Source organism: Ruegeria sp. CDSA033 (assembly GCF_059612305.1).
Genome location: NZ_JBXWQI010000001.1, coordinates 448651 through 562443 on the forward strand (window position 1 = coordinate 448651; position 113793 = coordinate 562443).

The following is a 113793-nucleotide window of genomic DNA, read 5'->3' on the forward strand; positions in this document are numbered from 1 at the left end:
TTCCGCCCAAGTAGACCAGTTGTCCGACGTTCCCACGGCCTCGATCAACGGCAAGTCCTGAAAAGCGCCAACCAAGCCGGGTGCTTTTATCGCGATCAGGTCATTCGGCTGTAACGGTTTTGCATCCCGTCCGACCTGTTTTTCCGACCCGAACCGGATTTCGACATCGGCGCGCAGGGCCGAGTATTCATCGGGCCAGATCGTGCTGACAAAGCGGATGGACGTATCTGGGTTTTGCTCACGGAACCGCGGAAGAGCCGGAGAGATTAACCATTCGATGATACTGATCGACGCCGCAATAGTGACGTGCTTGGCCCGTTCCTCTGCCAAATACGGAGAGGCGGCGGATTGCAGCAATTGCAGTGCGGCTTCGACTTGCGGCAGCAGCTTTCGCCCTTCATCCGTCAATGAAAGACCACGCGGATGCCGATGAAACAGGACGACGCCAAGCCGGGATTCCAGCGACCTGATTTGCTGGCTTACGGCGGATTGGGTCAATCCGATTTCATCCGCCGCAGCGGTTGAGCTCAGCCTTCGGGCCGCAGCCTCGAACGACCTGAACCATGTAAGGGGTGGTAGTGTTTTGGGCATGTGCAACCGACCTAGTAGCTTTGTTAATACCTAAGACCCAACTTCTTTCGTTTGTCAAAGTGCCGGCCAATCAAAGATATTTCTCGTACTCAAGATTGGGGGATAACGTGCAGCCGGAAATTCGTAAAATAGTGACCTTCGACGAAGTAGTTCTGATCGAAGGATATCGCAAAGCCGAACGGCCGTGGCGCATGTTCGCCGTGGCAGCGGTTGTTACCAACCCTTGGGCTGGACGTTTCGTCGAAGATCTACGGCCGGAAATTTTGGCCTATGGCCCAATCCTGGGTCAAGAACTGACCGACAGGATGATCGCGCTGGCCGGAAGCGGTGAGGCGATTGAGGCTTATGGCAAGGCCGCGGTTGTGGGGCTGGACGGAGAGGTCGAGCATGCCTCGGGCCTGATCCACACGTTACATTTCGGGAACATCTTCCGGCAGGCGGTTGACGCCAAATCCTATCTTTCATTTACCAACACCCGGGGTCCGGCGAACACACCGATCATGGTGCCGCTAATGGACAAGAATGATGCCGGCCGTCGGTCACACTATCTGACGCTGCAATTCGCCATCCCCGACGCGCCGCGCGCAGATGAGATCGTCGTGGTTTTGGGCGGAGCAACCTCGGGCCGTCCGCATCATCGTATCGGCGACCGTTATCAGGACTTGAAGGATCTGGGCCATGACGTGGACAACCCGGCCTCGGTCTGACGTCGGCGGGCTCGCCGCGATAGACGAAGGTGAAGGCCCGCTTGTGGTTCTGCTCCATGGCGTTGGCTTGCGGGCCGAAGCCTGGGGCGCGCAAATCGATGCGTTGTCTGCCGCCGGGTATCGTGTTCTGTGTCCGGATATGCCTGGGCACGGAGAAACCCCGTTCCAAGGTGCTATTGGGCTGGATGGATACGCCAACCCGATCGCGGCCCGATTGACCGAGCCTGCCGTTCTGATTGGGCATTCCATGGGGGCGTTGATTGCTTTGGACATTGCGGCATCGGGGCATGATCAGGTGAGAGGCATTGCCGCGTTGAACGCAATTTACCGCCGAACCCCCGAAGCGTGTGCGGCTGTCACGGCCCGCGCGGCGGCACTGGATGCTGCGGCTATGAACGATCCTACCGTGACCTTGCAGCGTTGGTTCGGCGATCAGGTTTCAGAAGAAGGCGAAGCCTGTTCGCGTTGGCTGAAAGATGTCCACCCGGGCGCATACAAAGCGGCCTATACCATCTTCGCCGAAAGCGATGGCCCGACTGACGCACAACTGGGGCAAATCAATTGCCCGGCACTGTTTATGACGGGCGGGGATGAGCCAAATTCCACACCCGGCATGTCGCAGGGCATGGCGCAGCAAGTGACAAATGGCCGGGTAAAGATAATCCCAAATGCTGCCCACATGATGCCCATGACGCACCCGGTTGACGTTAACGCCAAATTGCTTGAGTTCGTTCGGAGGTGCCTGCCATGACCGAGATTGACACCCGCGCCCTGCGTGATGCATTTGGCAACTTCATGACCGGTGTAACGGTTGTGACGACCCGCGACACCTCTGGAAACCCGGTCGGGTTCACGGCGAATTCCTTCACGTCCGTGTCGCTTGATCCGCCTTTGCTGTTGGTCTGCCCCGGCAAGTTTCTGTCCAGCCACGATACCTTTGCCGGATGCTCGCATTTTGCGGTGAATGTTCTGGCAGATGGGCAGCAGGGCGTCTCGAATACCTTCGCAAGTTTCAAGGGCGACCGATTTGGTCGGGTGGCGCATCGCGACGGAGCCAATGGCTTGCCGCTGATCGACGGAGCGCTGGCGCAGTTCAGTTGTGAAACGCATCAGGCGCTGCCCGCAGGCGACCACACGGTTCTGATTGGTCGTGTCACAGAGTTCAACCATATCGGTGGAAACGGTCTGGGTTATGTGAACGGGTCGTATTTCAGTCTTGGACTTGAGCGTGAGATGGACGCGCAGGTTCCGACAATCTGCGGTGCGATTGTTGCGGCAAATGGCAAAGTTATTCTGGAACGCTACGAAGGCGCATTTCGCCCGGTTCAAATCGCCGGTGCGGAACCCGGGGGGCAACGCAACAGGCTGGCACAGGGCCTTTCCGATCGGGGCATTCAGGCGCAGATCGAACAGGTCTATTCTTCGTTCAACGATGCCGAAACGAACCTGCACTACACGTTCTTTCTGGCGTCTTGCGTTCAGAACATCCCGGTGGAAAATGCCGAATGGGTAGATATCGGCGATCTGGCTGATCTGACTTACGCCAGCAATAGCTTGCACCACATGATGACCCGCTACGCCCTTGAAGCCCGCGAAGGCGTTTTCGGGCTGTATCTCGGTGACGCCGAACGCGGCGAAATTCACAGTTTCGGTAAAGGAGCCATTTGATGGAGTTTTCACTGTTTGCCCACGTGGAACGTCTGACCCCGGATCAGCCTCACGATGTTCTGTATGATGAATTCGTGAGCCTGGTGAAGATGGCTGATGACGGGGGCATGCGGGCAGTTTGGACAGGTGAACATCATGGGATGGAGTTCACCATTGCCCCCAACCCGTTTCTGTCGCTGGTCGATCTGGCGCATCACACGCGCAATGTGCGGTTGGGCACCGGAACGGTAATTGCGCCGTTCTGGCATCCGATCAAACTGGCAGGTGAGGCCGCCGCAGCGGATCAGATGACGAAAGGGCGTATCGAGTTGGGGATCGCGCGCGGTGCGTATTCCTATGAATACGAACGTCTGATGCCGGGAATGGACGCTTGGGAGGCGGGGCAGCGCATGCGCGAGTCCACCCCGCTGTTGCCTCAGATCTGGAAGGGCGATTGTGCCCATGAAGGCGAGTTCTATGAGTTTCCGGCGGCAACTTCGGCACCGAAGCCATATCAGGAGGACGGCCCGCCAATCTGGATCGCAGCGCGGGATCCTAACAGCCACGAATTCGGCGTTCACAACGGATTCAACATTCAGGTCACCCCGCTGTGGCAGGGCATGGAAGAGATCGAGACCCTGATGGGGCGGTTCAACGTTGCCTGTGACAGCTACGCGGGGCCGCGCCCCAAGATCATGCTGTTGCACCACACCTATGTCGGCAAAGATGACGAGGATGTTGCGCAGGGCGTGCAAAATCTGCGCCGTTACTACAATTACTTTGGTGCATGGTTCATGAACAAACGGCCGGTTGAACAGGGCTTGATCAAGCCGATTACCGAGGCCGAGATGGATGCGAACCCGATGTATACCAAAGAAAAATTGGGCCGTGATCTGACAGTTGGGACCGCGCAACAGGTGATCGACAGGATCAAGCGCTATGAAGATCTGGGTTATGACGAGTTTTCGTTCTGGGTCGACAGCGGCATGACCAACGAACGCAAGCGCGCCTCTTTGGCGCGATTCATCGACGACGTGATGCCGGCATTTCAGTGAGGACCACCATGGGAAACTTACCGCATTTTCAGTTGTTCATTGACGGCGCCTGGACCGAAGGATCAGCCTCGCAGGTGATGACGTCACAGAACCCGGCCACTGGTCAGGGGTGGGCCACATTCGCGTGCGCTTCGCCCCATGATGTTGAGCGCGCCATCGCCGCTGCCAAACGGGTTTTGGATGACCCGGAATGGCGGGATATGACACAGACCCAGCGGGGTAAGCTGCTGTATCGCCTTGCCGATCTGGTGGCGAAAAACGCCACGCTTCTGGGTGAGTTGGAGACGACCGACAGCGGAAAGCTGTTGGCGGAAACCTCGGCGCAAACCGGATATGTGGCCGACTACTATCGTTACTATGCGGGTCTGGCAGACAAGGTCGAAGGCACGGTCCTGCCCATCGACAAGCCGGACATGCATGTCTTTACCTCACGAGAACCGATTGGCGTCGTGGCCGCGATCGTGCCGTGGAATGCGCAGATGTTCCTGACCGCGACCAAGCTGGGCCCGGCGTTGGCTGCCGGGTGTTCCGTGGTGCTGAAAGCATCGGAAATCGCGCCCGCACCCATGCTGGAATTCGCCAAGCTGATTGAACAGGCCGGGTTCCCGCCCGGTGTTGTGTCGGTCATCACCGGTGACGCCGAAAACTGCGCGATCCCACTGACCCGCCACCCGGATGTCGACCGAATTGCCTTTACGGGTGGGCCTGAAACTGCCCGCCATGTGGTACGAAACTCGGCTGAGAACTTTGCGGTTACGTCATTGGAGTTGGGTGGCAAATCCCCGATCCTCGTGTTTGAGGACGCCGATTTGGACGGTGCAGCAAACGGCCTGATCGCAGGCAATTTCGGCGCATCCGGTCAGAGTTGCGTGGCGGGAACGCGCGGACTGGTGCATCGGTCAATCCTTGGGCCCTTGGTCGAGCGGATCGCTGAAAAGGCCAGCGCCATCCGGTTGGGTGATCCTTTGCAGCCGGAAACGCATGTTGGTCCGTTGTGTACCGCGGCGCAGGTGCAAAAAATTGAAGACACACTGGGCAAGGCACAAGGGCAGGGCGCGACGATTCACTTCGGGGGAAAAGCTGCCGACCGTCCCGGAAATTACATGAACCCCACCTTGGTAGAATGCGCGTCCCCCGAAACCGAAACGTTGAAAATCGAATTGTTCGGGCCGGTGATGTCCTTGCTGCCATTCGATACCGAAGAAGAGGCTATCGCGTTGGCAAACAGCACCCCTTACGGGTTGGGGTCGGGCGTGTTCACGCAGAACCTAGCGCGCGCGCACCGTGTGTCGAAGCGGATCAGGGCGGGTATCTGCTGGGTGAACACCTATCGCGCGATCTCACCCATTGCGCCGTTCGGCGGGTTCAATCAATCGGGCTATGGCCGCGAGGCCGGCGTTGAGGCGATACTGGATTACACCAGAACCAAGACAACCTGGATCAGTACCGCGCAAGAGCCGATGGCGAACCCCTTCATTATGCGCTAAGGATTCGGAAAGGCAGGGATTTCTGCAGGGAAGTGAGGGGCGCATGAAACTGACAAAACCAAACTTCCCATCACCGGCCGATGCCGCCGACCGCAAGGCCATTGCCCCAGTAATTTGCTATCCGCCAGACGCGTTGCAGCAGCCTGATCTGATTGGTTTGGGCAAATTGCGTAAGGGTGCAGTAAAGGTGGCCGAGGCCACCGCGGCGCCACGTGACGCGGCATGCATCGATGTTCCGGCTGGCGCTTTCGTCAGGGTGGTTTCGGTCGATGGCCCTCAGGTCGGTGACCTGAACATGTGGAACAAGCATGACATAACCGAGCGGTTCTATTCCGGCAAAACCCGCGCGCTGCACGGCACGCACCTGTCTACCGGCGACCGGATGTGGTCGAGCTTTCCCAACATGCGTCCGATGGCAACCATCGTTGCCGACACGCTGGATTGGTACGGGTTCGATACCTATGGCGGCTCGGTCCATGATGTGATCGGCACGCGGTGTGATCCGTATACCGGGCGTTTGCTTTCGGGTGATGACTATCACTATTGCTGTCATTCGAACCTGACCCGCGCGCTGGCCGGCCATTGCGACCTGCCGCTGCATGAGGCCGAAATGCTGGTGCATGACGTGCTGAACGTGTTCATGTGCACCGGGTTTACCCGCGATACCGGCCAGTATTTTATGAAGGCCAGCCCGGTGCGACCCGGCGATTATCTCGAGTTCTATGCCGAGATTGACCTGATCGTCGGCCTGTCTGCTTGCCCCGGCGGGGATTGTTCGTCAGAGCATTCGTCGGACGCGGCAGCCTGCCATCCGCTGTTGATGGAAGTCTACGATCCCGGTAAGGAAGCACGTACGGCGCATATCCAACCGGATCGATCAAAATACGACCGCACGCACGGAACCGGTTAACGGGTCAGGCGCTGACCCAGTCGGGTCAGCATTCTGCAGCACAGGTCCAGCTGTTCGATTTCAAGGAACTCGTCTGCCTTGTGGGCCTGTGCGATTGAACCCGGCCCGCAGACAATTGCGTGAACGCCCAGTTTCTGGAACAGCCCGGCCTCGGTCGCAAAGGCGACAACGCCACTGCCATTCGCGCCGGTCAGTTCGGCCACCAGATCACGGGCCGCGTTTTCTTCCATGGGCTCAAGGCCTTCGACCTCGGCTACGGCCTCTTGCGTGATGTTCGAGTCGCTGTGGACCGCTTGCATCTCCGGTAACAAGGAATTCTCCACGTAGTCTGCAAGGGTCTTTTTGACGAGGTCGGCATCACTTGCCTGCACGGGTCGCATCTCCCACAAAACCTCAGCCTTGCTAGCTATGACGTTATGGGCAACGCCCCCAGAGATTTGGCCGATATTGACCGTCGTCCAAGGCGGCTCGAACCGGCTGTCGGCGGGTGCGAGGGACTTGAGGATATGGCGCAACTCCAGCAGTTTGCCGATATAGCGCGCGGCATATTCCGCAGCATTCACCCCGTCATCGGGGGCAGAGCTGTGTCCCTCTAGACCCGAGAAGCGGGTGGTATATTCAAAGCAGCCCTTATGACCCTCAACCACGCGCATCTCCGTCGGCTCGCCGATGATGGCAATGTCGGGGATGATGCCGCGTTCAGACAGGTCGTCGACCAGGGTTTGCGCACCAAGGCAGCCGACTTCCTCGTCGTAAGTAAAGGCAAAGTGCAGCGGCTGGGTCAGCTTTCCGATATCCAGCGTTTCGCCGAAAGCCACCGCCGCTGCGATGAAGCCCTTCATGTCGCATGTGCCGCGACCGTAGAGCTTGCCGTCTGTCTCGGCCATCTGGAACGGATCGGTTGTCCATTCCTGATCGGCCACCGGCACCACATCCGTATGGCCGGACAGAAGGATTCCGCCGGGTTGATCAGGCCCCATAGTGGCAAACACATTGGCCTTTGCCCCGGTCTTGTCCCGCGTAACGATACACCGCGCACCCAACGCCTCGAGCCGTTCGGTCAGATAGCTGATCATTTCCAGATTCGAGTCCGCAGACACTGTCTCAAAAGCGATCAGGTCGGCTAGTATTTCCATGGTTTTGGGTAAAGTCATGGCTTCACAAACAGCTTTCTGGGGCGGTTGCAGAAACACTCGGCAGGTCCGGAGTCCGTGATGAGGATCGGCTCAGTGATCTCCAACCCCCAATCATCCATCCAGAGGCCGGGCATGAAGTGAAAGGTCATGCCGGGTTCCAATACGGTGTCATCCTCGGGGCGGAGAGAGATCGTGCGTTCGCCCCAATCGGGTGGATAGCTGAGGCCAATCGGATACCCGCATCGCGCGCCGCGCTCGATACCCGCCCGTTCCAGCGGGGCAGCCAGAGCCAACGCGATATCACGCGCCTGATTGCCGGCCCGCGCGGCCTCTAGTCCCGCTTCAAGACCTTCTACCAGCGCGGCTTCAGCACGAAGCAAATAGTCGGGTGGCTTACCCAAAAAGACCGAGCGGCAGAAGGGCGCGTGGTAGCGGCGATAGCAGCCCGACAGTTCGAAAAATGTACACTCTCCGGATTTGAACAGCTCACCATCCCAAGTCAGGTGTGGTGCGGCGGCATCCGGGCCGGACGGGAGCAGGGGCACAATGGCCGCGTAATCGCCCCAATCCTCGCCAACTCCGGTGACTGCGTCATGGTAGATTTGCGCGACGAGGTCGTTCTTGCGCATACCCGGTTCGATGCACTCCAATACGCCGTCGGTCACATGCTCGGATATCCGGGCAGCTTTTCGCATTAGCGCAATTTCCTCATCGGATTTCACGGCACGCTGCCAGTTCACCAATGTGTTTGCGTCGACCAGCTCTGCGTCGGGCAACTCCGCCAGCAAAGTCAGGTGTGCTTTGGCTGAATAATAATAATTGTCCAACTCGACACCGATCCGCCCCTTCGCGATACCAGTATCCGCAATCAGCGCTGCCAGATCCTGCATGGGGTGACGCACGGTGGATTGTACGTATTCGTCCGCATAGCCGTGGATCCGGTCATTGGACATCCAAACAGTTTTACGCGCGCCGTTGGCATCCTGATTTCGGCCCCACCAGATCGGGTCGGCATCCTGAAGCACAAGTACCCCTTGATGCACATAGAACGACCAGCCCTCATAGCCCGTCAGCCATGCCATGTTTGAAGGATCTTCGACAAACAAAGCATCCAACCCGGCGGCTGCCATGGCGGCGCGGGTCTTTGCCAATCTGCGGTCGTACTCGGCGCGGCTGAAGGCCGGATCTGAATGGGGCATTTTAGGCTCCTGCCTTGGGCGAGTTTTGTTGACAGAACTTGACGAATGCGATCACGTCAATGGGCATCACGGGAAAGACACCAAATTGAGAATCTCACCTACCCCCCATCGCGGCGGCCAAAAGCTGATCAATGGCACTTGCTTGAGAATTGACGCAGACGCGCAGGTTATCCGCTTTTTCTTTGAGGTCACGGAATGAGGGGGTTTGACACATCTGAGTTCGCAGCACGAACGGAACGCGCGCAAAACAAGATGCAAGCCTCTGGTCTGTCGGCCCTGTTGCTGACGACGGAACCTGAGGTCCGATATTTTACCGGCTACCTGACGCGGTTTTGGGAAAGCCCAACACGGCCCTGGTTTCTGATTGTACCTGCCAGTGGCAAGCCGATTGCGGTGATCCCTTCGATCGGGGCCGCGCTTATGGCCGAGACATGGCTCGACGATATCCGAACCTGGGCTGCGCCGGATCTGGCCGACGATGGCATTAGCCTTTTGGCTGATACACTTCGCGAGGTGACGCCCGACGACGCAAAGATCGGACTACCAGACGGGCATGAAACGCATGTCAGGATGCCGTTGGCAGACCTTCGACGTCTGCAACAGACAGTCGGTCAGCGAGACCTATGCGGCGATGAAGGGATCGTACGCGCGCTGCGGATGGTGAAATCATCAGCGGAGATTGCAAAGATTGAAACGGCATGCGCCATCGCTGGGCGTGCCTTTCAGCGGGTGCCCGAAATCGCCAAAGAAGGCGTGGCGCTGGATGCTGTGTTCCGCGGGTTTCAAATGCTGTGCCTGGACGAGGGGGCCGATTGGGTTCCATACCTCGCGGGCAGTGCGGAACAGGGCGGTTACACTGACGTGATTTCCCCAGCATCTGATACGCTGCTGCAGCATGGTGATGTATTGATGCTGGACACCGGCCTGGTTTGGGACGGGTATTTCAGTGATTACGACCGCAACTGGTCGATAGGGTCCGCGAACGCGCAGGTTAAGTCAGCCTACTGTGCTTTGATTGAAGCATCGGATGCGGCATTTGAGATTGCGCGCCCGGGTGCCACGGCGGCTGACTTGTTTCAGGCGATGAACTCTGTGCTGTCGCGCCACGATGCTGACACTGGGGCCGGGCGCTTGGGGCATGGATTGGGGATGTCTTTGACAGAATGGCCGTCCCTCATACCAACCGACCACACAGTTTTGGAACCAGGCATGGTCTTGACGCTTGAACCGGGCATTGCCGTGGGTGGAAAAATCCTTGTCCACGAAGAAAACATCGTCATAACCGAAGGAGATCCCCGCTTTCTTAGCCCGCGCGCTGGTATGGAGTTGCCCGAGATATGACGCGTTTACCTTATACCGTTGATGCAGATGATCCCGCCACGTCCCCAATGGGCCTGATCGTCTTGCAGACAGACGAGACCCTTGAGCCGGAGTTCAACGCATATTTTTCTGATCGCAGCTGTCCCATTTACGTCTCTAGAATTCCCAGCGGCAAAGAGGTGACGACTGATACTCTGGCGGAAATGAAAACGGCACTGCCTGCCGCTGCTGATTTGTTGCCCAAGACGCGACCATATCGAGTGGTCGGATACGGGTGCACCTCTGCCAGCTCGGTGATCGGCTCGGAACAGGTCGAACAAATGGTTCAAAAAACTTGCGAGGCGGCGATTGTTACAAACCCGTTGCGCGCGGCCTCGGCCTGCGCCCACGAACTTGGTGTAGCAAAGTTCGCACTTTTGTCGCCATATATCGAAGAAGTGAACGATCCCTTACGCAGTGCTTTTGCGCAAAATGGCATCTCGATGGATGTTTTTGGCACCTTCGGGGAAGCCGAGGAAGCCAAGGTTGCCCGGATTTCCCAAGACTCTCTGATCGACGCCGCAGTGAATCTCGGGCGGGACGATTCGGTTGAAGCTGTTTTTCTAAGCTGCACGAATTTAAGAACTTTAGACGTTATCCCGATTGTGCAGGCACGCCTTAAAAAACCAGTATTGTCTAGCAATCAAAGCCTCGCATGGCACATGCGAAAGTTGAATTCCGCCTGAAAACTCGGCTGCTTCCTTTCTAATAGTTATTCACGTGTCATATTTTGGTTGCGTGTCGCACCCTGCATGTCCTTAAATGGCCTCGACAGGTCTTTGAGATCCGGATGAACCGGGCAGGCAAGGACTGCACAGGGGAGACTAATCGGTAAATGTCTAATGACGCAGCGTTCGTCGAGTTTCAGCATGTCCAAAAATCTTATGATGGCGAGATCCTTGTTGTAAAAGACCTTAACCTTTCCATGCCGAAGGGTGAGTTCCTTACAATGCTTGGGCCCTCGGGGTCTGGCAAGACAACTTGCCTGATGATGCTGGCAGGGTTTGAAACAGCCACACATGGCGAGATTATGTTGGACGGACGGCCGATCAACAACATCCCACCGCACAAGCGCGGTATCGGCATGGTTTTCCAGAATTACGCTCTTTTTCCGCACATGACGGTGGCAGAAAATCTGTCTTTCCCTCTGGAAGTGCGGAATATCGGCAAGGACGCAAGAGAAGAGAAAGTCCGTCGGGCGCTTGATATGGTGCAGATGGGGGCCTTTGGCAGCCGTCGACCGGCGCAATTGTCTGGTGGTCAGCAACAGCGGATCGCCCTCGCGCGCGCGCTGGTGTTTGAACCCGAGCTGGTTCTGATGGATGAACCACTGGGCGCGCTCGACAAACAGCTGCGCGAGCATATGCAGTTTGAAATCACGCGTCTGGCCCATGAACTTGGGATTACGACCGTCTACGTGACCCACGACCAGACCGAGGCGCTGACAATGTCGGATCGCGTTGCCGTATTCGACGATGGGCGCATTCAACAGCTTGCGCCGCCGGATCTTCTGTATGAAGAGCCAGAGAACAGCTTTGTTGCTCAATTTATCGGTGAAAACAACACGTTGGAAGGCGTTATTAAGTCAATTAACGGCGACGAATGTGTTGTAGCGCTGGATGACGGATCTGAAATTGACGCCAAGCCGGTCAATGTCCATGCGGCAGGTGATCGAACGAAAGTGTCGATCCGGCCTGAGCGTGTGGAATTCAACAAGGATCGCCTGCACGCCGATGCGCATACCCTGAAAGCAACGGTGAAAGAGTTCATCTACATGGGTGATGTATTCCGGTTCCGGCTTTCAGTTGCCGGGAACGACGACTTCATCATCAAGACGCGAAACGCCCCGGACGCTATCAAACTGTCACCGGGCCAAGAAGTCGAGATCGGCTGGCTTGCGCGTGACTGTCGGGCGTTGGACGCCTGATCAGGGAACAACCCGTTCACGACACCAAAGTGCGCGGGGAAAGGCATGGGTGGGTTACCCCGTGGCCCAGCCAAAAAGATCAAAATTAACGGGAATAACAGGGAGTTAACGATGAAAGTAACAAAAACCACTCTTATGGCAGGTGCTATCGCGGCAGTTGCCGGCGCTGCATCCGCAGAGGAAATGACTATTGTCTCTTGGGGTGGCGCATACTCCAAGTCGCAGCTGAAAGCATATCACGAGCCCTATTCCGAGAAGTCCGGCGTCACGATCCTGAACGACGACAGCTCGGCCGAGGCGGTTGCGAAACTGCGTGCGATGAACGAAGCGGGTAACGTTACCTGGGACGTGGTCGACGTTGTGGCGGCAGACGCAATTCGTCTGTGTGACGAAGGTTTGGCGCTGGAAATCGATCCGGACACCATGCTGGCACCGGCACCTGACGGAACCTCGGCTGCCGATGATTTCGGTGACTTGCTTGTCAGTGAGTGTTTCATTCCGCAAATCGTTTATTCGACTACATTCGGGTATCGCACGGATCTGGTGGGTGACACACCGCCGTCGGATGTTTGCGCAGTCTTCGATCTGGAAGCCTATCCAGGCAAGCGTTCGCTTGAAAAGCGTGCCATCAACAACATGGAATGGGCGCTGATTTGTGATGGCGTAGCCAAAGACGACGTCTATGACGTGCTGGCGACTCCTGAAGGGCAAGATCAGGCCCTGGCCAAGCTAGGCACCATCAAAGACAACGTTGTCTGGTGGTCCGCAGGCGCGGACACGCCACAGTTGCTGGCGGACGGCGAGATCATCATGGGTTCGACCTATAACGGTCGTCTGTTCAGCGTGATCGAAGAGCAGAAGCAACCCGTTGCAATGCTGTGGGATGCGCAGATCTTTGATCTGGACGGCTGGATTATTCCTGCTGGTCTGAGCGAAGAGCGTCAGAAGCGCGCGCTGGACTACATCATGTTCGCAACCGATACGCAGCGCCTGGCGGATCAGGCCAAGTACATCTCGTACGGCCCGGCCCGCGCATCTTCGGCGCCGCTGGTGGGTCAGCACGCGGACCTGGGCATCGACATGGCACCTCACATGCCGACCGATCCCGAGAACGCCAAGAACACGTTCCTGTACAACTACGAGTTCTGGGCTGACTATCGCGATGACATCGAAGCAAAGTTCCAGGCTTGGCTGGCGAAGTAATCGCTGATTGAACCAAAAAAACCAGCCGGGGCCAAGTTGGGCCCCGGCGTCAAAAAGTCAGGGAACGCAGATGAGCGACGCAACTCAATCAGGTCCGATGTTGGCGGCAGATGGTACGCCGCTGAAGAAATCACTGGCGCGTTCATTGCGTCGGCGTAAATTGCGGGCGTTGGCTCTGGTTGCGCCACTTTTGCTATTTGTACTGCTTTCCTTCGTCATCCCTATCATTTCCATGCTATTCCGATCGGTCGAAAACGGGATCGTCTCAGAGACACTTCCTTTGACAGTCGTTGAGTTGCAGCATTGGGACGCCGAGAGCGGGGAATTGCCGGACGAAGCTTTGTATGAAGCATTTATTCGCGACATGGTTGTTGCCGTTGACGCCAAGCAACACACAAGACTGGGTACCCGCCTGAACTATGAGCAGACGGGCATGTCGTCGATGTTCCGAAAGTCCGGTCGCCAGATCAAACGGATAGATCCGGAGGTTGATGGTCCGTTCAAGGACAAACTAATCGAAATTCACGAAGGCTGGGGTGACGTTGATACATGGCGTGTGATCAAAACGCACGCCGTGCCGATTACCAATGGATATTTCCTGAACGCCGTTGATATGCAACGCACGCCAGAAGGTGCGCAGGCCCAGCCTGAGGACAAACGTATCCTCATCAAGTTGTTCGGCCGAACATTGTTCATGTCGCTGATCATCACCGGGTCCTGTATTCTACTGGCCTATCCGGTCTCATACCTCTTGGCCAATCTGCCGATGCGCGTTTCAAACATGCTGATGATTTTGGTACTGCTTCCGTTCTGGACATCGCTGCTGGTGCGCACGTCAGCATGGAAAGTGATGTTGCAGCAACAAGGGGTGATCAACGAAACGCTGGTCTGGCTGGGGCTTGTTGCCGATGATGCCAGGTTGGTGATCATCAACAACCAGTTCGGCACGATTATCGCGATGACGCATATCCTGCTGCCGTTCATGATCCTGCCGATGTATTCGGTCATGCAGACGATCCCGATAACCTATACACGCGCGGCCAAATCGATGGGGGCAACGAACTGGACCACCTTCTGGAGGATTTACTTCCCGCAATCCATTCCAGGTATCGGCGCGGGCTCGATCCTCGTTTTCATTCTGTCCATCGGCTACTACATCACGCCCGAGATCGTGGGCGGCACCAAGGGTGTCTTCATCTCGAACCGGATTGCCTACCACATCTCATCCTCTCTCAACTGGGGACTGGCTGCGGCGCTGGGGACGATCTTGCTGGCGGTCGTTCTTCTACTCTACTGGTGCTACGACAAGATCGTTGGCATTGATAACGTCAAGCTGGGATAAAGAATATGGCTGCACTTACACCAATATCCCGCAAACCGTTGTCGGTGGTTCTGCCGGCTGTCGCAATCGCCGGAGGATTTCTGGGCATGTTCGTCGGAGCCGGGCAGGGCAACGTCCTGCTGGGTATCCTAATCGGCGCTGTTTTGATGGCAGGACTGGCATGGCTGTATATCAACGTGCTGGACAACGAACGCGTTGCGCGCTGGATTACGATACTGGGCCTGGCCGCAGTCGGATTTTTCTTTGCAGGCATTACAGGCTTGATCGTCGGGCTGCTGGCGGGGTGGTTCTTTGCCTTCTTCATCTTCTGGCTTTACGAAGGGCGCTATCGGCAAAAATTGCTGCCTTACATGACGGCTGGTCAGGTGTTGTGGCACTTTACTTTCCGGGTGATCTGCGGGGCGATTTTCGTGTTCCTGATCACACCAATCCTTGTGGTTCTGCCGCTGTCTTTCAACGCGCAAGACTTTTTCACCTTCACGCCCGAAATGCTGCGTCTGGACCCTGAAGGGTATTCACTGAAGCATTACCGCGACTTCTTCACCAACAATGAATGGCAGCGCAGCTTCAAGAACTCGTTGATCATCGCACCAATTGCGACCGTCATTTCGGTATCGCTTGGCACTCTGGCGGCGATAGGTCTCAGCCAGTCGCATGTTCCGGGGCGTCGGGCCATCATGGGCATTCTGATTTCGCCAATGATCGTTCCGCTGATCATCTCGGCCACGGGTATGTTCTTTTTCTACAGCGACATCGGCCGCTTTATGGAAGGCACGCTGGGCATGAACAAGAACTTCGTCGGCTATGTGAAAGTCGTGCTGGCACATGCAGTTTTGGGGATTCCCTTTGTTATCATCACGGTGACCGCCACGCTGGTCGGTTTCGACCAATCGCTGACGCGGGCTGCTGCGAATATGGGTGCGGGTCCGGTGCGGACGTTCTTCAAGATCCAGATGCCGCTGATTTTGCCGGGTGTAATCTCCGGCGGATTGTTTGCCTTCATCACTTCGTTTGACGAAGTTGTGGTGGTTCTCTTTGTCGGATCAGCCAGCCAGAAAACACTGCCATGGCAGATGTTCACAGGCCTGCGTGAGCAGATCAGCCCGACCATTCTGGCCGTTGCGACCATCCTTGTCGTGATCTCGATCGCGCTGCTGACCACGGTCGAACTGCTGCGGCGGCGGTCTGAACGCCTGCGGGGTCTCACCCCGGCTTGACGCGACTCAAAAGCTGATTTAGCGATTTCACCATGTACCCCGGTCACGATGGCGTCGTGACGCAACGCGGGGTGCATGGCTCTCGGATCCCGAGGCCGCTCGTCCTGAACGCCGGGACTTGTGGCCGGGCGATGCCAGTCCGGCGTTGAGGAGAGTCAAAGATGAAAGATCTGAACAACCGCCCCGAGTTTTTCACCTGCCATAATGGTGACAAAGCGCCGTTGCCATTCAGCCGGGCTGAATACGACCGTCGCCTTGCCAGCCTGCGCGCGACGATGGCGGCACGGGACATTCCCGCAGTTCTGCTGACGTCGATGCAGAACATCGCTTACTACTCGGGCTTCCTGTACTGCTCGTTTGGTCGCCCCTATGGCTGTGTTGTAACGCAGGATGCCTGCACCACGGTTTCGGCCAATATCGACGCCGGCCAGCCCTGGCGCCGGTCGGTCGAAGAGAACGTGATCTACACCGATTGGAAGCGGAACAATTACTGGCGTGCTGTGGCCAGCCTGATCGGTTCCGCGCGCCGGGTCGGTATCGAGGGTGACCACATGACCCTGGCAATGCGCGACACTGCGCTCGATATGCTGGGGGCACCGGAACTGATCGATATCGCGTCTGATACGATGGCTGCACGGATGGTGAAATCAACCGAAGAGATCGAATTGATCAAAGGCGGCGCGCGTACTGCGGATGTTGGTGGCGCGGCGATCCACGCCGCGATCCGTGAAGGCGCGACCGAGATCGAGATCGCCATGGCCGGACGTGACGCGATGGAGGCCGAGATTGCCCGCGCCTATCCGGATGCCGAATACCGCGACACATGGGTTTGGTTCCAGTCGGGCCTGAACACGGATGGCGCACATAACCCGGTCACCAAGCGCGCGTTGGAAAAGGGCGATATCCTATCCCTGAACACTTTCCCGATGATTTCAGGTTATTACACAGCGCTGGAGCGCACTCTGTTCCTAGGCGAACCCGACGCCGATAGCCTGCGCATCTGGAAAGCCAACGTTGCCGCGCATGAGCTGGGTCTGAGCCTGATTAAACCCGGCGCGACCTGCTCGGGGATCTGCGAAGAGATCAACCGCTTTTTCGCTGACGAAGGCCTGCTGCAGTACCGGTCCTTCGGGTACGGCCACTCTTTCGGGATCCTCAGCCACTATTACGGGCGCGAGGCGGGGCTGGAGCTGCGCGAGGATATCGATACGGTTTTGGAACCGGGCATGGTCGTTTCAATTGAGCCGATGCTGTGGATTCCAGAAGGTCAGAAGGGTGCAGGCGGATACCGGGAACACGACATTCTGGTGGTCGAGGAAACCGGTGCCGAAAACATTACCGGCTTCCCCTATGGCCCTGAACACAACACGATCAGTGCATAATTGATCTGGCAGGAAGGGCGATCAGCCCTTCTTGCCACGTTCGTGAAAGATGAATCCGATGAAGTTCAGCAGAACCTGCGCTGCCAGAATCTGCGTGCTCTCGGTCGGGTCGTAATTCGGAGCCACTTCGACTAGGTCGATCCCGACTACGTCTCCGCGTTTCGCAAGCCCCTGAATTATCTCCAGGACATCATAGTACTGGAACCCGCCGTGGCTGGGCGTGCCAGTGCCAGAGGCGATGGACGGGCAGAATGCGTCGATATCAATCGTGACATAATACCGGGCGCCTTCCGGGATGCGCGCCAACACGCCATCTGTACCGAGCTTGCGCACTTGCCGAACAGACAAAATGTCCGACCCACGGGCGCGGGCGTCCTCATATCCTTCTTTGGCGGTTGACGACACGTTCCGGATGCCCAGTTGCGTCATGCCCGAAACGTATGGCTTTTCAATTGCACGCCGCATGGGGTTGCCGTGTCCGGCGGTCACGCCATGCCGTTCGTCCACGAAATCCAGATGCGCATCAATTTGAACGACGTGGATAGGCCCGTTTTTCTCGCAATCGTTTTCGAAAGCGTTGATGCAGGGAATATTGACCGAGTGATCGCCGCCGATGGTGACGGGTAGGGCACCTGCGTTCAGCATCTTTTCCACACCGAACTGGATGTTGGCATGGCTTTCTTCGGTCTTGGTGTGGATGATATCCGCGTCGCCGATATCGACCATCCGGACCGAGCCATCCAAGTAAGTGGCATCATCCTCATGGTCATATGCGCCGGCATGGCCGAAGCTGAAAAGAGTCGATGCCTCGCGCACGGCCCTAGGTCCGAACCGGGCGCCGGAACGCCACTGGGTTCCGAAATCAAAAGGCGCCCCCATGACGGCGACGTCAGCATCGATTTGATCCCAATCCGGGACATATGGCGATTTGCCAAAGGTAGAAATACCCACAAACGGCAGGTTCAGGCGACCGCCGGAATATCCATGAGACGTCATTGCAAGAATCCTGTTTATTGTTTTCCCAGCGCAGCTTAATCGGGACTTCTAAATCAGGATAGGCGAAACCGGATACATATTGCTCAAGCGCAGACTTGATTGTCCGCCTTGCCAGCGTGTATCTGGCGTAACCGCTTGAAAGGAAACACCGTGGGACGTCACGAACTGCCACCGGAGACGGGTGCCTTTTTTATCAATCTGGATCGGGTCCCAGTGCGCCGTGACTTCATGGAAGCGCAGTTCAATCATGCAGGCTTGGTGGGTGCCACCCGGTTTGGCGCGACGGATGCCCAGAAACCCGGAGTTGTGGACGCTAGTGGCTATGTTGCTGGAACGGGCAGTCGCTGGGGTTTGACGCAAAGCGAAATCGCCTGTTTTGAAAGCCATCGCGCGGTTTGGCAGACTGCGGTGGATCAAAACCTTAATGCGGTGGCCGTTTTCGAAGATGACGTCGAAATGTCTGTTCAGGCAGGATCGATAATCGCCGCCTTGCTGGAGGTCCCGGATGCCTTTGACATGGTCAAGCTGGACTATTCCCCCAAGCCCCTTCGTTTTGGGCCTGAGATGCGCATTGCGGGAGTTGACGTCCGGCCCATGCTGGAGATGGCGCCGAGTGCGGCCGCCTATGTGCTTTCTCAGCGGGCCTGCCAGAAACTGCTGAATTGGTCCGAAAAGTATTCGGATCACCTGGACGATTTCGCCTCGATCCCACGGTCGAATTGGCGGATGTATCAGTGCTTTCCGGCTGTTGGGGTGCAGATGATCTGGTCGAAACAGCAAGATCACACGGTCGAAGAAGTGAAGGTCAGCGAACGATCCCAAGACCAGAAAACCAACAGCGGGCTGGATAAGGGGCCGCTTTGGTTCCGCCTTCGGCGGGAATTGGTCGCGGCGCGGCGCAAGTTGTATTGGCGCGTGGGGGGCCAGACGCGATTGCTGGAACAGGGGGGATACGTCGGGTTCATCCCCTGCGCCGACGATCTGAGCGTGTGAATTCAAGTCTCACCAACGCCACCTAAATGGTCGTCCTGCAGTGCATCCGCGTCATAAGCGTTAACAAAACTGTCAATATGATATAACCTCGTGACGTTAGTGGTGAATAACGTTTGGGTTATGTGTCGTGGGGCAGACAATTTACGAAAGATACGGTGGTTTCAAAACGATCTCGCGGATCGTGATGACCTTTTACGAAATGGCGTTGGAGTCCGATCAGATCGGTGACCATTTCGAAGACATAGATATGCCCCGGTTGATTGATCATCAGACCAAGTTTGTTTCGTCTCTGGTTGGTGGACCTGCATCCTTTAGCGATGACAGGATCGAGGCGGTTCATCGTCACCTGAACATCTCACACGCCGATTTCGATGAGATGGCTGCGCTTTTCAGCGAGGCCCTGTCAATGCATGGAATGGAAGACGCGCATATAAAAATTGCCCTTGATGCCATCGAGTCAAAACGAGCCATCATCGTGGCACGCGACGCCGCATGAGTATTCTGGCCATAAATGAACAGCTGCTCCGCGCGATCGGTGTTGGCGTCGCTGTTGTGCGGGCTTCGGATTTGGGTTTCGTGTTTCACAACGGTCCATTTACCGAGTGGTTTGGGGCACCGGCTGAAGGTCAGACCCTGTTGGATTATTTTCCCGACCTTGATCCAAAAGAGCTCGAAGACGTCAAGCAATCCGGCCTGCGCTATTCGGCCGAGCTGCAGGTCAAACCCAAGCGCCGGGCGCTGATATTCGCAGTCGCGGTGTCCTTGGCCAACGGCCTTTCCGAACAGGTGCTGGTGGTCGAATTTCAGAACATTACCCGCATTCGCGAGCTTGAGAGCATGATCGACAGTTATTCGACCATGGTCGAACGTAACACGCGCGAATTGGAACGTGAGAAAGAGCGGGTCGAACGGCTGCTGTTGAACCTCATGCCGCGCGCTGTGTACGAAGAGTTCAAGACCTTTGGTGTAGTTACGCCGCAGCTTTACGATCAGGTCTCGGTCGTGATGCTGGATTTTGTGGGCTTTACGGATTTTGCGGCAAAGACCGACCCGACTGTGACACTCAGCGAGTTGAACGACGTTTTCACGGCTTTCGACAGGATCGTCGAACAATATGGGTGCGAACGGATCAAGACTATCGGGGACGCTTATCTGGCGGTCTCGGGTATGCCGGACGCGACACCGGATCATGCGACAGCTGTCGCTCATTGCGCGGTCCGGTTCTTGCGATACCTCGAACGACGCAACGAAAGCCATCCGCATAAATGGCAGGCCCGGATCGGTCTGGGAATGGGGCCGGCAGTCGGCTCGGTCGTGGGTATTCAGAAATACGTCTACGATGTGTTTGGTCCGGCCGTGAACATTGCTTCACGCCTGCAAGTCTTTGCAAACCCAATGAATATTGTCGCTCCGGAAGAGATGAAATACGCGTTGATTGACGAGTTCCAGGTCTCGGATATTGGACCGGTGGATATCAAGGGCATGGGTCAGATGGATCTGATTAACGTCACTTCGGGCCTTAGTGTTCCGGCGCCAAGGACTAGGTTCTAGCTCGGTTCTCAATCGTCCTGCGGCACCAGGCCCAAACCCCGCAAATAGATACCGATGCCGCTTTCCAGCAGGTCCTCCGGTGGAAAGGGAGAGCTTGCGCCTGTGTTTCGGGCATAGAGCTCAACAACGCCATGGCTCATGGCCCAGATGTGAGCACTGAACATCGAAGCGGGTGGCCGTTTTTCTGGCGGGATGTGTTGCGAAAGATCTGCGGCTGCTTTTTCTAGCACGCTCTTGGCCCGGTTCGCGGCCAGCGCCAATTCAGGTGTTCGGTTTACGGATATCCCGCTCTCGAACATGGCGATGTAGTGCCCTGGGTGCTTGCGGGCAAAAGCCAGATAGGCTCGACCAGTTGCCTCAAACGCTGCCAAGGCCGAGGGTTGGCCCGTGTCATAGGCGTACTGCATCAGGTCGGCGAACATTTCAAAGCCCTGACGGGCGGCCTCGGCGATCAGGTCCTCGCGCCCCTGAAAGTGCCTGTATACCGCCGCAGGTGTTACGCCTGCGGTCTTCGCGGCCTCGGACAGGGTAAAACCGGTCGGTCCCTTTTCTTCGATCAGCGACAGGGCGGCCTCGATCAGGGCTTGCTTGAGATTGCCGTGGTGATACCCGCGTTTAGCCATGCCTGTGTCACGAGCCTTTTTGTTTAAGTTCTGGGGAACCAAGACATAATCCACGCCTGCCGGTTCGTCCAACCCTTGGCAGCAATGGAGCGCGAAAATGTCATCACGCGTCCAACACCTCGGGTCCGCCGCAAATCAGTGGATCAATCTTGCCAATAGCCTTCTTGTCTTTTTCATCATAGTCCAACGCGTGCAAAACAGTTCGTATTGCCGCGTTGCGGGCGCGTTTTTTGTCGTCTGAGCGAATGATGGTCCAAGGGCAAAGGTCTGAGTGACTGCGGGTCAGAGTTTCCGAGATCGATTGCGTGTACTCGTCCCATTTACCAAGCCCCGCAATGTCGATTGGGCTGAGTTTCCATTGCTTTAGCGGATCTGTCTCACGTGCCAGAAAGCGGTTCAACTGCTCCGCGCGCCCGACGTTAAGCCAGAATTTGAACAGTTTGATCCCGTCATTCACCAGTCCGGTTTCAAGCGGCAGAACTTGCCTGAAAAAACGTTCGCGTTCTTCGGGTTCGCAAAAACCAAAGACGTTTTCGACCACACCGCGATTGTACCAGCTGCGGTCAAAGAACACGATTTCGCCTGCCGCAGGCAGGTGTTGAACGTATCGTTGGAAGTACCATTGGCTGCGTTCGGTATCAGAGGGTTTGCTGAGCGCCACGTTGCGGGCGCCGCGCGGATTTAGGTTCTCGCGAAAGCGTTTGATCGTACCACCTTTTCCGGCGGCATCGCGGCCTTCGAAAATGATCGCAACGCGGTTACCTGTTTCCCTGACCCAGGATTGCATTTTGACCAGCTCGATCTGCAGCAGATCCATTTCTTTTTCGTAATCCTTACGCTTCATTCTTTCTTCGTAAGGATATGTCGGGTTTAGAATGTCGTCTTTCTTTGCGTTTTCAATAGCTGATCGCACCTCTTTCGGGGCGTCCTTGCGGAAATACTTTTCAATGGAACCTTTTTCCGAACGGGCCATTAGCTACCTCGCCATAAAATCCATATCCTACTATGGATTAGCTGGCGGTTTAACGCAAACCCGCTCGCTCGGCGGCGCGGTCGATAGCTGATGCAACCTCGGGGGCGGCCACAACCTGCGGCATGTGACCGATACCCGGAAGCTCGATCAGTTCCGCGTCAGGGATTTGGTCGACCAGTTGTTCTGCATGCCAGGCAAACTTGACAGTGGTGTCAGCCGTTCCGTGAACGATCTCTGTCGGTACAGAAATTTCGCCATAGCGGGGTTGCAGGGCGCGGACCTCGTCCAACAGATTGGCCCGTTGTTTGGCATTGGCATGCATCGAGGCGCGCCGCATTGTCAGGCCGGGGCCGAAATGCTGTGAATATCCTTCGGGTGCTGTCTGCGGGGCAAAGACCTTGTCCAACGCCTGTTCCACATACCATTCGGGAACGAACGCGGTGATCAGGGGTAGGGCCAGCGTATTGCCCGCTTCAGTCGACGCCAGTTTGTTGAAACCGTCCAGCGGCGTCTCCCACGGGATCGCAGCCGGTGCGATCAAAACAAGGGCAGAAATGTTGTCGGGCCGGGTGACCGCCCAAGCCAGCGATACGGACCCGCCATAGCTTTGCCCTGCAACAATGGGCTTTTCCGCGCCCAACTTGGCAGCGGCCTTTTGCAAGATTAACGCTTGTTCCTCAATGGTTTCACCGTTTGAGTTGAAGCCGTCGCTATAGCCAAGGCCGGGTCGGTCGAACACGATCACACGGAAGTTCTCGGCTAGGATCGGTGCAAGAGCAAAAGTCATGTCACGGGTGTTACCGCTGGATCCGTGGATCAAAACCACATCGGGGCCGTCGCCCATGACCACCGCATGGACAGCGATACCGTCGACCATCACCATTTCACCCTCAGGAGGGAAACGAGCCTCAGCCGCAGCTTCGTTCTGTGCTGCGCGCCAGACGGTCAGCAGGATCAGACCCGATAGAACGAGGCCAAGGAATATCAGAACTTTAATGACCAACGTCTTCCATGTTGAACGGTGTGGACTGGTAAATCTCGTTGATCCAGTTGCCGTACAGCAGATGCGCATGGCTGCGCCATCGGTTTTGCGGCGGTTGTGATGGATCGTCGTCTGGATAGTAGTTCATCGGCACGTTGATGGGGGTCCCGTTCGAGACATCGCGATCATATTCCTGCTTCAACGTATCACTGTCATATTCGAAATGGTTAAAGATATAGATCGCACGATGCGAGGGGTCCTCGACCAGACAGGGGCCGACCTCATCGCTACCCAACAATGTCGTCAGGCCAGGCGCGCTGTTGATCTCAGATTGGTTCATTGTGGTCCAGCGGCTGACAGGGATCACGCAATCATCAGAAAAACCGCGTAAAAACGGGGAAGAAGGAGCCAGATTCTGGTGCCGATAGCAACCAAACGCCTTGGCATCGAGCGCCTGTTTGTCGATGCCGTGGAAATGGTTGATCATCGCCATTCCACCCCAGCAAACGCCAAAGGTGGAATGGACGTTCGTCTGAGTCCATTCGAATACTTCGGTCATCTCGTCCCAATAGGTGACGTCATCGAACTCCAGATGCTCGATCGGCGCGCCCGTGATGATCAGGCCGTCGAATTTCTGATCCTTTACCTCTTGGAACGGTTGGTAGAACTCGGCCATGTGATCGGCGGCGGTGTTTCTGGTGCGATGTTCGGTCATGCGGATCAGCGACAGGTCGATCTGCAGAGGCGTGGCACCAATCAGACGCGCGAACTGGTTTTCGGTCTGAATCTTCTTGGGCATCAGATTCAGCAATCCGATCCGCAAGGGGCGGATGTCCTGACGCATTGCCTGATCCGCAGCCATGACCATGACGCCCTCTTTGGTGAGAACGTCGTAAGCGGGCAGGTCGGAAGGGATCTTGATCGGCATTAGGTGCAAGCCTTTGGAGTTACTGTGTAGAGGGGGTAATTAAGCCCGGTTTGTCCGGGTCTCAAGGGTGCGTTCGATCAACTCATCGAAATCACCCGCATCGCGGACCTTGTGCATGTCATCAGCGGTGACTGTGACACCCCAATTGTCCGCCATGGCCTGATAGCGCGGTTGGCGGTGCGCCAGTGCGCGGGCATAGGTCCAGCGGATAAAGGCGTCCGGGTCGACGTCCTCGGGTGCGTAACCATGTTCGGTGAGGTATTCGTCCCAGACCCGGGTCAGAAACTCTGCCTGATAGGACATCGGCTTGGGGGCCTTATCGAAACGGCGGATCAGTTCTGCGGTGTGATCTTCATCGCCCTTGATCCAGATCATCAGGGTTCGGCGGGACAGCTCGGACAGGACGTGATCTGCCCGGTCTTCGGGATCGACCCATTCGCAGATTGACCCGCCGGTATCGCAGATGAAGTTCGGGTATTGATACAAACGCTTGGCGCGGTCGATGAAATACTCGGTGTCCAACAGGGCGTGGATCTCAGCCAGGCGGAACTGCTCCTGCCGGCGACGATACTCCGTCAGTTCCAAGCCACCCAGTTCCGGGTTACCCGGTTTGCCCAGATAGGTCGCAACCGGTGTCAGGTTTTCGAACGAGATATTCGAGCCGATATAGATCGAATCCGACAGCAGCAGGTCGCGCAGGAATGGAACTTTCATCGCCTCGGCTTTGGCGTTGTCGATGATGTATTCGCCCATGTACCGGGTGCCGATGCGGTAATCGATCGAGTAGTGGAACCAGTCCCCGGAATCGCGCAGCACGTTCGACACATAGGTCTTGCCCAGCCCAGACATGCCGAAGAACAGCACTTTTTTCCGGGCCGCTTCGCGCCAGTCCTTCGCCGAGCTGTAGATCATTATCCGCTGTCCCTTTTTCTGACCTAGCTAAAACGGGCAGGGGGCGGCGTCAATCACGTGAGCGGGACCAGTTGAGAATCAATAATCCTATTGCCAGCACGGCAAAGCCCAAAAAGGCCTGCGGCGGTAAGGTTTCGTCGCGCACCAATGTGCCTAAAACGATGGCGACTGGCGGTATGACAAGCGTTACCAACATCAGGTTTCCGGCCCCGGCCATGGCCAGAACACGGTAGTACAGCAAGTACGCTCCGGCTGTTGCGATCAGGGCGTAATAGGCAATGGCCGCCCACGTGATCGCCGGCAGGTTCAAAACGGGAAGGCCGTCGACCGCGAGGGAAACTGGCAAAATCAGAATGGTTGAGCCGGTCAGCATGCCAGCAGCGGCAACTATGGGAGACAAGCCTGACAACTTGATTCTGGCCCACGCTCCGGCCAACGCGTAAGAAACTGTTCCGGCGATGATTGCCAGTTGGGCAACGCTTTGAAGGTTGAAAGTTGCGAAATTCTTCAGGCCAATTGCAATTGCAACACCCAGAAAACCCAGACCGACACCCACTCCGCGCGCCAGGGTCAATCGCTCGTCCTTGAAGAACATTGCGGCGATCAGAACGCCGAAAACAGCGGTTGCGGCATTCAGGATCGAGGTCAGGCCAGTCTCGATGTAAAGCTGCCCCCAAGCCATAAGCGAGAAAGGGATGGCATTGTTCAACAACCCCATCATCAGGAATGCGCCCCAGATACGCGGACTGGTGGGAACGCTCAGCTTTTTGACCCAGACAACGATCCACAGCGCCAGCATCGCCCAGAAAACGCGGTGCAGAACCGAGGTCATGACCGGGATCGTGTCCAATGCGACGCGGATCGCGATAAAGGATGCGCCCCAGATCACGCCCAGAAGCAACAGTTCGGCCCAAGCCCTTGGAGAAAGGTGTTTTTGAGGTTCCATAGCCCGTTCTTGCATTCCCCAAGGCGATGTTCGACCCGAAACTTGCGCAAAGAAAAACCCCGCCGAAAGTGGCGGGGTTTTTGTAGTTGGTTCGGTAGGCGGGATCAGTTCAGCGTGTATGTGAGCTGCAGACCGACGCTCCATGCCGAGTTGCCCGAGAACTCGCCACCTGTAGTGGTGGTCGCGTCTCCGATGTCGGTATAGCGGATGCCGCCAGAGATCTGCGCCTGCTCGAAGGAGTATGTACCACCTACGCCAAGGCTCCAGAAACCGTCGGTGGGGCCGAGGTTCGAAACAGCAGAACCTGAGGACGTTTCATAGCCCGCAGAGATCGCGCCAGAAAACTCTTCGGTGAACTTGTAGCCAAGACCCAGTGTGTAGGTGAAGGTGTCGTCCGCGTAGTCAACCAGGTTCTGTTGTGCAGCGGCAGTATAAACCGGCGGTGCCAGAACTGTCTGTGGCCAGTCAACCCAGCGGATCGAGCCGAACAGCAGCGTTTTTGGTGCTACACCGGTCTGGAAGTCCAGATTCACTGACTGAGGCGTCACAACTTCGGTTTCGGTCTGTGCGGTCACAAGCGGTGCGGGGACGGGCGGTGGTCTCCGGTTGATGGACTCTGTCGAGTCGAAATCGTGCGTGATTTTAGAGTTGTAGGTCAGTGCGACACGTGCCGCGATTTCGGGACGTTCCCATGCGACGCCAACGACGTAACCGAAGTCAACCTCAGAGCCGGATTCAAATTCGTAACCGGCAACAACCGGGACAGCAACCGTTGCCTTGGCTCGCTGTGCGCGAATACCGCCGATTGCGCTGAAGCCGCCATCGAACTTGTAACGCACCAGGGCAGTAATCGCATCAACATCCGCTTTAGCGCGCAAAACGTCGGTGCGACCACCAAAAGCGGCCAAGGGGTTCTGCGACAAAGGATAGTTCGACGGGTATTCGACATCGGCACCGTACGGTTCATCATAGATGAGAGCAAAGTCCAACTGATCGGTAAACGAATGCTTGTATGCCAGGTGTGGTGTCCAGAAGCTTTTGGCGATGTTTCCGGAATCAACACCGTTCTGCTCACCGCTCACGTCGGGGTTTGCATAACCCAAACGGAACTGAACAACAGAACCTTCCTCAAACAGAATGTTGACGCCCTGGCCGCTGCGATCAAGACCGCCTGCGTAAGCACCGGTTGCGCCAACGCATACCGCACACGCCTGTAGAAGCGCTTTTTTCATTAGTTCCTCCCTCTAGGTCTCCTGGAGGTCAGCGCCTGTTGATATGTGGTGCGGACTGACCTGCATTGTGGTGCTCGTTATTTTCTTGAGCTTTACCTTATCGTCAACTGGTGACCGTGCGTTACTTGTGTTGAGTGTCGCGTAGAGGTGTTGCCAAACTGTTACGATTCTCGGCGTGAACGTTCAGGAAAATACCTACGAAAATTACCGCAGCGCCTAATAGGGTCCAGTGATCCAGCGGTTCGTGATACAGAACCATACCTATGACCGCGATTGTGGGCAGGCGTGCAAAGTCAAACGGCACCACAACGGTTGCCGGGGCAATCGCCAGCGCATTTGTGATGCAGTAATGCGCCAGCAGCCCGGCCAGTCCCACCAGCAACAAAAACGGAGCTGTGCTTGCCGAGGGCAGGGTGATTTGTCCGTCGATACCCGATGCGATCAGCCCCAGCACGGCTTGCATTACTGTCAGCCAGAACATGATGCATCCGATGCTGGCAAAACGAGTGAGGGACTTTGTTGATATCGTTGTTAAGGCAAAGAAAATAGCGGACATAGCAGCGGTCATCACACCTGCACTGAGAGGCACGGAGCCCGGCCGGGCGACCAGAAGAATTCCCGCAAATCCGATCAACGCCGACATCATGCGCACCGCCGTCAGACGTTCTTTCAACAAAAGCGGAGACAGCAGGATGACCCAAATGGGTTGCGTGAATTCCAGCGCAAAAACCTGTGCCAGAGGAATGACACCGACTGCGTAGAACCACAGGTTCTGCCCGGTGAAATGCAGCACGTTGCGAACCCCATGCAATCCGATCCGTTCGGTCGAGACTTGATGCCATTTGCGTGTCAGGGTCAGAATCAGGGCGACCACGCAGATGCCCACGAGGCTGCGGTAGAACATGATCTCGAACGTGTCATGGGTCACGCTCAGTTCACGGCCAGCGATTGCCATGGACGAGAAAGAGGCAATCGCCCCGGTCATCCAGAGCGCTGCCTTGCCGATCTGTGGTCTGGCCGTTTCCATCCGGGAGCCTGTAGATTTTGGTTATACCAAATTGATTGCTATCGATTTTTTCACGGCGTGAAAAACAAAAAAGCCGGGACAGAGCCCGGCTTTCGCATTATTCCCACTCGATGGTTCCGGGTGGTTTTGATGTGATGTCATAGGTGCATCTGTTGATGCCCTTGACCTCGTTGATGATCCGTGTGGCCGTTTCGCCCAAAAACTCATGGCTGAAAGGGTAATAGTCTGCGGTCATGCCATCCACCGATGTCACCGCGCGCAGGGCACAAGCGTAGTCGTAGGTGCGTCCGTCGCCCATAACGCCAACAGTACGCACGGGCAGGATGGCAACAAAGGCTTGCCAGATGTCATCGTACAAACCGTGCTTGCGAATCTGGTCGATATAGACCGCATCCGCTTCGCGCAGGATATCCAGCTTTTCGCGGGTGATCTCACCGGGGCAGCGAATCGCCAGACCGGGACCGGGGAAAGGGTGACGACCAATAAAGCTCTGCGGCAGGCCCAGTTCGCGGCCTAGGGCGCGAACCTCGTCCTTGAACAGCTCGCGCAATGGTTCGACCAGTTTCAGGCCCATTTTCTCTGGCAGTCCGCCAACGTTGTGGTGCGATTTGATCGTGACCGAGGGGCCGCCCGAGAAGGACACCGATTCAATGACGTCCGGATACAGCGTGCCTTGCGCCAGAAACTCTGCACCATCGATGGTGTCAGCGTGTTTCTGGAACACGTCGATGAACAGCTTGCCTATGATCTTGCGCTTGGTCTCGGGGTCGCTTTGACCTTCGAGTTCACCAAGGAACAGATCGCTTTCGTTCGCGTGGATCAGCTGGATGTTGTAATTATCGCGGAACATGCCGACGACTTCTTCGGCCTCGTTCTTGCGAAGCAAGCCATGGTCCACGAATACACAGGTCAGCTGATCGCCGATTGCCTCGTGGATCAGGATCGCCGCGACCGAGCTGTCGACACCACCGGACAGACCGCAAATGACCTTTTTGTCGCCGACCTGCTCGCGGATCTTTTCGATCATTTGTTCGCGATAGGCACCCATGGTCCAATCGCCCTTGAACCCGGCAAGTTTGACGAAATTCTCATACAGTTTTGCACCCTTGGGTGTGTGGTGCACTTCGGGGTGGAACTGAACCGCATAGAAGTGACGGTTGCTGTCCGCTGTAATCGCGAAAGGTGCGTTGGGGGAGGTGCCGTAAACGGTGAAACCGGGCGCGATTTCGCTGACATGGTCGCCGTGGCTCATCCAGACTTGTTCATCGCCATCGGTGAACCAGCCGTCCAGAATATCCAGCTTTTGGTTGGGGGTCACAAACGCACGCCCAAACTCGGCCGTGCCGTGTCCGCTTTCAACCTTACCGCCCAGCTGGTGCATCATCACCTGCTGGCCGTAGCAGATGCCAAGGATTGGAACGCCGTAATCAAAGATCTCTTGCGGTACACGGGGCGAACCCTCACGTGTCACACTGTCAGGACCGCCCGAGAATATCACGGCCTTAGGGGCCATTTCCCGCACAAAGTCCATTGTGACCTTTTGATAAGGGTGGATTTCGCAATAGACATTCAGCTCGCGCAGGCGGCGCGCAATGAGCTGCGTAACCTGGCTGCCGAAGTCGATGATCAGAAGGCGGTCATGGGTGTCTTGGGTCATGGTTGGCTATTAGGTCGCAAGCCTTGCATGTGCAAGCGCTATGACGTCATTTGTGCAATTGTGCCTCAGGATAATACAGAAAGAGCGCGAGATGCCCGAGATCATACTACGCCGCGCAAGTGCTGCTGATACCGAAGCCGTTACAACGTGCATTGCGGCGGCCTATTCGGATGCATTGCGCGATATTCCGGATCTGCCCGATGTCACGGACGGCGTTGGCGACGATATCGCCGCGCATCAGGCCTGGGTTGCCACGAAGGATGAAGACATCGTCGGGTTTATTGTTTTTGACAGGGTCGATTCTGCGATGATGATCTTTAACCTCGCCGTATCGCCAAAGGCACAAGGGGCAGGGTTGGCGAGGCGGTTGATCAAAATAGCGGAACAAGAAGCCAAGGGAACGGCCACCGCTAAGCTCAGGTTGCGAACGCATAAATTAATGCAAGCGACAGTCTCCATGTACCTATACATGGGGTGGCACGAGAAAGAGGTGAGCGGCATGACTATCCTGATGGAGAAGGAACTTTCCTGATCAGAGCAAGTGCCTGACGGTTTTGGTTCCTGCGGATGTCGCTTTTCCCCCTATAGCGCCGTAAATTAGATGCTTTGCCCCAAATGCTTGCTGTAACAAACTGATCAAATCAATCAATAGACGGGATCTTCTCATGGCAGAGGCAAACACCCGGCGTCGGGCAAGAGGTGGCGGTGGCGCCGCCCGCCGGGCCGAACGTACCGCGGTTCGCATCGAAACGGCGAAATACATCGAACGGAATATTCCGAACTTCGAGGTTCTCAACGAAGAAGCGTTAGAAATCATCGAAACCAATGCGGAAACCATTCTGGCCGAAGTCGGCGTGAACTTTGTCGACAACCCAGCCGCGTTGCAGCGCTGGAAAGATGTTGGCGCCGATGTCGATGGTGAACGCGTCCGCATTCCGCGTGGTTTGGCACGTCAGCTGATCAAAACCGCGCCCAGCGAATTCACGCAGCATGCCCGTAACCCCGAGAAATCGGTTGTCATCGGTGGCCGCAATCTGGTTCTGGCCCCGGTGTACGGCCCGCCCTTTGTGCGGGACGCGCAAGGTGGTCGTCGCTATGCGAACATGGAAGATTTCAACAAGTTCGTGAAACTGGCCTATATGTCCAAGTGGCTGCACCATTCGGGCGGGACCGTGTGTGAGCCGACAGATATTCCGGTGAACAAGCGTCACCTGGACATGCTGATGGCGCACATGACCTTGTCGGACAAGCCGTTCATGGGCTCGGTCACCGATCCAAGCCGCGCGCAGGATTCGGTTGAAATGTGCGAGATTCTGTTTGGGAAAGAGTTCGTTCAGGAAAACACGGTGATGACCTCGCTGACCAACATCAACTCGCCGATGACCTTCGACGACGTGATGATGGGCGCGCTGGAAGTTTATGCGAAGAACAATCAGGCCTGCATCATCTCGCCCTTTATCGTGGGTGGTGCGATGGCGCCGGTTTCGATTGCGGGGACACTGACGCAGGTTCTGGCCGAAGTTCTGGCTGGCGTCGCGTACAGTCAGATCATCCGCCCGGGCGCACCTGCGATTTTTGGTGCCTTTGTGTCATCGATCGATATGAACTCTGGCGCGCCGACATTTGGTACGCCCGAGGCATCGATGGTTACCTACGGTGCGGGCCAGCTGGCGCGACGTCTGAACCTGCCGTTCCGCTCGGCCGGGTCGTTCTGCGGCTCGAAACTGCCTGATGCACAGGCAGCCTATGAGACCGCAAACTCGCTGAACATGGGGCTGATGGCTGGCGTGAACTTCATGCTGCATTCCTGCGGCTGGCTTGAAGGCGGTCTGGTGGCGGATTTCGAAAAATTTGTCATGGATGCCGACCAGTTGGGTGTTCTTCACGGCCTGGCCAAAGGCGTGGCCTATGATGAGAATGCGCAGGCGATGGATGCGATCCGCGAGGTTGGCCCCGGCGGTCACTACCTGGGCTGCGCCCATACGCAGGAGAATTTCAAAGAAGCGTTCTGGAAGTCCGATGTTCTGGATTACAAACCCTTTGAGACCTGGGAAGACGAAGGCGGGCGCGACACACGCCAATTGGCCACGTCGCGGGTCGAGCATCTGCTGGCCAATTACCAGCAACCGCAACTCGACCCCGCCGTCAACGAAGCATTGAACGCATACGTGGCGGAAAAGAAAGCATCCATGCCGGATGCCTTCACCTGATCATTGATATTGCGCGGCGCGACTGGCTTTGAACAGTTGCGCCTCGCCCAAAAGCGCGATCAGCAGGTCCAGATGGCGGACCAGCGAATAGGCGGCGTCTTCGGCCAGCCTTTGGGTGTTAACCTCTCGTTCCAATTCCAATAGACGAACCAGCGCAGACCCTGTGCCGGGAAGCGACCCGTATCCCAGAACACGCTGAAGATGCCGATCCCGATCATATTCCTGCGCTCCAATTTTTGCAGCCCGTGCCAACAGGCGTGGGCGGCGGAGCGTTGTAATCATGGTCATCAGGTCCTGCATTTCGGTGATCCCTTGGTTGAACAGAAGATAGCCATTTGTCACACAACCTAAGCGAGTGTTGCCTTGTGTGGGTTCCCTCCGAACTCTGACTTCATGAGTGTTTATGATTTTGAATCAAATCTGGTTGTTGTCTCTCCCGGTTAACGAACGAGTAACGAAAGCGGCTCTAGTTAGGATTGGTTAACACATTCACCGGGGGCGATTGAGAACCGATTGTTTTGTCGACGAGGGCAAGTAACTATGCAAGAAAACATGGCTTTCACCATTCCGGCGTGGGTGCCTGAAGGGGCGCAGAGATACCTGGCGCATACCGAAACCGGTCAATCGATCCGCGACATCGCGCGATCCGTGGGGTGCCATGCGTCAACCATACTCAGACAGATCCGACGTATTGAAATGCGCCGGGACGATCCATTGGTGGATGCTGCGCTGCAGGCGCTGGCAGAGGTCCATTTCACGGATCAACAGGGGCGTGCAGGATCCCTGAACGAGCCTTTGGGCGTTCAGGCCAACGATGCAACAAGCAAGGACGATGAGTTTAACCGCGAAGCTCTTCGAATACTGCGCCGCCTTTGCGAAACCGGCGCGGTTCTGGCTGTGGCGGAAGAGATGGACAAGGCTGTGGTCGTTCGGGACACCGGCGACAGCGGGACCGCAAGAACTGCGGTCGTCGATTGCACGATTGCGCAAGCGCTGGCTCTGAATGATTGGATATCCTGCGATAATCCCGGACGTATTTCCCGGTATCGCATCTCTTCCTCTGGGCGGTCGGCCTTAAGCCAACTGATCGCCGAGGCCGAGAACAAAGCGCGCGCCAGAAACGAGTTCGGCATGGCCGAGGCGCAATCGCCGTTTCAGGCGCATGGCGAACAAAGACAGGACAGGTCGTCGCACGGCGCCAGACGTATTCGGTACAGTGCTGCCGAAAGTCCGCTGATCGCGTTGGCGCGCAGGCGGGACAAGGACGGAAAGCCCTTTCTCGACGAAACTCTGGTCGGCGCTGGCGAACGGCTGCGCGAAGACTTTGAGCTGTCGCAGATCGGTCCGCAGGTTGCCCAAAACTGGGATCACTTTCTAACGGCCGGGGGGCGGGGAAGTTTCGCAAATGGAACGTATGCAGGCCAGGGATCGTCAGACGCGCGCGCTCGGGTTGAACGTGCCCTGTCGGATCTGGGACCGGGGTTAAGCGACGTGGTACTGCGGTGCTGCTGTTACCTTGAGGGGCTCGAATTGGCCGAAAAACGCATGGGCTGGTCGGCGCGTTCCGGGAAGATCGTGTTGCGCATCGCCCTGCAACGCCTCAAGCGCCATTACGAAGATCAGGCAGAGAAAACTCGCCTGATTGGGTAGAAGTTCCATAATTCACAGTTGAGGTTTCAGGGGGTAGTGATAGAAATTGCCTATGAATTTTACCCTCAGACAGCTTCAGTATTTCAATGCGGTGGCAGATCAGCGCAATTTTGGTCGTGCGGCGCAGGTCTGCCATGTCTCACAACCCGCGCTGTCGGTTCAAATCAAAGCGTTGGAAGAGACCTTGGGCGGGCCGCTGTTCGAACGTCAGGCCCGCGATATACTGCTAACGCCATTGGGGCGCGACGTGCTGGACTACGCCCGTCAAGTCCTGGGCGCTGCCGACAGGCTGAACCAGTTCGCAAAGGATCATTCCGTTGGGCATCGGTCTTTGGCGATTGGAATCATCCCGACGATTGCTCCTTATCTTTTGCCCGGTGTTTTAGCCGGACTGCGCACAGCCGACGTCTCCTTGCGGGTGCAGATCCGCGAGGCTCGGACCGAACGCTTGCTGGCCATGCTGCGGGCCGGGGAAATCGATGCCGGTGTTATGGCCTTGCCGGCCGGCGGAAACGAATTGTTCGAATTGCCGCTTTTTGAGGATCGTTTTCTGCTTGCCGGAAGCGCGGGGCGGCTTGGGACAGTACACTCGGACCCGGATGCCTTGCGCCCGGTGGATTTGCAGACCGCGCAGCTGATGTTGCTGGATGACGGGCATTGCCTGACGGATCAGGCGCTTGAGGTCTGTGGTCAGGACAGAAGCAGCGGTTTGATCAATATGGGGGCATCCTCACTGGCGACACTGTCGCGACTGGTTGCCGAAGGGTTTGGTCTGACACTCATGCCTGAACTCGCGGCGCGATCGGAAACCGAAGCAGTTCCGGGGCTCAAGCTCATGCGGTTCGGGGCACCGCAGCCTGCACGGACGGTGGGGTTGGTCCGGCGCTTTTCGACAGGACATGAAGACTGGTTCGACAGTCTGGCGGAAGTCATCCGGCGTGTTGGCGAAGATATCGTAACCGCGACCCGTCACTAAAAAAAGGCCCGCCAGAGGCGAGCCTTTGATACGTCAGCCTGACAATTCTTATGCCAGTGCCGGTTCTTTGGCTTCTTCCAGGTGGTTCATCAGGGTTTCCGGGGACGAAACGCCATAGGGGTCTTCGGGGCAGTTGTCCATCAGGCCGGGCTCTTCGAACCAAGCTTCGACTACACCATCGGTTACGATGGCAGCATAGCGCCAAGAACGCATGCCAAAGCCCAGGTTTTCCTTGTCGACCAGCATGCCCATTTTACGGGTAAATTCGCCCGAACCGTCAGGGATGACTTTGACGTTTTTCAGGCCCTGATCCTGTGCCCATTTGTTCATGACAAAGCTGTCATTCACGGACATGCAGTAGATTTCATCGATGCCCTTGGCAGTGAAATCGGCATACCCGTTTTCGAAACCGGGCAGTTGGTAGGTCGAGCATGTGGGCGTAAACGCACCTGGCAGGGAAAACAGGATGACGCGCTTGCCTGCGAAGTAATCCGCGGTTGTCTTGTCTTCCCAACGGAACGGGTTGGATCCTTCGATTGCCTCGTCGCGGACGCGGGTATGGAAGGTAACGGAAGGCAGTTTTGCGCCGGTTTTCATCTACGGGCTCCTGTGATTCACATTAGAATTAATGGTGACTTAAAACAGTTCTAAACCGCCTTCAACGCTAGAAATGCTGCATTTGCGATATAACTTTAAGTAACAGTAAACATAAGATAAATCCTGCTAATATGTTTGAAGCGCGGCGCGGCTTCTTCGGTTACAAACCTGCTATGCATGGCGGGTATGCCCGGGTGGCATAGTCTGCGCGGGCGTATTATGTTAGGGCAAAGCAAATTGACCCAAAGTCAGGAAAGCCAGCCGTGCGTGATCTGAAGATCCCAGAACAACGTCATCCCGAAAAAGCGCATCGTCCAGACAATGCGCAGCCAAAAAAGCCCAAGTGGATACGCGTCAAGGCACCCGGCGGTAAGGGCTATGCTGAGACGCACAAGATCATGCGCGAGAATAATCTGGTCACTGTCTGTGAAGAGGCCGGATGCCCAAATGTTGGCGAATGCTGGAGCCAGGGCCACGCCACCATGATGATCATGGGCGAGATCTGTACGCGCGGCTGTACCTTCTGTAACATTGCAACGGGACGTCCGGACTCGTTGGATGCGTTTGAACCAGGGCGCGTGGCGCATGCGGTTGAAAAGCTGGGTTTGAACCACGTCGTGATCACATCTGTTGACCGCGATGATCTGAAGGACGGCGGTGCCGATCATTTCGCGCAGACGATACGCGCGGTGCGGCACCGGTCTCCGAAGACGACCATTGAAATCCTGACACCTGATTTCCTGAAATGTGACTCTTCCGTTCTTGAGACTGTCGTCGAGGCCAAGCCGGACGTGTTCAACCACAATCTGGAAACCGTGCCCGGTCTGTACCTCGAAGTGCGTCCCGGTGCGCGCTATTTCCACTCGCTGCGGCTGTTGCAGCGCGTCAAAGAACTGGACCCGTCTATTTTCACCAAATCGGGAATCATGGTCGGCTTGGGTGAAAATGAGCAAGAAGTTCGGCAGGTAATGGATGACATGCGCGCGGCCGATATCGACTTTCTAACCATCGGTCAGTATCTGCAGCCCACGCCCAAACACCATGGTGTGGATCGGTTCGTGACGCCGGAAGAATTCGCATCCTATGAAAAGGCAGCTTATGGCAAAGGGTTCCTGATGGTGTCCGCGACACCACTGACCCGGTCGTCCTATCACGCGGGGGATGACTTTGCCCGGTTGCGTGAGGCTCGCCAGAAAAAGCTGGAACAGGGGTGACACCCGAAGCGCACGCGCGGCTGACACGCCTGCGCCACGACCTGCATCAATATCCCGAACTTTCCGGGCAGGAGCGCGATACCGCTGCTCGCATGACAGAGCTTTTGAGGGGCTTCGGGGCGGACCATGTGCTTACCGGACTGGGAGGGCATGGCGTTGTCGCGGTTTTTGACAGTGGGCAGGCTGGGCCAACCGTTGGTATCCGGTGCGAATTGGATGGGCTGCCGATTCAAGAGCTTGGCACGCACCCCTATGTGTCGAAGGTTCCGGGCAAAGGACATCTGTGTGGCCATGATGGGCACATGGCGATGGTGCTTGGTGTTGCCGAAGACCTGGCGCGTCGCCGACCCCAAAAGGGTCGGGTAGTTTTGATCTTTCAACCGGCTGAAGAAACCGGGCAGGGCGCCATCGCCTTTCGCGCGGACCCTCAATTCGCGAAGATCGCGCCGGACTACGTGTTCTCTCTGCACAACCTGCCGGGGTTGGAACTTGGTGCAGTTGAGTTGTGTCAGGGTTCGGCCAATTGCGCCTCGCGCGGGATGAAAATCATCCTGACCGGCAAGACGTCCCATGCGGCTGCGCCTCAGGATGGGGTTTCACCTGCTCGGGCAATGTCTGAATTGATGTTGCAACTGGCAGGCTTTGGCGCGGGCGGCGCGTTGGATGCCGATTTTGCGCTGACAACTGTGACGCATGCCCGTTTGGGAGAGCCGACTTTCGGCGTCGCTCCGGGAAAGGCCGAGATCTGGGTGACCTTGCGCACCGTTTCAGACACCCGGATGCAAACGCTGATGACCGAGGCCGAAGCGCTGGCGCGCCGCACCGCATCCGCCAACAGTCTGGGTGTTGAGATCACCTATGACGATGTCTTCGAAGCCTGCGTCAATCACATCGACGCGGTGAGCATCATCGCGACGGCCTGTGCCGAGCGTGGAGTACCGTGCCATTCAACAGAGACGCCGCAAAAGTTCTCAGAAGATTTCGGGCAATTTGGGAAAGGCGCGAAAACGGCCATGTTCTGGCTGGGGTCGGGGCAGGATCATCCGCAATTGCATAACCCTGACTATGATTTCCCAGACGCACTTATCTCGGTAGGAGTAGACGTATTTGTTGCCGCAATTCGATCACTTAATGGCTGAAACTTCAGTTTACGAGATCGCTCACTATTCCAACGGCATCAATGACTGTCTTAGTGTCATCCGATATCGACAGGATTTCGTCATCCACGCGGATATATCGCTGACCGGCGGGTAGGGGCTTCAACTTCCAGCCGTCCAGGTCATCAAGATAGTCAAAATTCAGATCGTTAGGGAGTTTCTGGCCTCGCGTATAACGCTTGATCTGTCCGGGCGGTACACCAACGCCTTTATTGGTCTTTATCGACTTTTCGATTTTCGACTTGTCTGGGCCTTTCCCTTTGCCTTTGTTGTCTTTTGCGTCCGCAAGACCAACCGTTGCGGCGACTGCGCAAGTCGCCAGAAGCCCAATAGACATTACTTTCATAAGCAGAATCCTCCCAAGATGATCGGAGGGTAATCTGTTGTTGAGGGCGTTGTCCAATGGTATTCAATTAAGTGAATGCAAAGGTACGCAGCTACTTTGATTATTGAAATCTGGGTCTATTTTTAGCCTTCTCAGTCTTCGACAAAACGAACCTTACCAATAAACGGCAAGTTGCGATTGCGCTGCGCGTAGTCGATCCCGTAACCCACAACAAATTCGTCCGGAATTTCAAAGCCGATCCAATCGGAACGGAAATCGACCTCGCGCCGGCTGGGTTTGTCCAGCAAGGCAATGGACTTAAGTCGGCTTGGCTTGCGGCTGCGCAACAGTTTTGTGACGTGGTTCAGCGTGTGGCCGGTGTCGACGATATCCTCAACAGCCAAAACATCGCGCCCTTCAATCGCGCCACGTAAGTCTTTGAGAATGCGTACTTCCCGGCTGCTTTCCATCGCGTCTCCATACGAGGATACTTCGAGGAAATCGACTTCGATCGGCAGGTCCAGCTCGCGCACCAGATCCGCGATGAAGACGAAACTGCCGCGCAGCAGGCCGACCACGATCAGCTTGTCGGTATCTCCGAATTCTGCCGTGATTTCGCGGCATAATTCCTCGATTCGGGCTGCAATCGCCTTGGCCGAGATCATCGTATCTATCACATATGCGCGGTCGCTCATCGCTGCCCCCTTGATCTTTGGCGCGCAACATACGACATGACGCGCCATTGTCACCTGAAAAACCGGACGCCATGCCTACTCATTCGGAAACACGTCACCTTCCTTACACTGCGCAGCAGATGTACGAGCTGGTCGCGGACGTGGCAAAGTATCCCGAGTTTCTGCCTTGGTGCGCGGCCGCCCGCATTCGTCGGACCTATGCGGCGGGCGAGGCGCAGGTCATGGAAGCGGATCTGGTGATCTCGTTCAAAGTGTTCCGCGAACGGTTTGGTAGCCGGGTGACATTGTTTGCCGATCAGAAAAGAATCGACACTGAATATCTGGACGGCCCATTCAAATACATGAAATCCGACTGGCAGTTCGCTGACGCCGATGATGGCGGATGCAACATCACTTTCCACGTGGATTTCGAATTCAAGAACGCCATTCTGCAAGGGATCATCGGTGTGGTCTTCAACGAGGCCATGCATCGGATCGTTCAGGCCTTTGAGACCCGCGCAAAGGACTTATACAGCTAGGTCTTTACCCCGGGTTGACGGTCGCTAGACTGCGTCCATGACCGATTTTACCACTTCACTGGCAGCCTTCGCGGCGGGGCCCATCACGACGACTTTGCAGACGCGGGTCGTTACGTCTCTTTCTGTTATGGACTGGATTGCTGTCGGGCGTGCCGGAGTTGATGAGCCTGTTTCCCGGACAGTGCGCGACCTCGTGCTTGGCGAAGGGGGTGCGGAACAAGCACGCCTTTTTGGTGGAGGTGCGGCACCCCTGCGCGGTGCTGCATTGGTAAACGGAACCGTGTCGCATGCCCTGGATTATGACGACACGCATTTCGCCCATATCGGCCATCCATCGGTTGCCGTCCTTCCGGCGGCGCTGGCGCTAAGCGAATGGGACGATCGTATTCTGGTCGATCTCCTTGAAGCCGCGCTGGTTGGGATGGAGACGTCCATTCGGATCGGCCTCTGGCTGGGGCGTGATCACTATCAGGCGGGCTTTCACCAAACGGCAACGTCCGGTGCGTTTGGTGCGGCTGTCGCTGCAGGGCGCATACTGGGGTTCGACGTCGAACAGATGCGCAAAGTTCTGGGCCTGACGGCGACTAGGGCTGCCGGTCTAAAGGCGCAATTCGGAACGATGGGAAAACCTTATAACGCGGGTCTTGCGGCCTCTGCCGGGGTTGAGGCAGCTTTGTTGGTGGCATCGGGATTCGAACCCAATTCAGACGCGCTGGAAGGGTCCTATGGATTCGGCGCGACACATAAAGGACAGTCTGACATTGCAGCCTCATTGGATGGGCTGGGTGCGGAATGGCTTTTTGAAAGCGTCAGTCACAAGTTTCATGCCTGTTGCCACGGATTGCACGCCGCGCTTGAGGCCGCGCGCGACCTGGATATCGCCGAACCGGAAGTCGCCGAGATCAAGATCAAGACGCATCCAAGGTGGATGAGTGTCTGCAACCAGACTTCCCCGGCAACTGGCCTCGGTGCCAAGTTCTCATATCGGACGGTGATCGCGATGCAGGCACTTGGCTATGATACGGCCTTGCCGAGCAGCTATTCGGACAAGATATGCGCCGACCCGCGACTAGTATCCTTGCGGGACCGAGTCTCTGTCGAAGCGGATGACAGTTTGTCAGAAACGCAGGCGCACCTGACCTTGTTGCGCCGTGATGGGGCAAGGCGCGAGGCCACGCATGACCTGTTGGCCCCGATAACGCTGTCGGGCCGTGAGGACCGGGTGCGAGGCAAAGCCAACAAGCTGATCGGAACAGAGGACGCGGACGCGATCTGGTCGATGCTTCGCACCGGAGGCCGCGTCCGCGATTTGTCTGCTTTGCTGGCGGGTTAAGTCACGCGCCAGTGTAGCGGGAAACCCGGTTCAAACACTGTGACCGGACCTTCGTCGCAGTCGATCTTGTCCGGGTATTCCACCGGTTCGCCTTTGGTCAGGGTGATGGTTTCCTCATTCACCGGCAGGCGATAGAAGGCCGGGCCGTTCAGAGACACAAAGCCTTCCAGCTTGTCCAAAGCGCCCTCGCGGTCAAACATCTCGGCCACAAGTGACATTGTGTTGGTCGCCGTGAAACATCCCGCACACCCGCAGGCCATTTCCTTGTTGGCGTCGGTGTGGGGTGCGCTGTCAGTACCCAGGAAATACCGCGCATCGCCAGAGGTCGCAGCCGCCAGCAGAGCCAGTCGATGTTCTTCGCGCTTGGCGACAGGCAGGCAATAGTAATGCGGCTTGATTCCACCAACGAGGATATGGTTGCGGTTGATGATCAGGTGGTGCGCCGTGATCGTTGCACCCAGATCCTTGTCATTGGATTTGACATAGTCGACACCGTTCGCGGTCGTTATGTGCTCCATAACCACGCGCAGGCCGGGTGTGGCCTTGCGGATCGGATCAAGAACTCGGTCGATGAACACAGCTTCGCGGTCGAAGATGTCGATCTCGGCGTCGGTCACCTCACCATGCACACACATGGGCAGTCCGATCTCGGCCATCTTTTCCAGCACCGGACGCACTTTGTCGAAGTCCTGCACGCCGGAGGCAGAGTTGGTCGTCGCGCCCGCCGGGTACAATTTGACCGCTTTGACCAGACCGCTGGCATGGGCTGCTGCCATATCATCGGGGTCGGTATCCTCGGTCAGGTACAGGGTCATCAACGGCTCGAACGTCATACCGTCGGGCAGCGCGGCCAATATGCGGTCGCGATAGGCGGCGGCCTGATCGCCGCGCACGACGGGCGGCACAAGGTTCGGCATGATGATTGCGCGGGCAAAATGACGCGCGGTTTCGGGCAGGACGGCCTGCAACATCGCGCCATCGCGCAGGTGCAGATGCCAGTCGTCGGGGCAGCGGATCGTGAGGGTATCGGTCATGGCCTTCCGCTAGCACAGCGGACCCGGCGGTGAAAGACCTTCAATTCGGTTCCAGACCTTGTCAATCAGTCCGATCGTCGTAAGTCCCGGAAAGAACACGGCCTTGACGCGCGCGGGTGGTCATGACCTGTTGTGCCAAGGGAGAGATCGAAACATGACACAGCCAGATTCCATCGACGCCGTCCAATCCATGTTGGGTGCGCAAGGCTATGTCTGCGGGCGTGCGCTGGCGACGGTGGTGTTCTTGTCCCTGAAACTGGGCCGACCACTGTTTCTGGAAGGTGAGGCCGGGGTGGGCAAGACCGAGATCGCCAAGGCCCTTGCCGCCGGTCTGAACCGGCGCCTGATCAGGTTGCAATGCTACGAAGGTCTGGATGCCTCTTCTGCTGTTTACGAATGGAATTTTCCGGCGCAGATGGTTGCGATCCGCACGGCCGAAGCCTCGGGCGGGGCGGATCGGGGCACATTGCAGACCGAGCTATTCTCGGACGAGTACCTGATTGAACGCCCGCTGCTGCAGGCAATGCGCCCGGATGAACATGGTGCGCCGGTCCTGTTGATCGACGAGCTTGATCGCACAGACGAACCTTTCGAGGCGTTCCTGCTCGAAGCGCTCAGCGATTTTCAGGTCACGATTCCTGAACTGGGCACGGTCAAAGCACCGGAGCCGCCCATCGTTATCGTCACCTCGAACCGCACACGTGAGGTGCATGATGCACTAAAAAGACGCTGCCTCTATCATTGGGTCGACTACCCCGATTTCGACCGAGAGATCGAAATCCTGCACGCGCGCGCGCCGGAAGCTGCCGAAGCGCTTAGTCGTGAGGTCGTGGCCTTTGTTCAGCATCTACGCACCGAAGACCTGTTCAAGAAACCGGGTGTGGCTGAGACGATAGATTGGGCCAAATGCCTGCTTGCGCTGGACGTCATCAACCTCAGCCCCGAAGTGATCGGAGACACCCTGGGTGCGATCTTGAAATACCAGGACGACATCCAGAAATTGCAGGGATCCGAGGCGAAACGAATACTGGATCAAGCCAAAGCGTCGCTGGAACCAGCCTGATGGCTGAACAGCTTCCGATCGACATTCCGGACAACCCCAAACTGGCGCAAAACATCACCCATTTCGCACGCGCGTTGCGTAAGGCCGGGTTACCGATTGGGACGGGGCGAGTGGTGGATGCCATTCGCGCGGTACAGGCGGCGGGGTTCACGGAAAAACAGGATTTCTATTGGACATTGCACGCCTGTTTCGTGAACCGCCCGGAACACCGCACTATATTTGCGCAGGTCTTTCGCCTCTATTGGCGTGACCCCCGATATCTTGAGCACATGATGTCCATGATGCTGCCGGCTATTCGCGGCGTACAGGAAGAACGCAAGGCTGACGCAGCCGAAAAGCGCGCGGCCGAGGCGTTGTTGGACGGGGTTGAACGTGATCTGCCCGAAGTGGCTGAGCAGGAAGAAGAAACCGAGTTAGAAATCGACGCCTCGCAAACGGCGTCCTCCGAGGAACGTCTGCGCAGTCTGGACTTTGAGCAGATGAGCACCGCCGAGATCGCGCAAGCTAAGCGCATGCTGTCGCGGCTTGCTCTGCCGGTGAAGCCAATAGAATCCAGACGTGGTCAGGCTAGCCATCTGGGGCATCGCATCGACCGGGCGCGGACATTGCGCGCGGCGATGCGTCAGGGTGGAGAGTTGCGCGATATTGCTAAGCTCAAGCCGAAACCTCGATGGCCCAATCTTGTCGTGCTTTGCGATATCTCGGGGTCGATGAGTCAGTACAGCCGGATCGTCCTGCATTTCCTGCATGCGGTGTCGAACGCCAAAGGGGCAGGCTGGGCCAAGGTTCACGCATTCACCTTTGGGACGCGTCTGACGAATATCACCCGTCATCTTCAGCAGCGCGACGTAGATGCCGCACTGGCCGCCGCCGGGGCCGAGGCGCAGGATTGGGAAGGGGGAACGCGGATTGGCGAGTGTCTGCACGCGTTCAACCGCGATTGGTCGCGGCGGGTCATGGGGCAGGGTGCTGTGGTCCTATTGATCTCGGACGGGCTGGATCGCGGAGACCCCGAGGCGTTGGGTAAAGAGATGGAGCGACTGCACCTGTCCGCGCGCCGTCTGATCTGGTTGAATCCATTGCTGCGGTGGGATGGGTTCGCGCCCAAAGCGCAGGGTGTTGCGGCCATGCTGCCCCATGTGGACAGTTTCCGTGCCGGCCATTCGATTGCGTCGCTGGAAGATCTGGCTGCCGTCATCTCAAAACCCGATGACGTGGGTGAGAAAGCGCGGTTGATGACCGCGCTTTCCGACTGAATATCAGCTCAGCTGTTCTTCGTTACATTTGCGCGCCATTTCCATGGCCTTATAGGTGCCAGTCAGGTCAACAGTGAAGGCAAATTCCTTTTCCGGGAAAACGACCATGACTTTCTGCTTGGCCAGGTCGTCCGCGAATTGAGGGTCATCTGACAAGACGTAACCACCCGAATAACCTTTGGTGATGTTACCCTTCATTCCGGTCGCTTCGCCGACATAGATATTGTCGCCCAACAGGACCGCCACGGCTTCTTTCTCGCCACGCTTGATATCGGTCTTGGCCTTGGTGAACACGCCAACATAGCCCACGCCACGATCTTCGGTCAGGCCCATCTGAACGACGTTTTCAGCATCATCAACAGCTTCGATCAGGCAGGATTTCTTGTCCTCGTCGATAAATACTTTCCAACCTTCGACCTCGCCATAACGCAGGAACGTGTCTGCGGATGCAACGCTTGCGGTGAACAGGCCAAGTGCCATTCCGAGTGTAAAAATGCGTTTCAACTCTCTGTCTCCATTGTCAAAAATTAATATGCGCATACTGGAATGCAGCAGCTACGCATGTAGGCTAGAATCTGGTCCGGGTGCAATCAATGATTTCTGGGCTGCTTGGTAATCTGGGCTTGTATACGCCGATACAATTCTGAGTTTAACAGACAGGCCGAACATCCGGTATTCGCCTTAAGGCTTACTTTTCATTGCGCCAAACCTGCCTATGTTGGATCAGAACACGCCGGGAGGGTGCAATGGACAGATTCGACAACAGCCCAGAGACGGCCCTGAAGTGGCATACAGAGGGTCATCCAACCGCGCTGGCAACTGTGGTTGAGACCTGGGGCAGCGCGCCGCGTCGCGTCGGTGCCCAGTTGGTGATCGCCGCAGACGGGCGGATCGAGGGGTCGGTTTCCGGCGGTTGTGTCGAAGGCGCGGTCATCGTCGAAGCGCATGAGGCGATGGACGAAGATGATGCGCGTCTGTTGGAATTTGGCGTCAGTGATGAAGACGCTTTTGCCGTGGGTTTGGCCTGCGGCGGAACGATCCGCGTTTTGGTGGAACCGATTGGTTCGGTAATGCCAGAACAGATGTTGCGCGATCTGATCGATGCGCGGGCGCGGCGTGAGCCTATTGCATATGAGGTAAACATCGAAACCGGTCACCGGGCTTTGCGCCGCAATGCCTATCCGGACCGAATGCGGATGGACCGGTCCGGGTTCGAAGAGGATGGGCACACATTTGTTGCGGTCCATAACCCTCCACTACGCCTGATAATTGTGGGCGCAGTTCACATTGCACAGGCGTTGGTTCCGATGGCTAGGATCGCTGGATATGACCCCGCTATCATCGACCCGCGCGACGCCTTCGCCTCTGGTGCCCGTTTTCCGGGCGAAACCATCCTGACCGATTGGCCGGACGAGGCCGTGGCCAAACTGGGCATGGATTCGCGAACGGCTGTAGTCCTGTTGACCCACGATCCGAAACTGGACGATCCGGCTTTGGAATCTGCATTGAAGGCGGGCGTGTTTTATATCGGAGCGTTAGGCTCGACGCGAACGCACGCCAAGCGGGTCGCGCGCATGAAAGAGGCTGGTTTTGCGGACGACCAGATTGCTCAGATCCACGGACCTATTGGATTGGACATCGGCGCGGCGGATCCGTCTGAGATTGCGGTAGCCATCCTTGCACAAATGACGGCCGTGCTGCGGGGCAAGGCGTGAAGTTCGGCCCGGTTCCCGTTTCTGAGGCCACTGGCGCGATCCTTGCGCATTCCGTTCAGGTTCAGGACACCAAACTGCGCAAGGGACTGCAGTTGACGGCCGAACATTGCGCTCAGCTAACTGCTGCAGGGTATGGTGACGTCACGGTTGCACAGCTCGAGCCCGGAGATTGCCACGAAGACGAGGCCGCTGAAGTGCTGGCCGCGGCGCTTGCACCTGATCCGCAAGCCGCAGGTTTGCGAGTGACGCAGCCGTTTACCGGGCGTGTTAACTTGTTGGCCGACGGTCCGGGGGTCGTGGAACTAGATGTCGGGGCATTGCAGGCGTTCAACTGCGTCAATCCGATGATAACGGTAGCGACCGTGCCGCAATATCAACAGATGGGTGCGGGCGGGATGGTCGCCACGATCAAGGTGATTTCCTATGCGGTCTCAAAAGAGGACGTCGTGCAAGCCGCCGATCTGGCCAAAGCTTCGATTCGTCTGACGGCCCCTGTACACAAATCGGCAGGATTGATCGTTACGGATATTCCGGGCGGTCCGCCAAACGAAAAAGGTATCGCAGCCATTCGCGGCCGGGTCGAGGCCCTTGGCATGGACCTAAGCGATGTACGGATCGTGTCACACAAGGCCGAACCGCTGTCGCAGGCCATTTCAGCGGCAGTGGGCGACATCGTGATGATCTTGACCGGCTCTGCCACCTCTGATGCATTTGATGTTGCACCTCAGGCCGTGCGCGCTGCGGGTGGTCAGGTGGACAGGTTCGGCATGCCCGTTGATCCTGGTAATCTGCTGTTTCTTGGAACACTAGGCTCCAAGCCGGTGATTGGACTTCCCGGATGTGCCCGTTCGCCGGCGTTGAACGGAGCGGACTGGGTCTTGTCGCGCGTTGCATGCGGGATCGAGACAACCGGCGCAGATATTGCGGCGATGGGCGTCGGCGGGCTGCTGAAAGAAATTCCAACCAGACCGCAACCGAGATCTGCGCGCAAAAGGTGATGGGGCGGGAATTAGTTTTTCTTATTAGGCGGCTATGAAAGAAAAGACGACCCCGACGAACGTCGGATATTGGCGCTAAATATTTTTGTTCTCAAACAAATTTTCCCGTGTTTAACTCGGGACGAAGAATAATACGAAATGGGAGGAATCTATGACACAGGTCTCAATGACCGTGAACGGAAAGTCCGTGAGCGGTGACGTCGAGGGCCGGACGTTGTTGTCCGGTTTTCTGCGTGAACACCTGTCGCTGACTGGCACTCATGTCGGATGCGATACCGCACAGTGCGGCGCATGCGTGGTGCATGTGAACGGCGAGGCGGTCAAATCCTGTAACATGCTGGCGCTTGAGGCGGACGGGGCCGATGTCGGCACCATCGAAGGCCAGGCCAACGCGGATGGTTCGCTGAATGTGATCCAGCAGGCGTTTCAGGACCATCATGGCCTGCAATGCGGTTTCTGCACGCCAGGCATGGTGATGAGCGCGGCCGCGCTGTTGAAAGAGAACCCGCGCCCGACTGAGGCCGAAGTGCGCAAATATCTGGAAGGCAACCTGTGCCGCTGCACCGGATACCACAACATCGTCAAGGCGATCATGGCCGCATCGGGTCAGGACGTCAGCAGCACCGCTGCCGAATGATGCCGCTGCGGGCGTCCAAATAAACGCCCGTGGGATGACATAGGGTGCACACGCATCCGTTTATGGGAGGAGAACAAGCAATGCCCAAAGACAGTGGCATCGGAGCCAGTTCCAAGCGACGCGAAGACGTACGCTTTCTGACCGGAGCGGGAAATTATACCGACGACATCAACGTACATGGCCAGGCTTATGTGCATTTCCTGCGGTCCGACATTGCGCATGGCCGCATCAAGAGTATCGACACCTCAGCCGCCGAAGCTATGCCGGGCGTGGTCAAGGTTTTCACCGGCAAGGATTTCGAGGGCGTGGGCGGGATGCCTTGCGGCTGGGAAGTGACCGACAAGCACGGCGCGCCCATGCAGGAGCCGCCGCACCCCATTTTGGCACAAGGCAAGGTGCGCCATGTGGGCGACCCGATTGCAGCCGTTGTGGCCGACAGTCTGGAACAGGCCCGTGATGCGGCCGAGGCTATCGATCTGGATATCGAAGTACTGCCAGCTGTCATGAACATGAAGACCGCCGCACAAGATGGGGCGACGCTGGTCCATGACGATCTGAAGAACAACATCTGCTATGACTGGCAGTTGGGTGAGACTGACGACGCCAAGGTCGATGAGGTCTTTGCCAATGCAGCGCATGTCACGACGCTAGATCTGGTCAACAACCGGCTCGTCGCCAACCCGATGGAACCGCGTGTGGCGGTGGGTGAGTACAAGCCTGGCACGGGCGACTACACGCTCTTTACCACTTCGCAGAACCCGCATGTGATCCGTCTGCTGATGTGCGCCTTTGTTCTGGGCCTGCCCGAACACAAAGTGCGCGTGGTGGCCCCGGATGTGGGCGGCGGTTTTGGCACCAAGATCTTCCACTATGCGGAAGAAGCGTTCTGCACCTTTGCCGCCAAGGCCTGCAACCGTCCGGTCAAGTGGACATCCAGCCGGTCCGAGGCGTTCATGTCGGATGCCCATGGTCGCGACCATGTCAGCAAGATCGAATTGGCACTGGACGCAGACAACAACTTTATCGGTCTGCGCACGAACACCTATGCCAATCTGGGTGCGTATCTGTCGACTTTCTCCAGCTCGGTTCCGACCTGGCTGCACGGCACTCTGATGGCGGGCAACTACAAGACGCCAGTCATTCAGGTAAACGTGAAGGCGATGTTTACCAACACCGTACCGGTGGACGCCTATCGCGGTGCTGGACGCCCCGAGGCGACCTATCAGCTGGAGCGTGTCGTTGACAAAGCCGCACGCGAGTTGGGTGTTGATCCGATTGCCCTGCGCCGTCAAAACTTTATCACTCAGTTCCCCTATGACACTCCGGTCGCACTGACCTATGACACCGGGGATTACAACGGGACGATGGACAAGCTTGAGGCCGCCGCCGATCTGGCGGGTTTCGCCGCGCGTCGTGCGAAAAGCGAAGCCAACGGCAAGCTGCGCGGTCTGGGCATCAACTGCTATATCGAGGCCTGCGGTATCGCGCCTTCGAACATCGTCGGCATGTTGGGGGCCCGCGCGGGTCTTTATGATGCCGCAACTGTTCGGGTGAACGCCACCGGTTCGATCAGTGTCATGGTGGGGGCACATAGCCACGGGCAGGGGCACGAGACTGCCTTCCCGCAGGTTGTGGCCGACATGATCGGAATTGATGAGTCAATGGTCGAGATCGTGCATGGCGATACCTCAAAGATCCCGTTTGGCATGGGGACCTATGGCTCGCGTTCGCTGGCGGTTTGTGGCTCGGCCATGGTCAAAGCGACCGAGAAGGTGATCGAGAAAGCCAAGAAGATCGCAGCACACCTGCTGGAGGCGTCCGAGGCGGATATTGAACTGAAAGACGGTCAGTTCAGCGTCGCGGGTACCGACAAGTCGGTGGCCTGGGGTGATGTAACCCTGACGGCTTATGTACCACACAACTATCCGTTGGAAGTCGAACCCGGGTTGGAGGAGACCGCGTTTTATGACCCGGCCAACTTCACTTACCCGGCCGGCGCATATGCGTGCGAGGTCGAGGTTGACCCCGAGACCGGTCAGGTCACCATCGAGGCTTTCAATGCCGCAGATGACTTTGGCAACATCGTCAATCCTATGATCGTCGACGGTCAGGTCCATGGCGGCATTGGTCAGGGCATAGGTCAGGCTTTGCTTGAGAATTGTGCCTATGACGAGAACGGTCAGTTGCTGAGCGCGTCCTTCATGGACTACGCGATGCCGCGAGCTGATGACGTGCCATTCTATGGTGTGGATCATTCCAGCCAGACGCCCTGTACGCATAACCCATTGGGTGTGAAGGGCTGCGGTGAAGCCGGTGCAATTGGCTCGCCGCCGGCGGTGGTCAATGCGGTGTTGGATGCGCTGAACTCGGGCGGCAAGGCGGTCGATCACATCGATATGCCGGTGAGCCCGTCCCGCGTCTGGGCGGCGATGAACAGCTGATTGGTCGGGTGGTCTGGGGGCTTTGCCCCCAGACCCTCGGGATATTTTTAGCCAGATGAAGGGCGGATCCGCGCCTTTCGGAAAGGAAAGCGAAATGTACAATTTCGAGTTTGAAAAGCCCTCGACCGTTGCTGACGCCGTTTCGGCGTTGGGAGGCGAGGATGCACAGGCGTTGGGGGGCGGTCAGACGCTAATCCCAACGCTGAAACAGCGATTGGCAGCGCCGTCTACGCTGGTGTCGCTGGGTGGGATTCCCGACATACAGGGCGTCTGTATCGAGGATGACGGATCGGTGGCCATTGGTGGCGCGACGACCCACGCGACGGTGGCGTCGGAGGCCGCCGGCAGCTATCCGGCGCTGGCCGCACTGGCTGGGCAGATCGGCGATCCTGCGGTGCGCAATCGGGGGACAATCGGTGGCTCACTGGCCAACAATGATCCGGCCGCTTGCTACCCGGCGGGTGCTTTGGGATCAGGTGCGACGATTATCACCAATACGCGCCAAATCGCAGCAGATGATTTCTTCGAGGGTTTGTTTAGTACAGCCCTGGAGGAAGGTGAGATCATCACCACGGTCAATTTCCCGGTGCCACAAGCGGCCAGCTACCAGAAGTTCCTGCAACCCGCATCGCGCTTTGCGCTGGTTGGTGTCTATCTGGCACGTTTCGCCGACGGTGTTCGCGTTGCGGTAACAGGTGCCAGTGAGGATGGTGTGTTCCGCTGGTCCGAGGCCGAGGAAGCCCTGAACAAGGAGTTTCGGCAGGATGCATTGACCGGGCTGAGCATCAATCCCGCGAACATGATTGCCGACTTGCACGGCAGCAAGGCGTACCGCGCGCATCTGGTCAGTGTAATGACCAAGCGGGCCATTGAAGCCTGCATGTAAGCCCAAAACTGTCAAAAAAGCCCCGGCCATAAGGTCCGGGGCTTTTTTTATTTCCGTCTTATTCTGGGCGGCTGGGATGGTTGCCAGTATGCGCCTGTGTCTTCTCGGGACTTTTGGTAATTGTCCACGCGATTGCGCGCGGCGTCGCCGCCGGCTTGAAACAGGTGACCCAAAAGGCATTCCAGAACCACCATGGCCCCGGCATAGTTTGAGAAGTGGTGCAGAGATCGCGTGCTGACGGGGAAAACCACGTCCGGCTCGACCCCGGGTGCGATCACTTCGCTGTCGGCAATCAGGATGAGCGGCATGTTCATGCGTCGCGCCATTCGCATGGATTGGATAGTGTCAGCGGAATAGGGGTGGACGGTGATGGCGATCAGGCAGTCGTTGGGATTCGCATCCAACAGATCATCTGCCGCAGACCCCATGTGACGCGGAACAAGTTGCAGACCGGGGTGTGCCATGCGTCCGGCGTATGAAAAATAGTAAGACAAGGCATAGCTGGCGCGGGTAGCGGTGACAAAGCACCTGTCAGCAGACGTCATAATTTCAACGGCGCGCTTGACGCGTTCAGGGTTCATTAACCTCAGGGATCGCATGACGACGTTCTGTGCATTCTGGGCAAATTTTGCCTGAGCGGCACTGAATGCGTCACCGTCTTGCATGTCGGCAAGCCAGCTTTGGCTCAGATGATCCTCGCCATCTGTGACCAACGCATCGCGGAACGGAGCGCGCAGGCCGTCGAAGCGGTCATATCCCATCCGATCCGCTAGCCGGACCAGAACGTTCGAGCTAACGCCGATCTTTGCTGCGGTTTCTCGAATTGAGTCCAGCCCGAAATCTCCGGGATGGTCGAGGATGTATTTTGCCGCCATCTGCAATCCGGGAGGCAACTGGTCGATCTGCTGTCGCAGAGCTTCGGTGAGCTGGCTCAAAGACTTGGTCATCCGGGAGAATAAAACAAATGTTATGAAAGATGTAAATTGAAAACGCGCCTAAGGTCCTTAACTGGGTTAAAAGTTGAAAAGGGTGCTCTTATGTCCAAAACACTGCCGCAATCGCATTCGCCCTATGTTCTGGTGGCGCCGAACGGCGCCCGGAGGGGGCATGCGGATCACGTTCAGCTTCCGGTGTCGGTGCAGGAGATCGCATCGACTGCACAAAGCTGTTTTCGGGCCGGTGCAGATGGGATTCACCTGCATGTGCGCGATGATCAGGGGCAGCATTCTCTGGATGCCGGGCGTTATCTTGAGACGATGTCCGAGTTGCGTCGTGCCGTGCCTGAGATGGATGTTCAGATCACGACCGAGGCGGCGGGTATCTTTGATGTCCCGGCCCAATTGCACTGTTTGCAGCAGGTAAAGCCAAAATGGGCTTCGATCTCGGTCCGGGAAATCGCGCGCGCGCCGGACCTCGCGGATAAGGTTTACGGCCTGTGTGCCGAGCAGGGAACGCGTGTTCAGCATATACTCTATAACGATGAAGACGTAGCTCTGCTGGCTGACTGGCAAGCCCGCGGTATCGTCCGCGATGGGCAAACTGATCGGCTGTTGGTTCTGGGGCGTTACACCTCGGGGCAGGAATCCGCACCAGAAGACCTTGATCACTTTCCGCAAACCCACTCCAGTTGGATGGTTTGCGCATTTGGAAAGCAGGAACATGCTTGCCTTAAGACGGCTGCGGACCGTGGAGGGGATGTGCGGGTTGGATTTGAAAACAGTTTGACCGACCAGGACGGAAGTATCTGGGCGAACAACGCAGCGTCGGTGTCGGCGCTGGTCGCGGCTTTGAAAGGACCTCAGCCATGAGTCACGTTTTTCCACGTCATACCAAATCGAACTTGCCAGTCGCCGTTGGGGGCGACGGGTGTTACCTGATCGACGATCAGGGGCAACGCTATCTGGATTGTGGTGACGCTGCGGTGTCGTGCCTCGGGCATTCGAACCCGGCGGTTATCGAAGCCGTACAGCGGCAGGTCGAACAGATCGCTTTTGCACATACCGGTTTCATGACATCCGAACCTGCCGAAGCACTGGCCGATCTGTTGGTGGAACATGCTCCTGATGGTCTGGACCGTGTGTATTTCGTCTCAGGCGGGTCCGAGGCGACCGAGGCGGCGATGAAACTCGCGCGGCAGTACTTTCTTGAAATAGGCCAGCCCGAGCGTCGCCGGGTGATCGCGCGGCGGCAGAGCTATCACGGGAACACTTTGGGCGCGTTGTCGGCTGGAGGTAACGAATGGCGACGCGCGCAATTTGCACCGATGTTGATCGAGATGACACATATCGCGCCCTGCTTCGAATACGCTGAAAAGCCGGATACTGAGAGCAGTTTTGACTACGGCCAGCGCGTCGCGAATGAGTTGGAGGTCGAGATCCTGCGCTTGGGTCCTGAATCGGTTATGGCGTTCATGGCAGAACCCGTTGTGGGGGCAACGCTGGGTGCGGTTCCTGCCGTTGAGGGGTATTTTCAGCGTATTCGCCAGATATGTGACCAATATGGCGTTCTGTTGATTCTAGATGAAGTCATGTGTGGCATGGGGCGAACCGGGCATTTGTTTGCCTGCGATCATGATGGAATTTCGCCGGACATTCTGTGCATCGCCAAAGGGTTGGGTGCTGGATACCAACCGATTGGTGCGATGATGTGCACCGGGAAAATCTATGATGCAATCCGCGACGGGTCCGGGTTCTTTCAGCATGGTCACACCTATATCGGTCACCCGGTTGCTACGGCAGCGGCCCTGGCTGTTGTCACCGAACTGACCACGCGCGCGTTGCCCGCGCGCGCCGGCGTGATGGGCGAAAAGCTACAAGAGGCGTTGCGGGCCGAATTCGGACAGCATCCGAATGTCGGGGATATCCGCGGCAGGGGGCTGTTTCGAGGGCTGGAGTTGGTGGCTGACCGCGAAACAAAAACGCCGTTTGATCCGTCCCACGGCGTTGCGAGCAAAATCAAGAAAGCCGCCTTGGCCGAGGGGCTGATCTGCTACCCCATGGCCGGTACACGGGATGGGCGGGTTGGGGATCATGTCCTGCTGGCTCCGCCGTTCATCATAGAAGACGCGCAGATAGACGAGCTTGTGGGCAAACTTCGTCGGGCGATCTCGACCTCGATCCCCGGCTGAAGCGCCGCTTGGCCTGTACCATAGAACCAACAAAAAACCCTGTCAGAGCTGATCTGACAGGGTTTCAAATTCGATATGCACAGGGGTTTATTTCTGTGGCAGCGGACCGATCAGCATGATCATCTGACGGCCTTCCATCTTCGGCATGTTTTCAACCTTGCCGATCTCTTTGGTGTCGGCTGCAACACGTTCCAAAAGCTCACGACCCAAATTTTGGTGTGCCATTTCACGGCCGCGGAAACGCAGGGTCACTTTGACCTTGTCCCCGTTTTCAAGAAACTTGAACACGTTCCGCATTTTCACGTCGTAATCATGAGTGTCAGTGTTGGGTCGGAATTTGACCTCTTTGATCTCAATGATCTTCTGTTTTTTGCGGGCTTCGGCTTCGCGTTTCTGCGTCTCGTACTTGAACTTACCGAAGTCCATAATTTTGCAGACCGGCGGGTTTGCGTTGGGCGAAATTTCGACCAGATCAAGACCGGCATCAACTGCCATCTGCATGGCTTTGGCGGGATGAACCACCCCGACATTTTCACCTTCAGCGCCAATCAGACGGATTTCGGGGGCACGGATCTTATCATTGACGCGGGGGCCGGTGTCTCTTTGCGGCGGCGCGTTGTGAGGTCTGCGGGCTATGGGTTCATTCCTTTGATGATTGCAGAAATTCAAGGCCGGAATTTAGACTGGCCTGCACGCCGATTCAAGCGGCATAAGTGCAGGCCAGCCCGAAAAGTCGGGGTTTGTCAGAGTTTTTCGCCAGTCCGGGGCCAAATGCCCCGGATCAGGTGCATCAGGTTAACCAACAAAGGCTTTTTCGATGACAAATTCCTTGGGTTCGGAATTAGCACCTTCGCGCAGGTCGAACTCCTCCAGAATCTTTTTGATGTCCAAGTTGAAGGCCAAAGACCCGCAGACCATCGCGCGGTCGGTTTCCGGTTTGATGCCGCCTTCGATGCCCAGATCAGCAAAAACCGTGCCGTCTTTCAGCAATTCGGTGATGCGGCCCATCTTGGGGCTCTCTTCCCGTGTGGTGGTCGGATAATAGCGGATCTTGTCGGCAAAGCCTTCGCCCATCAGCTCGGCCAGCATCTCATCCTGGCGGATGCTTTCGATCAGCTGACGGCCATATTCCAATTCACCCACTTCGCGGCAGGTGTGGGTGATGATCACCTCGTCGTAATCCTCATAGGTCTGCGGCTCGCGCAGCAAGGACGCGAAGGGCGCAAAACCTGTTCCGGTGGCAAAGAACCACAGGCGTTTGCCGGGCAACAGCGCGTCATGCACCAGCGTGCCAACAGGCTTGGGCCGCAGGATGATCTGATCACCCGGTTTGATGTGTTGCAGTTTCGATGTCAGTGGGCCGTCCTGCACCTTGATCGAATAGAACTCCAGCTCTTCGTCCCAGGATGGCGACGCGATGGAATACGCGCGCAACAGCGGCTTGCCGTTGTCGCCCAGCAGGCCGATCATCACGAACTCGCCCGAGCGGAAGCGCAGTGAGGCGGGACGCGAGACCTTGAAGGAAAACAGGCTGTCGGTCCAATGTTTGACGTCTGTTACGGTCTGGGCGTCCGGAAGGACGGGGGCCTTGACGGCGGTTGCTTCGGTCACGGGTTTCATCTCTGTCATCGTTTCACTGCCGGTTGGGTAAACCGACATCTCCGTTTAATCTTTGATCCAAGTCAGGAAAAGGGGCTAAATGCCCCTTTACAGTCACAAGCTGGCGATTGGCGGGGTTAGCCGCGCAGGCGGGCCTGATAGCTATGATCTTTCCAGTTGGCGCGGGCCAGCCACTGATCTTCGGGCTGGCGATTGGCCAGTGCGTCGTCGATTTCGACCTCATCGAACCCGCTGCGGCGCGCCATGGCGTACTGGTCGGCCAGAACGTGGCCTCTGGCCCGCAGGCGGCCTGTGAAACCTTTCAGGCGCAGCACGCGCGCGATGGTAAAGCCGCGGCCATCCGCCGAAGACGGGAAGTCCACGCGGACCATGCGGGCGCTGCCCAGGCGGTCAACCAGTTCATCAGGATCAGTGCCCGAGGCCACGTCCAGCGCAACCACATCATTGGCAGCGTCCTCAAGCGTGACAAAGCCATCTGTCCAGTCGTCAGGGGCGAACCCCTCATCCGTAACGATTACGTTCATGTTTTCTCTCCAGCGCGCACCATCTTGCCGTCGACAAAATGGATGCCGCATTCTTCTTTGTTCTGATCGCGCCAGCGTCCGGCGCGGGGGTCTTCGCCTTCTTTGACCGGCGAGGTGCAGGGCGCACAACCGATCGAGGGGTAACCTTTGGCCACCAGCGGATGCCGGGGCAGGTTGTTTTCATCCATATAGGCGCGCACGTCTTCGGGCGCCCAATGGGCCAGTGGGTTCACCTTGATCCGGCCGGTGCCGTCCTCGACCTCAAAGAAGTCAAGCGCGGCGCGTGTGCCAGACTGGAACCGCTTCCGACCCGAGATCCAGCCGTCATAACCCGCCAAAGCACGCTGCAGCGGGAAGGTTTTGCGCAGGTTGCAGCAGGCATCCGTGTCGCTCAGGCGCAAGGCGCCGTATGGGTCTTCGCGCTGAACATCCTCATCATCTGCGCGGATGATGTGAACGTTCTTCAGGCCAAGCCGATCTGAAACGTCCTGCTGGTATTCCAGCGTTTCGGTGAACAGCATCTGTGTGTCCACGAACAGGACTGGCGTGGCTTTGTCGACCACGGCTGCCATGTGCAACAACACCACCGATTCCGCCCCAAAGCTGGAGACCAAAGCAAGCTCTTCGATTGCCTCCAACGCGCCATGCATGACGTCATGGGCACTGTGGTGGCGGAACTGGGTGTTCAGCGCTTCGACCTTTTCGGTCAGCTCTGCGCGGTCAACCCCCAGTTCCGTCTGGATCAGGTCAAGCGGCATTCGCTCGCGCCTCGGGGTAGAGGGCTGCCTTGAACGGTGCCATGCCTACGCGGCGATAGGTTTCAAGGAATGTCTCTTCGGCGCCGTCGCGCTGTTCCAGATAGGTTTCGACGATACGTTCGACGGCAGGCACGATCTCATCATAGGCAAAGCCCGGTCCGGTGCGGTCGCCAACGGCCGCAGTTTCGGTCGCGTCACCACCCAGAGTGATCTGGTAGTTCTCGACGCCTGCGCGATCCAGACCCAGGATGCCGATGTGACCCACGTGGTGGTGACCACATGCGTTGATGCAGCCCGAGATCTTGATCTTCAGGTGGCCGATATCATGCTCAAGCTTCAGATCATCGAAACGGGTCGCGATTTCCTGTGCAACCGGGATTGAACGGGCTGTTGCCAGCGCGCAGTAATCCATGCCGGGGCAGGCGATGATGTCGCTGATCAGGCCGATATTGGCGGTGGCCAACTCATGCTCTTTCAGACGAGCGTGGATCGTGGGCAGGTCCGACTTGTGGACATGCGGCAGGATCACGTTCTGCTCATGGCTGATGCGTAGCTCGTCATAGGCGAACTCTTCGGCCAGATCGGCCATTACGCGCATTTGCTCAGCAGTCGCATCGCCCGGCGTCTGACCGTGCTTCTTGATCGAGATTGTGACGATCGCGTGATCCGCGTTCTTGTGCGGCGCGATGTTGGTGTCGACCCACGACCGGAAGACCGGATCGTTGGTGTAGGCGCTTTCAAACGACGCAACCGAGGCTTCACGGAAGGTTGGCGGGGCAAAGTGACCCTTGATCTCTTCCAGCAGGTTCATGTCCGCGCCTTTGAACTGCGGGCGGACCTTCAAGAAGCGCTCGTTCACCTTGGCGCGGATTGTGTCGATGCCATGCTCATGCACGGTGATCTTGATGCGGGCTTTGTACTTGTTGTCGCGACGGCCGATCTGGTTCCACACGGAAACGGTGGCTTCGAGATACGCCAGCAGGTCGTCAAACGCGACGAATTCAGACAGCTCTTTACCGATCATCGGGGTACGACCCAAACCGCCACCCACGATCACGCGGGCACCCAGAACGCCGTCTCGTTCAACCAGTTGCAGGCCGATGTCATGCGCTTTGATCACGGCGCGGTCATTTTCCGAGCCAGTGATTGCGATCTTGAACTTACGCGGCATGAACTGGAATTCCGGGTGGTCGGTCGACCACTGGCGCAGCAGTTCGGCATAGGGGCGCGGATCGGCGACTTCGTCCGCGGCAGCACCGGCGAAATGGTCGGCGGTCACGTTGCGGATGGTATTGCCCGAGGTCTGAATAGCGTGCATGCCAACCTCGGCCAGCGCGTCCAGCATATCCGGCACATCATTCAGTTTCGGCCAGTTGTACTGGATGTTCTGACGGGTGGTGAAGTGGCCATAGCCCTTGTCCCACTTCTCGGCCAGCAGGGCCAGTTGACGCATTTGCGCGCTGGACAGCGTGCCGTAAGGGATAGCAACCCGCAGCATATAGGCGTGCAACTGCAGATACAGGCCGTTCATCAGGCGCAGCGGTTTGAACTCGTCTTCGGTGAGCGAGCCGTCAATGCGGCGCTCAACCTGCGCGCGGAACTGCGCGTTACGTTCTGCCAAAAATGCTGTGTCGAACTCGGAGTAGCGATACATGATTAGCTGTCCTTAGTTGCAGCCCCGAACCTTGGGGCCTTGAGTAGGGGAGAGAGACGGGCCAGAGGTCAGGCCCGGGGCTGCGGGGAAGTTTCCTGTTTGCCGTGGGCATAGTTGGACGGACCAGTGCGGCGGAAGTCTTCCCGGAAATGGGTGGGCTCAGGGCCATTGTCGCCGGCAATGGCGTCGGCCAGATATGCCCCGACGATTTTGTTGGCCTGGCGCGAGGCATCCAGAAGACGCACCTGCGCGTGGGCTTCGTCGGTGATCAACTCGGCCTCGGTCAGCTCGCGCGACCACCGATCGTCTTCGGTCAAATAGATGACGTCACCTTCCAACAGGTCGTTGGCGGTCACTACTTTGGGGGTAAAAGCGCGGGCCATCAGGCGTGCTCCTTCTTAAATTCGGTCAGGGCCACGGCCGCCTGGCGTGGGGCGAGGCCATAAAATGTCAGGGTAGGGCCGTCCATTTCGGCGGCGTTCAAATCGGTGGGCAACTGGTCCAGAGTCGTTTCCAGAATGCGCTGGTCGGGGCGCGTAGCGTTTTCAACCAACGTCACCGGCGTCTGCCGATCTGCACCGTGCATGATCAGGCGACCCTGAATGAAACGAGCGGACTTTTTGCCCATGTAAATCGCGGCAACCGAACCGGCGCGTGCCAAGGCAGTCCAGTCGTGATCCGCAAACCCTTTCATGTCGTGGCCGGTCAGAAAACGGACCGAAGAATTGCGTCCACGCCGTGTCAGGCTTTGACCAATTCCGGCAACCGCTGCCGATGCAGCTGTGATGCCCGGTACGATCCGCCACGAGATACCAGCAGCCCCAACCGCCTCAATCTCTTCATCCAGACGTCCAAATACGGTCGGATCGCCGGACTTCAGGCGCACAACGCGCTGACCTTCCAGGGCGTGCTCGACCAGCAGGGAGTCAATGTCTTCTTGTTTCCAAGACGGGCCGAAACCGGCCTTGCCAACATCGACCAGAACAGCGGTCTTTCCGGCTAAGGCTAGGACCTCATCACTGATCAGACGGTCATGCAGAACAACATCCGCGCGCTCAAAGGCGTTCAGTGCCTTGAGCGTCAGCAATTCCGGATCGCCCGGACCCGCGCCGACAAAGTCGACATGTCCTGTGCCATCATATGATTGCGTAAGCTGCATTTCGTGTCCCGAGTGTGGTTTGACTTGTCTTGCAATATAGGAAATATTCCCGCCAATACGCCATATAGGCGAGCAAATAAGGACAAATGTTCCACGCCAACGGCAAAACGGGACATTGGTTTCGAAACGAAGGGAATTTTGGAATGTCGGTGCGGATTGACGATACGGATCGGAAAATTCTGGTCGAGCTGCAGCGGGACGCCAGTCAATCGCTGGACGAAATAGCCGCTCGTGTCGGCAGTTCCAAGACCCCGGTCTGGAATCGGATACGCAAGCTGAAAGGAGCCGGAGTGATCGGTCAACAGACCGTATTGCTGGACGCCGAAGCGCTGGGATTCGAAGCCACGTTTTTTGTTCTGATCCGAACGTCGGAACACGAGGCTGACTGGCAGCATAAATTCCTGAAAGCCCTGCGGGACAGGCCCGAAGTTCAAGAGGCGCATCGGCTGGCCGGCGACATCGACTATATCCTGAAGGTGCGGGTCAAGAACGCCCGTGCCTATGACGAATTCTATCAGGCGCTGATTTCAGAAGTGCGCGTGCACAACGTGACCGCCTTGCTGTCGATGGAAGAGATCAAGTCCACCACGATGTTGCCTCTGAAAGCGCTGATCGAAAGCTAGGTCTGCACCATCAGTTTGGTCAGCCCGTGGAAATGGTAAGTGTTCGAATACTCGGGCTCGGCGCTTAGGCGCAGGTTCGGATATCTTTCGAACAGCGCGGACAGTGCGATGCGCATTTCCATCCGTGCCAGCGGGGCACCAACGCAAAAGTGCAGGCCGCCACCGAAACTGGTGTTCGTGACGATGGCGCGGGTGGGATCAAACCTGCCCGGGTCGCCCCAGACTGCTGGATCCCGGTTCGCCGCGCCCAGTAGTAGCGCGACCTCATCACCACGTTTGAAACTGTGCCCAAATGCGTCGATGTCTTCATAAGCATAGCGGGTGAACATGTGCAGCGGTGGGTCAAAGCGCAAAATCTCTTCTACCGTGCGATCGATGCTGTCCGGCGCAAAGTGTTGCGGTCCGATGCTATTTTGCAAAACGGTCTTAACGCCGTTTCCAAGTGAATGCACGGTCGCTTCGTGCCCGGCATTCAAAAGCAGGATGCAGGTGGCGACCAGCTCTTCGCGTGAGAGCTTTTCGCCATCTTCTTCAGCCACGATCAACCGTGTGATCAGATCGTCCTGCGGATCGCTGCGGCGCTGCTCGATGTAGTCGATCAGAAAGTCGGTGAATGCTTGAGATGAGGCTGCGGCAGCGGTCTCAGTCTCGGGCGTACGGCTGGCTTGATACATCGCCACCATATCATGTGACCAGCGTAGCAGACTGGGTGACATATCCTCGGGCACGCCCAGAAGGCGGCAGATCGTGATGACCGGAACTTGGGTGCAAAAGGTAGAGAGCAAATCGAACGGTTGGTCGGGAAATGCGTCAATCAAAGAATGGGTTAGGTCGTGAATCGAAGGTTCCAGCGCCGATATGGCACGCGACGTGAATGCCCGCATCACCAATGCGCGCAAACGTGTGTGTCTTGGCGGTTCGGCTTCCAGCAACGAATGCGCCTCGACTGCCAGCCAAGGGGCAAGATGCGCCGGACCTGGGGTTCGCATTTCTTCGGGTACTTCCCGGCCAAAGCGGCGGTCTTTCAAAAGCGCCGAGACCGCCCGCTGTGATACAGCGGCGACTTTCCGATACTCCTCCCAATAGACCAGATCACCGCTCGCGCGGGCCTGATCATAGAGCGGGTAGGGGTTTTGCACGAATTCCGGATCGACCGGAGATTGAAATACCGTCTTCATGCGGCGCAGACTTGCCATGCGGCGCGCCGAATGCAAGACCCTATATCATGCAACGCGTTTGGGTCATTCTGGGATTTTTGTTTGCTGTCGGCCTGTTGACCGCAGGGGTCTGGTCCTATGGCTACCGTCAAGCGCTGTCGCAGCTCAGCGAAAAGGCCGAGGCTGACCTTGAACTGGCTGCCGACCGGCTCAGCACTCAGATGCAAGTTTATCAGGAACTGGCCGTATTGATGGCCACGCATCCGGTTCTGCGCTCCCTTGAGACCCCGGGGCAACAAAGGGCAGCGCGCGCGATATTGCTGGACGTCGCCGACAAGACCTCGGCCGTCAACATGATGTATCTTGACCGAAGCGGGCAGGTACTGGCCTCGGCGCAGCCGGTTGTGTGGCCAAACATGGCGAACCACCCCGCGTTTCGGCGTGCATTGCAGGGCGCAATGGGCAGCGCGCATGGGGTTGTGGAAAGCAGCGGAGACCGCACCTATTCCTACGCCGCCCCGGCCTTTGGTTCCGCTGGTCAGGTCGAGGGTGTATTGATCGTTGTGGCCGATGTGCAGGATGTGGAACAGACCTGGCGCGGCAGTACCGAGGCGGTGTTCTTCACCGACGGGGACGGTGTCGTCTTTATCTCAAACCGATCGGATCTGCTGTTTTGGCACCGGGATGAGGGTCAATTGGGCCTGACACCCCCAGACGGCGGATTGGTCGATTTTGCTTCGGTTCTGGTCGGTCCACACGAGGTCTGGCAGCTGAACTGGGGACGGTATCTGCCCAGCCGCGCATTACACCTGATGCTGGATTTGCCGGTGATCGACATGACGGCTGAGGTTCTGGTGGATGTGGCCCCCGCGCGGCGTTTGGCGGGGTTGCAGGCGGCAACCGTAGCTGCAATCTGTCTGGCCTTCGGCGCGCTGCTGTATCTGGCGACCGAACGCAGGCGCACATTGGCCGAGGCCAACACGATTCTGGAAAGCCGGGTCGCGCAACGGACGCATGCGTTGACAGCTGCAAACACTGCTCTGCGCCATGAAGTGCGTGAACGTGAAGACGCAGAAGCGGCTCTGAAACACGCTCAGGAAGAGCTGATCCAGGCAGGTAAACTCAGCGCGTTGGGCCAGATGTCGGCCGGTATTAGTCACGAACTGAACCAACCGCTGATGGCAATCCAGCAATTCGCAGACAATGGCGCGGCTTTTCTATCCCGCGGCCGGGATGAGAAAGCGTCGGAGAACCTGACGCGTATCTCTGCTATGGCGGCGCGCATGGCGCGTATCATCAAGAACCTGCGTGCCTTTTCGCGCAATGAAAGCGAACCGATGGGCAAGGTTAATCTGGTTCAGGTGATCGACACGGCGGTAGAGTTGACCGAGGCGCGGTTGCGGACCGAGGATGTCGGTATGGATTGGGCCCCGCCCAATAACCCGGTTTACGCATGGGGCGGCGAGGTGCGGTTGGTTCAGGTGTTCGTCAACTTGATTAACAATGCCGCCGACGCGATGAGTGGGCAAGACGACCGCCTCATCCGCATTGCGATCGACCGCGGCGACAAGCTGGCCGTGACTGTCCGCGATATCGGCCCGGGCATCGAAAACTCGGAAAAACTGTTCGAACCGTTCTATACGACCAAGGCTGTCGGAACCTCTGAGGGGATGGGGCTTGGGCTTTCGATCTCGTATGGTCTGGTGCAAAGCTTTGGGGGTAACATCCGGGGTGCAAATCTGGACACCGGGGCGCTGTTTACCGTCGAGCTTGAACCTTTCACGGAGCACGAGGTCGCATGACGCGGAAAATTCTACTGGTTGATGACGACGCTGCCGTCCGCGAAGCTTTGGCGCAAACACTTGAGTTGGCAGATTATGATCCGGTTACTGCGGGATCCTTTGTGGCAGCAAAAGACCATATTCGCGCCGACTTTCTGGGTGTGATCGTTTCGGACATTCGTATGCCGGGCCGGGATGGATTTCATCTGCTGAACTACGCGCGTGAGGTTGATCCAGATTTGCCCGTTGTTCTGTTGACCGGTGAGGGCGACATCCCGATGGCGGTGCAGGCCATGGGACAGGGAGCTTTTGACTTTCTGGAAAAGCCATGTGCGGCGGCGGACCTGCTGCCCGTGTTGGAACGTGCCTTTGACGCGCGCGCGCAGGTGATCGAACAGCGTGCCCTCAAATCAGAGCTTGAGCGCGGCGACCCCGCAGCGCGGCTTTTGTTCGGCCTGTCCGCACAGGCCGAGGCCCTGCGCGAACGGGTCCGATCCGTCGCCCCCACCGGGGCAGAAGTTCTGGTAACCGGGCCACCGGGCAGCGGGATATCGAAAGTGGCCGAAGTCGTTCATCTGATGTCGCCGGTCGGGCAGGGGCCGTTCGTCAAGCGCCCGGCCTCAGGGCTGACGCCCGAGGGGTTGGTACGCGTGTGCGAAGATGCGGCCGGTGGGTCGTTGTTCTTGGATGAGGTTTCGGCCATGCCAGACGCCACGCAATACGCCGCGCTTGAAATGATAGAGCAGGGCACCGGTTCTCGGATTGTCGCGGGAACAACCGCAGATCTGGCGGTGCTGTCAGAACAGGGCCAATTCAATGCGGACCTGTTTTATCGCCTGGATGTCATGCGTGTGCGGATCCCGTCGCTGGCGGAACGACCCGAAGATATTCCAGTGATCTTTCGCCATTATGTCGCGCAAGCGGCGGAACAGGCGGGCATTGCCGAACCCGAGATTACCTCGGAGCACCTTGCGTCGTTGATGGCCAGCGATTGGCCGGGCAATGCCAGATCGCTGATGTCGGCGGCGATGCGGTTCGTGTTGGGGATGCCGGAAGAGGTGGCACGTGCCGCTGATCTGGGGCTGAACGAGCAAATGGCGCGCGTAGAGCGGTCGTTGTTGATTGCGGCGCTGGGTCGGCACAATGGCAAAGCCTCGGATGCGGCAAGTGCGTTGAAACTACCGCGCAAGACTTTTTACGACAAACTGGCGCGCTATCAGATTCGCCCAGAAGACTATCGGCGCTAACGTGGGCACCCGCCGCCTTTGACTGCATTATCATGCATTTAAAGGCGTTGGGCCGGGCAGCCTGCATTCGCAGGCTGCGGGTGGTCACCAGAGAATCAGGGGGTGAGTCGTTCGATCTGATTCGAAGTGCGTGCGGAAATCCGCACAGCCGGGGAAATAAATGTGCGGATTTTCGCACAACGGGTAGTGTCACTGCCTTTTGATGGCGGGGAAGTGCCTTCTAAAACTATGAAGTAAAACAAAAATATTTGAACTTTCCGAATTTCGAACAAAAAGTTGAGCGGTGTCCCTTGATTCGCTTCACTGCGCCACATGAGACGCCGATCCGGCGTTGACTGAAGGTTTCATGGAAGTCTGGGAGGAAAAGACAGATGAAATTCCTGACAACTGCCGCTACTGCGCTGGCGTTGAGTGTTACAGCAACCGCCGGTATGGCCGCGTGTGATGACGGCGAGATTGTCGTCAAGTTCGCGCATGTCACGAACAGTGACAAACACCCCAAGGGCATCGCGGCATCGCTGCTGGAGCAGCGCGTCAATGACGAGATGAATGGCGTGATGTGCATTGAGGTCTATCCGAACTCAACGCTCTATAATGACGACAAGGTGCTTGAGGCGATGCTGCAAGGCGACGTCCAGTTGGCCGCGCCGTCGCTGTCGAAATTCGAGAAGTTTACCAAACAGTTCCGCCTGTTTGACCTGCCGTTCATGTTCAAGAACATCGATGCCGTGGATGCATTCCAGGCTTCGGCGGATGGTCAGGCCATGAAGGACAGCATGCAGCGCCGCGGCCTGCAGGGGCTCGCGTTCTGGCACAATGGCATGAAGCAGATGTCGGCCAACAAACCGCTCGAGGCTCCGTCGGATGCCGAAGGCCTGAAATTCCGTGTTCAATCCTCGGACGTTCTGGTCGCCCAAATGGAAGCCATTGGCGGCAGCCCGCAGAAAATGGCGTTCTCGGAAGTTTACGGTGCGCTGCAGCAGGGCGTTGTGGATGGCCAAGAAAACACCTGGTCGAACATCTATGGCAAGAAGTTCTTCGAAGTGCAGGACGGTATCACCGAGACCAACCATGGCATCATCGACTATCTGGTCGTGACATCGGTTGACTGGTTGGACAGCCTTGATCCCGAGGTGCGCGATCAGTTCCTGACCATTCTGGGCGAAGTGACCGAGACACGGAACAAGGAAGCCTTCTCGGTGAACGAAGCAGCCAAGGCTTCGATCACTGATGCCGGCGGCGTCATCCGCGAGCTGAACCCCGAACAGCGTCAGGCCTGGGTCGATGCGATGAAGCCCGTTTGGGACCAGTTTTCCGACGACGTAGGTCAGGATAAGATCGACGCCGCTCAGGCCATCAACGCCGGATTCTGATCCCGGTTGAGGCCGCGTGTCCAAAGACTGGGGAGTGGCGGACACGCAGGCCGGGCGGGCCGTAATTTGGCCCGCCACACCTAACTCTCATCACCAATAATGTGGGGACAGAAAAATGTCTGGTTCGAAACCCGGCCAAGGCGGGCTGGTCGACCATATCGAAGAGACCATGATTGCCGCTCTGTTGGGCGTGATGACGGTCGTAACCTTCGCCAACGTGATCGCACGCTTTGTGTTCAATTCCAATATCTTATGGGCGCTTGAGCTGACGGTTTTCACCTTTGGCTGGCTGGTTTTGCTGGGGGCTTCTTATGCGGTCAAGAAACACGCGCATCTGGGTGTTGATGCAATCCTGAACATGCTGGCCCCGGCGCCGCGCCGCATTCTGGCGCTGATATCGGTGGCGTGCTGTCTGGTGTTCTCGCTTCTGCTTCTGAAAGGGTCGTATGACTACTGGGCCGTGTTTGCGGACCTGCCGCCAACATCGGGCCGCTGGTTCCCGACCGGGTTCAATTTCGACGCACGCAGCCAGAGTTTTTACGAAGTTGACGATATACCGATGGTCGCGCCACTGCGCTTCCTCGAGGATCTGATCAACTACGGCGAGGGGTATGAAAAATTGCCCAAGGTGGTGCCGTATCTGGTGTTGCCGGTGTCGATGCTGCTTCTAGTGATCCGCTTTGCTCAGGTCGCAGTACAAATCTGGCGGGGTGAGACCGACCGTCTTGTTGCCAGCCACGAAGTCGAGGACGAGATCGAAGAAGTCCGGGCTCAGCAAGGAGAGCATGACTAATGGACGTCGTACTTCTATTCTCTATGGTCATCGGCCTGTTGCTGATCGGTGTGCCGATTGCGGTGGCCCTGGGTCTTAGCTCGACCCTGTTTCTGCTGATTTATTCCGACAGTTCGTTGGCTTCGGTCGCGGGAACCCTGTTCGAAGCCTTTGAAGGCCACTTTACACTGTTGGCGATCCCGTTCTTCATTCTTGCGTCGTCCTTTATGACGACTGGTGGAGTGGCGCGTCGGATCATCCGCTTTTCCATCGCCTGTGTCGGGCACTTGCCGGGCGGTCTGGCGATTGCGGGTGTTTTTGCCTGTATGCTGTTTGCCGCGCTGTCGGGATCGTCTCCGGCGACTGTTGTGGCTATCGGTTCTATCGTCATCGCCGGTATGCGGCAGGTTGGCTATTCTAAGGAATTCGCTGCGGGTGTGATCTGTAACGCGGGTACGCTGGGAATCCTGATCCCGCCATCCATTGTCATGGTGGTATATGCCGCCGCCGTTGAGGTCTCGGTCGGGCGGATGTTCCTTGCGGGCGTCATTCCGGGCCTGATGGCGGGTCTGATGCTGATGGTTACGATCTATGTGATGGCCAAAGTCAAGAACCTGCCCAAGGGTGAATGGAAAGGTTGGGGCGAGATCTTTATCTCGGCCCGCGAAGCCGGTTGGGGTCTGTTCCTGATCGTCATCATTCTGGGTGGTATTTATGGCGGTATCTTCACACCGACCGAAGCTGCTGCTGTCGCTGCCGTCTACGCCTTCTTTATTGCCAGCTTTGTCTACAAGGACATGGGTCCGCTTAGCACCAATGGGGATGGGCAGAACATTCCGCTGTTGAAAAAGCCCTATGCTTTGGTCACGGCGTTCTTTCACCCTGACACCAAGCACACGCTGTTTGAGGCCGGTAAGTTGACGGTGACGTTGCTGTTCGTCATCGCCAACGCGCTGATCCTCAAGCACGTGCTGACCGATGAACAGGTGCCTCAGCACATCGCTAGTGCAATGCTGTCGGCGGGTCTGGGGCCGGTTACCTTCCTGATTGTGGTCAACGTGATCCTGCTGATAGGTGGTCAATTCATGGAACCTTCGGGACTGCTGGTCATCGTGGCACCTCTGGTGTTCCCGATCGCGATCGAGTTGGGCATCGACCCAATCCATCTGGGCATCATCATGGTGGTGAACATGGAGATTGGGATGATTACGCCTCCGGTTGGGTTGAACCTATTCGTGACCTCGGGCGTGGCCGGTATGCCGATGATGAGCGTAGTGAAGGCGGCGCTGCCGTTCCTGGCTGTCCTGTTCGTCTTCCTGATCATGGTGACGTACATACCGTGGATATCGACCTTCCTGCCCAACACGTTCATGGGGCCTGAGATCATTACGAACTAGCGGTTTCTTTGACAGAACAGAGGGCCGGGTCTGTCGTCAGATCCGGCCATTTTTTGCGTGCGGAATCGATCCAGATAATCTGTAACCCATTGGATACCAACCTAAACGCGAACCCATCAGTTTCGTATCACCGGTTGAATTGCCGCATTTAGAGTTTCATCTCGTCAATCAGGCGACGATCGTTTGCCCGCCCGGGTGTCCCTAGTTGCTCAATTAAGAATCCAACCTCTTGAACCCCGGTTCAGTGGGTATATCTTTCAACCGAGGACGACCTCGCCGATTTGGCTGATCATTCGGGACGACCCGAATAGATGTGAGGTGTCTCTATGCCCTGGATTTTTTTGCTATTCGCTGGCCTGCTGGAAATTGTCTGGGCCGTCGCCATGAAGCAATCCGCCGGTTTCACGCGCCTATGGCCTACGGCCCTGATGGGCGTGTCGATGATCGGATCGTTCGGATTGCTTGCCCTAGCGATGCGCGATCTGCCTTTGGGCACGGCCTATACGATCTGGACCGGCATCGGTGCAGTCGGGGCCTTTATGGTCGGCGTAATGTTTCTGGGTGAGGCGCTGACTGCGCCCCGCCTGATCGCGGCGGCCCTAATTGTGGCGGGGCTGGTGACAATGAAACTAGCCTGACCTCAGGCCTTTTGCAGGGCGTCGATAATGCCGGAAAAGTCCTGGGCCTTCAGGCTTGCGCCGCCCACCAAAGCCCCGTCCACATTAGAGACTGCAAAGATTTCGGCTGCATTTCCCGGTTTGACCGAACCACCATAGAGCAAACGGACCGAGCGGCCGACACCTTCGCCAAATCGACGCTCCAGCCGGGCGCGGATGAAGTCGTGCACTTCTCCGATCTCGTCCAGGGTGGGAACCTTGCCGGTGCCAATAGCCCAGATTGGCTCATAAGCGACGATCAGGTTTTCGCCGGTTGACTGGTCTGGGATCGAACCGGACAACTGTCCGCCGATTATGTCCAGCGTGTTCGCGGCCTCGCGCTGTTCCAGGCTTTCGCCGACGCAAATGATGGCTTTCAGGCCCGCGTCCATCGCGGAACGTGCTTTGGCGCGGACATCCTCATTCTGCTCTCCGTGATCTTCGCGCCGCTCTGAATGCCCAAGAATGACGGCGCTTGCCCCTGCATCAATCAGCATCAGGGCGCTGACATCGCCAGTATGTGCGCCGGATTCGGCTGCATGGCAATCCTGACCGCCGACATCAATTCCGGTGTCTTTCACCGCCTCTGCCGCGCGATGCAGTAGGGTTGCCGGTGGGCAAATCAGGACGTCCACCGATGCATCAGGAAACGATGTAGCCAGCGACTGAAGCTCGGGCAAATCAGCCGCAGTTCCGTTCATTTTCCAGTTTCCAGCTGCCAGCTTGCGCCGCATAACGCGTACCCCCAAATAAGTTGTTGTTTGCTCATCGGATAGCACCACCAGCCGAGCCTGACAATTCCGGTTGCAAAGGTCCGACCACAACGGCAGGTTCCGCGTTATTGTGGAGGGCGGCATGATCGACGATCTGGATCTGAGAAAACTGGATGAACGCGAGGCTTCAGAGATGGCAATGCTGCTGCATGCCATTGGTGAAGTTGGGTTTTTAACGGTGTCGAACACCGGGTTGAACGCCGATCAAGTCCGAAACGTGATCGAGGCGTATCGCGACTTCTTCCATTTGCCGGACGTCCAGAAAAAAACCGTTGATATGGCGATGACGGGTTCAAACCGAGGGTGGGGCGCGCCGCGATCAGAACAGGTCGACCCAAAGGCCAATCCGGATTTCAAGGAAGTGTTCGACTGTGGTTACGAATTGCCTGCGGGCAATTCTTATGCCGGAAAAGGGCTCAGTGTGTATGCTCCGAACCTGTGGCCGAATAATCCCGTGGATTTCCAGCATATTATCAGATCTTACTACAGTGACGCTTGCAATGTGGCGATGCGCGTTCTTCGGGCCATTGCGGTCGCTTTGGGCCGGGATGAACTCAGCTTTGACCGTGCCTTTGACACGCCAATGGCCCTATTGCGCGGGAACTACTATCCAGAACGCCCGGTATGGGCAGGTGATCGGGATTTTGGCATCGGGGCGCATACAGACTACGGTTGCCTGACATTGCTGGCCACGGACGGGGTCTCAGGGCTTGAGGTCCGCATGCCGGATAACAGCTGGCAACCTGTCTCTGCGGCGCCTGGTACATTCATCATCAACTTTGGAGAGATGCTGGAATTCTGGACCGCCGGAAAAGTCAAAGCCACCGAGCATCGCGTCATAGGCGGGACGCAGGAACGCATTTCGGTCCCGCTTTTCTTTAACCCGTCCTACGACACCAATGTTGCTCCGCCAAGCTCAGGCAAAACGATCAGCGCAGGTGACCATCTTACCCGGCGCTACAACGAAACCTATCTGCACCTGCAGGCGACTTAGTTTTGTGTGGAAAGCGTCTCGTCAAATTTGATGGATTCGCCGCAACCGCAAGCGTCCACGACATTCGGGTTGCGGAACTTGAACCCGGCTTCCAGAAGCGAGACCTCATAGTCGATTTCAGTTCCGAACAAGAACATCTGCGCCATTGGCGCGATCATGATGCGGGCACCGTCCTGTTCGACCACTTCGTCATTGGTATCGGCTTCATCCACGTAGTCCATGGTGTATTCCATGCCAGCGCAGCCGCCTTTCTTGACGCCAATGCGCAACCCTGCATGACCGCCGGACGCCATCAGGCGTGCGATCTGCTCGGCCGCTTTGGTCGTCATTGTCACGGCCTGTTTGCCGGGAATGCCAAACATGATGGTCTCCGTTGCGCTACGTTATCCCTAATCTAGGGCCGAGAGGCGTCAGGCTCAAGACATAGCAGACCTGCTGACCTAAGTTTTACCGGCGGTGACGTCGCCAAACGACCAACTACCACAGCAAACTTGCGTCACTCCCGGTCTTCGCCTTAGCCTGACGGTTGTAACAAGATATTTGAGCGAAGGGCGAAGGAAGATGGTGAAGATCAGGCATTTCCGCAGAAAAATTATTACGATGCAAGCTGTTGTTACAGTCTTTCTGACCGCGGGCTTGGCACATGCAACTACGGATGGCGCACGACATCCAGTGAATTGCGCAACTGCCGAGGGGGATCTTCGGGCCATCGCCGCAGAAAAGAAGCACGCAGAAGACCAGCAGGCAGAAAGTATCATTGCGATCACTCCTGCCGGTGCATTGCTGGGACTGGTCACGGGAACCGAGCAAAAAAGACTCAGCATGTTGAATGGCGATTACGTCAAAGAGCTGGATCAACGCGCGGCCGAGATAAAATCGACCTGCGGCGTGGAATAGGCTGCTCGGGCCCCTTGATGCAAAAAGGGCTGCCCCGGTTCATGGACAGCTCTTTTTGTTATCTTTCAATGCTTTACTCGGTAAAGCTAAGCGAAATTCTACATGAATCCCAGTTCAAGACGTGCTTCGTCTGACATCATCTCCATGCCCCAGGGGGGCTCCCATGTCAGCTCGACGTCAACCTCTTTGACGCCAGCGACCGGTTCGATTGCCTCGACAATCCAGCCTGGCATTTCACCGGCGACTGGGCATCCGGGCGCGGTCAGTGTCATGATGACCTTCACCGCGTTTTCCTTGGTAATATCGATCGTATAGATCAGACCCAGATCGTAGATATTCACCGGAATCTCGGGATCGAAGACGGATCTGCAAGCCTCGACCACGGAATCGTAGAGTGGATGATCGATGGTCGAAGGCGCGATCAGCGGCGTACCTTCGAACTGTTCACTTGGATGGGTCATTCGTGCCTCGGGGCTGTTACCTGAGAAATTATATAGGGAAAGGCTGGGGCAGCGTCCAGTGGTGCCGTGTGGCCCCCGGGACGCTGCGTCGATTTGGATCAATCGTTGATATCGTGGCGGAAGGTTTTCACCTGGCCATGGGGCAGGGCGAACATGCGCCGCAGGATCAGCCAGGCCACAAGCGAAAGACCCGCAAAGATCAAAAGCAAGACCGCCAGGCTCGGGGCAAAACCGGGGATCACAAGCAAAAGCCCTGTGACCGCCGCTCCAATCGCAAAGCCAAGAAAGATGAACCCCGGCAAGACGATCTCAAGTATGCCCAGAGCTAGCGCTCCGGCCAGCCAGAGCCACCATGTCAGCCAGAAGGGATCAGCCATTACTTTCCTCCTTTCAACATCTTGAAGGCATCGCCAAAGGCCTCAAGCGCATTGGCGGGAACCACGATGGTCTGCGACCCAGTGCCGTTACCCAGCGCGTTCAGGGATTCGACCTGCTTCAACGCAACCTGATACTGGGCAGCCTCGATACCATTGTCCTGAATGGCCTTGGCGACCACGCCGGTTGCATAAGCTTCGGCCTCGGCCTGGATACGGCGGGCTTTTGCGGTCTGCTCGGCCGCATAAAGTTCCGCGTCCGCATTCAATTCGACCGAACGTTTCTGACCTTCGGCCTCGGTCACCTGCGCTCGGCGGGCACGTTCCGCGTTCAACTGTTGTAGCATCGCATCCCGTGTGGCCTGATCCAGGTTTACGTCCAGAATCTCGGCGCGGGTGACTTCGATCCCCCAGTCGTCAACGGCAGTTTCGACGCTTTCCTGAATGCGTTCAATCAGTTGCGCGCGGTTGGACTGCACCTCATCCAGATCCATTTTACCGATTTCGGCACGGACGATACCTGCAACGGTTGTCGCAATCGCTCCGTCGACGTCACGGATACGGTACACGGTCTTTTCCGGTTCAAGAATACGGTAAAACACCGAAGTATCGATCTGAACCAGAACGTTGTCCTTGGTGATTGCATCTTGCGTCGCATTCGGTAGCTGGCGTTCAAGAATGGATATCTTGTGACGCGCAACATCAAGAAAAGGAACGATAAAGTTGATTCCGGGGCCAAGCACCGAGTGCAGGCGGCCAAAGCGTTCAACCACGTATTTTTCGGACTGAGGCACAATTTTGATGCCTTTGAAAATAACGACGACAATCAGAACTGCCGCAAGCAGGTAAATCATGTTCGATGTTAGCAACCCAATGATCTGTTCTTCGGTCATATCTGTCCTCTGTATTATTGTGTACTATGGTATACACTTGGGGATTGACTCGCCCATTTTCAACTCTGGTATGGCGGGAATGGGGATAGATGCAAATCTCTGAAAACCACAATGTAGCGTGGAATATTTTGAATGTGGCTGCTTTGCATCCGGTTGTGATTGCGCTATCGGGCGGGGATGAAACTGATAATTGATACAGATCCGGGCATCGACGATGCGATGGCCATTGCCTATGCCGCCGCTGCACCAGAAATAGACCTGATCGGCCTGACCACGGTTTTCGGCAACACGCATGTGCACCAATCCAGCCGCAACGCGCGGTTCTTGCTGCATAAACTGGGGTTGGACGCGCCAGTGGCCGAGGGAGCGCCGCTTCCAGTAGGCGCGACCAACTACGATCCTTCGGAACATGTGCACGGCCCCGAAGGATTCGGTGATTTGACCGACATCCCGCAGATTGGGGAAAATCACTCTCTGACGGCGGCCGAATTCCTTGTCGAGCAGGCGCGGGAACACAAGGGTGAGCTGGTCGTCTGCGCCATTGGTCCGTTGACCAATGTCGCCGATGCCATGCGGTTGGACCCAGAGTTTGCAGGCAACATCAAGCGACTGGTGATCATGGGCGGTGCCGTGTTTTGCCCCGGGAACATCACAGAGCATGCTGAGGCCAACATCTATCACGATGCGCAGGCTGCGGATGCAGTGTTCGCGTCTCCGCCAGATACCGTTCTGGTCGGCTTGGATGTCACTCTGAAAACTCTGTACGAGACCGCGGATTTTGATGCTTTGGCGGCGCGTTCCGCTGACATGGGCGGTTTCCTGCGCGACATCTCGAAATTTTATCTGAAGTTCTACAAGGATATCGGCGGATTGGAAGGGTGCGGCCTGCACGACTCGACGGCTGTGATTGCCTGTACCCACGAACCCATGTTCGAGATAGTCGAAACGGGGCTTCAGGTTGAGGTAGATGGTCCGCAAATCGGGGCAACCCGACCGGAGGCCAACAGACCAACGGTGCGCGTATGCCGGGATGTGGACGGGGCAGGGGTTGTCAACCTGTTCACTGACCGCGTTGCGTCATTGCCCTGACGGCTTGCAATACCAGCGAAGATCGGGCAATTGCTGCCCGGTTCAGCGACCCTGAGGCATTCACATGACAGACCGTTTCTCTTTTGACCTGAAGGCCACGGACGGCAAAGCCCGTACTGGAGTAATCAATACTCCGCGCGGGGAAGTTCGCACGCCGGCCTTTATGCCGGTTGGCACCGCGGCAACGGTCAAAGCGATGATGCCGGAAAGCGTACGCGCCACAGGGGCGGACATCCTGCTGGGCAACACCTATCACCTGATGCTGCGCCCGACCGCTGAACGGATCGACCGTCTGGGCGGGTTGCACAAGTTCATGAATTGGGAACGGCCGATCCTGACGGATTCCGGTGGGTTCCAAGTCATGTCGCTGGCCGGGTTGCGCAAGCTGACCGAAAAAGGCGTGACCTTCAAATCGCATATCGATGGCTCGCGCCACGAATTGACGCCTGAACGGTCGATGGAGATTCAGCGCCTGTTGGGGTCCGACATCGTTATGTGTTTCGACGAATGCCCAGCGTTGCCCGCTGACCGGGATCGCATTGCCGAATCGATGCGCCTGTCGATGCGGTGGGCCGAGCGGTCGCGTGATGCTTTCGGGGATCGCCCGGGTCATGCTTTGTTTGGCATTCAGCAGGGCGGACTTGAGCAGGATTTCCGCAAGGAATCGGCCGAGGCGCTGAAAGAGATCGGTTTCGAAGGTTACGCCGTCGGTGGTCTTGCCGTGGGTGAAGGCCAGGAAGCGATGTTCGACGTGCTGGACTTTGCGCCGGATATGCTGCCGGTCGACAAACCTCGTTATCTGATGGGCGTTGGAAAACCGGATGATATCGTTGGCGCTGTTGCGCGTGGCATTGACATGATGGATTGCGTGTTGCCGTCCCGTTCGGGGCGCACAGGGCAGGTATTCACGCGCTACGGCGTGGTGAACATCAAGAATGCCCGCCATTCAGATGATCCGCGCCCGTTGGATGAACACTGCACGTGTCCTGCCTGTACAAACTACTCCCGCGCTTATCTGCACCACGTGTTCCGTTCGAATGAAATGATTTCTGGCATGCTGCTGACCTGGCACAACCTGCATTATTTCCAAGAGATCATGCAGGGGATGCGTGACGCCATCGCTGCCGGAACATTCGATGCGTGGCAGGTCGAGTTCCATGCGCAGCGCGCGCAAGGCGATATTGAGCCTGTTTGATAGGCGCTTGGCGTTTTGGTGATCAAAATCACCGAATAGTCCATCAGGTGCCTTGCAGTCCCGAACACCTCAGGTCATTCTCACCATGAGAGATGGCGGTAAGGTTGAAAAAGGGCGTTAACTGCCCCACCTTTATCGTCCAAGACAGGAGACGGCCGGGCGTTGCCTCGATGAGGGACCAGAGCCGTCTTGCCAATGATAAGGATAGAGCATGCAAGAGCCCCTGAACTCATCATACCCAGTGCTGCCGCTGCGCGATATCGTGGTTTTCCCGCATATGATCGTGCCGCTGTTCGTTGGTCGGGAAAAATCCGTCCGGGCGCTGGAAGAAGTGATGCAGGACGACAAGCAGATTCTGTTGTCCAGCCAGATCGACCCGAGCGACGATGACCCAACCGAGGACGGCATCTACCGGTCTGGTGTGCTGGCCAATGTACTGCAATTGCTGAAATTGCCGGACGGCACCGTGAAGGTGCTGGTCGAGGGCCAAGCCCGCGTGATGATCACGGAATTCCTGGAAAACGAAGAGTTCTTTGAGGCTCGCGCCGAGTATCTGACCGAGATTCCGGGGGACGTAACCACGACCGAAGCGTTGCTGCGCACGGTTACGGATGAATTCGAGCGTTACGCGAAAGTGCGCAAGAACATCCCCGAAGAAGCATTGACCGCGGTTGGGGAATCCACCGAACCGGCAAAGCTGGCTGACCTTGTGTCGGGTCATTTGGGGATTGAAGTCGAACAAAAGCAAGACCTGCTGGAAACCCTCAGCGTCAGTGAGCGGCTTGAGAAGGTTTATGGCCTGATGCAGGGCGAAATGTCGGTTCTGCAGGTCGAGAAAAAGATCAAGACCCGCGTTAAAACCCAGATGGAGAAGACGCAGCGCGAGTACTATCTGAATGAGCAGATGAAAGCCATTCAGAAGGAACTTGGCGATGGCGAGGATGGCAGCAACGAAGTTGCCGAGCTGGAAGCCAAGATCGAAGAGACAAAGCTGTCGAAAGAGGCCCGAGAAAAGGCCGAAGGCGAGCTGAAAAAGCTGCGTAACATGAGCCCGATGTCGGCTGAGGCCACCGTCGTACGCAACTATCTGGACTGGATTCTGGCCTTGCCGTGGGGCACGAAATCCCGCGTGAAAAAGGATCTGGGCCGCGCGCAGGACATTCTGGATGCCGATCACTATGGCCTTGAGAAGGTCAAGGAGCGGATCGTCGAATATCTGGCTGTTCAGCAGCGTTCGAAAAAGCTGAAGGGCCCGATCATGTGCCTTGTCGGCCCTCCGGGTGTGGGTAAAACCTCGCTTGGTAAGTCGGTTGCACGGGCCACGGGACGCGAGTTTATCCGCATCTCGCTGGGCGGTGTGCGTGACGAGTCCGAGATCCGTGGCCACCGTCGGACCTATATCGGTTCGATGCCCGGCAAGATCATCCAGGCGCTGAAAAAAGCGAAGACCACAAACCCGCTCATCCTGCTCGACGAGATCGACAAGATGGGACAGGACTTCCGTGGTGACCCGGCTTCGGCGATGCTAGAGGTGTTGGACCCGGAACAGAACAGCACGTTCATGGACCACTATCTTGAGGTCGAATACGACCTGTCGAACGTGATGTTCCTGACCACGTCCAACAGCTACAACATGCCAGGGCCTTTGCTGGACCGGATGGAGATCATTCCGTTGGCCGGTTACACCGAGGACGAAAAAAGCGAGATCGCCAAGCAGCATCTGATCAGCAAGCAGGTGAAGAACCACGGCCTGAAGGCCAAAGAGTTCGAACTGACCGATGACGCGCTGCATTCGATCATCCGCACGTACACGCGGGAAGCTGGCGTCCGGAACCTAGAACGTGAAATCGCCAAGGTGGCACGGAAGTCGCTGACAAAGATCATCAAGAAAGAGGCTGAATCGGTCACCGTGACGCGAGACAATCTGGATGAGTTCCTGGGTGTGCCCAAGTTCCGATATGGTCTGGCCGAGCAGGACGATCAGGTTGGTGTTGTCACCGGTCTGGCGTGGACATCGGTCGGTGGTGATCTGTTGCATATCGAGGCGCTGAAACTGCCGGGCAAGGGTCGGATGAAGACCACTGGCAAGCTGGGCGATGTGATGAAGGAATCCATTGACGCGGCGTCGTCTTATGTGCGGTCAATTTCGCCGCAGATCGGGGTGAAACCGCCCAAGTTCGACAAGATAGACATCCACGTGCACGTGCCGGATGGTGCGACCCCGAAAGACGGGCCTTCGGCTGGTCTGGCCATGGTGACCTCGATCGTATCCGTGCTGACCGGTATTCCGGTTCGCAAGGACATCGCGATGACGGGTGAGGTTTCGTTGCGTGGCAACGCGATGCCGATTGGTGGTTTGAAAGAGAAACTGCTGGCGGCTCTGCGCGGTGGCATCAAGACGGTGTTGATCCCGGAAGAGAACGAAAAGGACCTGGCCGAGATCCCGGACAACGTGAAAGAAGGCCTGAAGATCATTCCGGTCGAGCACGTGTCCGAGGTCCTCAAACAGGCACTTGTGCGTGAGCCGGAAGCGATTGAGTGGGATGAGGCCGCCGAAGAGGCTGCCGCAGCCGCCGCGAAGGCCACTGAAAGCGCAAGCCCGTCTGCCACGACGCACTAAGCGATAGGCAATAGACAAAGAAAAGGCGGGTTTTCCCCGCCTTTTTCCTTTTCAGAAGCCGATAACAGGTTTCTTCGGGTCCAGAACCTCTTCCTCGGCGATGTAAGTCTGAAACTTTTTGGCGGACAGCGAGGATCGGACCGCTAGACCGAAAATGACGATTGAAAACAGGACGCACAGCAAAATATCCCAACCAAAGGGGATTTGCTTTAGCGCACCTTCCCCGAACTGTCCCAGGAACGAGATCAGGCCGATCCCTCCGAAATAGGGAACCAGCCACAGGGCTTCGGTCACGTCCATTTCGTCCAGCCGATTATGGAACCGTGCCAGAAGAAGAACAAACCCTACGATTAACGCGATGCCAAGCCGCCAAACGGTGTCCCATCCGCTCCAATAAACGATGAGCGTGGCGACAGCAAAGGCCGTGATGGCTACCACTTTGACAAAGGGGATGCGAATGGAACGTGGGTGGTCCGGCATCAGGCGGCGCAAGCACACAACGGCGATTGGCCCAACGGCAAAAGATACGACTATGGCCGCACCATTCAGGGCAATAACGGTGGTGAACGGGACAGTAAGAAGGAACAGAATTCCGATCACAAAGTTCAGAGCCAAGGCCCACAAGGGCACCCCAAAAGAAGACAGTATTTGCAAACGCTTTGGCAGGAACCCGTTCTGTGACAACGCCAGCGCGATACGCGCGTTCGAGCCGGTGGACACCAAACCGTTTCCAAAAGGGCCAATGACCGAGCCTATGTTCAACACGCTCAGGAACCAGACGATCCCAACCGATAGGATGACCCCGTCCAACGGCCCCTGACCGCTAAAATTCAGGCTTGCCCAGCCGTTCTTCAGCATCACCGGGTCAAGTGCGCCGATAAACGCGATCTGTAATCCGACGTAAATGGCTGCACACAGAATGATGGACAGCACCAGTGCCGCAGGAATGGCCACTTTGGGGTTTCGAACCTCACCGGCCATATCGACCACATGGCGGAAACCGATAAAGGAAAAGATGACGCCTCCGGTTGAAACGGCCGCCATTATGCCCTGCAAGCCGTACGGCGCAAAACCACCCGGTTGGGTGAAATTTCCGGTGTCAAATCGACTTGCGATCAGCAGAACCGACAGCACGATAGGAATGGCAATTTTGGCCCATGTCAGCGTCGCGTTGACTTGCGTGAAGAATTTTACCCCCAACGCATTAATGACAACGAACAACAACATGAAAAACAACGCCACGGCGATACCTGCGCCGGTCAAACCGCCCGTATCGGCTGTGTGCAGCCAGGGAGCATAAGGCCCGAGGTATTTTAGCATCGCCTCGACCTCAATCGGGGCGGTGGTGTTGTACCCAATCCAGGCCGTCCACCCCATTGCCATCGAAACGATGTTGCCGTGCGAAAACTGGGGGACGCGGGCGATCCCTCCGGGAATGGGCAGCATGGCCGAAATCTCGGCGAAGGTTATCGCAAGAACGAACATGGCCACCGCGCCAATGATCCACGAAAGGATAGCGGCAGGACCTGCGTGTTGAACTGCGAGGAGGGGACCGAACAACCAGCCGGAACCGATAATTCCACCGACCGAAATGAAGGTCAGGCCGACAAGGCCAATATCCCGTTTCAATTTGGCCATGCGAAACCCCGTGCTTCAGCGCCGATTGATCACACGGCAGATGCAGGAACGATACGCAGCTGAAATGCAAGCTGGCAAGCATTGTAATTTCAAGGCCTTAGAGGGCGTTGATTCTGTGGAAGGGGAATGGTGGGTGATAAGAGATTTGAACTCCTGACATCTTCGATGTGAACGAAGCGCTCTACCACTGAGCTAATCACCCGTAGGCGCTGCTGTTACAGCGACTCGGATCGGTTGGCAAGATGGCCGGTAGTGAATTCGATCCAGCCCATGAAAAGCTGGTTTTCCGGCCTCGGGGGCAGGTGGCTCAATCGGAAAAAATCAGGTTCTTTGAAAAAACTTCAAAACGCCGCTTGACGATGTCGGGGCGTAGCCATAATACACCCAAACGTTCAGCGATGAACAGACAGCGGGCGGTTGTAGCTCAGATGGTTAGAGTACCGGCCTGTCACGCCGGGGGTCGCGGGTTCGAGCCCCGTCAACCGCGCCACTGCTGTCAGCCTGGATCCGGGTTAAGGGATCACGAAAATAGATGCGCGGTTGTAGCTCAGTTGGTTAGAGTACCGGCCTGTCACGCCGGGGGTCGCGGGTTCGAGCCCCGTCAACCGCGCCATTTTCCTTTACGTCAGCGGTAAATTCGTAATTTGTGCCACGCTTCTGCGTGTCAAATGCGACGCTGCTTTGTCGGATCGGCGAATAGATGACAGTTCTTGCTTTGTTCTAACTTTTCTGTTGGAGTTCCAGCGTCGTTCACCTATTTCTAAGACACTTGTGTGTTGGGGGCCAAAAATGGCTGAGCTGAAGAATATCGAAGTGCGCGGTGCGCGCGAACATAACCTCAAAGGTATCGACGTGGACATCCCACGTGATCAGCTTGTGGTGATCACCGGGCTGTCGGGGTCTGGTAAGTCGTCTTTGGCTTTCGACACGATCTATGCTGAAGGCCAGCGGCGTTACGTTGAAAGCCTGTCGGCTTATGCCCGCCAGTTTTTGGACATGATGGAAAAGCCGGATGTGGACCACATCAGCGGCCTTTCACCGGCCATCTCGATTGAACAGAAGACAACGTCCAAGAACCCGCGCTCGACCGTCGGAACGGTCACCGAGATCTATGACTATATGCGCTTGTTATTCGCCCGGTCCGGAACGCCGTACAGCCCCGCTACTGGGCAGCCAATTGAGGCGCAACAGGTTCAGGACATGGTCGACCGCATCATGACGATGGAGGAGGGGACACGCGGATACTTGCTCGCCCCCATCGTGCGCGACCGAAAAGGTGAGTACAAAAAAGAATTCCTCGAACTGCGCAAGCAGGGCTTCCAGCGCGTAAAGGTCGACGGAGAATTCTACGAATTGGATGAACCGCCGACGCTGGACAAGAAATATCGCCATGACATTGATGTCGTCGTCGACCGATTGGTCGTGCGCGAAGGGATGGAGACCCGGCTTGCCGACAGTTTGCGCACCGCGTTAGACTTGGCCGACGGTATCGCCGTACTGGAAACCGCGCCGCATGAGGGCGATCCGGAACGGATTACGTTCAGCGAGAACTTTGCTTGTCCCGTCAGCGGTTTCACCATTCCCGAAATCGAACCGCGTTTGTTTTCGTTCAACGCTCCGTTCGGGGCGTGCCCGGACTGTGATGGTCTGGGTGTCGAGCTGTTCTTTGACGAACGCCTTGTGGTGCCGGACCAGACCCTGAAACTGTACGATGGGGCGTTGGCGCCCTGGCGCAAGGGAAAGTCGCCGTACTTCCTGCAGACCATCGAAGCGATTGCCCGACACTATGAGTTCGACAAGAACACGCCGTGGAAGGACCTGCCGCCAAAGGTGCAGGAAGTGTTCCTGCGCGGTTCCGGCGACGAAGAAATCCAATTCCGCTATGACGAAGGCGGGCGGGTCTATCAGGTCACCCGCAGCTTTGAGGGAGTGATCCCGAATATGCAGCGCCGCTATCGCGAGACCGACAGCGCGTGGATCCGTGAAGAGTTTGAGCGGTATCAGAACAACCGTCCCTGTGGTGCCTGTGAAGGCTATCGCCTACGTCCCGAGGCGCTAGCGGTGAAGATCGCAGGCGCGCATGTCGGGCAGGTTGTTCAGATGTCGATCCGCGAGGCCCTGGCCTGGATCGAAGATGCACCGAACCATCTAAGTGTCCAGAAGAACGAAATCGCACGCGCCATTCTCAAGGAAATCCGCGAGCGGCTGGGATTTCTGAATAACGTTGGTTTGGAATACCTTACGCTGTCCCGCTCAAGTGGTACCTTGTCTGGTGGTGAAAGCCAGCGCATTCGTCTGGCCAGCCAGATCGGATCTGGTTTGACAGGAGTTTTGTACGTTCTGGATGAACCGTCCATTGGTCTGCACCAGCGGGACAATGATCGCTTGCTTGGGACGCTAAAGAACCTGCGTGACCAGGGTAACACAGTGATTGTCGTCGAGCACGATGAGGAAGCGATCCGCGAGGCGGATTATGTTTTTGACATCGGTCCGGGGGCTGGAGTGCATGGTGGTCAGGTTGTCAGCAAGGGCACACCTGAACAAATCGCGGCTGATGCGGCCTCTGTGACCGGGCAATACTTGTCGGGAACCCGCGAGATCTCGGTCCCGGCTGAGCGACGCAAAGGGAACAAAAAGAAGGTTACGGTCGTCAAAGCGACCGGGAACAACCTTAAAAACGTGACTGCCGAGTTTCCGCTGGGCAAGTTTGTCTGTGTCACAGGTGTCTCCGGCGGCGGAAAATCGACGCTTACGATTGAGACGCTGTTTAAAACTGCCTCCATGCGTCTGAACGGCGCACGGCAAACGCCGGCGCCCTGCGAAACCATCAAAGGGTTGGAGCATCTGGACAAGGTCATCGACATTGACCAGCGCCCTATCGGGCGAACTCCGCGTTCAAATCCAGCGACTTACACCGGGGCCTTCACACCGATCCGCGATTGGTTCGCCGGTCTGCCCGAGGCAAAGGCGCGCGGCTACAAACCAGGGCGTTTCAGCTTTAACGTCAAGGGTGGTCGTTGCGAGGCCTGTCAGGGTGACGGCGTCATCAAGATTGAGATGCACTTCCTGCCCGATGTTTACGTCACCTGCGAAACCTGCAAGGGCGCGCGGTACAACCGTGAAACGCTGGAGATCAAGTTCAAAGGCAAGTCTATCGCCGATGTCCTTGATATGACCGTCGAAGACGCGCAGGAGTTCTTTAAGGCCGTGCCGTCGATCCGCGATAAAATGGACGCACTGGCGCGTGTCGGGCTTGGCTATATCAAGGTCGGGCAGCAGGCGACAACGCTTTCGGGTGGTGAGGCGCAGCGAGTGAAGCTTTCAAAGGAATTGTCCAAACGCTCGACCGGGCGGACTTTGTATATTCTGGATGAACCAACCACTGGCCTACATTTCGAAGACGTGCGCAAGTTGTTGGAAGTGCTACATGAACTGGTCGATCAGGGCAATACGGTCGTTGTGATTGAACACAATCTGGATGTCGTCAAAACCGCCGACCACATCATTGATATCGGCCCGGAAGGCGGCGATGGCGGTGGTGAGATCGTGGCAACCGGGACACCCGAGAATGTGGCCGAGGTCGATCGCAGTCATACCGGCAGGTATCTCAAACCGATGTTGGACGGTGCGCGCGTTGCTGCGGAATAGTGCAGTTCTTTAGTAAAGAATATCAGCCACTGCGCCGATCAGGTTCAGCACCTTTTGCGTTTCGGGGTCGACACGATAAACGAAATCGCCCGCGCGAATGTAGGATCCGCCGCGATTCAGACCATAACGGTAGGGATCGTTGATCAAGCGGTAGTCGCGCGTGATATAGTCGCCCTTTTTGTACAGGTTTTTTACCTGACCCGGCGGAACACATGGCACTGCTTTTTTTGCCAAGCCTGGCGGGCAATGACCCGCCTTACTCTTTCCGTTCCCTGCCATTGCTGTAGTCGGACTCAATGAAAGCGCGAAAATGGTCAAAGTAACAGACAGAATTCGCGACATCATGTTTCCTTTCGCGTTAAAGCGCAGTTAAGAAACAGATGGCCGCTGTTTGTCTGCCGGTCAACCCGATGGGCAGGAAGTCGCCACCCTGTGGCAACTAGCTCCGGGTACGGTTTTCAAACCGTGGCAGCATGGCGGAAAAATCCTTGCCCAGCCCGTCTTCGGATTCGACGAATTTCTCATAAAGCGCTGTTGCAACCTGTCCCATGGGCGTGTCTGCTTCCGAACTTTCAGCAGCTTGCTGGCTGAGCCGCAGGTCTTTTAACATCAGCTCGGCCGCAAATCCGGGTTGATAGTCGTTATCCGCGGGGCTGGCTGGTCCAACGCCCGGGGCGGGGCAGTAGGCGTTCATCGTCCAGCTATAGCCCGAGGACGTGCTGACCACATCAAACATCTTTTGCCGGTCTAGCCCAAGCTTGTCGGCCAATGCAAAGGCCTCGCAGGTGGCGATCATGGTCACGCCCAGGATCATGTTGTTGCAAATCTTGGCCGCTTGACCAGCACCGGATTCGCCGCAATGCACGGCTTTCTGACCCATAATGTCGAACAGCGGCGATGCCTTTTCAAACGCCGCGTCGCTACCACCGGCCATGAAAGTCAGCGTACCCGCTGCCGCACCGCCGATGCCGCCCGACACCGGGGCGTCGACTGCGAGAACGTCCGCTTCCTTGGCTTGCTCGGCAACGGCGCGGGCGCTGTCTACATCGACCGTCGAACAGTCGATCCAGACCGCTCCGGGCGCCATTGCGGGTATAATCTCATTTGCCACCGCCCGCAGGATTTGCCCATTTGGCAGCATGGTCACGACGATGTCGGCATCGGTCGCGGCCTCAGGGCCGGAGCTGGCCATAGTGACACCCGGCACGGTGACATCCGCCATATCAAAGCCGCTGACATCATGCCCTGCTTTGGCAAGGTTGGCCGCCATCGGATTGCCCATGTTGCCCAGACCGATAAACCCGATTTTCATTCCTTAATCCTCCTCAAAAGTCAGCGTGTCCGTGCCCAAAGGTTGTAGCATCTTTGAAACAGCGACAGCCGGTACGTCTTGGTTCTGATGGCGCCAGCTCGGGTTGCGATCCTTGTCGATGATCTGCGCCCGGATACCTTCCAGAAAGTCCCCGTGTTCCATCGCGCGATAGGTAAATCGGTACTCCAGTTCCAACGCCTTGCGTATGGTCAGGTTTGGAGTGCGGAGACGGTGCAGCATTTCGACCGTGCACGCCATGGAGAGTGGCGAATTGCGCCCGATCAACTTCAGTGCGTCAGCGGCGGCTTCATTGTTCGAGTTGCGCAGGCTGTTCTGTATATCTGCAAGAGTTTCGCCACCGAAATCTGACTCAATCGCATCTTGCATTGCGCCCAATGAGCCTTGGGGCGGCGTTTCGGAATGGCTTTCAAGAATGCTGGCGTCGCCGGATGCTTCAAGCATGTCGATCAGATCCGGCCATTGCTGGATCGGAATGTAATGATCTGCGAAACCGGCCAGAATGGCATCTGCTGGACCCATACGATGACCGGTAGTGCCGAGATATTCACCTAACCGTCCGGGTGCGAGTGCCAGCATCAGTGTGCTGCCGACATCCGGAACCAAACCGATCGAGCATTCGGGCAGGGCGATTTGCGATGTTTCACCCACGATGCGATGGCTACCATGGCAACCGATGCCGACGCCACCACCCATCGTGAACCCCTGAAGAAAGCTGACTGCTGGCTTTGGGTATTCGAAGATTAGAGCATTCAAGCGGTACTCATCGCGCCAGAACTTTCGGCCGTATTCAAAATCGCCCTTGGTGCCGGTCTCATAAAGCTCGGCAATGTCACCGCCCGCGCAAAAGGCCTTGTCGCCCTCGGCATCCATAATGACCAGATCGACCGCGTCATCCTCACGCCAGTTGCGCAAAGCGGTGTCGATGGCCAGGCACATATCATAGCTGAGCGCATTCAGCGCCTTGGTCCGGGTTAGGGTGATACGACCGGCACGGCCTGCTGTGCGAATATAGATGTCTGACATAAAGTCCTCAGCGCTGAGAGAGCATCTGGCGGGCAACGATGACCCGCATGATCTCGTTCGTGCCTTCCAAAATCTGATGCACGCGCAGATCGCGTACAAGCTTTTCGATACCGTAATCGGCCAGATAGCCATAGCCGCCATGCAATTGCAGGCATTGATCTACCACTTTCGATCCCGTTTCGGTCACGAATTTCTTGGCCATAGCGCAGAACTTTGTTGCATCGGGCGCGCCCTGATCCAACTTCCACGCCGCCTGACGCAGGAATGTCCGGGCGGCCTGCAATTCGATCTCCATATCTGCCAGACGGAACTGAAGGGCCTGAAACTGGTCGATGGACTGCCCGAAAGCCTTCCGCTCGGACATGTATTGCAGTGTCATGTTCAACCCGGTTTGTGCGGCACCTAGAGAACAGGACGCGATGTTCAGACGCCCGCCATCCAACCCCTTCATCGCGTATTGGAAACCGTCGCCCTCGACACCGACAAGGTTGTCGGAGGGGATCTTGCAATCGTCGAACTGTACCTGAGCTGTAGGCTGGCTTTTCCACCCCATCTTTTGTTCAAGCGCACCAAAGCTAAGGCCCGGGGTGCCATCCTCGACATAGACCGTCGAAATGCCCTTGGGCCCATCCTGACCGGTGCGCACCATACAAACATAGGCATCCGAGTATCCGCCGCCCGAGATGAAAGCCTTGGTGCCGTTCAGGGTGTAGCCTTCGTTTGTGCGTTCAGCGCGGGTTTTCAAAGCGGCTGCGTCAGAACCTGAACCTGGCTCGGTCAGGCAATAGCTGAGCACGGTGTTCAAACTTAGAACATCGGGCATGATGCGGGATTTCAGATCGTCACTGGCAAAGTTGTCCAGCATCTTGGCGCACATGTTGTGGATCGACAGAAAGGCCGCGACAGAGGGGCAGGCCATCGACAAAGCCTCGAATACAAGCGTGGCGTCCAGACGAGACAGGCCAGAGCCGCCGCTGTCCTCAGAAACATAAAGGCCGCCGAAACCCAGCTCACCAATACGCGGCCAAAGGTCTTTGGGGATGGTGCCTTCGGCCTCCCACTGGCGGGCATATGGAGCGATGTTTTCCTGCCCGAAATCATGGGCCATGTCGAAGATTGCGTTCTGCTCTTCGGTTGTTGCGAAATCCATGGATTGCCTCCCACGCTGCCCATTGAATTGAACGAGTGTTTATTTCTCAATCCTTACAGAAATTTTGCACGGCCAGCAATCACGGGCACATTCTTGTGCGGGAAAACGTGCCAACGTTCAGAGGTCTTGATGGAATTCGTCAATCAAGTGTTGAACCACAGCCTTGCCGGGGTCATCACCTTTTGCCGCTGCCTCGGCATGTACCCGGCGCTGGCGGGTGGCCGAGGTTCCGTTCTGGGCAATTTGCTGCAGCTTCGCCAACTCGGTCATGGTGCCCAGCGCTTCGGCATCTTCGGCCAGCAGACCCATCAATTCGCCCATAAGTTCCGGCATGGGTTTGATCGAGCGATCTCCGAAGTCAATCATCCCTTCGCCCACGCCATAGCGTTGCGCGCGCCAGCGATTTTCGCCAATCAGGAACCGATCATATTGCCGCCACCTGAGATTTCTGTCTTTCAGGCGGCACAACATGCGCGTTAACGCCTGCACCATTGCGGCCAGAGAAAGTGCATGTTCCATGCGAGGCTGCACGTCCATGATCCGGGTTTCAAGCGTTGGATATTGGTGCGACGGTCGCAAATCCCACCAGATTTTCGTGGTGTCTTCTATCACGCCCAGTTCGACCAGAACGCCCGTGGTCCGTTCGTATTCAGACCAACCGGAAAAGATCGGGGGCAGACCGGTCCGGGGCAAGTTGTCAAATACCGTTAACCTGTACGAAGACAGACCTGTGTCCTCACCGTTCCAATATGGCGATGACGTCGACAAGGCCAAGAGATGCGGCAGAAAGTAGGACAGCTGCGGAATCAGGTCGGCGCGCAAGGCTGAATCGGCCACCCCGATATGGACATGCATGCCACAGATCAGCATACGCCGCGCCACGCCGCCTAACGCGTGTTGCAGCGCGTCATATCGATCTTTGCGCGTGTGTTGCTGTTTTTTCCAGTCGGCAAAGGGATGGCAGGAAACAGCGATTGGGGCAAGGTTGTGCTCGGCGGCGCGTTTCGAAACACAGGACCGCAAGCGTTTCAGATCCTCGCGCGCAGAGCTGATGGTCACATGCGGGCGCGTACCGACCTCGATCTGGCATTGCAGGAATTCGGGGCTGACCTGTCCTTCAAAATCGGCCTGGCAGGCTTCCATTAACGCGGCAGGCGCTTCGGCGAGTTCCAGACTGTCTCGATCAACCAACAGATACTCTTCTTCGATGCCCAGCGTAAATTCCTGCTGCATTCCGGCCCTCGCAACTGTGTTCTGACCAGTGAATACGGAAATTGTCTTTTTGCCAAGTGTTTGCCAGCTGGGTTCTTGCGAAGCCCCCATGCGCACAGGTAAGGAGGCGTCTAGACCGTCACCAAACCCGGAGCCCCCCGTGAAACCAAGGAAATTCCCCCGGCTGAACGCCGCGCTTGACCGGTTTGGTGTGAAACTGATCGACAAAGTGACCGAACGCGACGAGCGCGCGCGCCTTGAGGCGTTTGAACGGGCAGGGGGTCTGACCCGGCCTGCCTATGCTCTGTCACCGGGGATGGACGGGTTCGACATCACTCAATTGGTGTCGGACTACCAAGAACACTCTGCTTCTCTGAAAGCATTGAAGGACCCGGCGCGCAACAAGACCGGTTATCGTATCAACAACGGCTACTACGACAGCCCGGATGCGGATGCGCTGTATCTGATGATCCGCCGGTTCAAACCAAAACGCGTGATCGAGGTGGGTTGCGGCAACTCGACCCGTGTAACCCGGCAGGCGATTATTGACGGCGGATTGCAGACCAACGTCACCGCAGTCGATCCGTACCCACGGGCAGATATCGCGCATGTGGTGGATCAGTTCGAACAAAAACGTCTGGAAGAAGTCGATCCGGCACTGTTCGAGCAACTTGACTCCGGTGATGTCCTGTTCATCGATTCCAGCCACGTTGTTCGCATGAGCAATGACGTCGCGCACCTGTTCTGCCGCATCATTCCGGCGCTCAAACCCGGTGTGGTCATTCATGTGCACGATGTTTTTCTGCCCTACGAATATCCCAAACGGTTCTTCTATGATTGCCCGGGCTGGGGTGAGCAGTACATGCTGCATGCACTCCTGCAATCTGGAGCATATTCAATGCTTTGGCCTGGGTACTACCTTCAACAGGATCGCCCCGATGCGGTCGATTCCTTGCCATTTTTGAAAGACGGTCGCGCCCAAAGCATATGGGTTCAGGTCAAAGAAAATTGATCTGTTAGTGATCCGGCGCGACTAAGCGCCCGTACCCCTTTCCATAACTAGCTGGAGAGGAGATGACAGCCATGTTTAGTCGTACGTTTATGGGCGCCGCCGCCGCAATTGCACTGACACTGCCTGTAAAAGCACAGGCTGCAGATATCGTGGATACCGCAGTATCAGCCGGTTCCTTCAACACATTGGTCGCCGCTGTTCAGGCTGCGGGTCTTGTCGACACGTTGAAAAGTGACGGACCGTTCACAGTGTTCGCACCGACTGATGAAGCTTTTGCGGCACTGCCCGAAGGTACGGTGGAAACACTGCTGTTGCCGGAGAACAAAGACCAACTGGTCGAAATACTGACCTATCACGTGGTTCCCGCCAAGGTGATGTCCGGTGACATCGCTGGCAAGCGCGCCAAGGTTCTGACCGTGCAAGGCGATCGCCTGAGCGTAAATGCAAAGAACGGCGTGAAAGTGAACGGTGCCGAAGTCATTCAGGCCGATATTGAGACCAGCAATGGCGTGATCCACGTTGTCGACGCTGTGATCCTGCCGGAATAAGATATTTTGATTTAATGAAAAAGCCCCGGTCTTCATGGCCGGGGCTTTGTCGTCAGACCAGTCTGACCTGGGTCCCGACCTGGACAAGAGGAAACAATTCCTCGACGTGTTGATTGTACAGGCCGATGCACCCGGACGAGCTTTGGCGCCCGATTTTCCGCGTATCGTGGGTGCCGTGTACAAGATAGGCTGGCCAGCCCAGATACATTGCACGGGTGCCCAACGGGTTGCCTGGTTCACCACCTTCCATACGCACTGGCAAAAGAGGATCACGCTCGCGCATCGACGCGGTCGGTGTCCAGCTTGGGTTCTCGGCTTTGCGCACAACTTTAGTATAACCGCGCTTCGTCAGCTCTTCGCTCATCGGTACCGAACTGGGGTACAGTTTGTAGGTGCCATCGGGGCCCCAATAGTGCACCGCGCGGCTGGTGATATCGGCCAGCAAAGCCCCTGCGCCCAGCTGGTCAAAATGGTCCTGCCAGTTCTGTTGCGAGAAGGACGAGACATTGCGGCGCACCGGCAATTGCGTGCTGATCGCCTCTTCTGTTGTTGGGAAAGCATCTGAGCTTTGGGCGCGCAGAAGCGTCGGCGTCGCTAGGACGGACGCAGCACCCAGCAAGGCGGTACGACGATTAATACGGGAACTGGACACGGATGCCTCCTGAAGGAATGCTCTATGGTTTCCGGCAATTTAGTAACTGCTTTCCCTCAGGGCCAGATGCTTGGCTTAAATTTTCCGTGAGATTTACATATTTCACGCAGTTTATTGCCTGCCCGGACGGGGAATTGGACGGTGTCCAGACAGGATTTTACTGTTTTACGGACAAGCTTGGGATATTTTTCTGACCTGTTTGATCCAATTCCAAAGGAAAGACCCACAGTACTTCGGAGACCGCACGATATGATCAAGAAAACGGAAACCTTGGAAGTTCGCCTATCATAAGAGTTGAAAACCAAATTGGCAGATCTGAGCGCGTACCTACAGAACTAACCCTTTGTCAATCAACAATAAAGGCCGCCCGATGGGGCGGCCTTTGGCGTTTGTTAGGCAAAAAATCAGTCCATTGCTTTGAAATTGAACTCGCCACCTTCTTTGATGCCCGACGGCCAGCGCGCCGTAACGGTTTTCGTGCGGGTGTAGAACTTGAAGCTGTCCGGGCCGTGCTGGTTCAGGTCGCCAAACATGGATTTCTTCCAGCCGCCAAAGGTGTGGTAGGCCAGCGGAACAGGGATCGGAACGTTGATCCCGACCATGCCGATATTCACACGGCTGGCAAAGTCGCGGGCGGTGTCACCATCGCGCGTGAAGATTGCAGTGCCGTTGCCGTACTCGTGATCCATCGCCAGTTTCAGCGCTTCTTCATAAGAGCCTGCGCGCACGGTCGACAGAACCGGGCCAAAGATCTCTTGCTTGTAGATGTCCATCTCAGGCGTCACGTTATCGAACAGGTGTGGGCCGACAAAGAAGCCGTCCTCATAGCCCTGCAAGCTGAAGTCGCGGTTATCAACAACCAGCTTCGCGCCTTGTTCTACGCCCGAGTTGATCAGACCAAGAATACGCTCTTTGGCAGCACCGGTTACAACTGGGCCCATGTCGACGTCATCGCCGGCGGTGTAGGGGCCGACCTTCAGCTTTTCAACGCGTGGAATCAGCTTTTCGATCAGTGCGTCGGCTGTTTCTTCGCCAACGGGCACAGCAACCGAGATGGCCATGCAGCGTTCGCCCGCCGCGCCAAACCCGGCACCGACCAAAGCGTCGGCCGCCTGATCCAGATCCGCGTCAGGCATGACGATCATGTGGTTCTTGGCGCCGCCGAAACACTGCGCGCGCTTACCGTTCGCAGTCGCGCGGGAATAGATGTACTGCGCGATCGGGGTTGAGCCAACGAAGGACACGCCCTGAATGGTGTCGCTGTCCAGCAGAGTGTCCACGGCCTCTTTGTCGCCGTTGACGACCTGGAAGACGCCCTTGGGCAGGCCGGCTTCGACAAACAGCTCGGCTAGCATCAGCGGCACAGATGGATCACGCTCGGACGGTTTCAGAACCACGGCGTTGCCGCAGGCCAGGGCAGGGCCTACGTGCCACAGCGGCATCATGGCTGGGAAGTTGAACGGCATAATGGATGCAACAACACCCAGCGGCTGCCGCATGGAATACATGTCGATGCCAGGGCCTGCGCTGTCGGTGAACTCACCCTTCAGCATCTGCGGTGCGGCGATGCAGTATTCGATCACTTCCAGACCGCGCTGCAAGTCGCCCTTGGCGTCTGGGATGGTTTTGCCATGCTCGCGGCTGAGCGCCTCGGCCAGTTTGTCCATGTCGCGGTTCATCAGGTGAACCATGGCCATCATGACACGTGCGCGTTTCTGTGGATTGGTTGCACCCCAGGCAAGCTGCGCGGCGGCTGCGCTTTCGATTGCCGCCGTGGTTTCAGCAGCACTTGCCATCGGGCACTTGTACTGAACCTCGCCAGTGGCGGGGTTAAAGACGTCGTCAAATCGTCCTGAGGTTCCGGCGACATTCTCGCCGTTGATGAAATGGGACAGCTCGGTCATTGCAGATCTCCTCCGATGCGTTTGTGCGCACAATAGGCTTGCATAAATTGCTTGAACAGAGGCAATGTCCCAAAGATGTTTTGCAAAAATGCAAAGGGCAGGCGGTGACACCAAACTGGGATGATATGCGGGTCTTTCTGGCCGTCGCGCGCGAAGAAAGCCTTTCGGCTGCCGGGCGTCAGCTGAGGATCGACCCTGCGACCGTCGGGCGGCGGATTGCTCGGTTGGAAGCCTCCTTGGAATCCCCTCTGTTTACCAAGTCGCAACAAGGCTACCTTTTGACCGCTGCGGGCGAACGCCTGATGGAACACGGGCTGAAAGCCGAAGAGGCGATGCGCGCGGCGGCTGGCGCGATGGCGGGTACATCGAAAACGCTCAGCGGACAGATACGGATCGGCGCGCCGGACGGGTCGGCCAACTATCTTTTGCCGCAGGTCTGCGCGAAAATCAGCGATGCAAACCCCGATCTGGATATTCAGATTCTGGCCCTGCCGCGCGTGATCAACCTGTCCCGGCGTGAGGCAGATATGGCGGTGACGGTCAGCGCGCCAACGGCTGGGAGCCTTCTGGTCCAGAAAATCACCGATTACAAACTGCACCTCGTTGCGACGCGCGACTACCTGGCTTCTTACCCGGCAATCCGCACGGTCCAGGACCTGAGTGGCCATCGCATGATTGGCTACATTCCCGATATGATCTTTGACCGCGAGTTGGATTATCTTGTTGATATCGGTGTTGACCGTGTCGCGCTTGCATCGAATTCGGTGTCGGTTCAGCTGCGGCAGGCCACGCTTGGAACGGGGGTTTGTGTGGCACATGACTTCACCTTGCCGTTTCATCCCAACCTGCAGAAAATCCTGACGGATCATGTGAGTTTGACCCGGAGTTTTCACCTGGTGCGACATCAGGGCGATCAGCGAAATGAAAGGTTGAACCGCTTCGCGCAGGCCTTGTCGCAGGGTATTCGGGAAGAAGTTGAGCGGCTTGAGGCCCAAGTGTCACCTTGACAGGTTTAAACATTCCGGCAACGTTTTGGAAAACAGGACATTATTTCGGAGGTAACGCTTATGCTCGTTCAGGCCATTCTGAAATCCAAGGGCAGCGGAGGGGTCGTCACTGTCTTGCCGTCGATCACGGTGTCTGATGCTTCGAAAATTCTCTCGGAAAAGCGGATCGGTACTGTGGTCGTGTCGGAAGATGGCGGTGAGACGGCGGCAGGAATTCTGTCGGAACGTGACATCGTAAGAGAACTGGCCGCAACCGGAAGCGGATGCCTCACGCAACCTGTCAGTGCGTATATGACCCGGGATCTGGTGACGGCCACGAAACAAGATACAGTTCAGGATATCATGACGCGCATGACCGAAGGGCGCTTTCGCCACATGCCCGTTGTCGAAGATGGCAAGCTGGTGGGGATCGTGACGCTGGGCGACGTGGTTAAAGCGCAGCTGGCAGAACTGGCTATGGAAAAAGACGCGCTGCAAGGCATGATCATGGGGCATTGAGGCCCTTGAACCCCAAAGCTGCCTCTTGCACCTGCGGCGAAGTTATGTTTGCTTGCGCAGAAATTTTATTGCGCAGGAGGCCACGATGAGGGTTGGATTATATCCCGGAACATTCGATCCAATCACCCTGGGTCATATCGACATCATTCGCCGCGCGGCTGCTTTGGTGGACAAATTGGTCATTGGCGTCGCGATCAACCGCGACAAGGGTCCTTTGTTCTCGCTCGAGGAACGCGTTGCGATGATCGAGGCAGAATGCGCCCATCTGACCGAGCAAACAGGAACTGAAATCGTTGCGCATCCCTTTGAAAACCTGCTGATCGACTGCGCCCGTGATGTTGGGGCACAGATCATTGTCCGCGGGCTGCGGGCTGTTGCGGATTTTGAATATGAATTCCAGATGGTCGGGATGAACCGGGCGTTGGACGACACGGTCGAGACGGTCTTCCTGATGGCCGAGGCGCGGCATCAGGCCATAGCCTCTAAATTGGTTAAGGAAATCGCCCGGTTGGACGGGGACGTGTCGAAATTCGTCACGCCCCGCGTTAATGCCGCGTTACGTGACCGTTTAGGTTAGGGCACCCATCGCTGCGGCAGTGTCCAGCATCCGGTTCGAGAAACCCCATTCGTTGTCATACCACGCCAGTACACGCACCAGTGTGCCGTCGGTCACCTTGGTTTCCGGCAGCGAAACGGTCGAGCTGTGTGGGTCGTGGTTGAAATCCACCGAGATCAGCGGGCGGTTCTCTGCCGCCAGAACCCCGGGGATTCTGGCTGCGGCTTCGGTAAACAGCGCGTTGACTTCATCCTCGGTCGTCGGGCGTGAGACTTCGGCGACCAGATCAACCACGGACACGTTCGGGGTTGGGACACGAATAGCCTGACCTGTCAGCTTGCCGGCCAGTTGCGGCAGGACGAGGCCAACGGCAGAGGCCGCGCCCGTAGTGGTCGGGATCATCGACAATGCCGCCGCGCGTGACAGATAAGGGTCTTTTCCGGCAGTGTCGTGAACCGGTTGGCTGGCTGTGTAGGCGTGAACTGTGGTCATGTTGCCATGCACAATGCCAAGCCCTGCATCCAGTGCTGCGGCAACCGGTGACAGGCAATTGGTGGTACAAGACGCATTGGACACCACGTTATCTTCAGCCGTCAGCTCGTGATCGTTAACGCCAAACACGATCGTTTTCACAGCGCCATCGCCGCGGGCAGGGGCCGAGATCAAGACCTTTTTCGATCCGTTCGTGAAATGGCGGGATGCAGCTTCGCGTGTGCGGAATACACCAGTGCATTCCAGAACGACGTCCACATCGGACCAATCCAGTTTTTCCGGCTCGCGTTCGCTGCTCAGGCGGATTGGGCCGTTTCCAACGTCCAGGCCTGCCTCGGTTAAAGTGACAGGTTTGCCGTACCGGCCATGGACGCTGTCGAATTCGAACAGATGCGCGTTCATTTCCGGCTTTGCCAGGTCGTTTATCGCAACGATTTCAACATCCGTGCGCCCGGATTCCATGACCGCCCGCAGCACGCCGCGTCCGATCCGTCCAAATCCGTTGATTGCCAGCTTGAGTGTCATGTCCTGCTCCGTCCGAAATGCGGCCAATGTGAAGTTAGCGCTAACAAAGCCAGTTCAGAGGAAAAGTCAAGCAAAACCTCTGTCACCGCCAGAACGCGAGCCAGTCCAGAAAGGTGTAGAGTTTCTTGCCAAGGAACACGAATTGTTCGGTCCCAAAGAGGGCATAGCTGATAACGAACAAGCCCAGAATGAGAAGGGCAAGCCAGATGGCGATTTGATTTGTCATGCTTGCCCCGGACGAAAACGCCCGCCCAGTTAACCTGAGCGGGCAAAAAGGTTCAAGATTTCAAAGCAACCTTAGTTAAGGCGACCCATCGCAACAGCGACGTCTGCCATGCGGACCGAGAACGCCCATTCGTTGTCGTACCATGCCAGAACACGGACCATGCGGTCGCCGACCACGCGGGTCTGGTCGGGTGCGAAGATCGAGCTTTCCTCGGTGTTGTTGAAATCGGTCGAAACCAGCGGGGCGGGTTCATAGCCCAGAACACGCTGCATCGAACCCAGTGAGGCTTCGCGTACGATGGCGTTCACTTCTTCTACCGTTACATCACGAGCAGCGCGGAATGTCAGGTCAACCGCAGAAACATTCGGGGTCGGGACACGGATGGCCGAACCATCCAGGCGGCCCTTCAGATTGGGCAGAACCTCGCCCAATGCTTTCGCGGCACCTGTCGATGTCGGGATCATCGACATGGCCGCAGCACGGGCGCGGTACAAATCGCTGTGACGGCGATCCAGGGTCGGCTGGTCGCCGGTATAGGCGTGGATCGTGGTCATGATGCCGTTCTCGATGCCGATTCCCTCGTCCAGTACCTTGGCAAGCGGAGCAAGGCAGTTCGTGGTGCACGAGCCGTTCGAGACCATTTTGTCATCGGTCACAAGGCTGTTGTGGTTTACACCATAAACGATGGTCTTATCGACGTTCTTGCCCGGGGCAGACAGCAGGACCCTTTGTGCACCGCGATCTAGGTGCGTTTTGGCTTTCAGACCATCATTGAATTTACCGGTGCATTCCAGAACGACATCGCAGCCATCCCAGTCCAGTTCGTTCATGTCATAGGTCGAGAACATCTCCATCGGGCCGCGGCCCAGATCCATGGTTTTGCCATCAATTGCGACATCGCGGGGGAAACGTCCGTGGACACTGTCATACTTTAGCAGGTGCGCTGTGGTTTCCAGCGGGCCGGTTGCGTTGACCTTGATCACTTCGATGTCGTTGCGGGCGGATGCCGCGATATGCGACAACGTGCAGCGGCCAATGCGGCCAAAACCATTGATACCGACCTTGATGGTCATGTGCTGTCTCCAAATGCGCTTGCTTTGGACGCCATATAGCTGTCAAAGCGCTTTCTCAAAAGACCAAAAGTGACATATTTTTAACGTGTTAGCGCAAACCTATGCCGGTTGCGCTAACGCTTGCGCTAGCCGTCGGATCGGGTAGGCTCCGGTTGCGGCAGGTGAAGTGAAAGGAAACACCATGAGCGGTCTGTTGGCCCTGTTGGATGACGTTGCAGGTATTGCAAAGGTTGCGGCATCGTCCGTGGACGATGTGGTCGCGGCGGCCGGAAAGGCGGGCGCAAAGACCGCCGGTGTGATCATCGACGATGCCGCCGTGACCCCGAAATACGTTCAGGGATTCGCCCCGGCGCGCGAGTTGCCCATCATTTGGCGCATCGCGCGTGGTTCCATATTCAACAAGATTATCCTGCTGCTGCCGGTTGCTTTGCTACTGGCGAATTTTGCTCCGTGGTTGATCACGCCTTTGCTGATGATCGGCGGCTCTTACTTGTGTTTCGAAGGGGCCGAGAAGATATTTCATGTCCTATTCCCTCATGGCAGTCACGTTATCGACGAAGACATGGCCATTCGCGACCCCGGCCACCTGGAAGAGCAGAAGGTCAAAGGCGCGATCAAGACGGATTTTATCCTTTCGGCTGAAATCATGACAATTGCATTAGCGGCGATTGAGGCCCCAAACCTGTGGATGCAGGCCGCGACCTTGGCGGTTGTGGGGATCGGTGTCACCGTGGCGGTCTACGGGTCAGTTGCTCTGATCGTGAAGATGGACGATGTCGGGCTGTACCTCGCGCAAAACGCACCGACACCGATTGGGCGAGGGCTGGGGCGCGGGTTGGTCAAAGCCATGCCGGTTGTCATGAAAATCCTGTCCATAGTCGGCACCGGCGCGATGCTTTGGGTTGGTGGCTCCATCATCATTCACGGGATGGAGGTTCTGGGCTTTGGCTGGCTGGGGCACCACATTCACGACTGGGCCTATGCTGTTGGGCACATGGTTTCTACACAATATCAGGGTGCTGTTGAGTGGATTTCCAAAGCCGCGATGGATGGTGTCTTTGGGCTGGCTTGGGGCTTTGTTTTGATCCCGGTTGCGACCAATGTGATTGGTCCGGTTCTTGGCGTATTTTCTGGAAGGTCCGATTAGAGTTCGATGCTGAGGTAAGTATTTTTTCAATGAACGGTGACGCTTAGTCTATCGCTCTTGTAACTGAGGAACTTGAAATCTACGGTGCCTCAAAAGATCCTTCCGCCCGGGCAATTTATATGGACCTGACAAATGGCTAATCCGTTTAAAAGCATTACGAAATACAAGCGCATCATAAAGGAAAACGCGCGCCTGCTTCACGAAATCAATGACAAGCTTAATCGCGCGCAGATTGCCAACGCTCCAGAAACCAGTCGGGAAAAGCAAAAAAATATACCGGTAGATCTTTTGAAGCCAATAACGACGTTTCGGGGAACGGCAAGAGAAACCAAAACCGTCGGTCATCAGCATCTGTTTCCGCCAAAACCCGTTGTAGCGGTAAATCGGACGGAAGCGGCGAAAACATGGAGTGGTGGTTTCTGGGCTTGGCTCGGCAAAGTGGCTAACTCAAAAGACGTACGTGTTCTCGAGGTCGGCTCGAGATCCGTCGCTACAAAGGCGTGGTGGCGGGAAGTTGCGCCCAATTGTGATTATGTCGGGTTCGATTACATCGCTGGTGACAATGTCGATGTCGTCGGCGACGCCCATCGCTTGTCCGACTACTTTGAAGATGAGTCGTTCGATGTCGTTATTTCATTTGCCGTTTTTGAACACCTGGCAATGCCTTGGATCGTGGCAGAGGAAATATCGAAGGTCCTAAAAGTTGATGGCCATGTCGCGATCGAAACGCATTTTGCATTCTCCGAGCATGAATTGCCTTGGAACTTCTTTCACTTTCACTACGAGGGATTGAAGTATCTCTTTAATCCTGAACTTGGCTTTGAAGTCGAAGAGGCGGGATTTTCCAACCCGCTTGTAGCTTGGTTTTCCGACGAGTCGGAACCATACTTGGTTGGTCGGCAACTTGATGGATTGTACTGCCACTCAGACCTGCTTGTCAGGAAAGCCCGGAGCGTCCTAAATAGCAGCAGCCCACCGTTTGATTGGCGATTGACAGTCGATACCTTGCAGCAGTCGGGCTCATACCCCAAAGAAACCGGACTTTCGCGCAAACCATAGTAAGTTCAGCGCAATCGGCCCCGGTTCGTCTCACCAGTCCCATGCGCAAGAGCGCACGATTACCCGAATAATAGGTGCCCGTAACATAAGCAGGATTGGCCCGGCGATAAGCGGCCCTGAGCGCTGATCGCAGATGACCACCACACCATTACTGCAATGGCAAGCCGGTCAAGTTGCGTAACGCGGCTCGGAATTCTGACCGACCGCAATTCCCGACTTTCCCACAGGGTCGTTAAACGATAGATTTTGAATGCTTTGTCAGCGTGGGTGACACGTGCTGCGGAAAAATCGGGCCGGTTTGTCAGCGGTGTTGAAATTCGGGCTTCGACGCCATTTGAATGACAAAGGTCGCTCTGGCGAGCGCCCCCGTCTCTTTTCTGACAGAAGACTGGATCAGCCCAGCAGTTCCTTGACCTTGGCCACTGTCGCTTCGGCGGTGATACCGAAATGCTTGTACAGCTCACCGGCGGGGGCCGATGCACCAAAACTGGACATGCCGATGAATCCGGCTTTGGCTTCGCGACCACGTTCACCCAGCAACCAGCGATCCCAGCCACCGGCGCGAACTGCGGCCTCGATTCCGACGCGGACGGGGCCGCCCGGCAGGACGCGCTTGCGATAGGCCTCATCTTGCTGCGCAAACAGCTCCATCGAGGGCATGGAGACGACGCGGGTGCCGATGCTTTCAGCCTCGAGCATCGCTTTGGCTTCCATCGCCAGCGACACTTCGGACCCCGTAGCGATCAGAATGGCCTGACGTTTGCTGTCTGCATCGGCCAGAACATACGCACCTTGCGCGGTCAGGTTCTTGGTCTTGTGTTCCTTGCGCACTGTCGGCACGCCCTGACGGGTCAGTGACAGGACCGAAGGGCTGTCCTTGAACGTCAGCGCCAGTTCCCACGCCTCAGCCGTTTCAACCACATCGGCGGGACGGAACACATAGGTGTTCGGCGTCGCGCGCGAGATGGCCAGATGCTCAACTGGCTGGTGGGTCGGGCCGTCTTCGCCGAGACCAATCGAGTCGTGGGTCATCACGAAGACCGTCGGCACCTTCATCAAGGCGGCCAAACGCATGGAAGGGCGAGCATAGTCAGTGAACGCCATGAACGTGCCGCCATAGGGGCGGATGCCGCCATGCAGCGCCATGCCGTTCATCGCGGCGGCCATGCCGTGTTCGCGAATTCCGTAATGGATATAGCGGCCCTTGCGATTTTCCGGCAGGAACACGCCCATATCCGCAGATTTGGTGTTGTTCGACCCGGTCAGGTCGGCGGAACCGCCAACGGTCTCGGTCATGATCGGGTTCACCACGTTCAGAACCTTTTCCGAAGACGCGCGGGTGGCGAGTTTCGGCTGATCTTCCGACATCTTCTTTTTGAACGAACGGATGGCACCGGCCAGTTTCTTAGGTGCTTCAAACGCGTAGGCGCGGTTGAATTCGGCCTGTTTGCGGTCAGAAATCTGCGCGAAACGCTCCTCCCATTCGGCGCGTTCAGCCGCGCCACGGGTACCGATGGCCTCCCAAGCCGATTTGACGTCAGTAGGGACCACAAAGGCATCATGGGGCCAACCATAGCCGTCTTTGGCGGCTTTCAGCTGATCCTGATCGGTCAATGCGCCGTGACCTTTGGAAGTATCCTGTGCAGCGTGACCCAGCGCAATATGGCTTTCGCAGGCGATCATGGTCGGTTTGTTCGACGATTTGGCTTGCACAATGGCCGCATCAATCGCGATCGGATCATGGCCATCGATTTCAATCACGTTCCAGCCCGAGGCCTTGAAGCGGCGGACCTGATCTGTGCGATCAGCAATATCCACGGTGCCGTCGATGGTGATGTTGTTGTTGTCCCAGAAAACGATCAGCTTGCTCAGCTCATGACGGCCAGCCAGAGTGATGGCCTCTTGGCTGACGCCTTCCATTAGGCAACCGTCGCCGGCAATCACATAAGTATAGTGATCGACGACCTTTTTGCCGTAATGCGCACGCTGGATTTCTTCGGCCATGGCGAAACCAACTGCGTTGGAAATGCCCTGACCCAGTGGTCCGGTGGTGGTTTCGATACCGTTCACCAAGAAGTTTTCCGGGTGACCCGCAGTTTTCGCACCCAGCTGGCGGAAGTTCTTGATCTCTTCCAGTGTCACGTCCGCATGACCAGTGAGATACAACAGAGAATAGACCAACATCGAACCGTGACCAGCTGACAGGATGAACCGGTCGCGATCAGGCCAGTTCGGGGCCGAGGCGTCAAATTTCAGGTGCTTTTCAAACAGCACGGTCGCAACATCGGCCATGCCCATCGGCATACCGGAATGGCCGGAATTGGCGGCGGCGACGGCGTCAAGGGTCAGGGTGCGGATGGCCGCAGCCTTGTTCCAGTGTTCAGGATTGGCATTGCGCAGCGCAGTCAGGTCCACGGGCGTTGTTCCTTTGGATTACAGGCAGATGGGGCGCTCAATAACATCCACCCCCCAAAGTGCAAGTGGAACCGGGGCTTGCGTCGCATTCGTGGTTCAAGAATGCTGTCCAAGTGATTGAAAGCAAACAGTGGGTATTTTCCGTTTCATTCGGTTAGACTAGGCCAATACCCGGCCTGTATTGATTCGGATGGGCCGCGAAAAAGTGAACCTTGGTAAAGAGGTGGCAGGGGCATGAGCCAGATCGAAGAATTACAGCGCCGTATCGTTGCCGCGATGGAGAGGATCGGAACCGGGGTCGACGCCCTGCGTGACGCGACGCCTGCAAGTGGCGGTGACGACACCGCTTTGCACACGGCATTGGAAGACGAGCGCGTCGCCAATGCGCAGTTGGAAGAGCGGCTGAAATCCCTCAAGGAACGGCACGAGAAAGAAGTCGACGCGATGCGCGCCGACATGGATGCGCTGAAAGCAACGCCAGCCGAAGATCCTGAAAACGGCGCGTTGCGTCAGCAGCTATCAGAGGCCACTGCCAAATTGGCGGCGGTCGAAGCGGCCAGGGCCGAGTTGGCAGAGGCTAAAGCTGCTTTGGAAAACCAGGACGAACTGGTTGTTCTCAAGACAGAAAACGATGAACTTAAAGCGGTTGTGAGTAAAGCGCAGTCGCTTGAAGATGAGAACAAAAAGCTACGGTCCGAATTGGCCGACAGCGAGCGTGTCGCAGAGTTAAGCGCAGAGCTTGAGATGTTGCGTGCGGAACGTGCCAGCCACGGTGCGGCCATGTCACGCTTGGATGATGATCTTCAACGTATGCGCAAGGCGAACGAACAACTGCGCAACTCGGTAGATGAGTTGCGGGCGGCCAGCAAGGACGGTCTGGCCGATGCCGAGCTGTTGAACCGCGCCACCGTGGCCGAGCTTGAGGCGACGAAGGCTGCACAGGCGACGGACGCTGCCGAAGCTCAGGCTGTACTAGCCCGACTGGAACCGTTGCTGTCGCAGGCAAAGCTGGCTGAGGGAGAGGTAGAGTAATGCCCGAATTGACCATTCATATCGGTGGCCGCGGTTTTGACGTTTCGTGCCAGGACGGTGAAGAGCCATTTCTGCAATCTGCCGCGAAAATGTTGGATGACGAGGCGCAGGTTTTGTCTGATCAGATTGGTCGGATGCCCGAAGCACGCATGCTGTTGATGGCCGGGCTGATGCTGGCCGACAAGACCGCCGCGACAGATGACAAGCTCAAACGGGCAGAGGCCAAACTGGCCGAGGTTGAAGCCGAATTGCAAAGCCTGCGTAACCGGCCCGAGCCCGAGCCTGAAAGGATTGAAGTGGCGGTCGTCCCGCCGTCGGTCACGGACACACTGGCCGAACTGGCCGCACGCGCTGAGGCCTTGGCCACGGTGGTTGAGGAGAATACGGCGAAATGAATGCGTTGAAAACGGTAGCGTTGGCCGGATTGTTCGGTCTACCAGGGGGCTTGGCCTGGGCGGACATGGATATCCTGCCGGTTAGCTTCACCTGCCAGAATGGCATTGAGTTGCAGGTTGCGTATTTCAATGCGTCCGACGGCTCCGGTGCGGCGGCGATGATGGTAGACAACCAATTGGTTGCCCTGCAGCAAGTGCCCAGCGGATCAGGTATTCGCTATGAATCCAAAGGAGAGACCGGGTCGTATATCCTTCGGTCAAAAGGGTGGGATGCGACCGTCAGCTTTCTGGCGGCCAGTGGGGCCACCAGTGAGCAGGTTGTTCTGGAGAATTGCAGCAGTCGCTGATCAGGCGTTTGCTTCGCGAATTTTGTCAGCCGCTTCTTTGTTGAATTCGACACCATTTTCGTCAAACAGCGTGTCCAATTCGCCCGACAGGGTCATCTCTGTGATGATATCGCAACCGCCGACGAATTCACCTTTGACGTACAGCTGTGGCACGGTCGGCCAGTCAGAATAATCCTTGATGCCCTGACGAACGTCTTCGTTGGCCAGAACATTCACATCGGCATATTCAACGCCCATGTAGTTCAGCACGCCGGCCACGCGGGACGAGAAACCACATTGGGGCATCTCTTTGGTGCCTTTCATGTAGAGCACCACATCGTTGGCTTTGACTGTTTCGTCGATCTGAGTCTTAACGTCGGTCATCTTGCTTGTCCTTTTCACCCGCGTCGGGGGCGGTCGTTTCATTCTGGGACGGGTCGGGACCCCATCCTTCTTCCTCTAGTCGCCGATGCTCGGCCTTTGCCAGGGCCAGCGGATCCAGCCCGTATCTTTCAATGCCGCCGACCTTGCTGATCTTGTCCGGGTCCGGGCGCATGTCGGCCAGCTTACGCTTTCTGTTGCGCTTCACATAGGCTTCGATAAGCGCCGCGGCAACTATCAATGCTGCGATTGCTGATATCCAAACCAGCCATGTACTCATTTCTTCGGAGCCATGGCTTTAGCATATTCCTGAGGGTCTCTGGTGACCCGGGAAACTGTTACGTGCCCGCCACCGCCACCCAATACTGTTCCGTGGTCTATCAATTGATCACCCTGACCGGGTTCCACGCCTCGAATTTTATTGGAGCGCTCATTCTTCATAGCAGATCTGACTAAAATGACGCTGCCGACGACGGCGATCAGCCCACAAATGCCATAAATCCAAAAAGTTACACTCATTCAGGCACTTTTGTGGTCAACGCCAGCGCATGCAGCTCTCCGTCCGCGCCGTCCATCTTGCCCTTCAGGGCCGAATAGACTGCGCGCTGCTGTTGCACCCGGTTTTTCCCGCGAAAGCTTTCGTCGACGACCATAGCGGACATATGCACGCCATCACTGCCGCCAACCTGAATTTCCGCATCCGGAAAGGTTTCGCGCAGTAGGGCTTCGATTTCGTGGGCGCTCATCGGCATGTAGGTTTCTCCTGAAGGTCTTTCTCAAGATGTAGAGCGCCCAGACGGGGCGTGCAAGGGGAGGATAGAGGCCCTGAAACAACAAAACCTGCGCCGGGACAGGCGCAGGTTTCATGTTGCAAAGATTGCTTAGGTATTAGGCGACGGCCTCAGCAAAGCTGGTGCGGAACGTGGTGGCCAAATCCTCTAACGCGGCCTCAGAGCTGCCAACCCGAATGCTGTCGCCAGTGAACCGACCTACGGACACTAGAGGGACGCCTGCCTGACCAGCAGCGATCATCAGCGCCTCGGCCTGATCAAAGTTGCACGCAACCAGATAACGGGCCTGATCTTCGCCGAACAGGAACTCGGTCGAGGCTTCATCGAGGTGAACGCCGACGCCTGCGGATTCCGCCAGCTCAAAGGCTGCCAGCGCCAGACCACCGTCACCCAGATCGGTGCAGGCCTTGATCATCTCACGGTTGGCGCGGATAAATTCGCCGTTACGCTTTTCAGCATCCAGATCGACATGCGGCGCGTCGCCGTCTTCGCGGTTGAACACTTCGGCCAGCAGGGCGGATTGGCCAAGGTGGCCATAGGTTTCGCCGATCACCAGCGCAACATGGCCCTCTCGAACCTCATTGCCGATGATCTCGTCTGTGTGGTTCAGCAAGCCTACTGCGCCAATGGTCGGGGTCGGCAAGATCGCCTGACCATCGGTTTCGTTATACAACGAGACGTTGCCCGAAACGATCGGCATATCCAGCGCGGCTACGGCTTCGCCGATGCCTTGGATCGCGCCGACGAACTGGCCCATGATCTCGGGCTTTTCCGGGTTGCCGAAGTTCAGGTTATCGGTGGTCGCCAATGGGTTGGCCCCAACAGCGGTCAGGTTGCGGTAGGCCTCGGCCACAGCCTGCTTGCCGCCCTCAACTGGGTTGGCGCGGACATAGCGCGGGGTTACGTCGCTGGTGAAGGCAAGCGCCTTGTCAGTGCCGTGCACGCGGACCATGCCTGCGCCCAGACCCGGCGTGCGAGCGGTGTCGGCCATGACCATGGTGTCGTACTGCTCATAAACCCACTGTTTGCCTGCATAGTTCGGCGAAGCGAGCAGGGCGCGCAGACCGTCGATCGGGTCAATTTGCGGGACTTCGGCCAGCTCTTCGGCTTCCGGCGTCGGCTCCCACGGGCGGTCGTATTCAGGCGCCGTCGAGGACAGCTTGGACAGGACCAGATCAGCTTTGACCTCGCCGTTGTGGAGAATCAGGAAGCGGTCTTCGGCAATGGTTTCGCCGACGATTGCGAAATCCAGGTCCCATTTTTCGAACACGGCGCGGGCTTCGGCTTCAAGCTCGGGCTTCAATACCATCAGCATGCGTTCTTGCGATTCAGACAGCATCATCTCATAGGCTGTCATATCTTCTTCGCGCTGGGGAACGTTCTCCAGATCCAGACGCACACCCAGACCGCCCTTGTCGCCCATTTCAACGGCAGAACAAGTCAGCCCCGCTGCACCCATATCCTGGATCGAAATCACGGCACCGGTCTGCATCAGCTCCAGCGTCGCCTCCATCAGGCGCTTCTCGGTGAACGGATCGCCGACCTGAACAGTGGGGCGCTTTTCTTCGATTGTGTCGTCGAACTCGGCCGAGGCCATGGTGGCGCCGCCAACGCCGTCACGTCCGGTTTTTGCACCCAGATACACAACGGGCATACCGACGCCAGAGGCCGCCGAATAGAAAATCTTGTCGCTGTCGGCCAGACCGGCGGCAAAGGCGTTCACAAGGCAGTTGCCGTTATACGCTGGGTGGAAACGGACTTCACCGCCAACGCATGGAACTCCGAAACAGTTACCGTAGCCACCGATGCCTTCGACCACACCGTTGACCAGCTGGCGGGTCTTGTGGTGGCCGGGCTCGCCAAATGACAGCGCGTTCATCGATGCGATCGGGCGCGCACCCATGGTGAAGACGTCGCGTAGAATGCCGCCAACACCTGTGGCCGCACCTTGATAGGGTTCGATATAAGAGGGATGGTTGTGGCTTTCCATCTTGAATACCACCGCCTGACCGTCGCCGATATCCACAACGCCGGCGTTTTCACCTGGCCCGCAGATCACCTGAGGCCCAGAGGTGGGCAGGGTGCGCAGCCATTTCTTGGACGATTTGTAGGAACAGTGTTCGTTCCACATGGCCGAAAAGATGCCGAGTTCGGTAAAAGTCGGCTCGCGCCCGATGATCCCGAGGATCATATCGTATTCGTCGGGTTTCAGCCCGTGTGCGGCAATCAGATCCGGGGTGATGGCGGGCTCTTGCATCGTGTGTCCTTGTCCAAGTTGGCCGGGATTGCGGGCCTTTTAGGGCAAGGTGCCGCTTGTGGAAAGGGTCAAGTCAGCGCAGGCCAATTGTGAAAGTAAAAAACGGAACCGGCGATTGGGCCGGTTCCGTCTGTTGTTTGGACCTTGCGGATGTCATCAGCGGATGATCCGATGTCGTTAAGCTGGGTTCTGCGCCTTTCTGGACGCATCCGCAGCCGCAGCGCCAACTGCTGCTTTTTGTTCTTCGGTCAGGTTTTCAGCTTCGTCCAGTCCCGGGATAGCGACGCGAACTTCGCGACGGGCAAAGTCGATGCCGTTTTCCTTAAAGGCAGCCTTAACCCGGTTGAAGATCTCTTTGCGCAGGGTGAACTGCTTGCCCGGTTTGGCCATGAACTTGCCGCGGATGATCATGCCGACATCGTCAAAGTCGAACACGCCCTGAGATTTGAAGGGCTGCAAGAAGCCGTCCTTGTGAACTTCGTCCTCCATCATCTCGGCACCGATCTTCTTGAAGATTTTCTTCACCTTGTTCGGGTCTGTATCGAAGGGAACGGTGAATTTCAGCTTCATGATGACCCAGTCGCGGCTGAAGTTGGTGATCTTCTGAATCTCACCATATGGGATGGTATGAACCAGGCCGCGGTGGTGGCGCAGTTGCATGGAGCGGATCGAGATCTTTTCTACCGTTCCCATGGTGCCGCCGATATCGACATATTCACCAACCCGGAACGCATCGTCGATTAGGAAGAAGATCCCGCCGACAATGTCCGAAACCAGCTTTTGCGCACCAAAGCCGATGGCCAGGCCAAGAATACCGGCACCAGCCAGAAGCGGCGTGATATCCAGACCCAGCGCGCCAAGCGCGAGCAGGACAAAGATAACCGCAATCGCGACCTGAGCGGTCACGCGCAGCAGGGGCAGAACCGTCGCCAGACGTGATCCGCCAGAACCGCCGCCTTCGCCTGCTTCCTGATCGGGGCTTTCTTCAGCCGCAGTTTGTTCCTTGGCCAGCCGCCGGTTGATCCACAGCGAAACGACTTCGTTCAGGATGTAGCCAACAGCAATGATGATGAAGAACTGTATTAGCTTGCTGCCAGACTCATCTCCGCCGCCCGCGATTTCACTGAGGTCGAGATCCCAAGCCCGGGCGATCATCAGGATGACAAGAATACCAGCCAATACCCTACCGATGCGAATATAGCTGCGTTTGGTAGACTTGTATGCGCGCTCGGCCACCGGCCCTCCGCCCAGCATCGGTGGTTGCAGATGGCGAACTAGCCCACGTATCAGCGTATCCAAGGCAGGTGCGATCAGCAGCCAAGCCATGGTGGTGAAATGCGCCCCCTTGACCAGCAGCGCCAAGGACGAAGGATTGCGTTGCGCTACGATAAACTCGACAAGCAGCCAGATTACCGCCGACACGCCGATTGCGAAGTAGGGGTAGTAGTGGGCGACTTCCTCATCAAATTTGGAGTGATCAGGGTCGGTACCCAACATCATCTGAGACAGACCTTCGCGCGCGGTCCAGGCGATGACGCCGATATAGATATGGATCGCTGCGTTCAGCCAGAAACCAATGCGTGTTTCGCCGCCGGTAATGCCGTTCAGCCTGTTGAAATGAAGCAGGAACAGCGTGAAACCGACCAAAATAAGCAGACCGATCAGGTTGCGGTGCAGGTATTTCGCCCAGTGATCATCGATGTTCACCAGCCGGTAGTGTGGTTTGCTTGGTGCAAGTACGAACCGCGAGGCCGCTGCGCCCAAACGTGGAATCCAAATCAGGTAGAAAACGAAGGGTGCCGCGTAGGTGATTTGTTCCGGAGTCAGAAGCCCACGCCCGACCGCGCGGATTACGACATAGAACACGACCAATCCTGCGATCTCGCGGCAAAAACGGCGAAACAGGTACCTGACGGCGCCCCAAAGGTCATTTTCATCCCCAACTTCAGCATGTTCGTGCCACCGCCGAGTAAAGAATTCGAACAGCTTTTCCGCGAGGAAGCCGACGACAAGTACACTGAGGATCAGGCCCAGCAGGGTAAACGCGCCGGTTGTACCAAAGGTTGCCGAAAAGTTTTTGAAAGCGTCGGCTTGCGCACTGAAGATGTTCGGGACCGTGACGATAACCTGAGTCCACGACGCCACCATTTCGGCCCAGATCTCATTGATTTCCGTGATTGGGTCTTCGCGTTCTTCCGCTTCGGCGGCGTTTTTTTCCGCGACCGTGTCCAGACGCTCCAACAAGATCGCGCGGACCTGGTCGTCGGACATACGTGCGACCATGTCATCGACTTGTTCGGGCGTCAGATCCTCGGGAATTGTGACGGTAGTCGGTGCACTAGGGGTACTAGTGACCTGGGCAAGTGCTGGCCCAGATAATAGCGCAATGGAGAAGAACGCCATTAACAGGCGAGTGAGGTGAAACATCGAATCTGTCCTCGACCATAAGTCTTGATGATTTTTTCGTGATCATAGGCTTAAGTGCAGGATTTTCCCAGATGTTTCACCCATTCAGATATGAAATTAGTGTTGCAGGCAAAAAAAAGGCCGAGCACTAAGCTCGGCCGTAGTCCAACAGGGAGGTGAAGATGATGAGCGTTACAGCATCACCGCCTTCGATTGCTCATTTAGGGGGCGGTTTGTGTACTATCAAGGTTTTATAGACTGATCGCAGATCATTGCCGCTATGCTACTGGTGCATAGCTACAGTTTTCCCATCTGCTTCAACTGTTTGCGCTGCGCAATGATCTCATCCTGAACAAAGTCGCGGAACGCCGCAACGCGCTTGGAGTGGCGCAGTTCCTCGGGGTAGGCGAGATAAACCGGGACATCGGCGGTTTCGATATCTGACAGGATCGATTGCAGATGCGGAAAGTCATGGGTCACGTAATCCGGCAACACACCGATGCCGAGGTTGTGCAAAACACCCTGTAAAACGCCAAAATAGTTGTTCACCGTCAACAGCGAGGTCGGATTGTAGGTCATCAGGTGTCGGACCATCATCGCGCTTGCGCCGACCTGCGGGGCCGAGGGTGTCTGGCAGATCAACCTGTGTTTCGAGATGTCTTCGGGACTTTCCGGGCTGCCGCGTTCTTCCAGGTATTCCGGCGTAGCATAAAGCTGCATCTGCACGGTCATCAGGCGTTTTCGAACCAGATCGGCCTGGCTGGGCTCCTTCATGCGGATGGCTACATCGGCCTCGCGCATCGGCAGGTCGAGAACACGCTCCTCCAGCATCAGGTCGATGTTCAGATCGGGGTATTGCTCGTATAGTTTTGGGAGGCGTGGCGCCAGCCACAGTGTACCGAAGCCAAACGTGGTTGTGACGCGCAGAACTCCGAACACTTCTTCTTCGCTGTCGCGAATGCGGGCAGCGGCGGCATCCAGACGTTTTGACATGGCCGAAGTTGCGTCGAACAACAACTCACCCTGTTCAGTGAGAATCAGGCCGCGGGCGTGACGGTGAAAAAGTGTCGAATCAAGCGACTCTTCAAGCGCGCGGATCTGCCGGCTGACCGCGGATTGGGACAGATTCAGCTTGTCCCCCGCATGAGTCAGGCTGCCCGCATCCGCAACCGCGTGAAATATCCTTAACTTGTCCCAATCCATCGCCGCAACTTTCGTTATCCTTCCGAAGCCCTATATGAAATAGGTAACAAGTTCTACATTCAAACTGTTGAAACGTTACAATAACAGACTGGTAGGTCCTATACAGGTCAGCTTTTTTGACCTAAAATGCGTATGAATGAAGCACACTGATCTGACGAGGGGAGGCGTCCGATGAGTCAGCCACAAATATCGCTAAACGACCGGTTCGATCTTGAGAAAAACCCTGTTCTTTTGAACGGCACACAGGCGCTGGTGCGTCTTATGCTAATGCAGAAGGCACGGGACAATGAGGCGGGCCTGAATACTGCGGGTCTTGTGACCGGATACCGCGGCTCGCCCCTTGGGGCTGTAGATCAACAGATGATGCGAGCCCAGAAACATCTGGCTGAAAGCGATGTGACCTTTCAGTTCGGGCTGAACGAAGATCTGGCGGCCACGGCATTGTGGGGCAGTCAGCAGGCCGGCCTGCGCGGCGACGGCAAGTTCGACGGAGTCTTTGGACTTTGGTACGGCAAGGGGCCGGGCGTGGACCGTTCCGGCGACGTGATGCGCCACGCGAACATGGCTGGGACCGCCAAACATGGCGGCGTTCTGATGGCAATGGGCGATGACCATACCGGCGAAAGCTCGACCGTTTTGCATCAATCTGAATGGTCTTTGGTCGACATGTATATGCCCGTGGTCAGCCCCGCTGGTGTGCAGGAAATCTTGGACTATGGCATCTACGGGTTCGCACTCAGCCGGTTTGCGGGTGTCTGGGTCGGCCTGAAGACGATGAAAGACACGATCGAGGTTACTTCGGTCGTGGATGGCAGCCCGGATCGCATGAATGTGGTGGTTCCCGAATTCGACATGCCTGAAGGCGGTTTGAGCATTCGGTTGGGTGATACACCGCACCTGCAGGAAGCACGGGTCATCGACTATAAGCGGTTCGCGGCCGAGACGTTCTCGCGTGCCAACAAGATGGACAAGCGCGTATGGGGCAAGCCGGCTGCGAAAATCGGGTTTGTAGCGGCCGGCAAGAACTGGCTGGACCTGACGCACGCCATGTCACTGCTGAATATCGATGAGGCCGAGGCCGAGCGCCTGGGCATTACGACTTACAAGATTGGTCAGACATTCCCGCTGGATATGGCGGGTTTCCACGACTGGGCCGAAGGTTTGGACCTGATTGTAATCGTTGAAGAAAAACGAAAGCTGATCGAAGTTCAGGTCAAAGAGGCCATCTTTGACGACCGCCGCGGACGTCGCGTCTACGGCTGGTACAAGGGCGGGGCCGGGACCTTGCATCGTGAAGAACTGTTCCCGACACGCGGCGCACTGGACCCAATCATGATCGCCGAAAAGCTGGGCGATATTCTGATCGAGGAAGGGCGCGATACAGACGGGGTGCGCGCCGGGATGGCTAAGCTATCCGAGGCGCGCCGGGCGGATAATGCAGAAGAGATTGCAACGCGTTTACCGTATTTCTGTTCAGGCTGCCCGCATAACAGTTCGACCAAACTGCCCGAGGGCAGCCGGGCCTATGCCGGGATCGGCTGTCACTACATGGTGCAGTGGATGGATCGGGAAACCACCGGGTTCACCCAGATGGGCGGAGAGGGTGCGAACTGGATCGGCGAAGCGCCGTTCTCGACGACCGATCACGTGTTTCAGAACCTGGGCGACGGGACATACAACCACTCGGGCGTTCAATCGATCCGGGCGGCGCTGTCGGCAGGCACCAACATCACCTTCAAAATCCTGTTCAATGATGCCGTCGCCATGACGGGCGGGCAGGACAACGAAGGCGATCTGAGCGCAGAGCGGATCGTGGCCGAGGTCAAGGCCATGGGCGTTCAGCACGTGGCGGTGGTCTACGACGAAAAAGAAGATGTGAACTTCAAGGCGATGCCGTCTGGCGTGGAAACCTTTGAACGCGCCGAACTGATGAACGTGCAGAAGAAATTCCGCGAGATCGAAGGTGTATCGGTCATCGTCTATGTTCAGACCTGTGCGGCAGAAAAGCGTCGTCGTCGCAAACGGGGCACTTTCCCAGACCCGGACAAGCGCGTGTTCATCAACTCGGACATCTGCGAAGGATGCGGTGATTGCGGTGTTCAGTCGAACTGTGTCTCGATTGTTCCGAAAGAGACCGAATTGGGGCGCAAGCGCGCTATCGACCAGTCCAGCTGCAACAAGGATTTCTCTTGCCTGAAAGGGTTTTGCCCGTCTTTCGTGACGTTGGAGGGGGCCAAGATCCGGAAGGAGGCCACGACCGAGATCGATTTGCCGGACTTGCCGATGCCCGTTCTGCCGACGATCAGCGGTACACATAACGTGGTCATTACCGGTATTGGCGGGACCGGAGTGGTCACTCTGGGCGCTGTGATGGCGCAAGCGGCTCAGATCGACGGCAAGGGCGCCGGTATGATGGAGATGGCGGGTCTGGCCCAAAAGGGTGGCGCGGTGCACATCCACTGCCGTCTGGCCAACCGACCCGAAGATATCAGCGCCATTCGTGTGGCTACCGGCGAGGCGCATGCGCTGATCGGGGGCGACCTTGTTGTGTCCGCTGGGGCCAAAACCCTGGGTCTGACCCGCACGGGTCAAACCGGTGCCGTGGTTAACAGCCATGAAACCGTGACGGGCGACTTTACCCGCGACACAAACTTTCAGATCCCCGGCGATCGACTAGAACTTGCGCTGCAGGCACGGTTGAAAGAGGGCCTGTCGTTATTTGACGCCACTGATCTGGCGCGCGCGGTTATGGGCGACTCGATCTATTCGAACATGATGGTCTTGGGAGCGGCCTGGCAACGTGGTCTGCTACCGATCAGCCATGAAGCGATGTTACAGGCGATCGAGTTGAACGGGACCGCGGTTGAGCGCAACAAGCGCGCCTTTGATATCGGCCGTTGGGCCGTTCTGCATCCGCAGGACGTCACCGCGATTTTGAGCCATCAAGTGACCGAGCTGCCAAAAACTTTGGAACAGCTGATTGATTTCCGTGCGCAGCACCTGACCGACTACCAAGGCGCCCGTCTGGCAAAACGTTATCGTAAGTTTGTCGATAGCTTCGAGGATGAATCCATCAAAGAGGCCGTCGCAAAAGGGTATCATAAGCTATTGTCCTACAAGGACGAATACGAAGTTGCGCGTCTGTTGCTGCGCAGTCGGGAACAGGCTGCGGCCGAGTTTGACGGCGACTTCAAGATGACCCTGCACCTTGCGCCACCAATTCTGGGCGGAACCGACGCCGATGGCAGGCCGCGCAAACGCGCCTTCGGTGAATGGATGTTGGGTCCGCTAAAGCTCTTGACCAAACTGAAAAGCCTGCGTGGTACTCCTCTGGACATCTTCGGCTACAGCACCGAGCGACGGATGGAGCGCGCCTTGATCCGGCAATATGAACACGATCTCAAAGAGATAACGCCCTTGGTTACACCAGAAACTCACGATGCGGTTGTTGCTTTGGCCAAGTTGCCACTAGAGATAAAGGGTTTTGGCCCGGTTCTACTTGAAAATGAGGCTAAGGCCGCAAAAAGGCGCGAAGAACTGTTGGCGGCCATTCGAAATGGCGGTCCAGAAATGCAAGCGGCGGCCGAATAATCCGTCACAAGCCTGTCACGATAGCTAGGCAAAATTGTTACTTGCCATTATCTAGCGGATGCCAAGTACCGGAGTCTGAAATGCCCTCGCGCCGCCATGTTGCTCGTGACATCTCTTATGCCTATTCCGCTGAAACTAAAAGCGGACGTATGGTCATCAAGTTGATGGAGAACACAACTGGTCGTATGCGCCTTATCAAGCGTGCCGATGGCTATGAAAAGGAGGTGGCCGAGGGGCGCGATTTCTGGTCGGTCATGGTTGAGAGGTACGGGCTTACGCTGGATGTGGTTGGCGGATCGTTGTCGAACATCCCCCGAACCGGGCCGCTAATCCTGATTGCCAATCATCCCTATGGCATTTTGGACGGAATGATGATGGGTCACATTTTGTCCGAAACGCGCGGCGATTTTCGCATTCTGGCAAACCATGTGTTTCGCAAGGCTGAAGACTTGGACAACATTG

The 113793-nt window shown here is 56.9% G+C and carries 111 protein-coding genes and 3 tRNA genes (2 of these 114 cut by a window edge); 61 read left to right on the forward strand and 53 right to left on the reverse strand.

Going from position 1 to position 113793, the window contains the following annotated elements:
• Positions 1-591, reverse strand: the 5' portion of a protein-coding gene (locus AC2FLA_RS02235; RefSeq protein ID WP_496720157.1) for a LysR family transcriptional regulator. The gene continues 273 nt to the left of window position 1, outside the view; the window shows 591 of its 864 coding nt (coding positions 1-591); it begins with the start codon at positions 589-591; the stop codon falls past the left edge of the window.
• A gap of 107 nt (positions 592-698) precedes the next feature.
• On the opposite strand from AC2FLA_RS02235, the gene AC2FLA_RS02240 reads away from it, so the two are divergent.
• Genes AC2FLA_RS02240 through AC2FLA_RS02265 form a run of 6 tightly spaced genes read left to right on the forward strand, consistent with a single transcriptional unit; the run spans position 699 to position 6397 of the window.
• The gene (locus tag AC2FLA_RS02240) at positions 699-1298 is read left to right on the forward strand and encodes an amino acid synthesis family protein (protein ID WP_496720159.1); all 600 of its coding nucleotides are present in this window, start codon (positions 699-701) and stop codon (positions 1296-1298) included.
• Positions 1270-2049, forward strand: coding sequence for an alpha/beta fold hydrolase (locus AC2FLA_RS02245; RefSeq protein WP_496720161.1), 780 nt, complete (start codon positions 1270-1272; stop codon positions 2047-2049). The genes AC2FLA_RS02240 and AC2FLA_RS02245 overlap by 29 nt, the downstream gene beginning before the upstream one ends.
• Positions 2046-2966: a flavin reductase family protein gene (locus AC2FLA_RS02250; RefSeq protein ID WP_496720164.1), complete on the forward strand. Its 921-nt coding sequence runs from the start codon at positions 2046-2048 to the stop codon at positions 2964-2966. The genes AC2FLA_RS02245 and AC2FLA_RS02250 overlap by 4 nt, the downstream gene beginning before the upstream one ends.
• A complete protein-coding gene (locus tag AC2FLA_RS02255) occupies positions 2966-4000 on the forward strand; it encodes an LLM class flavin-dependent oxidoreductase (RefSeq protein ID WP_496720166.1) in 1035 nt (344 codons plus the stop codon). The genes AC2FLA_RS02250 and AC2FLA_RS02255 overlap by 1 nt, the downstream gene beginning before the upstream one ends.
• An 8-nt stretch (positions 4001-4008) precedes the next feature.
• Entirely contained in the window at positions 4009-5487 is a 1479-nt protein-coding gene (locus AC2FLA_RS02260; RefSeq protein WP_496720168.1) for an aldehyde dehydrogenase, read from the forward strand.
• Positions 5488-5530: 43 nt separating this feature from the next.
• Positions 5531-6397 (forward strand): urea carboxylase-associated family protein, encoded by an 867-nt coding sequence (locus AC2FLA_RS02265; protein ID WP_496720170.1) that lies wholly within the window; start codon positions 5531-5533, stop codon positions 6395-6397.
• Here the strand turns inward: AC2FLA_RS02265 and argE are convergent.
• Both argE and AC2FLA_RS02275 read right to left on the reverse strand, forming a co-directional pair.
• Positions 6394-7533 carry an acetylornithine deacetylase gene (gene argE / locus AC2FLA_RS02270; RefSeq protein ID WP_496720172.1) on the reverse strand — a complete coding sequence of 380 codons (1140 nt, stop codon included), beginning with the start codon at positions 7531-7533 and terminating at the stop codon, positions 6394-6396. The genes AC2FLA_RS02265 and argE overlap by 4 nt on opposite strands.
• Before the next feature lie 14 nt (positions 7534-7547).
• A complete protein-coding gene (locus AC2FLA_RS02275; protein ID WP_496720174.1) occupies positions 7548-8732 on the reverse strand; it encodes a M24 family metallopeptidase in 1185 nt (394 codons plus the stop codon).
• 195 nt (positions 8733-8927) lie between these two features.
• On the opposite strand from AC2FLA_RS02275, the gene AC2FLA_RS02280 reads away from it, so the two are divergent.
• From AC2FLA_RS02280 to AC2FLA_RS02310, 7 genes are all read left to right on the forward strand, one after another.
• Complete coding sequence (locus AC2FLA_RS02280; RefSeq protein WP_496720176.1) at positions 8928-10073, forward strand: M24 family metallopeptidase; 1146 nt, start codon at positions 8928-8930, stop codon at positions 10071-10073.
• The gene (locus AC2FLA_RS02285; RefSeq protein WP_496720178.1) at positions 10070-10777 is read left to right on the forward strand and encodes a maleate cis-trans isomerase family protein; all 708 of its coding nucleotides are present in this window, start codon (positions 10070-10072) and stop codon (positions 10775-10777) included. Before AC2FLA_RS02280 ends, AC2FLA_RS02285 begins: the two co-directional genes overlap by 4 nt.
• A gap of 149 nt (positions 10778-10926) precedes the next feature.
• Entirely contained in the window at positions 10927-12018 is a 1092-nt protein-coding gene (locus AC2FLA_RS02290) for an ABC transporter ATP-binding protein (protein WP_496720180.1), read from the forward strand.
• A gap of 111 nt (positions 12019-12129) precedes the next feature.
• Positions 12130-13221, forward strand: coding sequence for an extracellular solute-binding protein (locus tag AC2FLA_RS02295; RefSeq protein ID WP_108858772.1), 1092 nt, complete (start codon positions 12130-12132; stop codon positions 13219-13221).
• Positions 13222-13291: 70 nt separating this feature from the next.
• Complete coding sequence (locus AC2FLA_RS02300; RefSeq protein ID WP_496720182.1) at positions 13292-14563, forward strand: ABC transporter permease; 1272 nt, start codon at positions 13292-13294, stop codon at positions 14561-14563.
• A gap of 5 nt (positions 14564-14568) precedes the next feature.
• Positions 14569-15780, forward strand: a complete 1212-nt coding sequence (locus AC2FLA_RS02305; protein WP_496720183.1) for an ABC transporter permease — start codon at positions 14569-14571, stop codon at positions 15778-15780.
• Between the two features lie 161 nt (positions 15781-15941).
• On the forward strand, positions 15942-17162 hold the full coding sequence (locus AC2FLA_RS02310) for an aminopeptidase P family protein (protein ID WP_496720184.1): 1221 nt from the start codon (positions 15942-15944) through the stop codon (positions 17160-17162).
• Between the two features lie 21 nt (positions 17163-17183).
• Here AC2FLA_RS02310 and speB read toward each other — a convergent pair whose 3' ends face one another.
• Entirely contained in the window at positions 17184-18158 is a 975-nt protein-coding gene (gene speB, locus AC2FLA_RS02315) for an agmatinase (RefSeq protein WP_496720185.1), read from the reverse strand.
• 150 nt (positions 18159-18308) lie between these two features.
• Here speB and AC2FLA_RS02320 point away from each other — a divergent pair, with 150 nt between their 5' ends.
• From AC2FLA_RS02320 to AC2FLA_RS02330, 3 genes are all read left to right on the forward strand, one after another.
• Positions 18309-19151 (forward strand): glycosyltransferase family 25 protein, encoded by an 843-nt coding sequence (locus AC2FLA_RS02320; protein ID WP_496720187.1) that lies wholly within the window; start codon positions 18309-18311, stop codon positions 19149-19151.
• Positions 19152-19278: 127 nt separating this feature from the next.
• Positions 19279-19647 carry a group I truncated hemoglobin gene (locus AC2FLA_RS02325; RefSeq protein WP_496720189.1) on the forward strand — a complete coding sequence of 123 codons (369 nt, stop codon included), beginning with the start codon at positions 19279-19281 and terminating at the stop codon, positions 19645-19647.
• On the forward strand, positions 19644-20702 hold the full coding sequence (locus AC2FLA_RS02330) for an adenylate/guanylate cyclase domain-containing protein (RefSeq protein WP_496720191.1): 1059 nt from the start codon (positions 19644-19646) through the stop codon (positions 20700-20702). Before AC2FLA_RS02325 ends, AC2FLA_RS02330 begins: the two co-directional genes overlap by 4 nt.
• A gap of 8 nt (positions 20703-20710) precedes the next feature.
• On the opposite strand, the gene AC2FLA_RS02335 is transcribed toward AC2FLA_RS02330, so the two are convergent.
• The 8 genes from AC2FLA_RS02335 to AC2FLA_RS02370 form a co-directional block, all read right to left on the reverse strand.
• Positions 20711-21325, reverse strand: a complete 615-nt coding sequence (locus AC2FLA_RS02335) for a TetR/AcrR family transcriptional regulator (RefSeq protein WP_058271885.1) — start codon at positions 21323-21325, stop codon at positions 20711-20713.
• A 103-nt stretch (positions 21326-21428) separates the two neighbouring features.
• Positions 21429-22298: a polyphosphate kinase 2 gene (gene ppk2 / locus AC2FLA_RS02340; RefSeq protein WP_496720193.1), complete on the reverse strand. Its 870-nt coding sequence runs from the start codon at positions 22296-22298 to the stop codon at positions 21429-21431.
• A gap of 49 nt (positions 22299-22347) precedes the next feature.
• A complete protein-coding gene (locus AC2FLA_RS02345) occupies positions 22348-23301 on the reverse strand; it encodes an alpha/beta fold hydrolase (RefSeq protein WP_496720194.1) in 954 nt (317 codons plus the stop codon).
• Positions 23291-24208, reverse strand: coding sequence for a homoserine O-acetyltransferase MetA (metA, locus tag AC2FLA_RS02350; RefSeq protein WP_058271457.1), 918 nt, complete (start codon positions 24206-24208; stop codon positions 23291-23293). The genes AC2FLA_RS02345 and metA overlap by 11 nt, the downstream gene beginning before the upstream one ends.
• 39 nt (positions 24209-24247) lie before the next feature.
• Positions 24248-25120 (reverse strand): ATPase, encoded by an 873-nt coding sequence (locus tag AC2FLA_RS02355; protein ID WP_496720196.1) that lies wholly within the window; start codon positions 25118-25120, stop codon positions 24248-24250.
• 49 nt (positions 25121-25169) lie between these two features.
• On the reverse strand, positions 25170-26066 hold the full coding sequence (locus AC2FLA_RS02360; RefSeq protein ID WP_282151571.1) for a DMT family transporter: 897 nt from the start codon (positions 26064-26066) through the stop codon (positions 25170-25172).
• A 104-nt stretch (positions 26067-26170) separates the two neighbouring features.
• Positions 26171-27298, reverse strand: a complete 1128-nt coding sequence (locus tag AC2FLA_RS02365) for an OmpP1/FadL family transporter (RefSeq protein ID WP_058277787.1) — start codon at positions 27296-27298, stop codon at positions 26171-26173.
• A gap of 121 nt (positions 27299-27419) precedes the next feature.
• Positions 27420-28253: a DMT family transporter gene (locus tag AC2FLA_RS02370; protein WP_496720197.1), complete on the reverse strand. Its 834-nt coding sequence runs from the start codon at positions 28251-28253 to the stop codon at positions 27420-27422.
• Between AC2FLA_RS02370 and AC2FLA_RS02375 the strand changes: the two genes are divergently transcribed.
• Positions 28252-28386, forward strand: coding sequence for a hypothetical protein (locus AC2FLA_RS02375; RefSeq protein ID WP_496720199.1), 135 nt, complete (start codon positions 28252-28254; stop codon positions 28384-28386). The genes AC2FLA_RS02370 and AC2FLA_RS02375 overlap by 2 nt on opposite strands.
• A gap of 36 nt (positions 28387-28422) precedes the next feature.
• Here the strand turns inward: AC2FLA_RS02375 and guaA are convergent, their stop codons facing one another.
• Positions 28423-29982, reverse strand: a complete 1560-nt coding sequence (gene guaA / locus AC2FLA_RS02380; protein ID WP_058271462.1) for a glutamine-hydrolyzing GMP synthase — start codon at positions 29980-29982, stop codon at positions 28423-28425.
• A gap of 91 nt (positions 29983-30073) precedes the next feature.
• Here guaA and AC2FLA_RS02385 point away from each other — a divergent pair, with 91 nt between their 5' ends.
• Complete coding sequence (locus tag AC2FLA_RS02385) at positions 30074-30514, forward strand: GNAT family N-acetyltransferase (protein ID WP_496720201.1); 441 nt, start codon at positions 30074-30076, stop codon at positions 30512-30514.
• A 133-nt stretch (positions 30515-30647) separates the two neighbouring features.
• Entirely contained in the window at positions 30648-32192 is a 1545-nt protein-coding gene (locus AC2FLA_RS02390) for a trimethylamine methyltransferase family protein (protein WP_496720202.1), read from the forward strand.
• Here the strand turns inward: AC2FLA_RS02390 and AC2FLA_RS02395 are convergent, their stop codons facing one another.
• Complete coding sequence (locus AC2FLA_RS02395) at positions 32193-32480, reverse strand: DUF6477 family protein (protein WP_496720204.1); 288 nt, start codon at positions 32478-32480, stop codon at positions 32193-32195.
• 252 nt (positions 32481-32732) lie between these two features.
• On the opposite strand from AC2FLA_RS02395, the gene AC2FLA_RS02400 reads away from it, so the two are divergent.
• Complete coding sequence (locus AC2FLA_RS02400; protein ID WP_496720205.1) at positions 32733-33842, forward strand: DUF6456 domain-containing protein; 1110 nt, start codon at positions 32733-32735, stop codon at positions 33840-33842.
• A gap of 52 nt (positions 33843-33894) precedes the next feature.
• The gene (locus tag AC2FLA_RS02405) at positions 33895-34818 is read left to right on the forward strand and encodes a hydrogen peroxide-inducible genes activator (protein ID WP_496720207.1); all 924 of its coding nucleotides are present in this window, start codon (positions 33895-33897) and stop codon (positions 34816-34818) included.
• Positions 34819-34866: 48 nt separating this feature from the next.
• Here the strand turns inward: AC2FLA_RS02405 and AC2FLA_RS02410 are convergent, their stop codons facing one another.
• Positions 34867-35415: a peroxiredoxin gene (locus tag AC2FLA_RS02410; protein WP_496720208.1), complete on the reverse strand. Its 549-nt coding sequence runs from the start codon at positions 35413-35415 to the stop codon at positions 34867-34869.
• A gap of 263 nt (positions 35416-35678) precedes the next feature.
• Here AC2FLA_RS02410 and lipA point away from each other — a divergent pair, with 263 nt between their 5' ends.
• Together lipA and AC2FLA_RS02420 are read left to right on the forward strand one after the other, a co-directional pair.
• Complete coding sequence (gene lipA / locus AC2FLA_RS02415; RefSeq protein WP_058277796.1) at positions 35679-36629, forward strand: lipoyl synthase; 951 nt, start codon at positions 35679-35681, stop codon at positions 36627-36629.
• Entirely contained in the window at positions 36626-37768 is a 1143-nt protein-coding gene (locus tag AC2FLA_RS02420) for an amidohydrolase (protein WP_496720210.1), read from the forward strand. The genes lipA and AC2FLA_RS02420 overlap by 4 nt, the downstream gene beginning before the upstream one ends.
• A 4-nt stretch (positions 37769-37772) precedes the next feature.
• On the opposite strand, the gene AC2FLA_RS02425 is transcribed toward AC2FLA_RS02420, so the two are convergent.
• Positions 37773-38132 (reverse strand): hypothetical protein, encoded by a 360-nt coding sequence (locus tag AC2FLA_RS02425; RefSeq protein ID WP_496720212.1) that lies wholly within the window; start codon positions 38130-38132, stop codon positions 37773-37775.
• Positions 38133-38263: 131 nt separating this feature from the next.
• A complete protein-coding gene (gene hpt, locus AC2FLA_RS02430) occupies positions 38264-38806 on the reverse strand; it encodes a hypoxanthine phosphoribosyltransferase (protein ID WP_058271886.1) in 543 nt (180 codons plus the stop codon).
• A gap of 71 nt (positions 38807-38877) precedes the next feature.
• Between hpt and AC2FLA_RS02435 the strand changes: the two genes are divergently transcribed.
• Both AC2FLA_RS02435 and AC2FLA_RS02440 read left to right on the forward strand, forming a co-directional pair.
• A complete protein-coding gene (locus AC2FLA_RS02435) occupies positions 38878-39324 on the forward strand; it encodes a type II toxin-antitoxin system RatA family toxin (RefSeq protein ID WP_058271887.1) in 447 nt (148 codons plus the stop codon).
• Positions 39325-39361: 37 nt separating this feature from the next.
• Positions 39362-40657 carry an MmgE/PrpD family protein gene (locus AC2FLA_RS02440; protein ID WP_496720214.1) on the forward strand — a complete coding sequence of 432 codons (1296 nt, stop codon included), beginning with the start codon at positions 39362-39364 and terminating at the stop codon, positions 40655-40657.
• Here the strand turns inward: AC2FLA_RS02440 and pyrC are convergent.
• Positions 40654-41691 carry a dihydroorotase gene (pyrC, locus tag AC2FLA_RS02445; RefSeq protein ID WP_496720216.1) on the reverse strand — a complete coding sequence of 346 codons (1038 nt, stop codon included), beginning with the start codon at positions 41689-41691 and terminating at the stop codon, positions 40654-40656. The two genes, AC2FLA_RS02440 and pyrC, sit on opposite strands and share 4 nt — an antisense overlap.
• Positions 41692-41845: 154 nt before the next feature.
• On the opposite strand from pyrC, the gene AC2FLA_RS02450 reads away from it, so the two are divergent.
• Positions 41846-42754 (forward strand): AAA family ATPase, encoded by a 909-nt coding sequence (locus AC2FLA_RS02450; protein WP_496720218.1) that lies wholly within the window; start codon positions 41846-41848, stop codon positions 42752-42754.
• Positions 42754-44010 (forward strand): vWA domain-containing protein, encoded by a 1257-nt coding sequence (locus AC2FLA_RS02455; RefSeq protein ID WP_496720219.1) that lies wholly within the window; start codon positions 42754-42756, stop codon positions 44008-44010. The genes AC2FLA_RS02450 and AC2FLA_RS02455 overlap by 1 nt, the downstream gene beginning before the upstream one ends.
• Before the next feature lie 3 nt (positions 44011-44013).
• Here the strand turns inward: AC2FLA_RS02455 and AC2FLA_RS02460 are convergent, their stop codons facing one another.
• Positions 44014-44514, reverse strand: coding sequence for a hypothetical protein (locus AC2FLA_RS02460; RefSeq protein WP_082637106.1), 501 nt, complete (start codon positions 44512-44514; stop codon positions 44014-44016).
• Between the two features lie 242 nt (positions 44515-44756).
• On the opposite strand from AC2FLA_RS02460, the gene AC2FLA_RS02465 reads away from it, so the two are divergent.
• From AC2FLA_RS02465 to AC2FLA_RS02485, 5 genes are all read left to right on the forward strand, one after another.
• Complete coding sequence (locus tag AC2FLA_RS02465; RefSeq protein ID WP_496720221.1) at positions 44757-45725, forward strand: XdhC family protein; 969 nt, start codon at positions 44757-44759, stop codon at positions 45723-45725.
• Entirely contained in the window at positions 45722-46723 is a 1002-nt protein-coding gene (locus tag AC2FLA_RS02470) for a molybdopterin-binding protein (protein WP_496720223.1), read from the forward strand. The genes AC2FLA_RS02465 and AC2FLA_RS02470 overlap by 4 nt, the downstream gene beginning before the upstream one ends.
• A gap of 151 nt (positions 46724-46874) precedes the next feature.
• Positions 46875-47360, forward strand: coding sequence for a (2Fe-2S)-binding protein (locus AC2FLA_RS02475; RefSeq protein WP_496720225.1), 486 nt, complete (start codon positions 46875-46877; stop codon positions 47358-47360).
• Between the two features lie 80 nt (positions 47361-47440).
• Positions 47441-49801: a xanthine dehydrogenase family protein molybdopterin-binding subunit gene (locus AC2FLA_RS02480; RefSeq protein ID WP_496720227.1), complete on the forward strand. Its 2361-nt coding sequence runs from the start codon at positions 47441-47443 to the stop codon at positions 49799-49801.
• 94 nt (positions 49802-49895) lie between these two features.
• On the forward strand, positions 49896-50687 hold the full coding sequence (locus AC2FLA_RS02485; protein WP_496720229.1) for an FAD binding domain-containing protein: 792 nt from the start codon (positions 49896-49898) through the stop codon (positions 50685-50687).
• Between the two features lie 47 nt (positions 50688-50734).
• Here AC2FLA_RS02485 and AC2FLA_RS02490 read toward each other — a convergent pair whose 3' ends face one another.
• The gene (locus tag AC2FLA_RS02490; RefSeq protein WP_496720232.1) at positions 50735-51622 is read right to left on the reverse strand and encodes a MurR/RpiR family transcriptional regulator; all 888 of its coding nucleotides are present in this window, start codon (positions 51620-51622) and stop codon (positions 50735-50737) included.
• 102 nt (positions 51623-51724) lie between these two features.
• On the opposite strand from AC2FLA_RS02490, the gene AC2FLA_RS02495 reads away from it, so the two are divergent.
• Both AC2FLA_RS02495 and AC2FLA_RS02500 read left to right on the forward strand, forming a co-directional pair.
• The gene (locus AC2FLA_RS02495; protein ID WP_496720234.1) at positions 51725-52495 is read left to right on the forward strand and encodes a beta-keto acid cleavage family enzyme; all 771 of its coding nucleotides are present in this window, start codon (positions 51725-51727) and stop codon (positions 52493-52495) included.
• On the forward strand, positions 52492-53814 hold the full coding sequence (locus AC2FLA_RS02500; protein WP_496720236.1) for an aspartate aminotransferase family protein: 1323 nt from the start codon (positions 52492-52494) through the stop codon (positions 53812-53814). The genes AC2FLA_RS02495 and AC2FLA_RS02500 overlap by 4 nt, the downstream gene beginning before the upstream one ends.
• Positions 53815-53901: 87 nt before the next feature.
• On the opposite strand, the gene infC is transcribed toward AC2FLA_RS02500, so the two are convergent.
• From infC to cobA, 7 genes are all read right to left on the reverse strand, one after another.
• On the reverse strand, positions 53902-54483 hold the full coding sequence (gene infC, locus AC2FLA_RS02505; protein WP_199520007.1) for a translation initiation factor IF-3: 582 nt from the start codon (positions 54481-54483) through the stop codon (positions 53902-53904).
• A 126-nt stretch (positions 54484-54609) separates the two neighbouring features.
• Complete coding sequence (locus AC2FLA_RS02510; protein ID WP_113789088.1) at positions 54610-55443, reverse strand: ferredoxin--NADP reductase; 834 nt, start codon at positions 55441-55443, stop codon at positions 54610-54612.
• Positions 55444-55550: 107 nt separating this feature from the next.
• On the reverse strand, positions 55551-55958 hold the full coding sequence (locus AC2FLA_RS02515; protein WP_496720239.1) for a DUF934 domain-containing protein: 408 nt from the start codon (positions 55956-55958) through the stop codon (positions 55551-55553).
• On the reverse strand, positions 55955-56716 hold the full coding sequence (locus tag AC2FLA_RS02520; protein ID WP_282168401.1) for a phosphoadenylyl-sulfate reductase: 762 nt from the start codon (positions 56714-56716) through the stop codon (positions 55955-55957). The genes AC2FLA_RS02515 and AC2FLA_RS02520 overlap by 4 nt, the downstream gene beginning before the upstream one ends.
• Positions 56706-58370, reverse strand: a complete 1665-nt coding sequence (locus tag AC2FLA_RS02525; protein ID WP_496720241.1) for a nitrite/sulfite reductase — start codon at positions 58368-58370, stop codon at positions 56706-56708. Before AC2FLA_RS02525 ends, AC2FLA_RS02520 begins: the two co-directional genes overlap by 11 nt.
• Positions 58371-58438: 68 nt before the next feature.
• Positions 58439-58753 carry a DUF2849 domain-containing protein gene (locus AC2FLA_RS02530; RefSeq protein ID WP_496720243.1) on the reverse strand — a complete coding sequence of 105 codons (315 nt, stop codon included), beginning with the start codon at positions 58751-58753 and terminating at the stop codon, positions 58439-58441.
• The gene (gene cobA / locus AC2FLA_RS02535; RefSeq protein WP_496720245.1) at positions 58753-59529 is read right to left on the reverse strand and encodes a uroporphyrinogen-III C-methyltransferase; all 777 of its coding nucleotides are present in this window, start codon (positions 59527-59529) and stop codon (positions 58753-58755) included. Before cobA ends, AC2FLA_RS02530 begins: the two co-directional genes overlap by 1 nt.
• 143 nt (positions 59530-59672) lie before the next feature.
• Here cobA and AC2FLA_RS02540 point away from each other — a divergent pair, with 143 nt between their 5' ends.
• Complete coding sequence (locus tag AC2FLA_RS02540; protein ID WP_058271489.1) at positions 59673-60152, forward strand: Lrp/AsnC family transcriptional regulator; 480 nt, start codon at positions 59673-59675, stop codon at positions 60150-60152.
• Here the strand turns inward: AC2FLA_RS02540 and AC2FLA_RS02545 are convergent.
• Positions 60149-61330 (reverse strand): cytochrome P450, encoded by a 1182-nt coding sequence (locus AC2FLA_RS02545; protein ID WP_496720246.1) that lies wholly within the window; start codon positions 61328-61330, stop codon positions 60149-60151. The genes AC2FLA_RS02540 and AC2FLA_RS02545 overlap by 4 nt on opposite strands.
• A 47-nt stretch (positions 61331-61377) precedes the next feature.
• Between AC2FLA_RS02545 and AC2FLA_RS02550 the strand changes: the two genes are divergently transcribed.
• The 6 genes from AC2FLA_RS02550 (at position 61378) to AC2FLA_RS02575 (ending at position 68517) form a co-directional block, all read left to right on the forward strand.
• Entirely contained in the window at positions 61378-63111 is a 1734-nt protein-coding gene (locus AC2FLA_RS02550) for a sensor histidine kinase (protein WP_496720248.1), read from the forward strand.
• Positions 63108-64337, forward strand: a complete 1230-nt coding sequence (locus tag AC2FLA_RS02555) for a sigma-54-dependent transcriptional regulator (protein ID WP_496720250.1) — start codon at positions 63108-63110, stop codon at positions 64335-64337. The genes AC2FLA_RS02550 and AC2FLA_RS02555 overlap by 4 nt, the downstream gene beginning before the upstream one ends.
• A gap of 371 nt (positions 64338-64708) precedes the next feature.
• Positions 64709-65710, forward strand: a complete 1002-nt coding sequence (locus AC2FLA_RS02560; protein WP_496720252.1) for a DctP family TRAP transporter solute-binding subunit — start codon at positions 64709-64711, stop codon at positions 65708-65710.
• Positions 65711-65825: 115 nt separating this feature from the next.
• Positions 65826-66503 (forward strand): TRAP transporter small permease, encoded by a 678-nt coding sequence (locus AC2FLA_RS02565; protein WP_058271493.1) that lies wholly within the window; start codon positions 65826-65828, stop codon positions 66501-66503.
• Positions 66503-67879: a TRAP transporter large permease gene (locus AC2FLA_RS02570; protein ID WP_058271494.1), complete on the forward strand. Its 1377-nt coding sequence runs from the start codon at positions 66503-66505 to the stop codon at positions 67877-67879. The genes AC2FLA_RS02565 and AC2FLA_RS02570 overlap by 1 nt, the downstream gene beginning before the upstream one ends.
• 326 nt (positions 67880-68205) lie before the next feature.
• Positions 68206-68517 carry a DMT family transporter gene (locus tag AC2FLA_RS02575; protein ID WP_496720254.1) on the forward strand — a complete coding sequence of 104 codons (312 nt, stop codon included), beginning with the start codon at positions 68206-68208 and terminating at the stop codon, positions 68515-68517.
• A gap of 2 nt (positions 68518-68519) precedes the next feature.
• Here AC2FLA_RS02575 and tpiA read toward each other — a convergent pair whose 3' ends face one another.
• Positions 68520-69269 (reverse strand): triose-phosphate isomerase, encoded by a 750-nt coding sequence (gene tpiA / locus AC2FLA_RS02580; RefSeq protein ID WP_496720256.1) that lies wholly within the window; start codon positions 69267-69269, stop codon positions 68520-68522.
• A gap of 121 nt (positions 69270-69390) precedes the next feature.
• On the opposite strand from tpiA, the gene AC2FLA_RS02585 reads away from it, so the two are divergent.
• Positions 69391-70302, forward strand: a complete 912-nt coding sequence (locus AC2FLA_RS02585; protein ID WP_496720258.1) for an isopenicillin N synthase family dioxygenase — start codon at positions 69391-69393, stop codon at positions 70300-70302.
• Here the strand turns inward: AC2FLA_RS02585 and AC2FLA_RS02590 are convergent.
• Complete coding sequence (locus AC2FLA_RS02590) at positions 70299-70664, reverse strand: HesB/IscA family protein (protein WP_058277823.1); 366 nt, start codon at positions 70662-70664, stop codon at positions 70299-70301. The genes AC2FLA_RS02585 and AC2FLA_RS02590 overlap by 4 nt on opposite strands.
• Before the next feature lie 238 nt (positions 70665-70902).
• On the opposite strand from AC2FLA_RS02590, the gene AC2FLA_RS02595 reads away from it, so the two are divergent.
• Positions 70903-71199: a hypothetical protein gene (locus tag AC2FLA_RS02595; RefSeq protein WP_282168392.1), complete on the forward strand. Its 297-nt coding sequence runs from the start codon at positions 70903-70905 to the stop codon at positions 71197-71199.
• 98 nt (positions 71200-71297) lie between these two features.
• On the opposite strand, the gene AC2FLA_RS02600 is transcribed toward AC2FLA_RS02595, so the two are convergent.
• The 3 genes from AC2FLA_RS02600 to AC2FLA_RS02610 all read right to left on the reverse strand — a co-directional run bounded on the left by AC2FLA_RS02600 (position 71298) and on the right by AC2FLA_RS02610 (position 72927).
• Positions 71298-71660, reverse strand: coding sequence for an SUF system Fe-S cluster assembly protein (locus AC2FLA_RS02600; RefSeq protein WP_058271500.1), 363 nt, complete (start codon positions 71658-71660; stop codon positions 71298-71300).
• A 98-nt stretch (positions 71661-71758) separates the two neighbouring features.
• Positions 71759-72037, reverse strand: coding sequence for an NfeD family protein (locus AC2FLA_RS02605; RefSeq protein WP_108858729.1), 279 nt, complete (start codon positions 72035-72037; stop codon positions 71759-71761).
• On the reverse strand, positions 72037-72927 hold the full coding sequence (locus tag AC2FLA_RS02610; protein WP_496720260.1) for an SPFH domain-containing protein: 891 nt from the start codon (positions 72925-72927) through the stop codon (positions 72037-72039). The genes AC2FLA_RS02605 and AC2FLA_RS02610 overlap by 1 nt, the downstream gene beginning before the upstream one ends.
• 177 nt (positions 72928-73104) lie before the next feature.
• Between AC2FLA_RS02610 and AC2FLA_RS02615 the strand changes: the two genes are divergently transcribed.
• The 3 genes from AC2FLA_RS02615 to lon all read left to right on the forward strand — a co-directional run bounded on the left by AC2FLA_RS02615 (position 73105) and on the right by lon (position 77831).
• Positions 73105-74016, forward strand: coding sequence for a nucleoside hydrolase (locus AC2FLA_RS02615; protein ID WP_496720262.1), 912 nt, complete (start codon positions 73105-73107; stop codon positions 74014-74016).
• A gap of 64 nt (positions 74017-74080) precedes the next feature.
• Complete coding sequence (gene tgt / locus AC2FLA_RS02620) at positions 74081-75211, forward strand: tRNA guanosine(34) transglycosylase Tgt (RefSeq protein ID WP_496720264.1); 1131 nt, start codon at positions 74081-74083, stop codon at positions 75209-75211.
• A gap of 211 nt (positions 75212-75422) precedes the next feature.
• Complete coding sequence (gene lon / locus AC2FLA_RS02625; RefSeq protein WP_496720266.1) at positions 75423-77831, forward strand: endopeptidase La; 2409 nt, start codon at positions 75423-75425, stop codon at positions 77829-77831.
• A gap of 51 nt (positions 77832-77882) precedes the next feature.
• Here lon and AC2FLA_RS02630 read toward each other — a convergent pair whose 3' ends face one another.
• Both AC2FLA_RS02630 and AC2FLA_RS02635 read right to left on the reverse strand, forming a co-directional pair.
• On the reverse strand, positions 77883-79469 hold the full coding sequence (locus tag AC2FLA_RS02630; protein ID WP_496720268.1) for an APC family permease: 1587 nt from the start codon (positions 79467-79469) through the stop codon (positions 77883-77885).
• Between the two features lie 127 nt (positions 79470-79596).
• Positions 79597-79671: transfer RNA gene (locus AC2FLA_RS02635), tRNA-Val, on the reverse strand.
• Positions 79672-79882: 211 nt separating this feature from the next.
• Between AC2FLA_RS02635 and AC2FLA_RS02640 the strand changes: the two genes are divergently transcribed.
• The 3 genes from AC2FLA_RS02640 (at position 79883) to uvrA (ending at position 83117) form a co-directional block, all read left to right on the forward strand.
• A tRNA-Asp gene (locus tag AC2FLA_RS02640) sits at positions 79883-79959 on the forward strand.
• A 46-nt stretch (positions 79960-80005) separates the two neighbouring features.
• A tRNA-Asp gene (locus AC2FLA_RS02645) sits at positions 80006-80082 on the forward strand.
• Between the two features lie 176 nt (positions 80083-80258).
• The gene (uvrA, locus tag AC2FLA_RS02650; protein WP_496720270.1) at positions 80259-83117 is read left to right on the forward strand and encodes an excinuclease ABC subunit UvrA; all 2859 of its coding nucleotides are present in this window, start codon (positions 80259-80261) and stop codon (positions 83115-83117) included.
• 9 nt (positions 83118-83126) lie between these two features.
• Here the strand turns inward: uvrA and AC2FLA_RS02655 are convergent, their stop codons facing one another.
• From AC2FLA_RS02655 to AC2FLA_RS02675, 5 genes are all read right to left on the reverse strand, one after another.
• Positions 83127-83351: an excinuclease ABC subunit A gene (locus tag AC2FLA_RS02655; RefSeq protein WP_496720272.1), complete on the reverse strand. Its 225-nt coding sequence runs from the start codon at positions 83349-83351 to the stop codon at positions 83127-83129.
• A gap of 205 nt (positions 83352-83556) precedes the next feature.
• On the reverse strand, positions 83557-84429 hold the full coding sequence (gene mmsB / locus AC2FLA_RS02660) for a 3-hydroxyisobutyrate dehydrogenase (RefSeq protein ID WP_496720273.1): 873 nt from the start codon (positions 84427-84429) through the stop codon (positions 83557-83559).
• 3 nt (positions 84430-84432) lie between these two features.
• Positions 84433-85473, reverse strand: coding sequence for an enoyl-CoA hydratase/isomerase family protein (locus AC2FLA_RS02665; RefSeq protein ID WP_496720275.1), 1041 nt, complete (start codon positions 85471-85473; stop codon positions 84433-84435).
• A 7-nt stretch (positions 85474-85480) separates the two neighbouring features.
• Positions 85481-86623: an acyl-CoA dehydrogenase family protein gene (locus tag AC2FLA_RS02670; RefSeq protein WP_496720277.1), complete on the reverse strand. Its 1143-nt coding sequence runs from the start codon at positions 86621-86623 to the stop codon at positions 85481-85483.
• Positions 86624-86740: 117 nt separating this feature from the next.
• The gene (locus AC2FLA_RS02675; RefSeq protein WP_282118526.1) at positions 86741-87856 is read right to left on the reverse strand and encodes a carboxylate-amine ligase; all 1116 of its coding nucleotides are present in this window, start codon (positions 87854-87856) and stop codon (positions 86741-86743) included.
• Between the two features lie 139 nt (positions 87857-87995).
• Here AC2FLA_RS02675 and AC2FLA_RS02680 point away from each other — a divergent pair, with 139 nt between their 5' ends.
• Together AC2FLA_RS02680 and AC2FLA_RS02685 are read left to right on the forward strand one after the other, a co-directional pair.
• Positions 87996-88847 carry a class I SAM-dependent methyltransferase gene (locus AC2FLA_RS02680; RefSeq protein WP_496720279.1) on the forward strand — a complete coding sequence of 284 codons (852 nt, stop codon included), beginning with the start codon at positions 87996-87998 and terminating at the stop codon, positions 88845-88847.
• A 71-nt stretch (positions 88848-88918) separates the two neighbouring features.
• Complete coding sequence (locus tag AC2FLA_RS02685; protein WP_496720281.1) at positions 88919-89395, forward strand: fasciclin domain-containing protein; 477 nt, start codon at positions 88919-88921, stop codon at positions 89393-89395.
• A 52-nt stretch (positions 89396-89447) separates the two neighbouring features.
• On the opposite strand, the gene AC2FLA_RS02690 is transcribed toward AC2FLA_RS02685, so the two are convergent.
• Together AC2FLA_RS02690 and AC2FLA_RS02695 are read right to left on the reverse strand one after the other, a co-directional pair.
• Positions 89448-90047 (reverse strand): L,D-transpeptidase, encoded by a 600-nt coding sequence (locus tag AC2FLA_RS02690; RefSeq protein ID WP_108858717.1) that lies wholly within the window; start codon positions 90045-90047, stop codon positions 89448-89450.
• A 404-nt stretch (positions 90048-90451) separates the two neighbouring features.
• On the reverse strand, positions 90452-91951 hold the full coding sequence (locus tag AC2FLA_RS02695; protein ID WP_058271513.1) for a CoA-acylating methylmalonate-semialdehyde dehydrogenase: 1500 nt from the start codon (positions 91949-91951) through the stop codon (positions 90452-90454).
• Positions 91952-92055: 104 nt separating this feature from the next.
• On the opposite strand from AC2FLA_RS02695, the gene AC2FLA_RS02700 reads away from it, so the two are divergent.
• The 3 genes from AC2FLA_RS02700 (at position 92056) to coaD (ending at position 94033) form a co-directional block, all read left to right on the forward strand.
• The gene (locus AC2FLA_RS02700) at positions 92056-92958 is read left to right on the forward strand and encodes a LysR family transcriptional regulator (protein WP_496720283.1); all 903 of its coding nucleotides are present in this window, start codon (positions 92056-92058) and stop codon (positions 92956-92958) included.
• A 60-nt stretch (positions 92959-93018) separates the two neighbouring features.
• Complete coding sequence (locus AC2FLA_RS02705) at positions 93019-93456, forward strand: CBS domain-containing protein (protein WP_113790721.1); 438 nt, start codon at positions 93019-93021, stop codon at positions 93454-93456.
• Between the two features lie 85 nt (positions 93457-93541).
• Positions 93542-94033: a pantetheine-phosphate adenylyltransferase gene (gene coaD, locus AC2FLA_RS02710; RefSeq protein ID WP_058271515.1), complete on the forward strand. Its 492-nt coding sequence runs from the start codon at positions 93542-93544 to the stop codon at positions 94031-94033.
• Here coaD and gap (AC2FLA_RS02715) read toward each other — a convergent pair.
• The 3 genes from gap (AC2FLA_RS02715) to gap (AC2FLA_RS02725) all read right to left on the reverse strand — a co-directional run bounded on the left by gap (AC2FLA_RS02715) (position 94025) and on the right by gap (AC2FLA_RS02725) (position 96328).
• Complete coding sequence (gene gap, locus AC2FLA_RS02715; protein ID WP_496720285.1) at positions 94025-95029, reverse strand: type I glyceraldehyde-3-phosphate dehydrogenase; 1005 nt, start codon at positions 95027-95029, stop codon at positions 94025-94027. The two genes, coaD and gap (AC2FLA_RS02715), sit on opposite strands and share 9 nt — an antisense overlap.
• Positions 95030-95111: 82 nt before the next feature.
• Positions 95112-95255 carry a hypothetical protein gene (locus AC2FLA_RS02720; RefSeq protein ID WP_058271517.1) on the reverse strand — a complete coding sequence of 48 codons (144 nt, stop codon included), beginning with the start codon at positions 95253-95255 and terminating at the stop codon, positions 95112-95114.
• 71 nt (positions 95256-95326) lie between these two features.
• The gene (gene gap, locus AC2FLA_RS02725) at positions 95327-96328 is read right to left on the reverse strand and encodes a type I glyceraldehyde-3-phosphate dehydrogenase (protein WP_058271518.1); all 1002 of its coding nucleotides are present in this window, start codon (positions 96326-96328) and stop codon (positions 95327-95329) included.
• 181 nt (positions 96329-96509) lie between these two features.
• On the opposite strand from gap (AC2FLA_RS02725), the gene AC2FLA_RS02730 reads away from it, so the two are divergent.
• Complete coding sequence (locus AC2FLA_RS02730; RefSeq protein WP_496720288.1) at positions 96510-97475, forward strand: DUF808 domain-containing protein; 966 nt, start codon at positions 96510-96512, stop codon at positions 97473-97475.
• 132 nt (positions 97476-97607) lie between these two features.
• Positions 97608-98534 carry a class I SAM-dependent methyltransferase gene (locus tag AC2FLA_RS02735; RefSeq protein ID WP_496720290.1) on the forward strand — a complete coding sequence of 309 codons (927 nt, stop codon included), beginning with the start codon at positions 97608-97610 and terminating at the stop codon, positions 98532-98534.
• A gap of 393 nt (positions 98535-98927) precedes the next feature.
• Here AC2FLA_RS02735 and tkt read toward each other — a convergent pair whose 3' ends face one another.
• The gene (gene tkt, locus AC2FLA_RS02740; protein ID WP_496720292.1) at positions 98928-100949 is read right to left on the reverse strand and encodes a transketolase; all 2022 of its coding nucleotides are present in this window, start codon (positions 100947-100949) and stop codon (positions 98928-98930) included.
• A 234-nt stretch (positions 100950-101183) separates the two neighbouring features.
• Here tkt and AC2FLA_RS02745 point away from each other — a divergent pair, with 234 nt between their 5' ends.
• The 3 genes from AC2FLA_RS02745 to AC2FLA_RS02755 are packed head-to-tail and all read left to right on the forward strand — an operon-like array spanning position 101184 to position 102723.
• Positions 101184-101981 carry a hypothetical protein gene (locus AC2FLA_RS02745; protein ID WP_496720293.1) on the forward strand — a complete coding sequence of 266 codons (798 nt, stop codon included), beginning with the start codon at positions 101184-101186 and terminating at the stop codon, positions 101979-101981.
• Positions 101981-102376 (forward strand): cell division protein ZapA, encoded by a 396-nt coding sequence (locus AC2FLA_RS02750; protein ID WP_496720294.1) that lies wholly within the window; start codon positions 101981-101983, stop codon positions 102374-102376. The genes AC2FLA_RS02745 and AC2FLA_RS02750 overlap by 1 nt, the downstream gene beginning before the upstream one ends.
• Entirely contained in the window at positions 102373-102723 is a 351-nt protein-coding gene (locus tag AC2FLA_RS02755; protein WP_109311584.1) for an MliC family protein, read from the forward strand. The genes AC2FLA_RS02750 and AC2FLA_RS02755 overlap by 4 nt, the downstream gene beginning before the upstream one ends.
• Here AC2FLA_RS02755 and grxD read toward each other — a convergent pair whose 3' ends face one another.
• From grxD to AC2FLA_RS02790, 7 genes are all read right to left on the reverse strand, one after another.
• Positions 102724-103086, reverse strand: a complete 363-nt coding sequence (gene grxD / locus AC2FLA_RS02760; protein ID WP_058277848.1) for a Grx4 family monothiol glutaredoxin — start codon at positions 103084-103086, stop codon at positions 102724-102726.
• Positions 103073-103363 (reverse strand): hypothetical protein, encoded by a 291-nt coding sequence (locus AC2FLA_RS02765; protein ID WP_496720296.1) that lies wholly within the window; start codon positions 103361-103363, stop codon positions 103073-103075. Before AC2FLA_RS02765 ends, grxD begins: the two co-directional genes overlap by 14 nt.
• Positions 103360-103602, reverse strand: a complete 243-nt coding sequence (locus AC2FLA_RS02770) for a hypothetical protein (protein ID WP_496720298.1) — start codon at positions 103600-103602, stop codon at positions 103360-103362. The genes AC2FLA_RS02765 and AC2FLA_RS02770 overlap by 4 nt, the downstream gene beginning before the upstream one ends.
• Positions 103599-103835, reverse strand: coding sequence for a BolA/IbaG family iron-sulfur metabolism protein (locus AC2FLA_RS02775; protein ID WP_108858706.1), 237 nt, complete (start codon positions 103833-103835; stop codon positions 103599-103601). The genes AC2FLA_RS02770 and AC2FLA_RS02775 overlap by 4 nt, the downstream gene beginning before the upstream one ends.
• A gap of 136 nt (positions 103836-103971) precedes the next feature.
• Positions 103972-106131, reverse strand: coding sequence for a phosphoribosylformylglycinamidine synthase subunit PurL (gene purL / locus AC2FLA_RS02780; RefSeq protein WP_496720300.1), 2160 nt, complete (start codon positions 106129-106131; stop codon positions 103972-103974).
• A gap of 177 nt (positions 106132-106308) precedes the next feature.
• A complete protein-coding gene (locus AC2FLA_RS02785) occupies positions 106309-108558 on the reverse strand; it encodes a mechanosensitive ion channel family protein (protein WP_496720302.1) in 2250 nt (749 codons plus the stop codon).
• Between the two features lie 276 nt (positions 108559-108834).
• Positions 108835-109740 (reverse strand): LysR family transcriptional regulator, encoded by a 906-nt coding sequence (locus tag AC2FLA_RS02790; RefSeq protein ID WP_058271530.1) that lies wholly within the window; start codon positions 109738-109740, stop codon positions 108835-108837.
• A 171-nt stretch (positions 109741-109911) separates the two neighbouring features.
• Between AC2FLA_RS02790 and AC2FLA_RS02795 the strand changes: the two genes are divergently transcribed.
• Together AC2FLA_RS02795 and AC2FLA_RS02800 are read left to right on the forward strand one after the other, a co-directional pair.
• The gene (locus tag AC2FLA_RS02795; protein ID WP_496720304.1) at positions 109912-113331 is read left to right on the forward strand and encodes an indolepyruvate ferredoxin oxidoreductase family protein; all 3420 of its coding nucleotides are present in this window, start codon (positions 109912-109914) and stop codon (positions 113329-113331) included.
• An 80-nt stretch (positions 113332-113411) separates the two neighbouring features.
• Positions 113412-113793: the start of a lysophospholipid acyltransferase family protein gene (locus AC2FLA_RS02800; RefSeq protein WP_496720306.1), read on the forward strand. Its footprint extends 497 nt past the window's final position; 382 of the gene's 879 nt are visible here — the first part of the coding sequence; it begins with the start codon at positions 113412-113414; its stop codon lies off the right edge, out of view.

Coding starts and splice junctions, on each gene's coding strand:
- AC2FLA_RS02245 (WP_496720161.1), top strand. CDS start 1,270: ATGACGTGGACAACCCGGCCTCGGTCTGACGTCGGCGGGCTCGCCGCG.
- AC2FLA_RS02250 (WP_496720164.1), top strand. CDS start 2,046: ATGACCGAGATTGACACCCGCGCCCTGCGTGATGCATTTGGCAACTTC.
- AC2FLA_RS02255 (WP_496720166.1), top strand. CDS start 2,966: ATGGAGTTTTCACTGTTTGCCCACGTGGAACGTCTGACCCCGGATCAG.
- AC2FLA_RS02260 (WP_496720168.1), top strand. CDS start 4,009: ATGGGAAACTTACCGCATTTTCAGTTGTTCATTGACGGCGCCTGGACC.
- AC2FLA_RS02265 (WP_496720170.1), top strand. CDS start 5,531: ATGAAACTGACAAAACCAAACTTCCCATCACCGGCCGATGCCGCCGAC.
- argE (WP_496720172.1), bottom strand. CDS start 7,533: ATGGAAATACTAGCCGACCTGATCGCTTTTGAGACAGTGTCTGCGGAC.
- AC2FLA_RS02275 (WP_496720174.1), bottom strand. CDS start 8,732: ATGCCCCATTCAGATCCGGCCTTCAGCCGCGCCGAGTACGACCGCAGA.
- AC2FLA_RS02280 (WP_496720176.1), top strand. CDS start 8,928: ATGAGGGGGTTTGACACATCTGAGTTCGCAGCACGAACGGAACGCGCG.
- AC2FLA_RS02285 (WP_496720178.1), top strand. CDS start 10,070: ATGACGCGTTTACCTTATACCGTTGATGCAGATGATCCCGCCACGTCC.
- AC2FLA_RS02290 (WP_496720180.1), top strand. CDS start 10,927: ATGTCTAATGACGCAGCGTTCGTCGAGTTTCAGCATGTCCAAAAATCT.
- AC2FLA_RS02295 (WP_108858772.1), top strand. CDS start 12,130: ATGAAAGTAACAAAAACCACTCTTATGGCAGGTGCTATCGCGGCAGTT.
- AC2FLA_RS02300 (WP_496720182.1), top strand. CDS start 13,292: ATGAGCGACGCAACTCAATCAGGTCCGATGTTGGCGGCAGATGGTACG.
- AC2FLA_RS02305 (WP_496720183.1), top strand. CDS start 14,569: ATGGCTGCACTTACACCAATATCCCGCAAACCGTTGTCGGTGGTTCTG.
- AC2FLA_RS02310 (WP_496720184.1), top strand. CDS start 15,942: ATGAAAGATCTGAACAACCGCCCCGAGTTTTTCACCTGCCATAATGGT.
- speB (WP_496720185.1), bottom strand. CDS start 18,158: ATGACGTCTCATGGATATTCCGGCGGTCGCCTGAACCTGCCGTTTGTG.
- AC2FLA_RS02330 (WP_496720191.1), top strand. CDS start 19,644: ATGAGTATTCTGGCCATAAATGAACAGCTGCTCCGCGCGATCGGTGTT.
- AC2FLA_RS02335 (WP_058271885.1), bottom strand. CDS start 21,325: ATGGCTAAACGCGGGTATCACCACGGCAATCTCAAGCAAGCCCTGATC.
- ppk2 (WP_496720193.1), bottom strand. CDS start 22,298: ATGGCCCGTTCGGAAAAAGGTTCCATTGAAAAGTATTTCCGCAAGGAC.
- metA (WP_058271457.1), bottom strand. CDS start 24,208: ATGCCGATCAAGATCCCTTCCGACCTGCCCGCTTACGACGTTCTCACC.
- AC2FLA_RS02355 (WP_496720196.1), bottom strand. CDS start 25,120: ATGATCTACAGCTCGGCGAAGGACTGGCGCGAAGCGGCCCGGAAAAAA.
- AC2FLA_RS02360 (WP_282151571.1), bottom strand. CDS start 26,066: ATGGAACCTCAAAAACACCTTTCTCCAAGGGCTTGGGCCGAACTGTTG.
- AC2FLA_RS02365 (WP_058277787.1), bottom strand. CDS start 27,298: ATGAAAAAAGCGCTTCTACAGGCGTGTGCGGTATGCGTTGGCGCAACC.
- AC2FLA_RS02375 (WP_496720199.1), top strand. CDS start 28,252: ATGGACGAGAAAGAGGCAATCGCCCCGGTCATCCAGAGCGCTGCCTTG.
- AC2FLA_RS02370 (WP_496720197.1), bottom strand. CDS start 28,253: ATGGCAATCGCTGGCCGTGAACTGAGCGTGACCCATGACACGTTCGAG.
- guaA (WP_058271462.1), bottom strand. CDS start 29,982: ATGACCCAAGACACCCATGACCGCCTTCTGATCATCGACTTCGGCAGC.
- AC2FLA_RS02385 (WP_496720201.1), top strand. CDS start 30,074: ATGCCCGAGATCATACTACGCCGCGCAAGTGCTGCTGATACCGAAGCC.
- AC2FLA_RS02390 (WP_496720202.1), top strand. CDS start 30,648: ATGGCAGAGGCAAACACCCGGCGTCGGGCAAGAGGTGGCGGTGGCGCC.
- AC2FLA_RS02395 (WP_496720204.1), bottom strand. CDS start 32,480: ATGACCATGATTACAACGCTCCGCCGCCCACGCCTGTTGGCACGGGCT.
- AC2FLA_RS02400 (WP_496720205.1), top strand. CDS start 32,733: ATGCAAGAAAACATGGCTTTCACCATTCCGGCGTGGGTGCCTGAAGGG.
- AC2FLA_RS02405 (WP_496720207.1), top strand. CDS start 33,895: ATGAATTTTACCCTCAGACAGCTTCAGTATTTCAATGCGGTGGCAGAT.
- AC2FLA_RS02410 (WP_496720208.1), bottom strand. CDS start 35,415: ATGAAAACCGGCGCAAAACTGCCTTCCGTTACCTTCCATACCCGCGTC.
- AC2FLA_RS02425 (WP_496720212.1), bottom strand. CDS start 38,132: ATGAAAGTAATGTCTATTGGGCTTCTGGCGACTTGCGCAGTCGCCGCA.
- hpt (WP_058271886.1), bottom strand. CDS start 38,806: ATGAGCGACCGCGCATATGTGATAGATACGATGATCTCGGCCAAGGCG.
- AC2FLA_RS02435 (WP_058271887.1), top strand. CDS start 38,878: ATGCCTACTCATTCGGAAACACGTCACCTTCCTTACACTGCGCAGCAG.
- AC2FLA_RS02440 (WP_496720214.1), top strand. CDS start 39,362: ATGACCGATTTTACCACTTCACTGGCAGCCTTCGCGGCGGGGCCCATC.
- pyrC (WP_496720216.1), bottom strand. CDS start 41,691: ATGACCGATACCCTCACGATCCGCTGCCCCGACGACTGGCATCTGCAC.
- AC2FLA_RS02450 (WP_496720218.1), top strand. CDS start 41,846: ATGACACAGCCAGATTCCATCGACGCCGTCCAATCCATGTTGGGTGCG.
- AC2FLA_RS02455 (WP_496720219.1), top strand. CDS start 42,754: ATGGCTGAACAGCTTCCGATCGACATTCCGGACAACCCCAAACTGGCG.
- AC2FLA_RS02465 (WP_496720221.1), top strand. CDS start 44,757: ATGGACAGATTCGACAACAGCCCAGAGACGGCCCTGAAGTGGCATACA.
- AC2FLA_RS02475 (WP_496720225.1), top strand. CDS start 46,875: ATGACACAGGTCTCAATGACCGTGAACGGAAAGTCCGTGAGCGGTGAC.
- AC2FLA_RS02480 (WP_496720227.1), top strand. CDS start 47,441: ATGCCCAAAGACAGTGGCATCGGAGCCAGTTCCAAGCGACGCGAAGAC.
- AC2FLA_RS02485 (WP_496720229.1), top strand. CDS start 49,896: ATGTACAATTTCGAGTTTGAAAAGCCCTCGACCGTTGCTGACGCCGTT.
- AC2FLA_RS02495 (WP_496720234.1), top strand. CDS start 51,725: ATGTCCAAAACACTGCCGCAATCGCATTCGCCCTATGTTCTGGTGGCG.
- AC2FLA_RS02500 (WP_496720236.1), top strand. CDS start 52,492: ATGAGTCACGTTTTTCCACGTCATACCAAATCGAACTTGCCAGTCGCC.
- AC2FLA_RS02510 (WP_113789088.1), bottom strand. CDS start 55,443: ATGACAGAGATGAAACCCGTGACCGAAGCAACCGCCGTCAAGGCCCCC.
- AC2FLA_RS02515 (WP_496720239.1), bottom strand. CDS start 55,958: ATGAACGTAATCGTTACGGATGAGGGGTTCGCCCCTGACGACTGGACA.
- AC2FLA_RS02520 (WP_282168401.1), bottom strand. CDS start 56,716: ATGCCGCTTGACCTGATCCAGACGGAACTGGGGGTTGACCGCGCAGAG.
- AC2FLA_RS02525 (WP_496720241.1), bottom strand. CDS start 58,370: ATGTATCGCTACTCCGAGTTCGACACAGCATTTTTGGCAGAACGTAAC.
- AC2FLA_RS02530 (WP_496720243.1), bottom strand. CDS start 58,753: ATGGCCCGCGCTTTTACCCCCAAAGTAGTGACCGCCAACGACCTGTTG.
- cobA (WP_496720245.1), bottom strand. CDS start 59,529: ATGCAGCTTACGCAATCATATGATGGCACAGGACATGTCGACTTTGTC.
- AC2FLA_RS02540 (WP_058271489.1), top strand. CDS start 59,673: ATGTCGGTGCGGATTGACGATACGGATCGGAAAATTCTGGTCGAGCTG.
- AC2FLA_RS02545 (WP_496720246.1), bottom strand. CDS start 61,330: ATGAAGACGGTATTTCAATCTCCGGTCGATCCGGAATTCGTGCAAAAC.
- AC2FLA_RS02550 (WP_496720248.1), top strand. CDS start 61,378: ATGCAACGCGTTTGGGTCATTCTGGGATTTTTGTTTGCTGTCGGCCTG.
- AC2FLA_RS02555 (WP_496720250.1), top strand. CDS start 63,108: ATGACGCGGAAAATTCTACTGGTTGATGACGACGCTGCCGTCCGCGAA.
- AC2FLA_RS02560 (WP_496720252.1), top strand. CDS start 64,709: ATGAAATTCCTGACAACTGCCGCTACTGCGCTGGCGTTGAGTGTTACA.
- AC2FLA_RS02565 (WP_058271493.1), top strand. CDS start 65,826: ATGTCTGGTTCGAAACCCGGCCAAGGCGGGCTGGTCGACCATATCGAA.
- AC2FLA_RS02570 (WP_058271494.1), top strand. CDS start 66,503: ATGGACGTCGTACTTCTATTCTCTATGGTCATCGGCCTGTTGCTGATC.
- AC2FLA_RS02575 (WP_496720254.1), top strand. CDS start 68,206: ATGCCCTGGATTTTTTTGCTATTCGCTGGCCTGCTGGAAATTGTCTGG.
- tpiA (WP_496720256.1), bottom strand. CDS start 69,269: ATGCGGCGCAAGCTGGCAGCTGGAAACTGGAAAATGAACGGAACTGCG.
- AC2FLA_RS02585 (WP_496720258.1), top strand. CDS start 69,391: ATGATCGACGATCTGGATCTGAGAAAACTGGATGAACGCGAGGCTTCA.
- AC2FLA_RS02590 (WP_058277823.1), bottom strand. CDS start 70,664: ATGTTTGGCATTCCCGGCAAACAGGCCGTGACAATGACGACCAAAGCG.
- AC2FLA_RS02595 (WP_282168392.1), top strand. CDS start 70,903: ATGCAAGCTGTTGTTACAGTCTTTCTGACCGCGGGCTTGGCACATGCA.
- AC2FLA_RS02600 (WP_058271500.1), bottom strand. CDS start 71,660: ATGACCCATCCAAGTGAACAGTTCGAAGGTACGCCGCTGATCGCGCCT.
- AC2FLA_RS02605 (WP_108858729.1), bottom strand. CDS start 72,037: ATGGCTGATCCCTTCTGGCTGACATGGTGGCTCTGGCTGGCCGGAGCG.
- AC2FLA_RS02610 (WP_496720260.1), bottom strand. CDS start 72,927: ATGACCGAAGAACAGATCATTGGGTTGCTAACATCGAACATGATTTAC.
- AC2FLA_RS02615 (WP_496720262.1), top strand. CDS start 73,105: ATGAAACTGATAATTGATACAGATCCGGGCATCGACGATGCGATGGCC.
- tgt (WP_496720264.1), top strand. CDS start 74,081: ATGACAGACCGTTTCTCTTTTGACCTGAAGGCCACGGACGGCAAAGCC.
- lon (WP_496720266.1), top strand. CDS start 75,423: ATGCAAGAGCCCCTGAACTCATCATACCCAGTGCTGCCGCTGCGCGAT.
- AC2FLA_RS02630 (WP_496720268.1), bottom strand. CDS start 79,469: ATGGCCAAATTGAAACGGGATATTGGCCTTGTCGGCCTGACCTTCATT.
- uvrA (WP_496720270.1), top strand. CDS start 80,259: ATGGCTGAGCTGAAGAATATCGAAGTGCGCGGTGCGCGCGAACATAAC.
- mmsB (WP_496720273.1), bottom strand. CDS start 84,429: ATGAAAATCGGGTTTATCGGTCTGGGCAACATGGGCAATCCGATGGCG.
- AC2FLA_RS02665 (WP_496720275.1), bottom strand. CDS start 85,473: ATGTCAGACATCTATATTCGCACAGCAGGCCGTGCCGGTCGTATCACC.
- AC2FLA_RS02670 (WP_496720277.1), bottom strand. CDS start 86,623: ATGGATTTCGCAACAACCGAAGAGCAGAACGCAATCTTCGACATGGCC.
- AC2FLA_RS02675 (WP_282118526.1), bottom strand. CDS start 87,856: ATGCAGCAGGAATTTACGCTGGGCATCGAAGAAGAGTATCTGTTGGTT.
- AC2FLA_RS02685 (WP_496720281.1), top strand. CDS start 88,919: ATGTTTAGTCGTACGTTTATGGGCGCCGCCGCCGCAATTGCACTGACA.
- AC2FLA_RS02695 (WP_058271513.1), bottom strand. CDS start 91,951: ATGACCGAGCTGTCCCATTTCATCAACGGCGAGAATGTCGCCGGAACC.
- AC2FLA_RS02705 (WP_113790721.1), top strand. CDS start 93,019: ATGCTCGTTCAGGCCATTCTGAAATCCAAGGGCAGCGGAGGGGTCGTC.
- coaD (WP_058271515.1), top strand. CDS start 93,542: ATGAGGGTTGGATTATATCCCGGAACATTCGATCCAATCACCCTGGGT.
- gap (WP_496720285.1), bottom strand. CDS start 95,029: ATGACACTCAAGCTGGCAATCAACGGATTTGGACGGATCGGACGCGGC.
- AC2FLA_RS02720 (WP_058271517.1), bottom strand. CDS start 95,255: ATGACAAATCAAATCGCCATCTGGCTTGCCCTTCTCATTCTGGGCTTG.
- gap (WP_058271518.1), bottom strand. CDS start 96,328: ATGACCATCAAGGTCGGTATCAATGGTTTTGGCCGCATTGGCCGCTGC.
- AC2FLA_RS02730 (WP_496720288.1), top strand. CDS start 96,510: ATGAGCGGTCTGTTGGCCCTGTTGGATGACGTTGCAGGTATTGCAAAG.
- AC2FLA_RS02735 (WP_496720290.1), top strand. CDS start 97,608: ATGGCTAATCCGTTTAAAAGCATTACGAAATACAAGCGCATCATAAAG.
- AC2FLA_RS02745 (WP_496720293.1), top strand. CDS start 101,184: ATGAGCCAGATCGAAGAATTACAGCGCCGTATCGTTGCCGCGATGGAG.
- AC2FLA_RS02750 (WP_496720294.1), top strand. CDS start 101,981: ATGCCCGAATTGACCATTCATATCGGTGGCCGCGGTTTTGACGTTTCG.
- AC2FLA_RS02755 (WP_109311584.1), top strand. CDS start 102,373: ATGAATGCGTTGAAAACGGTAGCGTTGGCCGGATTGTTCGGTCTACCA.
- grxD (WP_058277848.1), bottom strand. CDS start 103,086: ATGACCGACGTTAAGACTCAGATCGACGAAACAGTCAAAGCCAACGAT.
- AC2FLA_RS02765 (WP_496720296.1), bottom strand. CDS start 103,363: ATGAGTACATGGCTGGTTTGGATATCAGCAATCGCAGCATTGATAGTT.
- AC2FLA_RS02770 (WP_496720298.1), bottom strand. CDS start 103,602: ATGAGTGTAACTTTTTGGATTTATGGCATTTGTGGGCTGATCGCCGTC.
- AC2FLA_RS02775 (WP_108858706.1), bottom strand. CDS start 103,835: ATGCCGATGAGCGCCCACGAAATCGAAGCCCTACTGCGCGAAACCTTT.
- purL (WP_496720300.1), bottom strand. CDS start 106,131: ATGCAAGAGCCCGCCATCACCCCGGATCTGATTGCCGCACACGGGCTG.
- AC2FLA_RS02785 (WP_496720302.1), bottom strand. CDS start 108,558: ATGTTTCACCTCACTCGCCTGTTAATGGCGTTCTTCTCCATTGCGCTA.
- AC2FLA_RS02790 (WP_058271530.1), bottom strand. CDS start 109,740: ATGGATTGGGACAAGTTAAGGATATTTCACGCGGTTGCGGATGCGGGC.
- AC2FLA_RS02795 (WP_496720304.1), top strand. CDS start 109,912: ATGAGTCAGCCACAAATATCGCTAAACGACCGGTTCGATCTTGAGAAA.